This is a genomic window from Methylobacterium sp. Leaf104, assembly GCF_001422885.1.
Classification (GTDB): domain Bacteria; phylum Pseudomonadota; class Alphaproteobacteria; order Rhizobiales; family Beijerinckiaceae; genus Methylobacterium.
This window is the reverse complement of sequence record NZ_LMMZ01000038.1, coordinates 113,224-228,566: the sequence shown is the minus strand read 5'-3', so window position 1 is coordinate 228,566 and position 115,343 is coordinate 113,224. Positions and strand designations below refer to the sequence as shown.

The following is a 115,343-nucleotide window of genomic DNA, read 5'->3' as shown; positions in this document are numbered from 1 at the left end:
CACATCCTGGGTGCCGCCGCGCCGTTCTTCGTCGAGCGCTTCCGCAGCCTGCACTGGACCATCCTGACGCCGGAGGCCTCCGCCCGCTGGGACGGCACGCGGCTGACCTACGGACCGCCGGGGCGACGCGAGGACGCACCGGCCCAGGACGGCTTCGAGGCGGGTTGGCGCGATTACTACGAGAGCACCTTCAACCCCGCCCGGACCAACCTGTCCGCGATGCGGGCGGAGATGCCGAAGAAGTACTGGCGCAACATGCCGGAGACCGCCGCCATCCCGGGCCTCGTCCGGCAGGCGGCGGCGCGCACGGGCGCCATGATCGAGAGGGAGCCGCAGATGCCCGTCAAGCGCAACCCCGCCCGCGCCGTCGCGGCCATGGCCGATCAGGCCCCGGATTCGCTGGAGGCGCTGAACGCCATCATCCGCCGTTCGGAGCCGCTCGTGCCCGGCGCGACCCAGGCCGTCCTCGGCGAGGGACCGGTGGGGGCGACCATCGCCTTCGTGGGCGAGCAGCCGGGCGACCAGGAGGACCGCCAGGGGCGCCCCTTCGTCGGTCCCGCCGGGCAGCTTCTGTCGCGGGCGCTGGAGGAGGCCGGGATCGCCCGGGGCGAGGCCTACCTCACCAATGCGGTCAAGCACTTCAAGTTCGAGGAGCGAGGCAAGCGCCGCATTCACCAGAAGCCCACCGCCGGCGAAGTCAGCCACTATCGCTGGTGGCTCGACCGGGAACTCGACTTCGTCGCGCCCAGGCTCGTGGTGGCGCTCGGCGCCACCGCCGTGCTGGCGCTAACGGGCAAGCAGATCCCGATCACCCGGGCGCGGGGGCCGGCGCAGTTCGAAAAGCCCTATGCGGGCTTCATCACCGTGCACCCGTCCTACCTGCTGCGCCTGCCGGACGAGGCGAAGGCGGAGGCCTATGCGGCCTTCGTGGCGGATCTCCGCCGCGTCCACGACCTCGGGCGCTCCCTGGCCGCCTGACGCGTCACGCCTCCTCTTCCTTGTGGGGGCGCAGCTCCGGCGTGCCCTGATCGATCTCGGTCTCGATCGGCGCGGAACGGCTCTCGACCCGGGTGCTGTCGACGAAGATGCGGGCCTCGCCCTCCTTCAGGCCGAGGCTGCGCAGGGCATAGAGGGTCATGCCGAAGGCCAGCTCCCGCTCGGCCATCAGCACGAGGCCGACGCCCTGCTCCTCGAAGTGGCGGCGCTCGCCGTCGTTGTGGGTGCGCACCAGGGTGTCGATGCCCGGGTGGATCTCCCGGGCGAGCTCGACGATGCGCCGCGCCGTGTGCGCCTCCGGCGTCGCCACCACGATCAGCCGGGCCTGGGCGATGTCGGCGGCCTGGAGGATGCCCGGTGCGGTGGCGTCGCCGAACACCGCTTCGACGCCCTCCTGGCGCAGGTCCAGCACCCGGCGGCGGTCGCGGTCGAGGACGAGGTAGGGCAGATCCCAGGCCTTCAGCGCCTTGCCGATGGTGCTGCCGACCCGGCCGTAGCCGACGATGATCGCGTGGCCGCGATGGGGCGGGCTCTCGGTGGCGACCGCCAGCGCCTCGGCGCCCTTGCGCTCGAAGCGGGCGGCGAGGCGGGGGCGCTCGGCGACCTTGCGCCCGACCCAGTCGGTCAGCGCGAAGAAGAGCGGGTTCAGGGTGATCGACAGGATGGCGCCGCCGAGGATGAGGTCGCGCCCCTCCTCCGGCAGGAGCTTCAGGGACAGGCCGAGGCTGACGAGGATGAACGAGAACTCGCCGATCTGGGCGAGGCTCGCCGCGATGGTGAGCGCGGTGCCGAGCGGATGCTTGAACGCGAGGACGATCGCCACCGCCGCCAGCGACTTGCCGATGAGGATGACACCGAGCACCGCCAGCACCGAGAGCGGCTCGCGGATCAGGATGCCGGGGTCGAACAGCATGCCGACCGAGACGAAGAACAGCACCGCGAAGGCGTCCTGCAGGGGCAGGGAATCGGCCGCCGCCTGATGGCTGAGGTCGGATTCGGCGAGCACCATGCCGGCGAAGAAGGCGCCGAGCGCGAAGGAGACGCCGAAGAGTTCCGCCGAGCCGAAGGCGATGCCGAGCGCCAGCGCCAGCACCGCCAGGGTGAAGAGTTCGCGCGAGCCCGTGCGCGCCGCCTGATCGAGGAGCCAGGGTACGAAACGGCGCCCGCCCACCAGCATCACGGCGGTGAAGACGCCCACCTTGGCGAAGGTCAGGCCGAGGGTGAGCCAGATGTTGCCGTCCCCCGCATGGTGCGCGGCGCCGTCGCCCTGCCCGCCGAGGGACGGCGCCAGCGCGGGGAGCAGCACGAGGGCGAGCACCATCGCGAGGTCCTCGACGATGAGCCAGCCGACGGCGATGCGGCCCTTGTCGCTGTCGAGGAGCCGGCGCTCCTCCAGCGCCCGCAGCAGCACCACCGTGCTCGCCACCGACAGGGCGAGGCCGAAGACCAGGCCGGCCCCGAGGCCCCAGCCCCAGGCCAGCGCCAGGGCGCCGCCCATGGCCGTGGCCGCCACGATCTGCACGACGGCGCCCGGCAGCGCGATGGTGCGCACCGCCATCAGGTCCTTGATCGAGAAGTGCAGGCCGACGCCGAACATCAGCAGGATCACGCCGATCTCGGCGAGCTGGCCGGCGAGCTGGCTGTTCCCGACGAAGCCCGGCGTGTAGGGGCCGACGAGGACGCCCGCCAGGAGGTAGCCGACGAGGGGCGGCAGGCGCAGGCGCTGCGCCAGCATTCCGCAGACGAAGGCAAGCACGAGGCCGAGGGCGATGATGGCGATCAGCTCTGTCGCGTGCGGCACGGGTCGGAGATCTCCGGGTCGAGGGGAAGGGCTCTCAGGGCCGTGCCGCGTGACGCCCGCGGGGGCAAGTCGCGATCGGCCCTCACGTCCACGATGCGCCCGGAATTCCGCGTCCCGGATCGCTCCACGTGCCGCGACGCACAACGTCGGCAGGCGGACCGGAGTTTCGCGGAATAAGTTCGCCGGCCCCGGCGCAGCCCGTCCGCTCGCTTTTCCGTGAGCGGCCAGGAAACACTTTGCCGCCGGGCCGTGTTGCTGAAGGAACGCTTGGTGCGTCGAGACATACCGGCGTCACGTCCCGGCGTCACCTCGCGATGACGATTCCTGCGGCGGAACGGACGATCGATGACAACACAGAACGAGCGTTCGGCCGCACGAGACCCCGCCGAGACCAGGAATTCCACCCTCTGGACCGTCGCCCTCGCCACCGCGCTCCTCGGCTTCGTCGCGCTCCCGCGCCGGACGGGCGGATCGTCGCCGGCCCGGGCGATGCCGAGGGATCCGACCCGCCGGCCCTCCCCGTCCCATGCCGGTCCCGAGGCCCGCCGGGTGGCCGACAGCGAGCCCGAGCGCGGCCGCAAGGCGCGCACGCCGTCCGAGATCCCGGCCAAGGGCTGGAAGGACATCGGCCTGCGGGTGTTCCACGACGTCTCGGAGAACAACATCGTCTCGGTCGCCGCCGGGGTGACCTTCTACGTGCTCCTGGCGATCTTCCCGGCCATCGCGGCCCTGGTCTCGTGCTACGGGCTCGTGGCGGATGTGGCCACCATCAACGAGCACCTGCAGAGCCTGCAGGGAGTCGTTCCCTCCGGGGCCCTCGAGATCATCGGCGAGCAGGTCAAGCGCATCGCCGCCAAGGGCGACACCACCCTGGGCCTGACCTTCTTCACCGGCATCGTCCTGTCGCTGTGGAGCGCCAACGGGGGCATGAAGGCGGTCTTCTCGGCCCTCAACATCGTCTACGAGGAGCGCGAGACGCGCAGCTTCCTCTGGCTCAACCTGCGCTCGCTCGCCTTCACGGCCGGCGCACTCCTGTTCATCATCCTGGCGCTGGTCGGCATCGTGGTGGTGCCGGCGGCCATCGCCATCGTGGGCCTGAGCGCCGAGGCCTGGTACATCGCCCTACTGCGCTGGCCGGTGCTGCTCCTGGCCGTGCTCGGCGGCCTCGCCCTGCTCTACCGCTACGGCCCGAGCCGCGATGCGCCGCGCTGGCGCTGGGTGACCTGGGGCAGCGCGATCGCGGCCGTGGCCTGGCTCGCCACCTCGCTGGGCTTCTCCTGGTACGTCTCCAATTTCGGCAAGTACAACGAGACCTACGGCTCGCTGGGCGCCGTGATCGGCTTCATGACCTGGATCTGGATCTCGACCACGATCGTGCTCATCGGCGCCGAGATCAACGCCGAGATGGAGCACCAGACCGAGGCCGACACGACGCGCGGGCCGGAGCAGCCCCTGGGCACCCGCGACGCCCGGATGGCCGATACGGTAGGGGCTGCGACCTGAAGCGCCCGGGAGAGACCGCTCACGCCCTTAACAGGCGTAGCGCTTCTCAGAGGGTCGCTTTAGACAGAAGCCCCTTTCCCAAGGATCCGTGACCTCCGCATGACCGCCGAGACGATCTCCGAGCAGAAGCCCGTCGGCCCCGGCGATCAGATCATCCTGGTCGACGGCTCGTCGTTCATCTTCCGGGCCTACTTCCAGTCGATCAACCAGGACCAGAAGTACAACACCCGGCCCTCGGACGGCCTGCCCACCGGGGCGGTGCGGCTGTTCTGCACCAAGATCGCCCAGTTCGTGCAGGAGGGGGCGGCCGGCGTGATGCCGACGCACCTGGCCATCGTGTTCGACAAGTCGGAGGGCTCGTTCCGCAAGGAGCTGTTTCCCGACTACAAGGGCCACCGGCCCGACGCGCCGGACGACCTCAAGCGGCAGATGCCATTGATGCGCGACGCCGTGCGGGCCTTCGGCCTGCAGCCGATCGAGCTGATCCGCTACGAGGCCGACGACCTCATCGCCACCTATTCGCGCCAGGCCGAGGCGCGGGGAGCCGGCGTCATCATCGTCTCCTCCGACAAGGACCTGATGCAGCTCGTCGGACCCCTGGTGCGGTTCTACGACTTCGAATCCGGCGCCAAGGGCAAGCCCGGCTACCGGCCGGAGCGCAACCTCGACCGCGAGGCGATCATCGCCAAGTGGGAGGGCCTGACCCCCGAGCAGATCGGCGACGCCCTGGCGCTCATCGGCGACACCTCGGACAACGTGCCGGGCGTGCCCGGCATCGGCTTGAAGACCGCCGCGGCCCTGATCAAGGAATACGGCAGCCTCGACGCCCTGCTGGAGCGGGCCGCCGAGATCAAGCAGCCCAAGCGCCGCGAGACCCTGCTCGCCAGCATCGACCAGGCCCGGCTCTCGCGAAGGCTCGTGGCGCTGGAGGAGAACGTGCCGGTTCCGATCCCGCTGGACGACCTGCGCCTGCCCAAGCCCGACCCCCAGAAGCTCGTCGGCTTCCTCAAGGCGATGGAGTTCAACACGCTGACCCGGCGCATCGCCCAGATGCTCCACGTCGACCCGGAGGCAGTGCAGCCCGACCCGGCGCTGTTGCCGAACCGCGAGCCCGCGCCCGACGCGCCGTTCTTTCCCGACGCGCATGGGGATCCCGTGCCCGTCGATCCCGAGACCGCGTCCGGCGCCCCGAACGGCGAGGTCGACCCCTTCGCCGATCTCGGCCTGACCGACGTCGCGCCCAAGCCCCGCGGCCCCTCGGAGCCGACGCCCGCCGGCCTCGTGGCGGCGCGGGCGGCGGAATCGGTCAAGCCCTTCGACACGGCCGCCTACGAGACGATCGGGTCGGTGGAGCAGCTCGACGCCTGGATCGCCGAGGCCGAGGAGGCCGGCGTGATCGCGGTCGACACCGAGACGGATTCGCTCGATGCCAACACCGCCAACCTCGTCGGCGTCTCCCTCTGCGTGGCGCCGGGCCGGGCGGCCTACATCCCCCTCAGGCATGTCGAGCCCGTGAAGGGTGCCGACGGCGACCTGTTCGGCGATGCCAAGGCGGCGACGGACGCGTTCCAGCCGGCAGCCGGCCAGCTCGACGCGAAGGTGGTCATCGCGCGCCTGAAGCCGCTCCTGGAGAATCCGGGGGTGCTCAAGGTCGGGCAGAACCTGAAATACGACCTCGCCGTGCTGTCGCGGTCCGGCATCCGCGTGGCGCCCTTCGACGACACCATGCTGATCTCCTACGTGCTCGATGCCGGCAAGGGCGGACACGGCATGGACGAGCTCGCCCGCCGCCATCTCGGCCACCAGCCCATCACCTTCTCGGATGTCGCCGGCACGGGTCGGGCCAAGATCACCTTCGACCGGGTGGCCCTGGACAAGGCCACCGCCTACGCGGCCGAGGATGCAGACGTGACTCTGCGCCTGTGGCGGATGATGAAGCCGCGCCTAGTGGCCGAGCATCGCGTCGCGGTCTACGAGACTCTGGAGCGCCCGCTGGTCCCGGTCGTCGCGCGCATGGAGGCGGCGGGCATCCGCGTCGACCGCAACATGCTGAGCCGGCTCTCGGGCGACTTCTCGCAGATCCTGGTGCGCCTGGAAGAAGAGATCCAGGAGGATGCGGGCGAAAAATTCCAGGTCTCGTCCCCGAAGCAGATCGGCGACATCCTGTTCGGCAAGATGGGCCTGCCCGGCGCCAAGAAGACGCCCTCGGGCCAGTGGGCGACGCCCGCGACCCTGCTGGAGGAGCTGGCCCAGGCCGGGCACCCGCTGCCGAAGAAGATCCTCGAATGGCGCCAGCTCGCCAAGCTGAAATCCACCTACACGGATTCGCTGCAGCAGCATGCCGACCGCGAGACCGACCGGGTCCACACCTCGTTCTCCCTGGCCGCCACCACCACCGGCCGGCTCTCCTCCTCCGAGCCGAACCTCCAGAACATCCCGATCCGCACGGAGGAAGGCCGCCGCATCCGCCGCGCCTTCGTGGCGGCCGAGGGCAACCGCCTGATCTCGGCCGATTACAGCCAGATCGAGCTGCGCCTGCTGGCGCACATCGCCGACATCCCGCAGTTGCGCCAGGCCTTCGCGGACGGCATCGACATCCACGCGGCCACCGCCAGCGCGATGTTCGGCGTGCCGCTCGCCGAGATGACGCCGGACCTGCGCCGGCGGGCCAAGACCATCAACTTCGGCATCATCTACGGCATCTCGGCCTTCGGCCTCGCCGATCGCCTCGGCATCGGCCGCGAGGAGGCCTCCGCCTTCATCAAGCAGTATTTCGAGCGCTTCCCCGGCATCCGCGCCTATATCGACGACACCAAGCGCCGCTGCCGGGACCTCGGCTACGTCACCACCCTGTTCGGCCGGGTCTGCCATTATCCGCAGATCCGCTCGAACAACCCGAACGAGCGCGCGAGCGTCGAGCGCCAGGCCATCAACGCCCCGATCCAGGGCTCGGCCGCCGACATCATCCGCCGGGCGATGATCCGCATAGAGGAAGCGCTGCGGGCCGAGCGCCTCAACGTGCGCATGCTCCTGCAGGTGCACGACGAGCTCGTGTTCGAGGCGCCCGAGGACGAGGTGGCGAAGGCCCTGCCGGTGATCACCCGCATCATGGTCGACGCCCCCGCCCCCGCCCTGACCCTGAAGGTGCCGCTGGTGGTCGAGGCCCGCGCCGCCCTGAACTGGGAGGAGGCGCATTGAAGCGTGCTGGTGCGGTGCGCACTCAACCTTCGAAAGTCAGATCGTCGCCGATCAGGAAACTCCGCCCGTTCCTGGGGACGGGAAATCCATAACCCGCACCTTTCTCACCCCAGAAGAGGCGACCACTTGAATGGTATTCACTCATGTAAATGTCGATGCCAATCTATTGCAACGTTAAGTGGAGAACCTGCACGGCATCGAAACCGACACCGAAACTTGACCTGATACCCGAGGGCCAATCAATTCTGTATCTGCAAATCCACGAGATATCGTCGGTCTCGGGGGCGAATATTGTTATTTTTATCTGTACCATTCTACAATGAAACGCGTCTCGTTTGTATTGATCATCGCAAAATTCTTGCGGACGTTCGGAAAGCTGAGCATAGCGGCGCGTAGCGACAGGAATTTCATTCAAGCTGCCAGCTTCTGATCCAGCACCAACTCCCGTGACCCATTGTCCGCGACCCGTGGCTCCTGCGGGAGCCCGAGGTTGATTTGGGTCAAACTTCAGCAGCAGTAGAAGCTTCTGGATTGCGACGCGACAAACGATAGCATCCAAATCTGATCCAACTTGAAGGAGACTTCGGTGCGACTTCGTCGAATCCTCAATTATGAGCCTATAATCCCACCCTAAAAGCCGGAAAAGCTCAAGAAATAATCCCTACCCCGACCCGGCGTCGTCGTTAGCCAGAAATTTTGCGAACGACGGCGCCTTCGCGAAGTCCCTTGAGCCAGAGCATGGCCATGGCGAGCATGATCATCGTGCCTCGGGTGATAAGTCAGACGGGATGGCAACTGCATCGAAGGCCGACTCCGCCTCGGCCCGGTCGAGGAAGGCGGCGATGTCGCTGCCGAGGATCAGGGGTAGGTAAGCGGCGATCCGCGCGTCGGGCCAGGCCCACCAGTTCGTGCGCAGCAGCCGCGCGATGGTCGTTTCGTCGAAGCGGAGGCGGACCACCGTGGCCGGGTTGCCGGTCACGATCGCGTAGGGCGGTACGTCGCACCGCACCACCGCGCCCGCCCCGATGACCGCGCCGGTGCCGACGGTGACGCCCGAGAGAATTGTGGAGTTCGCCCCGAGCCAGACCTCGTCGCCGATCACCACATCGCCGCGGCTGTCGTGATCCGGTCCCGACCCCAGGGCCGGCGCCCACGGCCCGCCTCCGACGAGGCCGGCGATGGCCCGGAACGGATAAGTGGTCACGAGATCGGTGCGGTGATTACCCAGCGTGATCGTGACCCTCGGCCCGATGGAGCAGAAGCGCCCGATGGTCAGGCCGGCGAGGCCTGCCTCCAGCACGCGCGGCGCTCCGTAGGTATGTGCTCCGATCGACCAGCCCCAGCGCTCGATCTCACGGGCGAGGTGGAAGCGGGTGAGGTCGTCGAAGAGCGGCTGGGGTTCGATCATAGGGCCTCTCGGAAGGCGCGGGACAAGGCCCGCTGGCGGATGTGACACCCGATTTTCGGACCGGCTGCGCCGCGGGCCGCGGACCGGCCGTGGAGTCGGTCGCGCGGAATAACACCCCCCGAAACGCAACGCTCCAATGCGACGCAGGGTGGAACGCCCTGCCGGGCCACGTGTTGCCGCACCGCAAACGAACCTCGAGAACGGCGCCGCTCAGGCGCCCCGGAAAGAGATCTCGCCATGAACAAGTCCCTCCTTGCCGCCCTCGGCCTGTCGGTCGCCGCCCTCGCCACCCCGGCCCTGGCCCAGGAGCCCCTGTCCTTCCGCGTCGCCCCGCAGTTCGACGGCAACCAGCCGGCCGTGACCGACACCTCCGACTTCCGCGCCGCCGCCCTGCGCTCGGATGCCGTCAGCATCGAGTCGAGCCGCATCGCCCTGGAGCGCTCGCGCAACCCGCGCGTCCGTCAGTACGCCCACAACGTCCTCGTCGAGCGTAAGGCCACCACCCAGGCCCTGCTGCCCGAGGGCACCTCGCTGACCGCCGGCGGCACCGTCGTCTCCGACACCCAGCCCTTCGAGACCCGCCTCGACAATCCGGTCGGCGTCGTGCTCGCTCCGGTGACGATCTCGGCCACCATCGCCCAGCGCGTGGTCGGCGGCGTCCTCGGCGGCGTCGGCCTCGTGGACAACAGCCCCGCCGAGCCGGGCCGCCGCGTCGCCATCGGCGCCGAGGGCCAGGGCCGCATCGACCGCCTGAAGTCCGCCCGCTCGGGCCGCGACTTCGACCGGACCTATGTCGACCAGCAGGCCAATTCGGACGCCCGCACCCTCGGCCTCTACGCCTCCTACGCCCGCAACGGCGACAGCACGCAGGGTCGCGAATTCGCCAACCAGGCGCTGCCCTACATCGCCGGCGAGCACGCCCACTCGGCCAACCTCGCCGACCGCATCAACTGATCGGCGCCAACCCCGTCAGAGACACACCCGCCGGAAACGGGAAAGGGCCGCCCCACGGGGCGGCCCTTTTTCGTGGCGAGGCCCGTCGCCCGTCAGGCGGTGGGGACCAGAGCCTCCACGGCGGCGCCGAGTTCGTCGAAATGGGCGATGACCCGATCCGGACCGAGTTCGGTCACCGGCAGGTCGGTGTAGCCGAAGGGGACGGCCACCACGGGGATGCCGGCGGCCTTGGCGGCGTCGATGTCGGCGCGGGAATCGCCCACCATCACGGCGCGGTCAGGATCGCCGCCGGCGCGCGCGATCGTCAGGGAGATGTGGCGCGGGTCGGGCTTGAAGTAGGGGAAGGTCTCGCGGCCGCAGATCGTCGCGAAGCGATCGGCGATGCCGAGCAGGCCGAGCAGGCGCACGGCCTGGCCCTCGTACTTGTTGGTGCAGACGGCGAGGAGGAAGCCGCGGGTCCGGAGGGCGTCCAAGGCCTCGACGACGCCCGGGAACAGGTGCGACTGCTCGCAGAGATGGTCGCCGTAATGGGCGATGAAGTCCGAGAACAGCGCCTCCAGGCGCTCGGTCGACAGCGGCTCGCCGGCGGTGGTGAAGCCGCGCTGGATCAGGGCCTTCGCCCCTGCCCCGATCATGTCCCGGGCCTGTTCGAGGGGCAGCGTCCGGAGGCCTTCGCGACGCAGGATCACGTTGAGGGTGCCGATGAGGTCGCCGGCGGTCTCGGCCAGGGTCCCGTCGAGATCGAAGACGGCGATGGGCGGCAGGGCGGTCATGGACACTCGCAGGATCGGGAAGCAGATGGGCGGAGCCGCCGCTCTAGCCCATCCCGGCTAAGCGGGCGAGGCCGGCCCGCGCGGGTCCGCCCGGCCTTTGCCGGTGGACAGGTGATCGGGTCACCCGGCCACCGTTCCGGCCGCACTTGCCTCGGCGTCTCGGCCTCCTGTACGGTTCGCTCATCGACGGCCGGGGGGCCGCTGCCCATCATCGATGACGGCCTCGATGTCCGCGCCACAGGCCGGGCGCAGGGGCGTCACGTGAGCCGAACGGGCGGAAGCGGGCGATTTCGGAGGGGGCTATGGCGGAAACGGTCCCGGGTTGGTCGGATGAGCGGGTCGATCTCCTGCGCCGGCTGTGGGAGGACGGCCTGAGCGCCAGCCAGATCGCGACGCAGCTCGGCGGCGTGACCCGCAATGCTGTCATCGGCAAGGTTCACCGTCTCGGCCTGTCGGGTCGGGTGAAGTCCGGCGAGACGTCCGGCGCCTCGCCGCGCAAGACCGTGCGCGAGGCCGAGCTGGAGGTCGTGGCGCCGGCTCTGGCGGTCGCCGAACCCGATACGGCTCCGGTCGCCTTCGAGGCCCCCGTCGCCGCACCCGCCGTGGTGGCGCCCGTCTCCCTGACGATCTCGCGCCGCGTGACGATCATGGACCTGCGGGAATCGATGTGCCGCTGGCCCATCGGCGACCCGACCTCGCCCGACTTCCACTATTGCGGCGACCGCTCGATCACCGGCCTGCCCTACTGCACCACCCACGCGCAGATCGCCTACCAGCCGGCGGCCGAGCGCAAGCGCGACCGGCGCGTCGGCGGCTTTCGCTGATCCCGTGCGCCTCGGCGCGGCACGGTTTCGAGACTTCGCGCGTTGATCACCGTCGCCGGTTCCAGGCCGGCGAAAGAAGGTGACGAGCCGTGACGGAGCCAACGAGCGCAATCGACGCCGACGAGGCCGCTTTCCTCGACCTGCATGCGCAGCGCGAGGACCTGGAACGCCAATTGTCGTTGGTGCAGCTGCGCCGGCAGTTCGGTCCCGGTCAGGAAGCGGTCGATCAGGCGGCCGCGGACGAGAAGGCCCTGCTTCTCAGCCTGGACCGCGTCCTCACCCAGATCCGCGCTGCCGAGTACAAGCGTCAGCCGAACGCGCGGCGCTGGTAGCGAGGCCCGGCCGGCAGCCTCAGTCGAGCCGCCGCAGGTCGCGCTCCTTGTGCCGCAGGCGCAGCAGGAGGTCGATCTGGCTGTCGGGAATCGGCAGGGTGTCGCAGGTCTCTTCGTAGATCGAGCGCAGGGCTGTCCCGAGACGATACCGCGTGTCGTCGGGCAGGTTGGGCTGACACGCATGCGCAGTGTCCTCCCGCATCTCGCCGTCGCAAACTCTCTGGTCCAACGTCTCAGTCCCTCGTTCGAGCGATCCAACGCCGGCGCCGAATCGAAGCGCACTCGCCGTCCATCGAGCCTCGCCGAACATGGTTAAGAGAGCGTTAACGGACGGTGTTCGTCCGACGATCAGGCGTCGGCGGATTGAAGCAGGCGCGCGGCCGCCGCCCGGGCCTCGTCCGTCACCGTGGCACCGGCGAGCATGCGGGCGATCTCCTCGCGCCGCGCGGGCGCTTCCAGGGAAGCGACCCGGGTGGCGACCCGGTCGCTGCCCTTGACGGGGTCCTTCGCGATCAGGAAATGCGTCTCCGCCCGTGCGGCCACCTGCGGCGCGTGGGTGACGGCCACCACCTGCACCCGCGTGGCCAGGCGTCCCAGGCGGGCGCCGATGGCATCCGCCACCGCCCCGCCGACGCCGGTGTCGATCTCGTCGAAGATCAGGGTCGGCGCCGAGCCCTTGTCGGCGAGCACCACCTTCAGGGCGAGCATGAAGCGGGAGAGCTCGCCGCCCGAGGCGACCTTCATCATCGGCCCCGGGCGCGTGCCCGGGTTGGTCTGCGCCCAGAACTCCACCCGGTCGTAGCCCGACGCGTCGCGGGACTCCGGATCGGTGGCGATCTCGGTGATGAAGCGGGCGCGCTCCAGCTTGAGCGGCGGCAGCTCGGCCTTCACCGCCGCGTCGAGGGCCTTGGCCGCCCGCCTGCGCCCCTCGGTGAGCTTGGCGGCGGCCTTGGCGTAGGCGGCCTCGGCGGCGGCCAGGGTGGCCTCCAGCCCGCCCAGGGCCTCCTCGCCGGCATCGATGGCGGCGACGTCCGCGGCGTAGCGCTCGCGCAGGGCCGCGAGGTCGTCGACCGGCACCTGGTACTTCCGCGAGGCGGCACGGAGCGCGAACAGCCGCTCCTCCACCCGCTCGAGTTCGCGCGGATCGAACTCGGCCTCGCGCAGGGCCACGTCGAGGATGGTATGGGCCTCGTCGAGGGCGGTCAGGGCCGTGTCGAGGGCGGCGACGCAGGGCTCGACCAGGGCCGGCAGCTGCGCCGCCCGCCGCTCCAGCTTGCGCAGGGCCGAGGAGAGGTGGGAGACGATGGGGCCGCCCGAGGCCTCGATCGCCTCGTTCAGCTCGCGCGCGACCTTCTCGCTCTGCTGCATCACCGTGCGGCGCTCGGCCAGCGTGGTCTCCTCGCCCGGCTCCGGGGCGAGGGCCTCCAGCTCCGCCACGGCGTGGCGCAGGAAGTCGGATTCCTTGGCGGCGGCCTCGACCCGGGCGCGGTGTTCGGACAGGGCGGAGCGCGCGCCCTTCACCCGCCTGGCCGCCTCGGCCACCTGGGCGAGCGGACCCTGCAGGCCGCCGAAGGCGTCGAGGATGGCCCGGTGGGTGGTGGGATCGGCGAGCGCCCGGTCGTCGTGCTGGCCGTGGATCTCGACGAGGGCCGCGCCGATGGCCCGCAGCACCTGGACGCCGACGGCCTGGTCGTTGACGAAGGCGCGGGTGCGCCCGTCGGCCATCTGCACGCGCCGCAGGATGAGATCGCCCTCGGTGTCGATCTCAGCCTGGGCCGCGAGGATGCGGGCCGGGTGGTCGAGGGGCACGTCGAACACGGCGGTGACGGCGCCCTGCCCTTCCCCATGGCGCACGAGGCGACCGTCGCCGCGGCCGCCGAGCGCCAGGGCGAAGGCGTCGAGCAGGATCGACTTGCCCGCGCCCGTCTCGCCCGTGAGGACGCTGAGGCCCTCGCGAAAGTTCAGGACGAGCTTGTCGATGAGAACGATGTCGCGGATCGCGAGCTGGCTCAGCATGCCGCGTCTGAGGTCCCGTTGTGAACGCTGGCGCCGTGTTTACGGCGAAGTGGCGCCGGCTTCACGCAAAAAGATGCCGCCCCCGACGGGGAGCGGCAAAGCGGCACTCGGCGAAGGAACCGGAAGCGAGGCCTACTGGGCCTCGGCGGTGCGGCCGATGACGCCGCGATAGACCTTGCTGAGCCAGGAGGTCTTCTCCTCGCGCGGCTCCAGCCCCCCGTTCTGCAGGAGCGCGTGGGCGTCCTTGTACCAGGGGCTGTCGGGGAAGTTGTGGCCGAGCACGGCGGCGGCGGTCTGCGCCTCCTGGGTCAGGCCGAGGGCCATGTAGGCCTCGGTGAGGCGCTCCAGGGCCTCCTCGGCGTGCCGGGTCGTCTGGTACTTGCTGACCACGTCGCGGAACCGGTTGATCGCGGCCGGGAAGTTGCGGCGCTCGAGGTAGAAGCGCCCGACCTCCATCTCCTTGCCGGCGAGCTGGTCGCGGGTGATCTGGATCTTGGCCTTGGCGTCGGCCGCGTATTCGGAGGTCGGATACTTCTGGACGAGCTCCTGCAGGCCGGCGAGCGCCTTCTCGGAGCGATCCTGGTCGCGGGTCACGTCGGGGATCTGCTTATAGTGCGACATCGCCATGAGGTACTGCGCGTAGGCCGCGTCCTTGCTCGCCGGATGGCGCTGCAGGTAGCGCTTCGAGGCGTTGATGGCGTCGTCGTACTTCGCGCCCTCGTAATTCGCGTAGGCTGTCATCAGCAGCGCTTTGCGCGACCAGTCCGAGTAGCTGTAGGCCTTGTCGAGCTCGCCGAACTTCTTCGAGGCGCCCTCGTAGTCCTTGTCCTCCATCCGCGCCAAGCCCTCGCTGTAGAGCTTGTCGGCTGGGACGTCCGGGATGACCTCGGGCTTGTACTTCTCGGCGAAGGGGTTGATCGAGTCGAGGGCGTCGCACCCGCCGAGGCCGAGGCCGATGACGGACACCAGCACGGCCGCCATCGCACCGCGGTTGGGATGAGTAAGGCGCATTCCGGTCTTCCCCCAACAGACGGGTCCGTTCTCGGACGCGCGTCGTCAAGCCATCACAAAGGTCGGTCGCGTGGCTGACGGCCTCATGCCACGATCCGGGTGCGCTGCACACCGGACGGACGTCCCGTTTCACGCTCGATTCACCGTGGAGCGCGATTTGGGCGCGAAAGCGGCGGGCGGGCCACGCCCTTCACAGAAACGAAGGCTGTGTGTCGGTGGCGCTACAGATCGCCGACGAAGGCGGCGATGCCGAGGCTGGCGCCGAACTCGGTCAGGCTGGCCTCGCGGCGGACGCCGGGACCCTCGACGATGGCGTAGTTGGCGCGATCGGAGAACAGGGCGGTGAGGACGCCGACATTCATGCGGTGGCCGCCGCAATAGGAGCGGTAGCCGCCCTGGAGCGGAAGTCCGGCGAGGGCGAGGTCGCCCACGGCGTCCAGGAACTTGTGGCGGACGAACTCGTCGGCGTAGCGCAGGCCCTCGGGGTTCACGACGGCGGTCTCGCCGACCGCGACGGTGTTCTCGAGGGAGGCGCCGAGGGCGAAGCCCGCCTTCCAGTAGCGCTCCACGTCGCGCATCATGCCGAAGGTGCGGGCGCCGGCGATCTCGCGGCGGTAGGCGGAGGGGGTCAGGTCCATCGCCTTGCGGCTGCGGCCGATGACCGGATTCTCGAAATCGATCTCGACGTCGAGGCGGAAGCCCCGGTCGATGGGGCGGAGTTCGGCGAAGGCCCGGCCGACCTCGATGCGGACGGAGCGGAGCACCTTGATCCAGCGCTTGGCGGCTCCGCAACTCGCGGTGCCGACGGCGTCGATGGCCTGGACGTAGGGAAGGGCGCTGCCGTCGAGGATGGGCATCTCGGGGCCGTCGATCTCGACGAGGACGTTGTCGATCCCGAGACCGTAGAGCGCCGACATCAGGTGCTCGATGGTGGCGACCGCGCCGCTCTCGACGTCACCGATGACGGTGCAGAGCTCGGTGGCGGAGACGCAGGCGTGGTGGGCCTTGATGAGCCGGTCGTTGCCGGTGGGCATTCCGGTGCGGAGGAAGGCGATGCCGTGGTTGGCGGGCGCCGGATGCAGCGTGATCGCGACCGGGTTTCCGGAGTGTACGCCGATGCCGCTCAGGGTCGCGGGGGCTTTGAGTGTCGTCTGTTGGTTCGTTCGCATTCCATAGCCCTCGGCCGTGATCGGGCGCGCCCATCCCGGGGGGATGGGTTCTCAGCCCTTGCGATCCGTCCGCTGCTTGAAGCCCCTGCCGGCGTCTGATGGTCGAAACCACCGCGCCTTGTCGTTCCAAAATTCGTATAGCCGCGCCTCAAAGGCAGGCCAAATCACGGATTCTTACGCTGTGTTACAGCCGCGGTTTCTACCAGCGAATCCGAATCTCGTTTTGGAACAACGATTTAACAATAGGCATAGCCCGGAGCCGCGAGGCTCCGGGCCTGTGGCTGAAATGTCTCAGCCGTGGCGTCGAAAGGCCCGTCGGACCCCGGCTTCAGTTCGCCTGGCGGCGCAGGAAGGCCGGGATCTCGAGCTGGTCGTCGTCCATCATGCGGGCCTGGGGCGCGACACGCCCCTGTGGATCGAGGTTGCCCTGGGCCGGCCGGTAGGCCGGCGGCGCCTGCACGGGCGCGCGCTTGGCGTAGTCGACCGGCGGAGCGACGTGGGGGGCCGGGGCGGCGGGAGCCCGCATCTGCGGAAGCGGAGCGGCCTCCACGTCCTCGCGGCGTCCACCGAAGCCCACCGTCGCCAGGCGGCGCAGGAGCGTCATGCGCTTGGAGTCGGCGGCCGGCTCGGCCGGCTGCTCCTCGCGGGCCCGGAGCTGGGCCTGGGCGGGAAGCGGCAGGTCCTGGATCTGCGGCATGCGGGGGGCGCGGGCCACGGCCACGGCCGGCCGGGGCGGCACGAACGGGCCGGCGGCGTGCTGGGGCGCGGGCTCGGGGGCCGGCAGCGGCGCGGGCTCGTAGGACATGGCGGCGCGCGGCTGGGTCTGCGTCAGCATCACCTCGTCGCGCATCACCGGAGCCTGCGGCAGCTCGACCCGCATGGGCTCGGGGGCGAGGGCCACCGGCTCGGGCGCGCGCAGGGTCTGCTGCATCGGCGCCTGAACCGGAGCGGCCTGGAGCGGGGCGGCCTGCAGCGAAGCCGGGGCGGAGGGCGCGGCCGGGGCCGCTACGGCTCCGTCCTGTCCGACGGGGCGAAAGGTCGACGCGGGCTGTGCGGCCCGCGCCCTCGCTTCCGCGCGCAGACGCTCGGCGACCTCGGCGATGCGCTGCTCGGTCTGCACGATGTCGGGGTTGTTCTGGGAGTTGGCGGCGATCAGCGCCGGCTCGATGCCGGTGGCGACCACCGAGACCCGGATGATGCCGTCGAGGCTCTCGTCGAAGGTGGCGCCCAGGATGATGTTGGCGTCCGAGTCGACCTCCTCGCGGATGCGGGTGGCGGCCTCGTCGAGCTCGTAGAGGGTGAGGTCGTTGCCGCCGGTGATCGAGATCAGCAGGCCGCGGGCGCCCTTCATCGAGACGTCGTCGAGGAGCGGGTTGGCGATGGCGGCTTCCGCGGCGCGGTTGGCGCGGTTCTCGCCCGAGGCCTCGCCGGTGCCCATCATGGCCTTGCCCATGCCGCGCATGATCGCGCGGACGTCGGCGAAGTCGAGGTTGATCAGGCCTTCCTTGACCATCAGGTCGGTGATGCAGGCGACGCCCGAGTAGAGCACCTGATCGGCCATCGCGAAGGCGTCGGCGAAGGTGGTCTTCTCGTTGGCGACCCGGAACAGGTTCTGGTTCGGGATCACGATCAGGGTGTCGACGGCGGCCTGGAGCTCCTGGATGCCGGCCTCGGCCGTGCGCATCCGGCGCACGCCCTCGAACTGGAAGGGCTTCGTGACGACGCCGACGGTGAGGATGCCCATGTCGCGGGCGGCGCGGGCGATGACGGGGGCCGCGCCGGTGCCGGTGCCGCCGCCCATGCCGGCGGTGATGAAGCACATGTGGGCGCCGGAGAGCTGGTCACGGATCTCGTCGATGACCTCGTCGGCGGCGGCCGAGCCGACCTCGGGGTGCGAGCCGGCGCCGAGGCCCTGGGTCACGCCGAGGCCCATCTGGATCACGCGCTCGGCCTTCGAGGAGGTCAGCGCCTGGGCGTCGGTGTTGGCGACCACGAATTCGCAGCCCAGCAGGCCGGATTCGATCATGTTGTTGACGGCGTTGCCGCCGGCTCCGCCGACACCGAAGACGGTGATGCGGGGCTTGAGTTCCCGGATATCCGGCGCCTGCAGACTGATGGCCATGGTGTCGAGCCTCTCGTGCCTTTCACGTTTCGTTTGACGCCTGCCTAGAAGTCAGGAGCGCCGATTGGGTCTGGCCGTCCACGCCCACCCCGCGGGGTTCCGGGCGTGCCGCCGGTCGTCTCAGAAGCTCTCGCGGATCCAGCGTCCGACGCGCGAGAGGTAGCCGTCCGTTCCCGTGCCGGCGAAGGCCCCGTGGCCCCGCGGCTCGAAATGCTCCGCATGCGCCACCTGCGGGTAGACCAGGAGCCCCACTGCCGCCGAGAAGGCGGGACCCTTGGCGGCCTCGGGCAGACCGCGGATGCCCAGGGGCCGGCCGATGCGGACCTGGCCCTCCATCACCCGGCGGGCGACCTCCGGCAGACCGACGAGCTGGCTCGCGCCCCCCGTCAGCACCACCCGGCGCCCGGCCTGGGCCGAGAAGCCGGCGGCGCGCAGGCGGTCGCGCACCAGTTCCACCACCTCCTCGACGCGCGGGCGGATGATCCGCACGAGCTGCGAGCGCGGCACGTGGTTGGGGGCGTCGCCCTCGTCCTCGCCGACTCCGTGGACCGCGATCATGTCGCGCTCGTCGGAGGCGGTGGCGATGGCCGAGCCGTAGAGGGTCTTCAGGCGCTCGGCCGCCGCGACCCGGGTGGAGAGGCCGCGCGCGATGTCCATGGTGACGTGGTGGCCGCCGACCGCCACCGCGTCCACGTGGACGAGGTGGCCGCCGGAGAAGACGCCGACGCTGGTGGTGCCGCCGCCCATGTCGACCACGGCGACGCCCATCTCGGCCTCGTCGTCCACCAGGGCCGAGAGACCGGCGGCGTAGGGGGTGGCGATCACCGCCTCGACGCCGAGGTGGCAATGCTCGACGGCGAGCATGAGGTTGCGGGCGGCGGCCGCCTCGCCGGTGACCACGTGCAGGTCGACCCCGAGGGCGTCGCCCATCATGCCCGACGGATCGATGACCGTGCCCTGCCCGTCGATGGCATAGCCCGTGGGCAGGGCGTGGAGCACCGCCCGGCCGGGGCTGACGCCGTGGGCCGAGGCGGTCTCCAGCACGCGTTCCACGTCGGAGCCCGTGACGGTGCCGGTGCGGGTGCCGACGCGGGCCTCGAAGTGCTGCGAGCCGATGCGCCCGCCGGACATGTTGACGATGACCGACTGCACCTCGACCTTCGCCATCCGCTCCGCGGCGTGGACCGCCTGCCGGATCGCGCCCTCGGCGGCCTCGAGGTCGACGATGACGCCGCCTTTGAGCCCCTGCGAGCGCTGGTGGCCGATGCCGATGACGCGGGCGAAATGGGTGCGCCCGCGCAGGGTGGTGAGGGCCTCGGCCGGCTGGAGCTCGGCGATGAGGCAGACGACCTTGCTCGTTCCGATGTCGAGCACCGAGAGGGTGGTGCTGCGCCGGGCGGAGAGAGGCTTCAGGCGTGGGGTGAGGCCGTGCGGGTCGTGCATCGGGCTACCAGGCGGAACGGGTGTGGCGGGGACGGGACGCGGGATGCGCCGAACGGATCGCGCGGCTCATGTGCTGGTCCCCTTGGGCTTCGACTTCTTCTGGGATTCGGCGCGGGCCGCGGCCGCCTCCTCGGTGAGCCGCACCACCACCCGGTCGGGCATGCGCAGGTCCACCGCGATGATGTCCTTCTCGAGGATCCGGTTGTCGCGCTCGAGCTTGACCAGCCGGGCCAGGGCCTCGGTGGCGCCCGTCTCGGGCAGGCGGATGTCGACGCCGTCGAGCTTGAGCGTCCAGCGCCGGCCGGAGACGTAGGTGCCGGCCTTGACGCGCTCGGCCAGGGTGCCGGCCGCCTCGATCAGGGCGAGATAGTCCTTCAGCTTGAGGTTGGCATCGTCGCCGACCACGAGGGGAAGCGCGGCGTAGCGGTCGTCCCGCATCTGGTCGATCACCGTGCCGTCGGCGGCGATCACGGCGATCTCGCCGTTGCGCTGCCACAGGGCGGCGGGCTCACGCTCGACCTGGGTGATGACGATCTCGTTCGGGTAGACCTTGCGCACGGAGGCGCTGGCGATCAGAGGCACCGCCAGCAGGCGTTCGCGGGCCTCGGCCACGTCGAGGAAGACCACCGAGGAGTGGCCGTCGATGCCGGCGGCCTGGAGCACCTCGCGCTCGTAGAGCCGGGCGATGCCCGAGATGGTGACGCGCTCGACGCCGAAGCCGGCGAGGCGCGCCATGATGTCGAGGGGGCGGCCGTGCTCGGCCACGAAACGGTCGTAGGCGCCGCTGCCGACGAAGCCGGCGAGCGCCAGGGCCGCGAAGGAGACCGAGAAGGCGGCCGTGCCGAGGTGGCGCGGGATGCGGCGCTCGATCGGAAGGGCGAGGCGGGAACGGCGGCCGGGGGGCGTGAAGCGGCGCAGGCGGACGGTGAGCGCCGCGCGGACGGAGGCGATCGTGCCGGCGGCCGGGCCAAGCAGGCCGTGGCCGCTCAGCGGACCTTCGGCCCCTACCGGCCCAACGTTGCGTCCTCCACCATCCATTGGACGAGCTCACCGAAACTATAGCCCGCATGGGCTGCCATCTCCGGGACCAAGCTCGTCTTCGTCATGCCGGGTTGCGTGTTGACCTCCAGCACGACGAGGGCACCGGTTCCCCCCGGTGTGTCGTCGTAGCGAAGGTCCGCACGGCTGATGCCCCGGCACCCGAGTGCTTGATGCGCCGTTAACGACAACTCTTGGACACGCTGGTAAAGATTTGGTTTAATTTCTGCCGGGAGGACGTGGATCGACCCCCCCTCGGCGTACTTCGCATCGAAGTCGTACCACTCCCCGGAAGCCGGCTTGATCTCGATCACCCCGAGGGCCTTGTCGCCCATCACGGCGCAGGTCAGCTCGCGTCCGGCCACGTAGGTTTCCGCAAGGATTTCATCGCCGTAGCCCCAATCCTCCCGACCCACTTCCTGGGGCGGATGGGAGCGTCCGTCGCGCACGATGATGACTCCCATGGAGGAGCCCTCGGCCACCGGCTTCAGCACGTAGGGGGGCGTCAGCACGTGTGACTTGGCGGCCTCATGACGGTTAACGACGCGGCCCTCCGGGACGCTGACGCCGGCCGCCCGCATGACCACTTTGGCACGCTCCTTGTGCATCGCCAGCGCCGAGGCCAGCACGCCGGAATGGGTGTAGGGGATGCGCAGGAGTTCCAGCAGGCCCTGGATCGTGCCGTCCTCGCCCGCCGGCCCGTGCAGGGCGTTGAACGCCACGTCGGGCCGCAGGCCGGTCAGCACCGTCGCGATGTCCGGCTGGACATCGACCCGGGTGACGCGGAAGCCCTGCCCTTCGAGGGCGTCCGCGCAGGCATGCCCCGAATTCAGCGAGACTGGCCGCTCGGAGGACCACCCGCCCATCAGGACGGCGACGTGCTTGGACATGGGGACTCCGTCAGGTGTAGCGTCGGTCGTGGGAGAAGCGGTCGATGTCGTCGCGGAGCGGTCTGGCCCGGTCCGTGGATCAGGGGGTGGTGGGCACCTTAGAGCTCGGCAGAGCCCTCATCATCGGCCAGCCCACCCCATTCGGTGAAGGCTGCGAAGGGGGGCTCACTCTCGGACAACGCCGTTTCGTCCGTATCGGCATCCGTGACCATGTGGTCCCCCATTCGAAGAGCGCACGGGCTCGTCACCGGCGGCCTCGCGATCCCGGTTCCGGTGGGGGATCGCGAGGCCGCCACGGAAGACCTACAGATTCGCGGCGGCGGGATCGAGACCGATGCGCTTGATCTCCCAGTGGAGCTCGATACCGGAGGTGTCGCGCACGCGCCGTCGGACCTCCTCGCCGAGCCCCTCGATGTCGGCGGCGGTGGCATTGTCGCGGTTGATCAGGAAGTTGCAGTGCATCTCCGAGACCTGCGCGCCCCCGATCCTCAGGCCGCGGCAGCCGGCCGCGTCGACGAGCTGCCAGGCCTTGGCCCCGGGCGGGTTCTTGAAGGTGGAACCGCCAGTGCGCTCGCGGATCGGCTGGGCCGCCTCGCGCGCCGCCGTGACCCGCTCCATCTCGGCCTCGATGGCCGCCCGCTCGCCGGGCCGCCCGCGGAACACCGCATGCGTGAAGATCACGTCGTCGGGGACGCCGCTGTGCCGGTAGGTGAAGCCCATCTCCGCATGGCTGAAGCGACCTGCTTGGCCCCCGCGCTCGACGCCGTGGGCCTCCACCAGCACGTCGGTGGTCTCGCCGCCATGGGCGCCGGCATTCATGCGCAGCGCCCCGCCGACCGAACCGGGAATGCCGCGGAAGAACGCGAGCCCGTCGAGCCCGGCCTCGGCCGCCGCCTTGGCGAGGCGCATGTCCGGCACCGCCGTGCCGACCCGCAGGGTCTCGCCGTCGATCTCCACCGTTCCGAAGGCCCGGCCGCCGAGGCGCACCACGACGCCCGGCACGCCGCCGTCGCGCACGATGAGGTTCGAGCCGAGGCCGATCACGGTGACGGGCATCTCGGGGTCGAGGGCCGCGAGCAGGAGGCCGAGATCCTCCGCATCGGCCGGGGTGAACAGCACCTGGGCGGGGCCGCCGACCCGGAACCAGGTCAGATCCGACAGGGGCTGGTTGGCGATGAGGCGCCCGCGCAAGCGCGGCGCCCGGGCGCGGATGTCGGGCGTGATGTCCGGGAAGGCGGTCATGAGCGCACGTCTCCTTTCCCCGCTTGCGGGAAGTGGGCCTCGCCCCCCTCGTCGGGAGCGAGGCGCGCGGAGCGGGGATGAAGGGGCGTCGGGGTGACGCACGCAATCTGTTGCATGATGTCGGTGTTCCAAAAGCGCAGGACGTGGCCGCTCCGCGCGGTGAGCCGGAGCTCACCCGCCCGATCGCGCCCGTTTCCGGCATGCCGCCTGCCATCCGCCTCGACGGTAAGCCACGCCGCGCGACCGGCGAAGTCGGGGCTAGAGGGGCCGATCCCTCAGGTGCGACCGGACGCGATGCTCGGCCTCGGTTTCATGGGCCCACGGGGTCCGGCGGATGCGCGCGTCGTCGAAGCGGCGCGCAACCGGCGGCTCACGCCTTCACGCCGTCCAGCGCGGCGAGTTCGCCCGGCAGGGCGTAGGCCCATTGCGTGATGTTGCCGGCGCCGAGGCAGACCACGTAGTCGCCGGGCTTGGCGCGGCCGGCGACGATGCCGGCCAGATCCTCGGAACGCTGCAGCGCGATGGCGTCGCGATGGCCGCGCGACTTCAGGCCCGAAACGAGGCCGTCGCGGTCCATGCCCTCGATCGGGGCCTCGCCCGCCGCGTAGACGGGGGCGACGATGACCGTGTCGGCATCGTTGAAGCAGGTGCAGAAATCGTCGAACAGCGAAGCGAGGCGCGTGTAGCGGTGCGGCTGGACGATGGCGATGACGTTGCTCTCGGTGGAGGCGCGGGCGGCCTTCAGCACCGCCTTGATCTCCACCGGATGGTGTCCGTAATCGTCGAAGATCAGCGCGCCGTTCCACTCACCCGTCTTGGTGAAGCGGCGCTTGACGCCGCCGAAGCCCGCCAGCGCCTTGCGGATCGCCTCGGGCTCGACGCCGAGCTCGTGCGCGACGGCCAGCGCCGCGGTGGCGTTCAGGGCGTTGTGCTTGCCCGGCATCGGCAGGACGAGATCCTCCATCTCCAGGCGGAAGCCCGGGCGCCGGTCGCGGATCATCACGCGGAAGCGGCTCTGGCCGCCGCGCAGGTCCACGTCGATGAGGCGGACATCCGCCTGCGGGTTCTCGCCGTAGGTGATGATGCGGCGGTCCTCGATATGGCCGACGAGGTCCTGCACGATCGGGTGGTCGATGCACATCACGGCGAAGCCGTAGAACGGGATGTTGTCGATGAAGCGTCGGAAGGCGTCCTTGACCGCGTCGAACGAGCCGAAATGGTCGAGGTGCTCCGGGTCGATGTTGGTGACGATGGCCACGTCCGCCGGCAGCTTGAGGAAGGTGCCGTCGGATTCGTCGGCCTCCACCACCATCCACTCGCCCTCGCCCATGCGGGCGTTGGTGCCGTAGGCGTTGATGATGCCGCCGTTGATCACGGTGGGGTCGAGATTGCCGGCATCGAGCAGGGTGGCGACGAGGGAGGTCGTCGTGGTCTTGCCGTGCGTGCCCGCGATGGCGACGCAGGACTTGAAGCGCATCAGCTCGGCCAGCATTTCGGCCCGGCGCACCACCGGCAGGCGGCGCTCGCGGGCGGCGACCAGTTCCGGGTTGTCGCGCCGGATCGCGGTGGAGACCACCACGAGGGCGGCCTCCTCGACGTTGCCGGCCTCGTGGCCGATGAAGGTTCGCATGCCCTTCTCGGCCAGGCGCCGGACATTGGCGTTGTCGTTGGCGTCCGACCCCTGCACGGTATAGCCGAGGTTGTGCATCACCTCGGCGATGCCGGACATGCCGATGCCACCGATGCCGATGAAGTGGATGGGACCGAGCTTGTCGGGCAGCTTCATGGGAAGGACCAGTCTCAGGGGCGTCGGACGCGGACGGATCGGCGCCGACGGGATCTACCGGGCGGAAGGGCTCAAGGGTTCGCCGCCGTCGCGATGACGATGTCGGCCAGCCGCTCGGCGGCGTCGTGAATTCCAGCGCTTTTGGCGGCTGAGGCCGCCGCGGTCAATTTTTCGGGATTGGTGAAGAGATCCACGAGCTCCGCCGTGAGGCGGTCCGGGGTGAAGGCGGATTGCGGGATCGCCTGGGCGGCGCCGATGGCGGCGAGCGTCGCGGCGTTGGCGGCCTGGTCCTGGTCGAGGGCACCGGGCAGCGGCACCAGGATGGCGGGCCGGCCGATGGCGGCGAGCTCCGAGACCGTCGAGGCGCCCGATCGCCCGATGACGAGGTGGGCCGCCGCCATGTGGGCCGGCAGGTCCTTGAAGAAGGGCGCGGCCTCGAAGCCGGCGAGCCCCAGGCCGAGATAGATGTTCTGGACCTGGGTCAGGTCCTCGGCCCGCACCTGCTGCACCAGGCGGAGGCGGGCGCGCAGGTCGGCGGGCAGGTTGGCGAGGGCCGTGGGCACGACCTCGCCCATCACCCGGGCGCCCTGGCTGCCGCCGAAGACGAGGAGGTGCAGGGGATCGCCGGCCACGGCCGGCGGGTAGGCGACCTTCGCGGCCTCGAGCACCGCCGGGCGCAGGGGGTTGCCGGTGTGGGTCCGGGGCGCGAGGGCCTTGACCGGCACGCCGCGGACCTCCCGGAAGCCGGTGGCGATCGCCCGCGCCCCCCGGGCCAGGAAGGCGTTGGCCCGACCCATCACGGCGTTCTGCTCGTGCAGGACGGTCGGCACGCGCAGGATCTGCCCGGCCAGCATCGGCGGCACGGTGGGGTAGCCGCCGAAACCCACGATGGCGGCCGGGTTGATGCGCTTGATCTGCCGCGCGGCGACGCCGAAGCCGCGCCCCAGGGTGAGGAGGGCGGTGCCGCGCTTGATCAGGGAACGGCCGGACGGCGTCGCCGACGCGATGGTGACGATCTCGGAGGCCGGGAAGCCGGCGGCGATGGAATCCACCCGGGCATCGGTGGCCAGCACGACCCGCACGCCGCGGGCGCGCAGGGCATGCGCCAGGCTCTCGGCGGGAAACAGGTGCCCGCCCGTGCCACCGGCGCAGAGCAGGATCGTGGCGGTCGCAACGGTCAACGCATCACTCCGGCGATGGTCGCCGGCGCGGTGCCCGGCGGCTTCTGGCTCAGGGTGGTGGTCCGGGGGCGCTTGCGGGTCAAGGCCACGAGGAAACCCATGCCCAGCGCCAGCGAGATCAGCGAGGAGCCGCCGTAGGAGACGAAGGGCAGCGTCATGCCCTTGGCGGGCATCAGCCGGACGTTCACCGCCATGTTGATGCAGGCCTGAAGGCCGAACAGGGTGGTCAGGCCGGTGATCGCCAGACGCGAGAACGTGTCGTCGGTGCGGCGGGCCAGCTTGAGGCCACGCATGACGATGTAGGCGAACAGCAGCACGAGCCCGAGGCAGACGATGGTGCCGAACTCCTCGCCCGTCACCGAGAAGATGAAGTCGGTATGGGCGTCGGGCAGGTGGCGCTTGGCGACGCCCTCCCCCGGGCCGGTGCCGAACCAGCCGCCGGAATTGAAGGATTGCCGCGCCCAGTAGCCCTGGAAGTTGTCGCCGGAATCGCTGTCGAGGAAGCGGTCGATGCGCTCGCGGACGTGGTGCAGGAAGCGGTAGGCGGCGGCGACGCCGATCAGGCCGCCGGCGCCGAGGCCCGCGACCCAGAACCAGTGCAGGCCGGCCACGAAGAAGAGCGCGCACCACACGATGGTGATGAGCATGGTCTGGCCGAAATCGGGCTGCAGCACGAGGGGCACGATGGTGACCGGCAGGAGCAGGATCGCCAGCAGGCCGCCCGGCATGTCGCGGCGCTGTGCGCCTTCCGAGAAGGCCCAGGCCGCCACCACCACGAAGGCGGGCTTCACGAATTCCGAGGGCTGGATGCCGATGGCGCCGAACTGGATCCAGCGATGGGCGCCCTTGATCTCCGGCCCGAACTTGCTCGCCAGGATGCAGAGCGCGACGCCCATCATCCAGGTGAAGAGCGCGACGCGCCGGATGTGGCGCAGGGACAGGAAGGACACGCCGACGATGATGAGGATCGTGGGCGCGAGGTAGAGGGCCTGCCGGTTGAGGAAGTGGAAGGTCGGCAGGCCGATCTTCTCGGCCACCGGCGGCCCGCCGCCCATGAGGAAGACGAGGCCCGCCACCATGAGCGCCCCCAGCCCGGCGAGCAGGCCGCGGTCGACGGTCCACCACCAGTCCGTCAGGGGCGTGCGTTCGGCGCGGGACATCATGGGATCAGCGCTCTCCGGGACCTCACGGCGCCCGGACCGGGCAGCCGAACGCGACCGGCAGCGTCACGCCGGCACGGACACAATCCTCTGCCGGAATGGTAAACCAAGTGTTGCGGGAACGGCGTTTGGGCGGGAGCGGGCGCGCCCGATGGCGGCAGGTCCGGCCCCGCTCCACCCTAGCGGCGCATGGACTTGAAGCGGCAGGTGCGGCCGGTGTCGCGGTAGCCCGCGGGACATTGCCGGACGCAGGCGCCGGCCGCGAACTTGAGCGGCGGCGGACAGGCCCGTGCGGCGCCGCGTTGCTGGAATTGGTAGGACTGCGCCGGTCCGGCGATCGCACCCGAAGCGAGGAGCAGGGGCGCGGCGCAGAGGATGCCGGTCAGGCCGGCAAGACGCAGTCGGGTTCGGCGCAGGGTCATGGCGGGGTTCCGATCGGGGGACGCATCCGGCATCGCCGCGCCCCGCGGCGGGAGCGCGGCGGCCGCACGGACAATGCCCCACTCCGCGATCGGTTCAGCGCCGGCGCGGATGCCCTGTCCCGGTCAGGCCCGGCAAGCCTCGAAGCCGGCGCGGATCTCCGCCGGATCGAGCTTGCGGCCGATGAAGACCACCCGCGAGACACGGGGCTCGTCGTCCTTCCAGGGCCCCTGGAGATCGCCGTCGAGGATCTGGTGCACGCCCTGGAAGACGAAGCGCTGCGGCTCGTTCGGGAAGGCGACGATACCCTTGCAGCGCAGGATATCGGGGCCCTGGACCTGAGTCAGGGTCGAGATCCAGGGCATGAACTTCTCCGGGTCCACCGGCCCGTCGATGCTGGCCGAGACCGACTGCATGTCGTCGTCGTGGTGATGGTGGTGGCCCTCCTCGAGGAAGTCGGGCTCGATGTCGAGGATGCGGCCGAGGTCGAAGGCGTTGCGCTCCAGCACCGCCTCGAGGGGCACGGCGCAGCGCTCGGTGCGATGGACCTTGGCGTAGGGGTTGATCGCGCGGATCTGGCCCTCGACCCGGGCGAGGTCGGCCTCCTCCACGAGGTCGGATTTATTGAGCAGGATCACGTCCGCGAAGGCGATCTGGTTCTTGGCCTCCGGCGCATCCTTGAGGCGGTCCGAGAGCCACTTGGCGTCGGCCACCGTCACCACCGCGTCGAGGCGGGCGGCCGCGCCCACATCCTCGTCGATGAAGAAGGTCTGGGCGACGGGGGCGGGATCGGCGAGGCCCGTGGTCTCGACGATGATCGCGTCGAACTTGCCGCGCCGCTTCACCAGGCCGTCCATGATGCGGATCAGGTCCCCGCGCACCGTGCAGCAGACGCAGCCGTTGTTCATCTCGAACACCTCCTCGTCGGCGCCGATGATGAGGTCGTTGTCGATGCCGATCTCGCCGAACTCGTTGACGATCACCGCGTAGCGCTTGCCGTGGTTCTCGGTGAGGATGCGGTTCAGGAGCGTCGTCTTACCGGCGCCCAGGTAGCCGGTCAGCACCGTGACGGGGATCTTCGAGGAGGCGGTGTTCGGGCTATCGGACATGGAGGCTCTTCGTCGGTGGCGCGGGAGGCGTCGCTGCAGCCTGTTATATTGTATCAGCCCCGCGGGATGAAACCCCGGCGGGCCGCAGCCCGTCGCAGAGCGCCGTGAGCGTGCCGCGAAAACCCGCTGGCCCCGCCAGCAGGCGCTCCATGAGGAGGGCCCCTTCGAGGGCGGCGATCACCATGCGGGCCGTGGCTGCGGGCTCGGCCGAGGCGCGCACGCACCCTGCGGCGACGCCTTCGGCGAGCACGCCCTCGAGCCATCGAATGTGCTTCTCGAAGAAGCGGGCGATGTCGGAGCGGAGCGAATCCGGCAGGGCGTCACCCTCGATGGCCAGGGCGGCGCAGAGGCAGCCCAGGCCCGCCTCGACCCCGCCGAGATAGAGCGCACCGTAGGCGGCGATCCGCCCGATCGCGTCCGGCTCGCCGGCGCGGATCTCGGCCAGCGCCGCGTCGTAGCGGGCGTCGTAGGCCGCCACGAGGGCGAGGGCGAGGTCGGATTTGGTGGGAAAGTGGTGGTGGATGCTCGCCTTGCGGATCCCGACCGTCCCGGCGAGGTCCGCGTAGCTGAAACCGGCATAACCCCTGCGGCGCACCAGGGTCTCGGCCTGCAGCAGCAGCTCGGCGCGGGTGTCCCTCATCGTCCCGTCATCTCCGTCGTCCGACCGCGTCGGTTCAACCGTGTCCGCGCGCGAGCCCGTGATCACCCGGCGGACGGCATCCCGGCTTATGCCGTTGACGCGGACAGAAATCTACCTACTACTTGGTAGAACAAGAAAACGGAGGACGACCATGCGGGCTGACGCCGGCGGATCGCGCTGGAGCACGTCACGCGGGAGCACCACGCGGCGCGGCGCCCTGTTCGGCGGCCTGTGCCTGTGCTGCCTGCCGACCCTGGGGCGCTCGGCCGAGGGCTTCGACCTGCAGGAGGTCGGCCCCGGCATCTTCATCCGACGGGGTCCCGACGCCGAGGCGACCCCGGAGAACGACGACGCCATCGCCAATGTCGGATTCATCGTCGGCGAGCGGTCCGTGCTCGTCACCGAATCGGGCGGCAGCCTCGCCGACGGGGCCTGGCTGCGCTCGGAGATCCGGAAGCGCACCGACAAGCCGATCAGCCACGTGGTGCTGACCCACGTCCACCCCGACCATTGCTTCGGGGCGGCGGCCTTCGCCGAGGACAAGCCGGTCTATGTCGGGCACCACGCCCTGCGCGCCGCCCTCGACGCGCGCGGCGACTATTATCGTGGCCGCCTCGCCGAGATCCTGGGCGCCGACCGGGCCGGCAGCGTGGTCTATCCCACCCTGGAAGTGGCGGAGGGCGCCGAGGCCGACCTCGGCGGGCGCGTCCTGCGCTTCACCGCCCACGGGGCCGCGCATACGAGCTGCGACCTCTCCATGCGCGACTCGGCCAGCGGCATCCTGTTTCCCGCCGACCTCCTGTTCGTGACCCGCATCCCTTCCCTCGACGGCAGCCTCGTGGGCTGGCTCAAGGAGGTGGATCGCCTGCGCGCGATGGGGGCGACCAAGGCGGTCCCGGGCCACGGGCCGAGGCTGGTCGACGTCGCGCCCGCCCTGGACGACCTCACACGCTACCTGACGACCCTGCGCGACGAGACCCGCAAGGCCATCGCGGCGGACGTTCCGATCGAGAAGGCGGTCCAGAGCGTCGGCCAGGCCGAGCGCGACAAGTGGGTCCTCTTCGACACCTATAACGGCCGCAACGTCACCCAGGCCTTCAAGGAACTGGAATGGGAGTGAGCCGGCAACTTGAGCCCGGCATCGCCCGCGCCACATGATGATGCAAAGATTCGACGCCGATCGTTCACCGGGAGAAACGCCGTGATGCGCCCAGCCAGACCCGTCCTCGTCCGCTCCGTCCTCGCGGCGCTGACCCTCGCCCTGCCCCTGGCCAGCGCCGGCACCGCGCTGCGGCCGAGCGCGGTCCACGCCGCCGGTGCGAGCGACGACGAAGCCGAGCGCCTCGCGCGCTGGAAGGAGATCCAGAAGTCGATCTTCGGGGATCGCCGGATCGCGCCGACCGACAGTCTCGTGAAGGTCGACGCCCCGGTGCGGGCGATGGATGCGGCCCTGGTGCCGATCACCCTGACCATGCCGGAGAAGGACCGGATCGCCGCTGTCCACCTCGTCATCGACGACAACCCCTCGCCCTATGCCGCCCACATCACCTTCGGCCCGGGGGCGGATGCCGGCGAGATCAAGCTGCGGGTGCGGGTGAACAACTACACCAACATCCACGCGGTGGTGGAGACCAAGGACGGACAGCTCTTCGAGACGACGAAGTTCGTGAAGGCCTCAGGCGGCTGCTCGGCCCCGATGGGCATGAGCGACGAGGAGGCGATGAAGGGCATGGGCGACATGAAGCTGAGATTCGCGGAGGCGCAGCCCGGGCGCCCGGTGGAGGCGACCCTGATGATCCGCCATCCGAACTTCAGCGGCATGCAGATGAACCAGATCACCCGCGACTACACCCCGGCCCGCTACATCAACAAGGTCGCGATCACCCGCGGGGACCAGGCCGTGCTGACCCTCGACGGCGACATCTCGATCGCCTCGAATCCGGTGATCAATTTCGGCTTGCAGCCGGCGGGCCAGGGCCCGATCAGGGTGGTGGCCACCGACAACCAGAACGGCCGCTGGGAGCACAGCTTCACCGCGCCGAGCGCCACGAACTGAACGGGTCGGGGCGATGAGGCACCGGCTCCTCCGGCTCGCGGTCGCCGGGACCGCCCTCCTCCTCGCGGCAGCGAGCCCGGCGGATTCCCCCGTCAACGTGCCGGAGCCGGACGGTATCTGGACCGGGCCGCAGCGGGGCTACACCCCCGCGACCCTGGCCGGCGCGAACGTCATCGACATCGACGCGCTCGATGCCCTCATCGCCCGCGACAGGCCGGTGCTTCTGGACGTCTCCCTGGCCGACCGGCGCCCGGCGGGGTTTCCCGACGACCGGCCCTGGCTGCCGGCCCACCGATCGGTGCCCGGCGCGGTCTGGATGGCCAATGCCGGCGCCGCGCCGCTCGATCCCGCCCGCGAGGCCCTGTTCCTCAAGCGCGTCGCGGAGCTGACCGGGAGCGATAAGGGCCGGGCCGTCGTGGCCTTCTGCCACCCCGAGTGCTGGGGCAGCTGGAACGCGGCCAAGCGGCTGGTGCTCCAGGGCTATACCCGCGTGCACTGGTTCCCCGAGGGCATCGAGGGCTGGCAGGAGCGCCACCCCACCACGGTGATCCCCGAGGACGCCGCCTGGAGCGCGGGCACCGGGGTCGGAGCGCAACGCTGAGGCGGCGGCCCGATCGATACGGGCAGGAGCGAACCCCTTGACGCGGCACGATGTTTCCGGCCCACGCGGCCACGCTTAAATTATCGGCACGCTTCTGCAGGAATGCTGGCACGACCGCAGTTGACAGCGGTCCTGTTGTGGCGGAATAAAGGCACCCACAGGCGCCCGAAAGTCTAGGGAGGAAACGCCCGGAGAGAGCACGGAGCAGCGACGCCATCGCTGTTATCGAGGCCCCCGGGCAAGACTTGCGGCGCGGCCTCCTTTGCCGAACGTTGCTGCGCTTGGCTGAACGTCATCTGGTATACCACTAAATCGATCGAGACGTTGCGGCGTGAGGTCCGGCGACAATGCCGTGGGACCGTCACTTTCGGCGCGCGCGCTCCCGTGCGAGGCCGTGTATAGAGACGCCACCAGCAGACGGCCCGCCGCGTTCCGGCGGTCCGCACCAGCCGGGTGGAGTCCGATGTCGCAAGCCGTTCAGTCCCGCCGCATCCGCGCGATCGACCTGGCCAAGCGCAAGGCCGAGGGGCGCAAGATCATCGCGCTGACCGCCTACCACGCCCACACCGCCGGCATCCTCGATCCCTACTGCGACTTCATCCTCGTGGGCGATTCCCTCGGCATGCTGATGCACGGCATGGAATCGACCCTGCCCGTCACCCTGGAGATGATGATCGTCCAGGCCCAGGCGGTGATCCGGGGCACCGCGCGCGCCCTCGTCGTGGTGGACATGCCGTTCGGCTCCTACGAGGCGAGCCCGCAGCAGGCCTTCCTCAATGCCGCCCGCGTGCTCAAGGAGACGGGGGCCGGGGCGATCAAGATGGAGGGCGGCGCGCGCTTCGCCGAGACCGTGGCCTTCCTGGTCGAGCGCGGCGTGCCGGTGATGGGCCATATCGGCCTGACCCCCCAGTCGGTGAACACCATGGGGGGCTTCAAGGTGCAGGGCCGCGAGGCCGACGGCGAGCGCCGCCTGATGGCGGATGCCCGCGCCATCAACGACGCCGGCGCCTTCGCCATCGTGATGGAGGGCATCGTCGAGCCGGTGGCCCGGGCCATCGCCACCTCCCCCGACATCACCACACCCACCATCGGCATCGGCGCCACCATGGCCTGCGACGGCCAGATCCTCGTCCTCGAGGACATGCTGGGCCTGAGCGACCGCGTGCCGAAATTCGTGAAGCGCTTCGGTACCCTGCGCGGCCAGATCGAGGCCGCGGTGAAGGACTATGCCGAGGAGGTCCGCTCCGGCACCTTCCCGGCCGAGGAGCACACGTACCAGCCGCTCTGAAGCGGCCCCTGCGGGCCGCTCGGTCGGTTACCAGCGGTAGCCGATGCTGCCGAGCACCCGACGACGCTCGCCGTAGTAGCAGGCCGTGACCGAGTTGCAGCTGCTCACGATCCGCTCGTCCGAGACGTTCGAGACGTTGAGCGCGAAGCGCCAGCCTTCCCAGTCGTAATGGGCGACGAGGTCGCCGACGACGTAGCCCGGTACCCGGAAGAGGTTGGCCGTGTCGGCGAAGGAACGCCCGACACCGCGTACGCCGCCACCGAGACCGAAGCCGCGCAGCACGCCGTTCTGGAACGTGTAATCCACGAACAATGAGCCGTACTGCTCGGGGGTGTTGGTCGGCGTGGTGCCGATGAGGGCCGTGTTCAGGTCCCGGGTCACGGACAGGTCGTAGGCGGTGTAGGAAGCCACGGCCCGCAATCCCGGCGCGAGGTTGGCGACCATCTCGATCTCGGCGCCGCGCGAGTTCACCGCGCCGGTCTGGACGACCTGCTGAATGTTGAGCGGGTTGGTGGTCACGACGTTCGACCGGGTCAGGTCGAACAGGGCGGCGGCGAAGTAGCCGTCGAAGCCCGGTGGCTTGTACTTCAGGCCGACCTCGGTCTGCTCGCTTCTCTCGGGCAGGAGCAGCTGACCGGTCACGCCGTTGAGGCCGACGGTCGGGTTGAAGCCCTGCGCGTAGGAGACGTAAGGGGCGAGCCCGGATTCGTCGTTGTAGATCAGGGCGACGCGGCCGCTGAAGGCGCTGGTGTCGCGGCTGGTGCTGGCACCGATGCGATTGTCGTTGTCGGTCGCGACCCAGTCGTGCCGGCCGCTGAGCACCAGGGAGACGTTTCCGAGGGTGATCTCGTCCTGCAGGTAGGCGGCGAACTGGTTCTGGGTGATCAGGGCGTTCTGATAGGGCGCACCCAGGTTGAGGGGGGTGTTGGGATAGATCGGCCGGATCAGGTTCAGCGACGGACCGAATCCGAAGGCCTGATAGTCGTCGATCTGGTAGCGGCGATATTCGAAGCCGGCGAGGACCGTATGGCCGAAATCGCCCGTTCGGAACGGGATGACGAGCTGGTTGTCGATGTCGCTCTGCACCGCGGCGCCGCGGGTGAAGAAGTCGAAGCGGCTGAGATTTGCCTGAGCGGCCGATTCTCCGAAGACGTAGCCGCCGCCGTAGCGATTGAACAGATTGACCGTGACGGTGCCGTGGCGGGCGTTCTGCCGGAACTTGACGTCGTTCTCGAAGCGGTGCTCGAACTCGTAGCCCACGAAATCCTGGGCGCGCGTCAGGCGGTCGGTCGCCGGGTCGCCCGTGAAGCGGTTCGTCTTGATGAAGCCGAAGGGCGCCGGTGTCACCGTGCCCTCGTAGGGCAGGAAGTTCTGGGTGCCGGCGCGGTCGCGCTGCACCTGGGCGAGGACGGTGAGCGAGGTGTCGGCGTCGGGCTTCCAGGTGATCGAGGGCGCGAAGAAGAAGCGATCGTTGTTGACGTAGTCCACCTGCGTGCCGCCCGCCCGGCCGAGACCGACGAGGCGGTAGAACAGCTTGCCCTCGGTGCCCGGCGCGTCCACCGGGCCGCCGATATCGAAGCCCGCATAGGCATTGCCGTAATTGTCGATGCCGGTCTCGACGTAGCGGATCGGCACGATCGGCGGCCGCTTGCTCACCGCGTTGATGATGCCGCCGGGGCTGGCCCCGCCGTAGAGGCCGGAATTCGGTCCCCGCAGGATCTCGAGCCGCTCCAGGCCGAAGGGCTCCAGCTTCCAGGTGGCGAACGCCGAGGTGAACAGCTGCAGCCCGTCGAGGAAGTAGCCCGATTCCTGAGCGGTGAAGCCGCGGATCAGGAACCAGTCGTTGCGTGGGTCGGCGCCGAAGGTCTCGCCGCGCACGCCCGGCGCGTAGCGCGTCGCCTCCGCGAGCGAAGCCGGCTTCTGGTCGTCGATCTGCTGACGCCCCACCACGGAGATCGCCTGGGGCGTCCGGATGATCGCGGTGTCGGTCTTGGTGCTCGAGACGGAGCGGGTCGCCACGTAGCCGGCGACGGGTCCGCGGGGATCCTCGGCGGCGCCGATCGCGGTGCCGCCCCGACGATCGCCGACGACCTCCAGGGTATCGAGGGTCACGCTCGACGCGCTCGGCGGGCTCGATTGCTGTGCGGTCGCCGGGAAAGCCGTGCCGACAGCGAGAACGGCCACCGAGCAAAACAGCGTCGTCCTCAAGCCAAACGGGCACATCGACGGTTGTACACAGGAAATCGCAGACAAACGGGACACGTTTCAACCCATGGCCGAAGGTATTTCGACCAGTTGAAACAAAATTCTTTGCCGGTCAACGAGCGCCATACAGCTTGAATATGTTCTTCTTCCAGACGTGTTCGCAACGCAACATTTTAGAACTAATACAATTACATACTCGCGCCGAAGGCGCCGCAGCGAGCCTCTTCGCATCGTCCTGAAACGACAACGGCCCCGCCGAGATGGCGAGGCCGTTGTCGTTCGATCGGTGCGACCGCGCCGGGACGGCGCGGCCCTGTGGCCGAGGACCGCCTTAGAGCGTCTAACAAAACCACCGTTCGATGAAACGCCAGACAATGAGGGCTGCGGCCAGCGTCGAGAAGGCGAGATGGATGTCGCTGCGGCGCTCGTAGCGGATGGCGAGGCGCCGGAACTGGGCGAACCAGGCCAGGGTCCGCTCGACGACCCACCTGCGCCGTCCCAGCCGCTGGCTGCTCTCGATCCCGCGCCGGGCGATGCGGTGCTGGATGCGACGGCGGGTCAGCGCCTGACGACAGCGGCGGTGGTCGTAGGCCTTGTCGGCATGCAGCTTCGAGGGCCGCTTGCGCGGCCGTCCCCAGCATGACCGGATCGGCGGGACGGCATCGACGACTGCCTCCAGCATTCGGCTGTCGTGCACGTTGGCACCCGACAGCTTCAAGGCGAGGGGGATGCCCTTCGCATCGGTGAGGACATGGCGCTTCGTGCCCGGCTTGCCCCGGTCCGTCGGGTTCGGGCCTGTCGCCGCGCCCCCTTTTTTGCGGCGATCGAGGCGCTGTCGAGGGAAGCTCGACTGAAGTCGATCCCGTTCTGGCGGCCGAGCCGGTCGAGGAGCGCGTGTTGCAGGCGGTCCCACACTCCGGCCCCCTGCCAATCCCGTAGACGCCGCCAGCAGGTCATGCCCGAGCCACAGCCCATCTCCCGGGGCAGCAACTCCCACGGTGTGCCCGAGCGCAGCACGAACAGGATCCCCGTCAGCGCCGCGCGGTCGGATGTTCGAGGCCGACCGCCCTTCGGCTTGGCCCGTTCAGGCGGAAGCAGCGGTGCGATCTCGGCCCAGAGGCCATCGGGAAGGAGCGGTCTCGCCATCTCCGCTCAACGCGCCAAACCCGGTTTTGTTAGAGGCTCTTATTCGCAGACGCGGACGCGGCGGACGTGCTCGTAGCCGTAGGCGTCGACGTAGCCGCGGCGCTCCATGTGGCACACCTCTTCCTCGACATAGACCGGGCGGGGTGCCCGGTAGACCGGACGGCCGGGGTAGTAGCCGCCATCGTTCTGGGACGAGGCGATGGCGCCGCCGACGGCGAGGCCGCCGAGCACGCCGAGAGCGGCCGCGCCGCCCGGGCTGATGCCATCGCGCGCCTGGGCGCTCGGGATCGCCGCGACGGCGACCGTGGTGGCCACGAGGGCCGCGACCAGCGAGTTCTTCATAGCTCCGTTCCTTTGATCCCGAAGAGCCTGTGCCAATTCAGAAGCGTCACGTTGGGAGGGAATCACCGAACGGTTGATGAACGGTAACGAACCGCGCCATCCGACGAATCGCGTCCGTGCGAATCCTCACACGCCCCCGGGGATCGCGCAGGATTGTGCCGCTTCCGTGGCTGCGTCCCGGCGCCCGGCCGTCAGATCGTCCCGGTCGGTTCCTCCACCAGGGCGCGGAGCGTGCGGCGCAGCCAGCGATGGGCCGGGTCGTCGTCGTAGGAGGCGTGCCAGAGCATCGAGATCGCGACGTCCTCCAGTTCCACCGGGGCCGGGCTCACGGTGAGGCCGAGGGCCCCGGCGAAGAAGGTGGCGAGCCGGGAATGCATCGTGGTCAGCACGGGGGCACTGCGCACCAGGAACGGCACCGCGAGGAAGCGCGGCGTGGTCACCGCCAGGACGCGCCGACGTCCGAGCCGCGCCAGGGCATCGTCGACCACGCCGTGGGCGGTCTCCTTGAGGCTGGTGAGCACGTGGGGAAAGCGCAGGTAGTCGTCCAGCGAGATCGGCGCCGCCAGGCCGACGAGGTCGGCGTTGAACATGCAGAGGTAGCTGTCGCGGTAGAGCAGGCGCTGCTTGTGGTGGGTCTGCCCGTCCGAGAAGAACCCGATGCCGAGGTCGACCCGGTCGGCGTCGAGTTCCTGCAGGATGCGGATGCGGTCGATGGAGCGCAGGAGCAGGCTGATGCCGGGCGCTTCGTTGCGCAGGTGGGCGAGCAGGCGCGGGCCGATCAGCACCTCGGCGCTGTCGGGCAGGCCGATGGTGAAGGTGCGGGTCACCGTGCGGGGATCGAAGGCGTCGTCACGGCGCACCAGCGCCTGGACCTGCCGCAGCAGGGTCCGCACCGGCTCGGCGAGGGCCAGCGCCCGCGGAGTCGGGCGCATGCCCTCGGGGGCGCGCGTCAGGAGTTCGTCGGCGAACAGGGTGCGCAGGCGCGCGAGGCTGCTGCTCATCGCCGATTGCCCGATGCCGATGCGGGCGGCGGCCCGGGTGACGCTGCGCTCCGCCAGCAGGGCGTCGAGGGCGACGAGCAGGTTGAGGTCGACCCGGGACAGATCGATGTGATCGATGGTCATGATCGCTGCGCTGTGTTTGATCCGGGCGCACTGCGCAGCATCGACGCCGCGGAGGCAAGGGAAACCGGAAGCAAGGGTACCCCGGAGGCAGGGACACCCTGAAGGCAACAGCGTCCCGGCGCGGCGAGCACATCATGTCCCTCTCCCGTCGCGGAAAGAGCCGCGGCGTGGGCGCGGCTCCGCCAGCCTCGGTCGTCCGAGCATCACCCAGCCACCCCCACCTCCGGCTCCGCCGCACCTGCGGGAGGAACGTCGCGCCTCGCGCCCGCCTGCCTCGCCATTGAGCGGGGGCGGACGTGATTTTCGGCTGTGCCTGATCGCCGGGCCGGGCCACAATGCCGGTCCCGAAACGACCCGAGATTCCCCATGCGCCGCACCCTGCCGATCGTCCTGATGGCCCTGATGGCCGGAACCGTTCTTCCCGCGCGCGCGCTGGAGGGCCCGATTCCGGCCAAGCCCGGCGAGACGGCCACGGCCCCCGCCGCCTCGGCCAAGCCCCGCGTGGTCATCGTGGCCACCGGCGGCACCATCGCGGGCGCCGGTGCGGACGCGGCCAACAGTGCCACCTACCAGGCCGCCAAGGTGCCGGTGGACAAGCTCATCGCCGCCGTGCCGGCCATCGCGCAGGTCGCGGACGTGCGCGGCGAGCAGGCCTTCCAGATCGCCTCCGAGAGCTTCACCAACGCGCAGCTCATCGAGCTCGCCAAGAAGGTCTCCGCCCTGGTCAAGCGCGACGACGTCGACGGCGTCGTCATCACCCATGGCACCGACACGGTGGAGGAGACCGCCTACTTCCTCGACCTCGTGGTGCGGACCGACAAGCCCATCGTGATGGTGGCCTCGATGCGGCCCTCCACCGCGATCTCGGCGGACGGCGCCCTCAACCTCCTCGACGCCGTCACCGTGGCGGGCGCCAACGACGCCCGCGCCAAGGGCGTGCTGCTGACCATGAACGACGAGATCCAGGCCGGGCGCGACACCACCAAGCGCGTCAACATCAAGCCGTCGGCGTTCTTCAGCCAGTGGGGACCGCTCGGCATGGTGGTGGAGGGCAAGACCTATTGGTTCCGCGCGCCGGTGAAGCGCCACGGCACCACCTCCGAGTTCAACATCGACGGCATCGACAGCCTGCCGGAGGTCGCCATCGTGTATGGCTCCGGCAACATGCACCCGGAGCCCTACACCACGGCCGTTGCGGGAGGCGCCAAGGCGATCATCCATGCGGGCACCGGCAACGGCTCCGTGGCCGGCTACCTCGTCGACACGCTGAAGGACCTCCGGTCCAAGGGCGTGCTGATCATCCGCTCCTCCCGCGTCGGCGACGGCTTCGTCCTGCGCAACGCCGAGCAGCCGGACGACAAGTACGACTGGGTGGTGGCCCACGACCTCAACCCGCAGAAGGCCAAGATCCTCGCCGCCGTGGCGCTCACGAAGACGCAGGACTCGAAGGAACTTCAGCGGATTTTCTGGGAGTACTGAGCACCCCGGGTCGATGGCGGACGCTTTGCGGGGTGTCCGTTATCGACCCGACTGTGTCGTGCACGAGCCTGCCGGCGTCACCGGAAAGCGGATATGTTGTACCACCGCTCGAAATCGACCCGGGATCGAAGCCGACCCTTCGTCACCGCCCAACGAGTGTCGCGAGGGAAGGCCAGGAGATCCGCAGGATCGGCTTTCCGCTCGCGGCAGGGATGCGTGATGTGTCGCGCTCCACGACACGCCCGCCGAGCCTTTGATAAAACCGTAGGCCGTTGTGGTTTTCCTCGAAAACCCAGAGATGCAGGCCACCGCATGAGCCCTGCGTGACCAACTGGCGCGCTGTTGAGCGAAGCAGATGTTCGCCTATCTTCCGGCCGCGCAGTTCTGGCAAGACATGGAGATTGTCGACCAAACTTCCCCAACGCACATCGAAGTCGCGGTAGGCCGCGATGAATCCGACCAACCGCCGATTCGATCCTCGGGCGATCTCGACCAGCAGGTTGGGCGGTGGATTACTCAGCCTCTCAGACCAGAGAGCATGGCGATCCTCTTCGATGGGACCAGCGAGGAACGTCGGGTCCAGAATGGAGCGGTAGGCGTCCCTCCAGCTCGCAAGATGGACCGTCGCGATGGCTGCAGCATCCACATTTTCCGCTGCTTGGTACCTGATTTTGACCATGTCCAAGCCCTCTTGGGACAGCGGTGTGATCAAGCGAGGCACGCTTCTGGTCGTGAGGGGAAGCGATACGACATCGGCTGCTCCCGCCTCTCGCCCAGAAGCGGAATGCTATCGATCCGCCCAGGCCGGACGTCGGCAGAACAGCCCCACCCGGCGACGTCTGACGAACGCCTTCGGCCCTCACGTCAGCAGATAGCGTTCCGGCTCCAGGGGCGGCGGCGCAGTCTCGCCCAAGGCGTCGAGGACGATGCCGTCGATGGTGCGCAGCAGGGCGTCGAGGGGCAGGTCGTTCGGCGCGAGGCCGAAGGGCTCCTCCAGCTCGTCGCCCAGGGCATCGAGGCCGAAGAAGGTGTAGGCGACGAGGGCCGTCGCCACCGGCGTCGCCCAGCCGAGGGACGCGGCGAGGCCGAAGGGCAGCAGCAGGCAGTAGACCCAGGCCGTCCGGTAGAGGAGCAGGGTGTAGGCGAAGGGCAGCGGCGTGTTCTGGATGCGCTCGCACACCACCTGGACCTGCGCCAGGGCGGCGATCTTGTGCTCCAGGGCGGCCAACAGCACGTCGGTGAGAACGCCCCGGCGATAGGCCGTGGCGAGATCGGCGGTGAGCCCGGCCAGCACCGCATCCGCCGCACTCGGATGCCGGGCCAGCGACACGACCTCCGCCTCCGGAAGCCAGGGCACGGCCGCCGCGCGAGGATCGCCGCCGCGGAGCTGCGCATGCAGGGCGTGGGCGAAGGCCGAGAGGCGCCGCAGGCTGCGCCCGCGCAGGGGTGCGGCGGCTTCGCCCGGCAGGAGGGCGGGCACGAGCCGGGCGAGCCCCCGCGCCTCGACCACGAGGCTGCCCCAGGCGCGGCGGCCCTCCCACCAGCGGTCGTAGCAGGCACTGTTGCGGAAGCTCAGGAAGATCGACAGGGCGATCCCGATCAGGGTGAAGGGCCCGACGCCGGCGGTGACCGGAAACGCCTCGGGCCAGCGTCGCTCCGCCGCCACCACGACCACGGCCACCAGGGTGATGCCCACGACCTTGAGGGCGACCTGCGGCAGGATCGAGCCGCGCAGGGTGAACAGGATATCGAGGAGGCTCGGGCGCGAACGGACGATCATCCCACCCTCTTCTCAGGCCGCAGCGCGTCCCGCAACCGGGGCCTCCTGGGCGCGGCGACCCGAGCCGCGGACGTGATGATCAGAGCGACCAGCCACCGTCGACCGAGATCGCGGCGCCGGTGACGAACGCACCGAGGTCGGCGCTCATCCACAGGACCGCCTCCGCGATCTCCTCGGGCCGGCCCAGGCGGCCGACCGGCTCCAGATCGATCGCCTTCTGGATGTCGCCTCCGGTGAAGCGGTCCATCATCGGGGTCGCGATGTTGCCCGGCAGGACCGCGTTCACCCGGATGTTCGCGGTGGCATAGTCGAGCGCGGCCGACTTCGTGAGGCCGATGACGGCGTGCTTCGAGGCGGCGTAGCTGGCGCCCCCCGCGACGCCCCGGATGCCGGCGCCCGACGCGGTGTTGACGATCACGCCGCCGCCCTGGCGCAGCATCTGCGCGATCTCGTGCTTCATGCAGACGAAGGTGCCGCGCAGGTTGATGTCGAGGACGCGATCCCACTCGTCGAGGGCGATGTCCGCCACCGGCGCCGCGATGTTCTCCACGCCAGCGTTGTTGAAGGCGATGTCGAACCGGCCGAAGGTCGCGACCGTCCCGGCGACCGCCGCCTCCACCTCCTCCGGCCGGGCGATGTCGCAGGCGAGGACCAGCCCCTCGCCGCCGGCCTCCCGAATCGCCTCCGCGGTCCGCTGCAGCGCGACCTCGGTCCGGTCGAGGATGGCGACCCGGGCCCCTTCCTGCGCGAAGGCGACCGCGGTGGCGCGTCCGATGCCGCTGGCGGCTCCGGTGACGAACGCGACGCGGCCGGTGAATCGATCGGGACGGGACATGGCAGGACCTCACGGGTTCGAAGGGCGGACGCGCCGATGATCCGGAGGATGTCCCGATGCCCGCGCCCTGTGCGTCGTCGGCGGCGGACACCGTCCCGGAGCGTCGGCCTGGATGTAGGCGGGACGATCCGGCGGTGTGAGCCGGTGTCACCTCATCGGGGCGATGAGCCATCCTCATCGTTTCATGCGCAGGCGGCGTCAGAGGCCGAGCGGGCGCATCTCGCGGATCAGAGCGATGAGCAGCCGCAGACCGGTCGGGAGCTGCCGGCGTCCGGGGTAATAGAGGTGGAAGGCGGGGCCGGCCGGAGACCAGTCGTCGAGCACGCGCCGAAGGGCCCCCTCCCGGACCGGCGTCGCCACGCAGGGTTCCGGCAGGTAGGCCAGACCGGCGCCGGCCTGGGCGAGGGCGATCGCCAGCCCGGTGTTGTCGAGGGTCAATGCCCCCGGCACATCCAGGGCGACGGCCTCGCCGTGCCGCTCGAACTCCCAGCGATAGATGCGATCGTTGCCGAGGCGGATGCCCAGGCCGCGATGGGCGAGCAGGTCGTTGGGATGCATCGGCACACCGAAGCGCGCCAGGTAGGCGGGCGCACCGACCACGACCCAGCGGACCTCGGCGGAGAGGCGCTGCGCGATCATGTCCTCCGGAACCGTGTCGCCGTAGCGGATTCCCGCATCGGCGCCCGCCTCGACGACGTCGAGCAGGGTGTTCGAGACGCGGACATCGATCGCGATCTCCGGATAGCGCGCGAGGAAGACCGGGAGGACCGGGGCCAGGAGCAGTGCGCTCGCATGTTCCAGCACGTTGAGGCGCACGCGGCCGGCCGGCTCGCCACGATGACGGTTCAACGCCTCGACGGCCTGTCCGATCGCCGCGAACGGCCCCTCGAGCGACGCGAACAGATCCTCGCCGGCGGCCGTGAGCGTGACACTCCGGTTCGTGCGGTTGAGGAGGCGCACGCCGAGTTGCGACTCCAGGCCCTTCAGGGCATGGCTCAGCGCCGAGGCGCTGACGCCCAGTTCAAGGCCTGCACGCCGGAAACTGCGATGCTTCGCGATCGCCAGGAAGGCCCCGAGGGCGGGCAGGCTCGTACGGCTGGGCGGCACGGATCGGTTGTGCCGACGCGCAGGTGCCGACGCAAGCACCATGAGCCTACTTCATCGTCGGCGCCACGCCTCCGGGACGGGCGCCCCCGGTTCACGCCGCCGAGGCGATCGCCGTGGAAGCGCGTCGGATCTTGCCGGCCCCGTCCAGGAAGGCGTGGGCATCCTCCTTGCGCTCGAAGACGTGGGGCGCGACGCCGCGCCGGGTCAGCGCCTCTTCCATCTTGAGGCGCAGGAAGGCGCTGGTCGCGTAGCGGGTGGTGGTGAGGTAGTAGTTCGCCTGCAGGTACTGAATCATGTGCGCGTAGTCGTCGTACAGGTTCTCGTTGATGCGGAACCCGTCGTGGTTGACCACGGTGTTGACCCGCTGGCCGGCCTTCTTGCAGGCGCCCACCAGCACCAGGCGCAGATCGTCGAGGTCGCTCTTGGCACGGGCGTGCCAGCCCTCCAGGTTCACGAACAGGATGTTGCGCTCGGCGTCGTAGCTGACCCGCTCGGGGAGGTTGAGATTGAGCAGGTCGGCCAGCAGCTCCATCGGCTCGTCTCGGAACAGGCGGGCATCCATCGGCATCGGCTGCTTGATGATCGGCCGGAAGCCCATGTGGGGCAGGATGTCCCGCTCGATGTCGATGCCGGGGGCGACCTCGATGAGTTCCAGGCCCTCGTCGGTGAGCTGGAAGACGCAGCGCTCGGTGACGTAGATCACCGGCTGCGCGCGCATCTGCGCGTAGTGCCCGCTGAAGGTGATCTGCTCCACCTGCGGCAGGAACTTCTGCGAGCGGCCTTCCGTGACGATCCGGAGCTTGCCGTCCTCGATCACGGTCTCCAGGCCGCCGACCGTGAAGGTACCGGCGAAGACCACGGAGCGGGCGTTCTGGCTGATGTTGATGAAGCCGCCGCAGCCATTGAGGCGGCCGCCGAACATGCTGGTGTTGACGTTGCCGTGCTGGTCGCACTCGGCGAGGCCGAGGCAGGTCATGTCGAGGCCGCCGCCGTCGTAGAAGTCGAACATCTGGTTCTGGTCGATGACGCAGTCGGCGTTCGTCGCCGCGCCGAAGCTCGACCCGGAGGCGAGGACGCCGCCCACCGCGCCGGCCTCGGTGGTCAGGGTGATGTAGGGAGTGACCTTCTCCTCGTTCGCCACCGCCGAGATGCCCTCGGGCGCGCCGACGCCGAGGTTGACGACGCCGTTGGGCGGCAGCTCGAAGGCCGCGCGCCGGGCGATGACCTTGCGGGCGTCGAGCGGCATCTTCTTCATGCCGCTCACGGGCACGCGGATCTGGCCGGCCAGCGCCGCATCGTGCTGCACGCCGTAGTTCATGCGGTGCATCTCGGGCTCGGCCAGCACGACGCAATCCACGAGGATGCCCGGAACGCGGACGTCCTTGGGCAGCAGGAAGCCGTCATCGACGATGCGCTCGACCTGGGCGATGACGATGCCGCCGTTGTTGCGGGCGGCCATGGCCTGGGCGAGGCAGTCCAGGGTCAGCGCCTCCTTCTCGAAGGAGATGTTGCCCGAGGGGTCGGCCGAGGTGCCGCGGATGAAGGCGACGTCGATCTTGGTGGCGGTGTAGAACAGCCACTCCTCGCCATCGACCTCGACGAGCTTGACGATCTCGTCCTCCGTCACGGTGTTGACCCGGGCGCCGCCATGGCGCGGGTCGACGTAGGTGTGCAGGCCCACCTTCGAGAACAGCCCCGGCTGGCCGGCGGCGCAGGCCCGATAGAGCTGCGAGATCACGCCCTGGGGCAGATTGTAGCCGAGGATCCTGTTCTCCTGGGCGGCCTTGGCGACCTTCGGCATGCGGCCGAAATTGGCGGCGATGACGCGGCGGAGCAGGCCCTCGTGGTGCAGGCGCCCGGTGCCGAGGCCTTTGCTGTCGCCCGCCCCCGCCGTCATGATCAGGGTGAGGTCGCGGGGGGCGCCGGTCTCGACGAAGCGGGTCTCCAGGGCGGCGTGCAGCGCCTCCGGGATGCAGCTCTGCACGAAGCCCGTCGTGGTGACCACGTCGTTGTGCCGGATCAGCGCGATCGCCTCGCCGGCCGTGATGACCTTGTTTTTCTTCATGAACCGGGCCGTCCTCCGCATCCCAGGCCGGCACGGGCGACAGGTCATGACCTGCGGCGAGGCGCGCATGGGGAAGTCTTATTCTGGCGCGCCAGCGTAAAGACCTGCAGGAAGCTTCGCAAGAGCGCTTCAACTGTCGTTGCAGCGCAATCTTATCTTGGTGCAATGCAATTTTTTCAATCGAGCATCAAACTGAACTGAAAGCGGGCCTGCAAAAGATTTCACAGTCCGCCGTCGGACGCGCGGCAAGACGGAACGATGCCTCCGATACGGCCAAGTTTATTCAAAATACTCTTCGGGCACGCAGCTCCTGCGCCTGCGCTCAGGCCAGCAGATAGGTCAGGAGCGCCCGCAACTGGGCAGGTCGCACGGGCTTGTGGACGAGGTGCGCTCCGAGTTCGGCGACCTGCGCCTCGATCTCGGGGGAGTGGTTGGCGGTGGTGACGATCACGGGCAGGCGGGTCTCGGCACGGCTGTTCAGATAGGTCGCCACGTCGAGGCCGCAGGCACCGTTGTCGAGATGGTAGTCGAGGATGAGCAGGTCCGGCGGACCCATGCCGGCCGCGAGCGCCGCTTCGACCCCGGCAAGGTCGCGGCGGACGCAGACCTCGGCGTCCCAGGCGCGCAGCAGCCGCTCCAGGGCATCGGCGGTGGGCGGATCGTTCTCCACGACCAGGACCCGCGCGCCCGTGAGCCGGGTCGTGACGGGGGCGGCGGGGACCGCGCGCTCCGGCGGCGTCAGGCTCACCGGCAGAGTCAGGGCCATGCGGGTGCCGCGCCCGACCCGCGAGGCGAGGTCGAGGGGATGGCCGAGGGCCTGGGCCATGCGGCGCACGATGGAGAGGCCGAGCCCGAGGCCCGGTTCGCCCCCCTCCCCCTCCGCGCCGCCGCGGAAGAATTCCTCGAAGACGAGGCCTTGCTCCGCCGGGCCGATCCCGCAGCCGGTGTCGAGCACCTCGATGCGGCAGGCGTCTCCTCGTCGCCGGATCGCCACCAGCACGCCGCCCTGCCGGGTGTAGCGGATGGCGTTCGAGACGAGGTTCTGCAGGATGCGCTGAAGCAGCATCGGGTCGCTGGCCACCACCAAGTCGGGTCCGCGCAGGGTGAGGCGCAGGCCCTTGCGCTCGGCGAAGGGGCGGAAGCTCGCGACGGTACCGGCGAGGAGTTCGCCTAGGGCCACCGGCTTGATCGCCGGGCGCACCACGCCCGCATCGAGCTTCGAGATGTCGAGCAGGGTCTTGATCAGGTCTTCGATGATCTGGAGCCCGCGTTCGATCTGACCCGAGATCGCCGCCGCCTCCGGTCCCAGGGGCAGGTCGGCCAGGGCCGAGGCCGAGAGTCGGGCCGCGTTGAGCGGCTGCAGCAGGTCATGGCTGGCGGCGGCGAGGAAGCGGGTCTTCGAGCGGTTGGCGTTCTCCGCTTCCTCCTTGGCCGCCACCAGCGCCGTGTTGGAGCGTTCCAGGCGGTGCATCAGCCCGGTCAGTTCCTCGGTCCGGGTACGGACGCGGCCTTCCAGCATGGTGGCGGTCTGGAACAGCGAGTAGGCACCGCCCTGCTGGTCCATGCTGCGCTCGACATGCGCCATCAGGGCCGCATTGATGCGCTCCAGCTTGGCGATGCGCCGCAGATGCGCATCCTCCTCGGCGACCCGCGGTGCGGTCTCCGGCGGCGGGACGATCATGGCCCGGCCCCGCCGCGGCCCGGCTCGCCCCGCCCGATGGCGATGCCGGTGAAGGTCTGGTTGAGATGCATCGACCGGTACTGTTCGCCGTAGGTATCGAAGCCGACGATGTCGTAGCGTCGGTAGAGATCGACGATGCCGTGCCGCACCTGCCGGCTCTCGGCGTCGAGGCGGCGCAGGACGCATTCGAAGCCGATGACGAGGTCGATGCCGCCCAATGCCGCGTCGAGGCGGGCGAGTTCGGCCTCCGTCGCCGCTACGATGTCGCGCGGGCGCGCCAGGGTGAGCACCACCCCCTCGTCGATGGCGCAGAAGAAGCTGAGCGAGCCATCCGCGTTCATGCGCCGGATCGACCGGCAGAAATACTCGCCCCCGACCTTCACCGCGAGGGGATAGGCGGCAAAGCTCATCGGCGACAGCCGCTCGGGATCGAGACCCACCGCCATGGCGTATTCGCGCGCCGCCGGCTCTGCGTTGAGCTCATGCACGGTGCGTTGCTCGTCGTCGGAGGCGGTGACCACAAACTTGGTCCCGGTCGGCTCGAAATTGTCGCTCTTGAAGATCTGGACCGGGAAATCGGATTCCACGAGGAGCAGCACGGCGGCGCGCTGGTGGATGCGGCCGTCATGAAGCAGCACGGTCTCCCGGAAGGTGAGATCGTCGCCGGCCGAGCCGCCCACGAGAGGGATGCCGTCGAGCGCCCAGGCGATGGCCGAGACCACCGTCTCCTCGGCATTGGTGAGCCCGTCGATCAGCGAGACGGCGAAGCAGCGGCCGGAGGCCGGATCGGCGCCCGCCCCGTCGAGACTCCGGCGAAGAGCCCGCACGCTGGAGGCGGTCCGCTCCACGTCGAGGTGGTCGATGGCGTCCAGCAAGGTCGAGACGATGCGGAAACCCGCCCTCGGGAATGCGATGACGACGAGGCCCCGGTCGAGGCCGCCCGCCGGCGAGATGCCGCCCGACATGGTGCAGCCCGCGATCCCCGCACCCGGAAAGCGCGCGCAGAGCCCCCGGTTCAGGATCTCGACGTCGTAATCGGCCGAGAAGAAGGCCACGATCTGGGCGACGGGACGCGGGCCGATGGCCTCGCCGATCTCGGCGATCGCCATGTCGGCCGTGGCGGCGTCCGTCCACGCCGTCGTGATGCCGCACAGATGCGTGCGCACCTGCGTCCCCTCTGCCACGTTGCGCTTCCCCACGGCTCGACGCGTGCCGGACTTGACGCCCGGTTCCCCGCGATGACACGAGTATGTCGGGCGGCCGGTTCCCGCGCAATGCGGCACCGAACGGCTCCGAAACAGGGGCGCACGCACCGGGCGGAACGGGCATGCATCTCCTCATCGTCGACGATCATCCGCTCTTTCGCGACGCCCTCGCCAGCGCGGTGGGCCTCGCCTACCCGGACGCGACCCTGCACGAGGCCGACGGCATCGCCAGCGCCTGCGCGGTTCTGACGGCGCAGCCCGCCATCGAGATCATCCTCCTCGACCTGTCGATGCAGGGCGTGACCGGCTTCGAGGGGCTGTTGACGATCAGGGCCCAGGCGCCGCGGGTCCCGATCCTCGTCGTCTCGGGCCTGGAAGATCCGCGGATCATCCGGGAGGCGCTCGATCACGGAGCGGCCGGCTTCGTGCCCAAGGCGGTCGACAAGGCGACGCTGACGCGGGCCATCGCGGATGTGCTGGCTGGAGGCCTCTCGGTGCCGGCGAAGCTGCCGAACGCGACGCTTGCCCCGTCCTCCGCCCGCAAGGCGCCGATCGCCGAGCGGGTCGCCAGCCTGACTCCGCAGCAGGTGCGGGTACTGGCGATGATCCGCCAGGGCAAGCTCAACAAGCAGATCGCGCACGAGCTTCAGGTCGGGGATTCCACCGTCAAGGCGCACGTCTCCGAGATCCTGCGCAAGCTCGACGTGATCAGCCGTACGCAGATCGTCATCGAGACCGCGCTCCTCGATTTCGACCGGATCCTCGCGGCGCCGGAGAACTGAGGCGCCCGCTCGGCACCTCAGGCGGTCGGGATCTTCGAGCCACCGTAATGACCGTCGACGCGCTCGCCGAAGGCCGGGTCGGCGAAGGGATCCTCACCGGGGCCGTGGGTCGGCGCGCCCGCCAGGGTGTCGCGGTCGATGTCGACGATGTAGCCGCCGAGATCGACGCTGTAGGTCAGCGCCCGCCAGGGGACGGGATGGTAGCTCTCGCCCAGACCGAGGAACCCGCCGAACGAGATGACGGCGTAGGCGACCTGGCCCGAGACCTTGTCGACCATGAAGTTGTAGACCGTGCCGATGTGCTCCCCGTCGTGGCTGTAGGCGGCCGTGCCCTCGACCTTGTTCGAGGCGATCAGGCGGCGGGTCTCGTCGATGGCGACGCCCTCGGCCGAGGGGTCGAGTTCCATCGACCCGGCCGGGCGGATGCTGCGCTCGTTCGGAAGGTCCGTCGGCATGCGCATTCCTCTCTGGAGATGGGTTCGGCGACGTGGGAGCACCGGACGCGGCGCTCGACCGGACAAGCCGCGACCCGCACGGGGGTTCCGGCCTCAGGCCCGCTCGACGAACCGGCACACCGATCCGCGCGGCCACCTCGATCCCGCACGGCCAGACGCTGGAGCATCCCGCGGCTCACCAGGAGCGTCGCGAGACCGAACACCCTCAAGGCCCGCCGGGCGCAGGGGATGGCGAGGCCGAACAGCACGAACAGGATGTCCGCCACGATCGCGTCCCGACGAACGCGGTGAGCACCACGCCGCAGGTGGCGATCCCGCTTAGCGCCCCGAGGATCACGGGGCCATCGCGGGCGAGGGAGCGCTGTCGCAGGGCATCGTGCGGCGACCGAGGCAGGTGCACACGTTCAGCGGTCTCGCGATGCGCGGGAGGCGAAAGGCGGGCCTCGGGGCGATCCGGATGATCTGGGCCGCGCTGTCGAGGGAAGGGGCGACCGCGTTATCGAACAGGACGGAGCGATCACGCCAGGAATGGAACCCCGGCGCAACGGTCGCGGGCGCGGGCGGTTCGGGCGCTGGCCGTCAGATCAGACCGGCATCGCCACGGGCGTCGGGGCCGGCCTGGGCCTCGACCGAGACCAGCGTGCCGAGGCCGATGATGAGCGCGGCGGCGGCACCCAGCGAGAGCGTGAAGGCAAGGAGGATCATACTCTCGTTATCATCGGTCGCCCTTAAAGTTCGGTGATGCTCTTGGATCGGCTCCGTCCCAAAACTGCGCGTCGCGGCGTGAAGACCGGTTCGAGCGCTGCCGGTCCCGTCGTCCGTCCGCGCCGTTTCCGGGAAGTCTTCAGCATCAATTCTTCGTCGCGGCCATAAAATCTTGCGTATGGGACGGTGCCCTTCGGACGGGACGCGAGCCCCGACCGGTTCCGCACCGGCACGGCGCGACGCCAGCGGGCGCGGGCGGTGCAGCCGGCCGAACGGACGCTGGAGCGCATCCGCTCGCGCATCCCGGTAACCCTTTGTCGCACGATGATTTTTCTCACCCCTGCCCACGCGCCCCGGATCGACGGCCAGCTCAGACGGCGCGTCGAAGTACAGGTCGGCGCAGACCAAGTTCTCACCAAGTCGAGGCCGTTTCATCTCTGTACGGAGCAGCCTCGACCGGACACCCGGCTCCGCGCCTGTGGATGACGGGCGCGCAGAGGGCGGTTTCCCCTTGGAACGCTCGCGGCACCGCTTAGTTGTTGCAGCTATGCGCTGCGAGGCCACCGGCCGTGGGCGTACCGGCGCTCACCGTCGACATCCGGAGGAAGACCCCATGGCAAAGAGCACCACGAAGACCGCCGAGAAGGCCGCCCCCAAGGCTGCCCCGAAGGACGCCGAGAAGCCCGCCGCCAAGGGCAAGAAGGTCGCCGCGCCGAAGGGCGAGGGTGCAAAGCCGAACGCCCTGCAGCAGCCGCTGAAGCCGTCCTCCGAACTCGCCGCCGTCGTCGGCGATGCCGCCCTGCCGCGCGGCGAGGTGGTGAGCAAGGTCTGGGAATACATCAAGAAGCACAATCTCCAGAACCCGGAGAACAAGCGCGAGATCCTGGCCGACGACAAGCTGAAGAAGGTCTTCGGCAAGGACAAGTGCACGATGTTCGAGATGAACAAGCACCTGGCTGCGCACCTCAAGTCGGCCTGAGCCGCCACCGGCTCAACACTCGTCCCGGATCGGCGTCGGGGAGGGGGGAACCCCCTCCCCCCTGCCGGCCGGTCACGGCGGCGGATCATGGCGGCCACCGAGGGGCTGGTTCATCAGCCCCGCGCGCTCGCCCGCCGCGTGCGCCGCTCGACCTTGCGGGTTGCCGTCTCCCTGAGATGGCGCTCGATCTCGCCGTTCGCCCTGGCACGCATCGCCCGCATGGCATCGGCATCGTCGAAGGTCTCGGGAAAGCGCCGGGACAGCCAGAGATAGGCACTGGCGAGCTTCACCGTCCGTTCCTGGTAATCCAGTTCGCCCGCGAGGTTCGCCCGCAGGGCCGGCACGCTCGTACCCGCCGCCCGGGCCTGGGTCCAGCGCTCCAGCATCCCGAGGGAGACGGGATCGCGCCGGTCCACCGGGCAGACCGAGAACGCAAACTTCTCCGCGATCGGCAACCGCGCCTTGTCCACCACCCGGGCGATCTCCAGGATCTCCTCCAGGGCGGAGGGCTGGAACGGTGAGCCGGCGTAGAAGGTGGCGCGCGCGAAGTGCGCCAGCACCTCGCGCAGGCTGTCGGTGCGCATCTCCTCGGCGACGGAATTGATCGCGATGAGGTCGGGACGCACGAAGAAGCGCGTATCGGCGGCCGGCGCTGTCGGCGCGCCGGCGAGCGCCGCCCGGATCGGCTCCAGCCCTGTCTCGTCGACAGCGGCGACGTAGCCCTCGTCCTGGTGCCCGAAGCGGCCGGCGCGGCCGGCGATCTGACGGATCTCGGAATTGGTCAGCGCCCGCTCGCCGACGCCGTCCCACTTGCGCACCGCCGAGAAGACGATCCGCTTCAGGGGACCGAGGTTGAGGCCCATGCCGATGGCGTCGGTGGTGACGAGGACATCGGCTTCGCCCGCCCGGAAGCGGGCGGCCTCCGCGCGCCGCACCTCGGGCGAGAGCGCTCCGTAGATCGTCGCCACCCGGTGCCCGGCCGCCACCAGGATCTCGCGGTTCTCGTGGACGGCCCGGCGGGAGAACGCCACCACCGCGTCGCCCGGCGTCACCTTCTCCAGGGGAACCGGCGCTTCCTGCAGCACCAGCGGTGTCTTGCGCACGAAGGTGATCACTTCGAGGGACTCGTTGGCGGCCTCCGCGGCGCGGCGCACCGCCGCCAGCGCATCGTCCGAGCCGCAGACCACCACGGTGCGGGCGGCGACCCCGAACAGCGCGTTGGTCCAGGCCCAGCCCCGGTCGGGATCGGCGATCATCTGGATCTCGTCGATCACCGCGACGTCGACGGGCCGGGTGAGGTCGGCGGTCTCGATGGTGCGCGCGGTATGGGTCGGGTTGAGATCGCCCAGCGTCTCCTCGCCCGTCACCATGCCGGCCCGCAGGCCGCGCTCGGCCAGGGCCTCGTAGTTTTCGAGCGCCAGCAGCCGCAAGGGGGCGAGGTAGGTGCCGGTGGGAGCCGCCCGCAGCATCTCCAGGGCCGCATAGGTCTTGCCGGAATTGGTCGGCCCCATGTGGAAGACGATGCGCCGGCCCAGGCGCCGGGCGGCGGTAAACTTCTCGATATAGGCGCCGAAGCCGACCTGATCGCGCAGACGGCGCAGGCGCGAATCCTCCCGCGCCACGCTGCGGGCGCGGGCGCGCACGCCCTTCAGGGTGTCGGTGAGCGACTGGTTCAGGTTGGGCGAGAACAGGAAGGCGCGCGAGCGCAGGGAGCGGTCGAGGTGGTCGATATAGGTCGCGGCATCGGCTCCCACCTCGCGCAGATCCTCGGCGACCTGGTCACGCAGACGCTCCACCGCCCGGCGCAGGGCCTTCGTGATCCGCGGCTGGGTCTCGGCGACGGCGGCACGCAGCTCCTCGAGGCGCCAGTTCGGATCGTTGCGATGGGCCATGCCGGACAGGATGCCGGCGATGCCGGTCTCGGGCGTCGCATCGACCCGCAGGTCGAGACGCCCGCCGTCGAGGACGGGGATCAGGGTCCGGATGGTCCAGGCGATGCTGCCGTCCCGCATCACCGCCGCGCGCAGGGCGGGCACCGCTTTCTTCACGGCCGCGACACCGCCCTCCGCGAAGGCTCGCCGCGCCCTCAGTTCGCGCAGGGCCTTGGCGACCACCGCATCCTCGACGAGGCCGCCATACTCGGGCAGGCCGAGATGAAGCCGCAGGGCCTCCACCTCGACGCTGCGGGGCGGCAGCCCGAGGCGGGCCGCCGCCTCCAGCAGACTCTCGTTCGTCGGTCGCGCACGTTTGCGGGCCATGGGCCTCTCGTCGGGGGGTCTGGATCCGCCGCGGACGGACGACCGGGCCGCGCCAGGGTGCGCGGGACGCGGCCCAAAAAGCAACGGCTCGGATCAGCGCAATCCCAACCGTCGTCGGCCCGTTCAGGCCGCGCGCTGGTTCAGCTGCGGCTCCGCCAGGCTGGTGAGCAGGTGGTCCGTGGACTTCTCCTCGTCGAGGTTCTGCTGGAGGATGCGCGCACAATCCTCCCGACCGAGACGCTCGGCCCAGGCGATCAGGGTGCCGTAGCGGGTGATCTCGTAATGCTCCACAGCCTGGGCCGAGGCCACGAGGGCGGCGTCCAGCACGTCCTTGTCGGCGATCTCGCCGGCAACCTCGTTGGCCTCCTCGATGATGCCGTTGATCGCCGGACAGGTGACGGCCTTGGGGCTGTGCCCATGCATCTGAAAGACCTTCTCCAGGCGCTGGATCTGATTCTCCGTCTGACGCAGGTGAGTCTCGAAGGCCTGCTTCAGTTCCGGATGGGTCACCTTGGCGATCATCTTGGGCAGCGCCTTCGTGATCTGGTTCTCGGCGTAGTAGATATCCTGGAGCGTGCGGACGAAGAAGTCGTCGAGGGTTTTGATATCACGGCTGAACGAGCCCATTGCTGCCTCACCTGGCATCGTTGATGCGGGATCGAGGAGCGGACGCACCGGGACGCGAAGCCCGCCCTGCGCATCGGCGTGCCACCGGATCGCCAGGGTCCGAGGGCCGCGCATCGAGATCGCGGCACTCGGCTGCCTCGATGGCTCGAACCTGCCCCGAAAACTCGGCGCCTATGCTTTCTGTTCCACCGGCGGAACTTCGACGAGAGCCGATCCGCAACTTAGAGACGGAAACCCGACGACTATCTTGCACTAGCCAATGGCAACAACCCCTGGTCGTTTTTGCTTCGTTTTTGATCCAAGTTATTTAAGGCTCCGCTTCTCGCCCGCTAATTCAGTGTGCCGCCGGGGCGCGTCGAAGCAGGTTGCGATGCCGCGTCGGCGCGTCATCGGTCCTTGCGCGACCACACACGTCAGGGAAGCGATGCGATGCACGAGAATTCCGCCGGACCGGCCGCATTCTGGGCCTCGGTGGCGAACGACGTCACGTCCCGGGTCGAGCCGGTGCTCACCCGCGACGGCAAGGCCCGCGAAGGGGTGCTCCAGTATCTCCGCGACCTAGAAGCGGTCGCCCTGCGCGACGGCAGCAGCCGCGAGGCCCTCCAGGTGATCGCCTCCGGGCGGCGCCTTCTGGGCGACCGGAGCGATGTGCCGCTCGCCGAGATCGCCCGCGCGGCGCGCGCCGCCCTGATCTGAGGGCGGCGGGCGCGTCGCGCCCGGGGCGCGTTCGCTACCCGGGCGGCGCCCCCAATGCCGCTCGGGTGAAGGCATCGGCGCCGATATCGTCGGTCCCGTTCATCCCGAGGCTCTCGATGAGGCGACCGCGCGCCCGGCTGACGCGGCTCTTCATCGTCCCCACGGCGACGCCGCAGATCTCCGCCGCCTCCTCGTAGGTGAAGTTCTGCGCACCGACGAGGACCAACGCCTCGCGCTGGCTGAAGGGCAGCGCGTTCAGGGCCTCCTGGAACTCCAGCATCTCGACCCGGATCTCCTGCTCGGGCAGGCTCGTCAGGCGCCCAGCCAGGGCGCCGTCGGCATCCTCCACCTCGCGCTTGCGCTTGCGCTGCTCGGAGTAGAACAGGTTGCGCAGGATGGTGAACAGCCACGCCGTGAGGTTGGTGCCCCGTGTGAAGCTGTCGGCCTTGGTCCAGGCCCGTACGAGGGTGTCCTGGACGAGGTCGTCGCTGCGGTCGAGATCGTAGGTCAGCGAGAACGCGAAGGCCCGCAGGGCCGGGATCGCTCCGAGCAAGAGTCCGCGCATCTCGTCGTCGGCGCCCTGCGGTGTGCCGACCGGAGCTGGCATCGCGTTGTTCATGAGGATCCTCGCGTGGTGTTGCGGGCGGCCAGATCGGCGAGGAGGGCATCGAATCGGTCGGGTAGCGGCTGGTTCAGCACCTCGGCGTAGAGGAGGCGCAGGTTGCGTCCGATGCGTCGCCGGGCCTCCACCGTCATCCCGGCCTCGCCCGGGCCGGTTCGGACCTGAGGGGATGGCGTGACGTCGGGGACGATGGCATGCGCAATGTCGACGGCGGCGATTCCCGGCCCGGCAACGCCAGACCGCGCCCGTGTCACCGGTGCCGGTCTCGCCTGCACTAGACTGCCCGTCGTCGGTGTCGCGAACTGGACACCGCCGGGTCCGGTGCTGCGGTTCGGGTCGCTCGAATCAATGCTCATTGCTGCTCATCGCTCGACGGCCGGGGCCGGAGAGTCCGGAGCGCCGTCATTTCGGCGGCCGTGCTAAGGCTCCGCGATTTAACGAGCTCTGAAAAAAGCATTCATCTGATCTTAAGCCACCAAATGCAGGCGAAAGACCATGAGCATCAGTTGGAAACGATTAGAAACAATGGCGATACATTGGTCAAGCGTTGCCTTTGGAAACTTATAGTATTGCGATCCTGTCGCTAAGCTGAACAGTACGGAAGCGCGGCCTGATCGCACTCCCGCCGCGCAGCGCCAAGCGGAACCAGACGCTCATCGCGCGCCGCAATCGACGGCGGAGGCCCGCGTGGCCCGGCGCTTGCGCGCGTCGGCCAACCCCGTCGCCCCACCGTGGAAGCGCTGCCCGATGCCGTCAGACCTGCCCGATCTCGATCACGTCGTCCGCGAGATCGCCGACGAGATGCGGGAGCGGCCGGACCGGGGCGAGGTCGCGACCTACATCCCGGAACTCGCCGGGGTCGATGCCAAGGCCTTCGGCCTCGTGGTGATCGACGCCGAGGGGCGTTTCGCGGCCGCCGGCGACTGCGACGCGCCCTTCTCGATCCAGAGCATCTCGAAGGTCTTCACCCTGACTCTCGCCCTCGGCATGGCCGGCGACCGGCTCTGGCGCCGGGTCGGGCGCGAACCCTCCGGCAGTCCCTTCAACTCCATCGTGCAGCTCGAGCGCGAGCGCGGCATCCCACGCAATCCGTTCATCAACGCGGGGGCCATCGCGGTCACCGACCTGATCCTGTCCGGGCACCAGCCCCGCGAGGCCCTCGGTGAGATCCTCCGCTTCATGCAGTTCCTGGCGCAGGATCCGACCATCGCCATCGACGAGGCCGTCGCCGCATCCGAGCTGCGCACGGGCTTCCGCAACATGGCGCTGGCCCACTACATGAAATCCTTCGGGGTGCTCGACAATCCGGTCGATTTCACCCTCGGCGTCTACTTCCACCATTGCGCCATCAGCATGTCGTGCCGGCAGCTCGCCCAGGCGGGCCGCTTCCTCGCCCATTCAGGCCGCAACCCGCTGACGGGACTGTCGGTGGTCTCGCCCGAACGGGCGCGCCGCATCAACGCGGTCATGCTCACCTGCGGGCACTATGACGGCTCGGGCGAGTTCGCCTACCGCGTCGGCCTGCCCGGCAAGAGCGGCGTCGGCGGCGGCATCCTGGCGATCGCGCCGGGCAAGGCGTCGATCGCCGTATGGTCGCCCGGACTCGACGCCTCGGGCAATTCCCATCTCGGGCGGATCGCCCTGGAGAGACTGACGAAGCGACTCGGCTGGTCGATCTTCGGAGCCTGAACCATCGCGCTCCGGCGCGGACGCATCCGGCTCAGGAATCCGTTCCGCGCGGGGGCGCCGCGCGCTGCCGGGACGACTCGCGCAGGGCGGCTAGATAGTCCCGGAGCAGGCTCACCCGCCGCGGCCGAAAACTCGCGCCCGTGGCCGCGGCGGCAGCGATGCGGTCCGCCCGGAAGATGCGGTGTGCCCCACGCAGGCAACACCAGGCGAGAACCACCAGCTTGGAATCGAGATAGACGATCGCCAGCGGCCAGATCGTGCGCTCCGTCTCCCGCCCGGCCTCGTCGGCGTAGCGGATCCGGACCGCCTCCTCGCGCCAGCACCCCTCGCGCAGCGTCGCCAGACCGAGAGCGGGCGCGAAGCGCGGCCCCGACCGGCGAACCTGGGAGACGGCGTGGAGGAGGTGTTGCTGGCTCGCGTCCGGCAGCGTGGCGGCCACCTTGGCGAGCACCGCGACGGCCGCCCGGGCCAGGGCCGGGTCCCCCATGTGGCGGACCTCGGACAGCCCCAGGGCAAGAGCCTCGATCTCGATACGGTCGAACATCTGGGGCGGCAGCGCACCGTCCTCGATCAGGCGGTAGCCGTAGCCGCGCTCGCCCTCGATGACGGCGCCGGCCGCCCGCAGGGCATCGATGTCGCGATAGAGCGACCGGACCGAGACGTCCGTCTCCTTCGCCAGGCGGGCGGCCGTCACCGGCGCCGGCAGCGCGCGCAGGGCCTGGAGCAGGCGGAAGAGGCGATCCGTGCGAGCCATCGTGCAACTGACGGAAATTGGCAGGTGCCCTGCCGTATAAGCCGCGCTGCCGAAGCCGCCAACCGGAGCGCCCCCATGCTGACCCTCTTCCATTCCCCCCAGAGCCGTTCGACCCGCGTCATCGCCCTGCTGAAGGAGCTCGACGCCCTCGAGGCCGTGACGATCGAGCGGGTGACCATCCCGCGGCGGGACGGCACGGGCAGCCGGGATCCGGCCAATCCGCATCCGGACGGCAAGGTCCCGTTCCTGATCCATGACGGCGTCGCGATCTGGGAGAGCAGCGCGATCATGCTCTACCTCGCCGACCTGTTCCCGGATGCGGGCCTGAGCATCCCGCCGGGGCATCCGCGCCGCGGCGCCTATCTCAGCTGGTTCGCGTGGTATTCGGGTGTCGTGGAGCCCGTGCTGACGCTCGAGGCGGTCGGCGTCACCCATCCCGGCATCATGGCGACGTTCCGGAGTCACCTGGAGGTGAAGGCGCGGCTGCGCGCGGCCCTGGCGGACGGGCCCTTCCTGTTCGGCAACCGCTTCACCGCGGCCGACCTGCTGCTCCACTCGCCCTATGCTTGGTTCGGCAAGCCCGGCGAGCCGATCCTCGACGCCTGGGTCGAGCGCTGCATGGAGAGGCCGGGCGCGCGGTTCGCCGCGGCCTTCGACGCCGCAGCGTGATCCCGGCGCGGGACGCCCGAGCGGACGACCCGGCCTGAAACGACTGCTCAGGGTAGAGGCAAAAAAGAGGGCCTGCCGCGGCTTTCGCGGCAGGCCCTGATTATCAGACGAGCAGAATGCCCGACGACGTGCCTACGATTTAGGCCGCCGCCTGCTGATCGGTCGCGGTCGGAACCGACGCGATGGTCTTCAGGATCTGCGAGGCGATCTGGTAGGGGTCCCCCTGGCTGTTGGGACGGCGGTCTTCCAGGTAGCCCTTGTACGCGTTGTTGACGAAGCTGTGCGGCACGCGGATCGAGGCGCCGCGATCGGCGACGCCGTAGCTGAACTGGTCGATCGCCGCGGTCTCGTGCTTGCCGGTCAGGCGCATGTGGTTGTCCGGCCCGTAGACCGCGATGTGGTCGTCGAGGTTCTCCTTGAAGGCCGCCATCAGGGCCTCGAAATAGGCCTTGCCGCCCACCGAGCGCATGTGCTCGGTCGAGAAGTTGGCATGCATGCCCGAGCCGTTCCAATCCGTTGCGCCAAGCGGCTTGCAGTGGTACTCGACGTCGATCTCGTAGGTCTCGCACAGGCGCTGGAGCAGGTAGCGGGCGACCCACATCTCGTCGGCGGCCTTCTTGGAGCCCTTGCCGAAGATCTGGAATTCCCACTGACCCTTGGCCACCTCGGCGTTGATGCCCTCGTGGTTGATCCCGGCGTCGAGGCAGAGGTCGAGGTGCTCCTCGACGATCTTGCGGGCGATGCTGCCGACTTCCTTGTAGCCGACGCCGCAATAGTACGGGCCCTGCGGAGCCGGGTAGCCGGAGGCCGGAAAGCCGAGGGGGCGGCCGTCCTTGTAGAAGAAGTACTCCTGCTCGAAGCCGAACCAGGCGCCGTCATCGTCGAGGATGGTGGCGCGCTTGTTGGAGGCGTGCGGGGTGACGCCGTCCGGCATCATGACTTCGCACATCACCAGCACGCCGTTCTTGCGCGTGGAATCGGGGAAGTGACGCACGGGCTTCAGCATGCAGTCGGAGCTGCCGCCCTCGGCCTGCATCGTCGAGCTGCCGTCGAAGCCCCAGAGCGGAAGCTGCTCAAGGGTCGGAAATGCGTCGAATTCCTTGATCTGGGTCTTGCCGCGAAGGTTCGGCACCGGAGTGTAGCCGTCGAGCCAAATATACTCGAGTTTGTATTTCGTCATTCCGAGCCTCTCGTCCTGAAGCGATGCGAAATCCCAGGACACCTGACGGGATCCGCAGCCATCGCTGGCTGGAGCCGCCTAAGCAACGTTCGCGCCAAATCCAGCGAACCGGATCCTGCGGCATATCGGCAAGGGTTTCCGAACGGCCGAGACCGATCGAAGGCGGCCCCGGGCGACGGCGTCGCGTGAGACTTCGTTAACGAGTTCGTCCTAGCGCTGACAAGGTCAGGAGATCGTGATGCGCACAGTCAGCGCCGCGCTCGCCAGCGTTGCCCTGTTCGCCCTCGCGGCGGCGGGGCTGGGGTTACGCGCCTCCGGCGCCGGCGAGCCAGGACGAACGGATGCCAGGACGACGCAGGCCGAACTCTCGGCGCTGCGCGAGGCCTATCGGCGGGTCGACGAGGCGCTGCATCCGCCCGAGAATCCCTACAGCCCGGCGAAGGCCGACCTCGGCCAGCGCCTGTTCTTCGACACCCTCCTCTCCGGCGCGCGCACCATGAGCTGCGCCGGCTGCCATGTCCCGACCCAGTCCTGGAGCGACGGCCGCCCGCGCGGCATCGGCGAGACCGGTGCCGCCATGAAGGTGCGTACGCCGACCCTGCTCGACGTGGCCCAGAACCCGATCCTCGGCTGGGACGGCAAGTTCCGCGACCTCGAGGCCGTTGCCTTCACTCCCATCACCGGCACGAACGCGATGAACCTGCCCGAGGAGACGCTGATCGCGCGCCTCAAGGCGGATCCCGGCTACGTTCGTGCCTTCGCGGCCGCGTTCCCCGATCGGGTGGGGGCGGCCGACCCCGACGGCGCGATCAGCCGTCGGACCGTCGAGCTGGCGCTGGCAACCTTCCAGCGCTCCATCGTGTCCGGCGAGGCGCCGTTCGACCGCTGGGTGGCAGGCGATGCCCGCGCCATCAGCCCGAGCGCCAAGGCCGGGTTCGCGCTCTTCAACGGCAAGGCGCAATGCGCCGCCTGCCATTCCGGCTGGACCTTCACGGACGGATCGTTCCACGACATCGGCGTCGGCACCGGCGCGGATATCGGCCGGGCCGCGTTCTTCCCGGACTCGGTGCAGCTGCGCTACGCCTTCAAGACCCCGACCCTGCGAGACGTCGCCGAGCGCGGGCCCTACATGCATGACGGGTCACTCGCCTCGCTGCGCGAGGTCGTCGACCTCTACGATCGCGGCGGCATCGACCGTCCGAGCCGCTCGCCCGCGATCCGGCCGCTCGGCCTGACCGAGGCCGAGAAGCGCGACCTGATCGCGTTCCTGAAGTCCCTGAGCGCCGATGGGACGGCGAGCGTCGCGACCCCGCCCCGCCTGAACTGAAGGGAACGTCCCGCATCGGGGACGGATCGCCGTCAGCGGAAGAGCGGGAGACCCGCACCGAGCAGCCCGAGCCCACCGAGGAGCAGCCGTCCGGACCAGCGCTCCAGGACTTCGGCCCGGCTCGTCGCCCGCGTCGCCGCGTAGGACAGCCCGGTTCCCACCATCAGGCTCGACAGGCTCAGGGTCGCGATCATCGGGCTCTTCGGGTCGGGCGCGGCGTTCCTCTTTCCCTAACCCGGGCACGGTTAGCGGACCATGCGCGGGTGCGCGGCTTCCGAAGACATGGTCATGAAAGCGTTACACGGTCGCCGTGCATCCGCCGAACCGCACGAAGATGGCGGCCGATGCCGCCAAGCAACCAATTAACCATTTGGAAGGGTTCGTTAACAAGTTCCTTCCGTAATTCCGAGAAGCCGCGTAGTTTTCATCGTGCCGGCAAGCCCCCGAGCCGGTTTCGTGAACAGGGCCTCTCCCATGCAACCTGGAAGACGTTGGCTGCCGCGCGCCGCAGTCATGACGACGACGGCTGTCTTCATCCTCGCGAGCTCCAATGCCGCGATGGCTCACGTGAAATGGTTCTGCGCTTACGACCTCGTCGGGGCACCCCGGGATCTCGGCGAGGTCCTGTGCTCGGATTTCGAGATGCTGGTCGGCCTGTCCCTGCTCGCCCTGATGGTCGGCGGTCTTCTCGAGGGAACCGTGCTGGGGGCAGCACTGATCCGATCCCTCGACCGGACCACCGCCTGGGCCCGCGAGAACACCGAGCTCCTGTTCCGCGCGGTCCTCGGCGGCTTCTTCGTCGCCCTCTGGACCCTCGGCGGCATCATCCTGACCCCCGAGCTGAAGACCGCCAACACCGCGCTGCCGTGGTTCCAGCTGGCCATCGCCGCCGGCTTCCTGTGGCGGCGGACGATGCCGTTCTCGGCCCTTGGCATCGTCGTGCTCTTCACCACCGCCCTGGTCCAGTACGGCGCGTTCCACCTCGCGGACTACCCGGTCTTCCTCGGGGTCGCAGCCTATTGCGCGCTGACCGGCCTCGGCCTCTCTCTGCCCGGCAACGTCCGCCCCCTCGACATCGTGCGCTACACCGCGGCCATCACGCTGATGTGGGCCTCTGTGGAGAAGTGGGCCTACCCGCAATGGTCGTTCCCGCTCTTCATCGAGCATCCCGCGATGACTCTCGGTTTCACCGGCGAGTACTTCATGAAGGCGGCCGGCGCCGTGGAATTCGCCCTCGCCTTCGCTCTGGTCTGCACGCCGCTGGTCCGCAGGATCGCCGCGATCCTGCTGGCCGCCACCTTCATCTCGGCGATCTTCGAGTTCGGCAAGGTCGACGCCATCGGCCACGCGCCAATCATCGTCGCGATGGTGGCGCTCGCCGCCGACAATGCCGCCGCGCCCTACCGCCTGCGCAACCTGGCGCTGACCCCCGTGGGGTACGGAGCCGCCCTGGCGGCCTTCATCGGACTGTACTACGGCGCCCACGCCGTGCTGCAGGGCTCGACCCTGCTCTGACGCCCCGTCCTCGCCCACCTCAGCGGGCGTCGACGCGCACGGTCAGCTTCATCTTCGGATGAATTCCGCACAGGACCGCGAAGGTCCCGCCCACGTCGAAGACCACCTGCGTCCGGCTTCCCGGTTTCAGGTCTCCGGAATCGAAAGTGAAGTCGGGCGAGTCGATGTAGACGTGGTGGAGGAGATCGCCGTCGTCGTTGACGATCTCGACATTGGCGCCGCGCGGGACGATCAGCGCATTCGGCTGGAAAGCGCGCCCCTTCTGGGACACGTGCAGGCTCGGCGTCCCGACGGCCGCCAGGGCCAGCCCACCGCACGCCGCACCGAAAAAGCCAAAGGCCACGCAAACAAGTGTGAGGCGCCGCATCGGCGTTCCATCCGTTGACCAGTGATAAGGATTGAGATGATCCACTATCGAGATGTGACCAGCAGCCTCCTAAGTTAGCCAGGCCGCATCCACCACCACGGTTTCACACCGCAGTGAACTGCCGGTTAAGAACCGAAACTGGATACCCGATCTCAAGATCGCCTTAACAACTTTCCGTCATCCTGACCCGCATCATTGGACGGGACAGACTGGATGACATCGCCCGAAGCCCCGATGACATCGCGAGCGCGCACTGGCCGAGGCCTGGTGGACGCGGCCGGTGCGATGCTCGGTACGATCCGGGGACGGATCGTGATCGCGTTCCTCGTCATGAGCGCGATCACGGCCGCCCTCGGGCTCTCGGCGGCGTCGAGCATCCGCCGTGCGGACGAACTCGTCAGCCAGACCTTCGACCGGTCGCTGATGTCCATCAACTACGCGCGCGCCGCCGCCACCGACTTCGCCGGGATGCGCACGGTCGAGGCCCGGCGCTGGCTGATCACCGATCCGGCGGCCCGCACGCTCCTCGACGAGCGCCTCGCGAGCCTCCAGCGCCTGCTCGCCGAAGACCTCGAGATCGCCGTGGAGCGCGCCCAGTCCGACCGGGCGACGCGCGCGGCGCAGGCGGCCGAGCGTGCGGTCACCGAATGGACGGAAGCCCGGGCCAGGATCACCGACCTCGGCCGGAGCGAGGCCGCCTACGCGGAGCTCGACCGCCACGCCGCGGCGGCGGAGGAGAACTTCGACCTCTTCATCAACTACACAGCCGGCGACGGCTTCATCTATCGTCAGCAGGCGCGCGCCATCGTGGCCCGGGAGACCCGGCTCAACCTGCTCGGTACCCTGATCGCCGTGCTCCTCTCCGGTACCGTCGCCTTCTGTCTGGCGCGCCGCATCATGGGACCCCTGGCCGACGCCTCGCAGGCGGCCACCCGCATCGCGGGCGGCGACCTCAGCGGAACCATGCCGGCCGGGGGGGCCGACGAGGTCGGAACGCTGCTGGCGGCCATGGGGATCATGCGCGACAACATCCGGCACGCGATGGAGAAGGAGGTCGCCCAGAGGATTTCCGCCGAGGATCGCCTCGCCGACGCCCTGGAGACGTCCCGGGAGGGCATCGTCGTCGTCGACGAGGCCGGTCGGATCACCCTCACCAACAGTCAGGCGGAGGATTACCTCGGCTTTCGCGCCGGCACCCTCCCGCCGGGCCGCACGATCACCGCCCTCGCGGAAGCGGAGGCCGGTCCGGGCAACCTCGCCCGGGGACTCCTGGCCACCGCAGAGGAGCGCAGCGAGTTGCGCCTGCGTGACGGCCGCTGGCTCCGGATCAGCCGCAGCGCCACGCGCACGGGCGGCTTCATCGCGGTCTGCAGCGACATCACGCTCCTGAAGGAGCAGGAGGCCATCCTCCAGTCGGCCAACCTGCGCCTCGACACTGCCCTCGACAACATGTCCCAGGGCCTCTGCCTGTTCGACGCGGCGGGCCGCTTGACCGTCGTGAACCGTCGCTACTGCGAGATCTTCGAGCTGACGCCCGCCGAGCTTCCCCTCGGCCTGTCCTATCGCGACGTCGCCGAACTCAGCGCGGCGCGGGGCGACTATCCGAAGCCGGCGCCCGACGCCTTCGCCCTGGCCCAGGCCGAGACCGCCGGCGGCGCCTCCGTCGATTCGGATTTCCTGCATTTCGGAAACGGACGCGTGGTCGCGGTCTCCCACAAAGCGGTCCGCGGAGGCGGCCTCGTGGCGACCTACGAGGACGTCACCGAGCGCCGCGAGGCGGATGCACGCATCGCCTTCATGGCCCGCCACGACGTGCTCACCGGCCTGCCGAACCGAGCGATGTTCGGCGAGCGGATCGAGGAGGCCGTCGCCCATCTCGGGCGCGGAAGCCCGTTCTCGGTGCTCTGCCTCGACCTCGATCGCTTCAAGGAGGTCAACGATACCCTCGGCCACCCCGTGGGTGACGCCCTGCTGCGCGCGGTCGCCGACCGGCTGCGAGCCTGCGTGCGCGAGGTCGACACCGTGGCCCGGCTCGGCGGCGACGAGTTCGCGATCATCCTGGCGCAGACCGAGCGGCCGCAGGAGGCCGCCATCCTCGCCCGCCGGATCGTCGAGGTGGTCAGCGCGCCCTACGACCTCGACGGACACCGCGCCAGCGTTGGGGTCAGCATCGGCATCTGCTTCGCGCCCGGCGACGGCACCACCTGCGACAAGCTCCTCAAGAACGCCGACGTCGCCCTCTACCGCGCCAAGGCGGACGGGCGCGGAACCTGGCGCTTCTTCGAGGCGGAGATGGATGTCAGCCTCCAGAAGCGCCGGGCCCTCGAACTCGATCTGCGCGAAGCCCTGGTGCGCGAGGAGTTCGAGCTGCACTACCAGCCGATCTACGATTTCCGCGCCCGCCGCATCGGCGGTTTCGAGGCGCTGGTTCGCTGGCGCCACCCGGTCCGCGGCCTCGTTCCTCCGGGCGAGTTCATCTCCGTCGCCGAGGAGATCGGCCTCATCGTGCCGCTCGGGGCGTGGTGCCTCACCACCGCCTGCACCGAGGCGATGCGTTGGCCCGACGGCATCAAGGTGGCGGTCAACGTCTCCGCGGTGCAGTTCCGCGACGAGGTCATCGTCGAAGCCGTGCGCCGGGCATTGACGGAGAGCCGGCTGCCGCCGGGACGGCTCGAGCTGGAGATCACCGAATCGGTGCTCCTCAAGGACAACCTCGCGACCCTCGCGACGCTCTACGCCCTGCGCCGCCTCGGGGTACGGATCGCCATGGACGATTTCGGCACCGGCTACTCGTCCCTGAGCTACCTGCGCAGCTTCCCCTTCGACAAGATCAAGATCGACCAGTCCTTCGTGCGCGACATCACCAACAAGACCGATTCCGGACTCATCGTCCGGGCGGTGATCGGGCTCGGCCTCAGCCTGGGCATGCGGACCACCGCCGAGGGCATCGAGACGGAGGCGCAGTTCGACCGCCTCCGGAGCGAGGGTTGCGACGAGGGCCAGGGCTATTTCTTCGCCAAGCCGAGCCCCGCCGCGGAGGTTCCGAAGACGATCGAGCGCTGGTCGCGCGGGAACACCGACGCCGCCCGGGCCGTGGCCTGAGACGGCGCCGCGGTCCGTCGGGACCGGCCGGGCCCTCGGATCAGTCGACGACCTTGAGGTCGTCCAACGCCACGTCGCCGTTCTGGCTCGAGAAGGTCGGCGAGCGTCCGTTCGACTGGGAGACGCCGCTGATCCTGTGGTCGCCGCTGTCGTAGGTCGTCAGCTTGCCGTCCCGTTCGATCAGCAGGCGATGCTTGTCGGGAAAGAACGCGTAGCGCATGTCGTTCTGACCACCGCTGGTGGAGGGCTGTCCCAGCTCCTGCGGCCACCAAGGGTCGGACCCCTTCATCGGCTTCATCGGTTCCATGGGCTTCATGGGCGCCATCGGCTTCATCGGTTCCATCGCGGACCTTCTCGCTGTCGTGTGAAGGCACGGCTACGCCCGAGACCCGCGAAGGTTGCGCGCCGGCCCGGGGAAATTGGCCGGCACGCCGCGCACGACCCCTCGCGACCCCTCGCGACCTTGGCCGCCATTGAATTCGCCGGGACGCGACGGCATATCGCGCACGCTTCACTCACTCTTCGACATCAGGAGGCGTTCCCTTGAGCGACACCGTGGAACGGCACGAATTCGGTGCCGAGGTCGGGCGTCTGTTGGACCTCGTGGTCCATGCCCTCTACTCCGACCGGGAGATCTTCCTGCGCGAGCTGGTGGCCAACGCCGCCGACGCCATGGACCGGCGCCGCTTCGAGGCGCTGACCGATCAGGCCTCCGCGCTGCCCGCCGACGCCAAGGTCCGCATCGTCCCGGACAAGGCGGCCCGGACCCTGACCATCACCGATGCCGGCATCGGCATGACGAAGGCGGAGCTGGCCCAGAACCTCGGCACCATCGCGCGATCGGGCACGCGCGCCTTCAGCCAGAGCCTGAGCGATGCCAAGCCGGAGGACAAGCCGAGCCTGATCGGCCAGTTCGGCGTCGGCTTCTACTCCGCCTTCATGGTCGCCGACCGCGTCACCGTCACCTCGCGCCGCGCCGGCTCCGAGGAGGCCTGGACCTGGGCTTCGGAGGGCCAGGGCAGCTACACCCTGGAGCCCGCCACCCGGACGGAGCCCGGCACCGACATCGTCCTGCACCTAAAGGAGGATGCCGACGAGTATCTGGAGAGCTACCGGCTCGACCACGTCGTGCGCAAATGGGCGGACCACATCACCGTGCCGATCGCGATCCGCGGCGAGGACGGCAAGGAGGAGAACGCCAACCAGGGCACGGCGCTGTGGCGCAAGGCGAAGTCCGAGGTCACGCCCGAGCAGTACACCGAGTTCTATCGCCATGTCGGCATGAACTTCGACGAGCCCTGGGCGACGCTGCACTGGCGCGCGGAAGGCGCACTGGAATTCTCGGCGCTGCTGTTCGTCCCCGGCATGAAGCCGTTCCAGGCGGTGGAGGGCGAGCGCGCCAGCAAGGTGCGCCTGCACGTGCGGCGCATGTTCATCACCGACGAGGCGGAACTCCTCCCCTCCTGGCTGCGCTTCGTCCAAGGCGTGGTCGATACCGAGGACCTGCCCCTCAACGTCTCTCGCGAGATGCTGCAGGCCACCCCGGTGCTGACCAAGATCCGCCGCGCCGTGACCGGCCGTGTGCTCTCGGAGCTCACCACCCGGGCCAAGGACGCGGAGGGTTACCGCCCGTTCTGGGAGAACTTCGGACCCGTCCTCAAGGAAGGCATCTACGAGGACCACGAGCGCCGGCCCGAGATCGCCCCGCTGCTGCGCTTCCACTCTTCGGCCGTCGAGGGCTGGACCTCCCTGCCCGACTACGTCGCGCGGATGAAGGACGGCCAGGAGGCGATCTACTACCTCGTCGCCGACGATGCCGATGCCCTGAAGCGCTCGCCCCAGCTCGAGGGTTTCCGCGCTCGCGGTATCGAGGTGCTGCTGCTCTCCGACCACGTCGATGCGTTCTGGCCCGAGGCCCTGGCCCGCTTCGACGACAAGCCCCTGCGCTCGGTCACGCAAGGGGCCGTCGACCTCTCGAAGTTCGCGGGCGCGGCACCGGAGGGCGAGGAGGCCCCGGCCTCCGTCGAGGCGCTGGTCGCGGCCCTCAAGGAAGCGCTCGGCTCCGACGTTTCCGACGTGCGCGCCACCGACCGGCTCGTCGAGAGCGCCGTGGTGCTCTCCGCCTCGGGTCATGGCCCGGACCTGCAGATGCAGCGGCTCCTGCGCCGCGCCGGGCGCGGCGGCGGCGGCATGCCGGTGCTGGAGATCAATCCGCGCCATCCCCTGATCCGGTCCCTGGGCGCCAAGGTCGAGGCGCAGGAAGCGATCAAGGAGGCGGCCGGGACGCTCCTCGACCTCGCCCGCGTGCAGGATGGCGACACGCCGCGGGATCCCGTCGCCTTCGCCCAGAAGATGGCAGCAGCCCTGGTGGCAGCCTGAGACCGATTCAAGATCCAAGACTATATTCCGGCGGAGCCTGTCCGCCGGAATAAACAAGCGTCACTTGAGAGATTAATTTCGGAACGTGCGGGTTCTGACCGGGTTTGGACTCCAGAATAACTATTCCTGGAGGAAACATGACCGTTCGATATCTCGCCGTCGCGACCGCTTCCCTGATGCTGACCGCAACCGCCGCGTTTGCGGCGCCCTGCGCGACCGGCACCACCAGCTCCATGAAGGACAAGTCCGCCTCGATGGACAAGTCTTCGACCGCCGATGGCGGCTCGACCTCGAAGGTGACGCCCGGCGCCAAGGCGGAGTCGCCCGGTACCGTCGGCGCGATGAACAATGTCGGCTCCAACACCCAGCCCGGAAGCGGCGAGAAGAAGCCCGCCGAGGGTCAGGTCGTGAAGGGTGACGGCGCCGACAACTGCTGATCCGGGCTCCCGAGGCGAACGACTCCCGAGACGGATCGACGACGCCTCGCGTACCTCAAGGGTTCGCGGAACTTTGGGAAAGGGTCCGCGGGGCGTCGGGTCGTTTGACACCAGAGACCCGGGCGCGCGGCAGATTGGCCACGGACGCCAGGGCTGACGGGCGTTAGAAGCGCCGCCGATGAATCTTCGCCCCTATCAACGTGCCAGCCTCGACGCCCTCTACGCTTCGTGGATTCGGCGGGATGGCCCCGGCCTCATCGTCCTGCCGACCGGTGCCGGCAAGTCGCTGGTGATCGCCGCCCTGGTGCGGGAGACGCTCGACCGCGACCCAGGCCACCGCATCGTCATCGTCACTCACACCCGTGAACTTATCGCGCAGAACCACCGGGAGTTGCTGGCGCTCTGGCCGGCGGCACCGGCAGGCATCTATTCCGCCGGCCTCGGCCGGCGCGATACCGGCGCACAGGTGCTGTTCTGCGGCATCCAATCGATCTGGAACCGGACGCGCGACCTCGACGCGTTCGACCTCGTCGTCGTGGACGAGGCCCACCTCATCCCGCGCGACGCCGAGACCCGCTACGGCCGCTTTCTCGCCGCCATGCGCGCCGAGCGCCCGGACCTGCGCGTCGTCGGTCTGACGGCGACGCCCTACCGCCTCGACAGCGGGCGCTTGGACGAGGGCCCCGGCCGGCTCTTCGAAGCCATCGTCTACGAGGCCAATGTCGGCGACCTGATCCACCAGGGCTACCTCGCGCCGCTCATCTCCAAGGCCACCGCCACGACCCTCGACGTCACGGGCGTGCCGCAGCGCGGGGGCGACTACATCCCGAGCGCCCTGGAGGCCGCCGTCAACCAGGACTGGATCACTCGCGCGGCCGTGGAGGAGATGGTCGGCTACGGGCAGGGCCGCCGGGCCTGGCTCGCCTTCTGCGCCGGCGTCGCCCACGCCACGGCGGTGCGCGACGCGATCCGCGCCGAGGGCCACACCTGCGAGACCCTCTCCGGCGAGACCCCGAAGCGGGCGCGCGATCGGATGGTGCGCGACTTCCGCGAGGGCCGGATCCGCTGCCTGACCTCGGTCGGCGTCCTCGCCACCGGGTTCAACGTACCCCAGGTGGACCTCGTCGCCCTGCTGCGGCCGACCCAGAGCACCGGGCTCTACGTGCAACAGGTCGGCCGCGCCCTGCGTCGCGCGTCCGACAAGACCGATGCCCTCATCCTCGACTATGCCGGCCTCGTCCGCATGCACGGCCCGGTCGACATCGTCACCGCCCGCAGTGCCGCCGCGATCCGCGGCCGCGAAGGCGAGATCCGGGCGAAGGCCTGTCCCGGCTGCGGCGCCCTGATCGCCCTTAACGCCAGCACCTGCGAAGCCTGCTGGGTCGAGCCGGAGGCGGAGGCCGCCGAGCCGGGCCATGAGGCTTCCGCCGACGATGCGCACCCGATTCTCTCGAGCCAGCGGGCGGATCGCGGTTCCGCTGGGTGGCGGCCGGTCGCCGGCTGGACCTTCGCGGCCCGTGCCGATGCCGCGGGGGACCTCGAGGTCACCTTCCACCTGCGCGACGGGCGGCACCACCGGATCGTACTCGGCCTCGCCCAGGCCGGATATTCCCGCGAGAAAGCGGTGCAGTGGTGGCGCCAGTTCGGCGGCGGACGCGACGTGCCGATGACGGCCGGCGAGGCCGCGGCGGAGCGGGCCAGGCTCACCCGTCCGGCCTCGATCGAGATCCGCCCTCAGGGGCGCCTGACGGAGACGGTCCGCTACCGCTTCCCGGATGGCCGCATCTTCGCCGAGACCCGCCGCCTGGGCGACTCGGCCGCCTGATCCGATCTCTCACGTCAGGCTTGCGCCGGGCCAACGGCGCTGATAGCGCAGGACGGCACGCCGGTTTAGCTCAGATGGTAGAGCAACCGCCTTGTAAGCGGTAGGTCGCGAGTTCAAGTCCCGCAACCGGCACCACGTGCTCTCCCTCCGAAAGAGCCCTAATCACGGACCTCTTGGAGCAACCTGCGCGGCCTTCCAAGCGCCGTGGTTACCTTGGGGTTACTAAGAGGCTCTCAAAGCGATCCGCCCCAACGGTCTTCAAGTTCGTTCGCCCCGATAGTGCCTTTCTGCCGCTTTGCGCCATCACAAGACATTGCATCCTTGCCGGGAAACGGACACCGCGAGCGAACTCATCGTTCTGATGGCTGGGCACAACTCGGTACGTGCTCCGCGAGCTTAACGAGAAACTCTCGAACATCCGCCGCACGCGTATTGCGCGGGCGACCGTGGAGCGCGTCGCTCGGTAAGCGGTGATGCGATCCCGCGACGAGCGCGGGATCGCAGGAGTACCAGATTTCAGCCGCACTCGTTCAAGGCGAGAAGGTTATTGCTCCACACGCCATCGGCGTGAGTCTGCAAGAACTTCTTGCCGGCTGCACTGACGCGGACACCGACCCACGCCACGCGCCCGCCTTCGTTCGTGTAGAAGCGGTGCGTCTTGTCATCGATGAACTTCACGACGTTGGGCCCGGTGTCCTTCCAGCGGCCGGAGCCGTTAGGGTTCGGGCCGCCAACATGAGTGATGTGCTCATGAGGGCTGCTCCGGTCCGGTTTATTGACGCAGTCAACCTGATAGTCGGCCATGGCCGCTACCCCTTTCAAAACGAGACGAACCGCCCGAAGCGTCGGGTCGTTGATTTTCGAGAAGGAGCCAGCTAGGTTCGTGGTGTTCATGACACGCCTAGCGGGGCTTCGGCCCCGGGTTTAGGAAGCCGGCTGTTAGCGCAGCCGGTTTTCCTGCCATGCAGATTTGGGGGTCATGTACGGCCCCTTGGGCGGAAGCTCATCCGAGTCGGCCGGAGCGATGCCCGAGAATCGGGTCCCGTCCTTAATCTCGGCGATGCGGCCCTGATTCACGCCGAAGAACGCCGCGATATCGTGGTGCCGGTCGCCTCTCAGAATCATCCCTCGGATAAGCGCAGCATCCGCCGCCGTCAGTGCGAGCCCGCTGGGCTCGGCTCGTGTCGCCATTTGAACCTCGTGTGGTCACCATTGGTCGGACTCAACGGTCCGATGCCAATCAAGCTGACCCACCCAACCCCACCTGTCAAGCGATTACGTCAAAAAACAAGCCGTACGAAAACGTAGCCCAATACGTTTTGATGTCATATTGACCGTATCGTGGAAACGCCGCATACGTTTGGCATGAAGCGCCCTACGCCGCAAACGCTGCCCTATTCCCATACCTTGCGCCTCGGAGATGTTGCCGAGGTGTTTGCAGGTATAGGGGTATCGCGCGAGGAGACTCAGTCTCGCCCAGGCGAGAAGCTACCCGTGATCGGCGTGCGTGACCTGCAAGACGGCGCGGTCACGAGCCGCGAAGAATTGGACCGGGTCGGCTTCCCTAATCCCGCACGCGCCGCGACCTATGCAGTGCGCGTCGGCGACGTTCTGGTCACCGGACGCGGAACGCTGCTGAAGTTCGGCCTTGTCGGAGAGAAAACGGCAGGCGCCATCGCCAGCGGCAACATCATCGTCGTGCGGCCCCTCGGTGAAACGAGCGGCGGGACGTTGTTCGCCATCCTGTCGAGCGAGGTGTTCCGCCCCAAGATCGAGGTGATCCGCCGGGGCGCAACGACGCTTCTGTCGCTGTCGGCGAAGGACCTTGCCAAACTTGAGATCCAGTTGCCGCCCGTTTCCGAGCAACGGCAAATCGCGGCGCTCGTCGATGACGCGCTCACCGCCTATCGCTCCGCCATGGACGCAGCTGAAATCCGCAGCGCGCTTGTACGCCGACTCCTAGACCAACGCCTTTTTGGCGTTAATCAAGAAAATCGAGGGAAAGATGCCTAAACTCTCACGCCCCGAACTTGAAAATCACTTATGGAGGTCTGCCGACATACTTCGGGGATCAATCGACAGCTCTGACTACAAAATCTACATCTTCGGATTTTTATTTCTCAAGCGCCTGTCGGATCGTTTCGAGGAAGAAGTCAAAGAATGCGTTCGAAACGGCTTGCCGGTCGAGGTCGCCTATAGCGATCCTGACGAGCATGAGTTTTTTCTCGTCGAGCGGGCGCGCTGGTCGACGCTTAAGAAGCTGACCACGGGGATCGGCGACCACCTTAACAAAGCTTGCGCCGCCATTGAGGACGCCAACCCCTCCATTGAAGGCGTGCTAGCCAATATCGACTTCAACTCCGAATCGCGCCTCGGCGACGCCAAGAACCGAGAAGGCGTGCTCGCGCGCCTCATCGACCATTTCTCGCGGGTGGACCTTTCTAACGCTTCGCTGTCCGAACCTGACATGCTCGGGCGAGCCTATGAGTATCTGATCGACAAATTCGCCGACGATGCGGGCAAGAAGGGCGGCGAGTTCTATACGCCCCACCACGTCGTGCGGCTGATCGTGGAGGTACTAGACCCCAAGCCAGGCATGCGGATCAGCGATCCGACCTGCGGGTCGGGCGGCATGTTGATCCAGTCGGCCGAGCATGTGGCGCAGCTTGAGGGCAAGCGCTTAGGCCAGCCTCTTAACGTCACCCTGCACGGCCAGGAGAAGAACCTCGGCACATGGGCCATCGCCAAGATGAACCTGTTGCTGCATGGGCTCCGCGACGCGCGGGTTGAGAAAGGTGACACGATCCGCAACCCGCGCCTTCTCGATCCCGAAGGCAATTTGATCCTCTACGATCGCGTCATTGCCAATCCGCCCTTCTCACTGGACGCTTGGGGCGCGGACGATGTTTCGGGCGAGAACGAGAAGAAAAGCTTCGATCGCTTCCGCTACGGCATTCCGCCCAAGAATATGGGCGACCTCGCCTTCGTGCAGCACATGTTGGCGACGCTCAACGCCAAGGGCGTGTGTGGCGTGGTGATGCCGCACGGCGTCCTGTTCCGCGGCTCCGGCGACGGGCGCATCCGCGAGGGTGTGCTCAAGGCAAACCTGTTGGAGGCCATCATCGGGCTGCCGGAGAACTTGTTCGCTGGCACCGGCATCCCTGCGACCGTGCTCATCCTCAATAAGGCGAAAGCTCCTGAGCGCACAGGCAAGGTGCTGTTTATCCACGCGGCAAAGGAGTTTGAGGAGCGGCCGAAAAAGAACATCCTGGGCGAGAGAAACATTACGCGGATCGTCGATGCATTTCGAGCATGGACGGACGAAGATCGTTTTTGCCGTGTAGTCGATAGGAAGGAGATTGAGGAGAACGATTTTAACCTCAACATTTCCCGCTACATCGACACGCTGGAGCCCGAAAAGCCTATCGATGTAAAAGCTGAGCTGGACAAGCTCTGGGCCGCCGAGAAGGCGCGGGACGAAGCCGCCGCCCGCATGAACGCTCTTCTCAAGGAGATGGGCTATGTCGGATGAAGTGCCCCATGGCTGGCGCGCAGGACGGCTGAAGGACCTTTGCGAGCCAGTCGAGCGACGTTTGGGAGCGTTGGAGAGGTCTATAGTCCTCAGCGTGACAAAACGAGGTGTGATCCCTCAGTCGGATACTTACGACAAGGAAATCGCCAGCGAGGACATATCTCGTTACCGAGTGATCCAGCCCGGAGAATTCGGACTGGCACCTATGGCGCTCTACTACGGCGCTGTTGGACGATATCACGGTAGTATCTCAGGGATCATTAGCCCAGCATATAATGTGTTTCGCCACAAAGATGATGCCGACCCGAGATTTTTAGAGGCTTTGGTGCGCTTACCTCGCATGATCGCGCGTTATGAGGCCCTAAGCCAGGGGGGCAATCTAGATGGAAAGCGTAAACTAACGCCCTATGATGCTTTTGAGACTGTCAAAGTCATTGTGCCTCCCCTTGCTGAGCAGCGCGCCATTGCGGCATTATTGAGCGTTGCGAAGGAGGAATTTGCGAAAACAGAGGCGTGGGTCGCTCAAATATACGCAACTGCTGAGGCAATCTCCGAGGCGCTTTTTCTTGGCATCGATCCAAGTTCCGGTGCTCTAAAAAGAGAAGAATGGAAATTATCAACTCTCGGCGCCGAAATGTCGGCAATTAAAGTCGGGATCGTTGTTAGGCCGGCATCTTACTACGTCTCGGATGGTGGCGTGCCTGCTCTCCGCTCGCTCAACGTCAGACCAAACAGGTTACTTCTTGATAGCCTGGTGCAAATATCTAAGACTGGGCATCAAATCAATAATAAATCGGCCCTACGCGCCGGTGATGTTGTGACTGTTCGCACTGGGGAGCCTGGGAAAACAGCCTATATAATGGATGATTTTGGCGGTCTAAATTGTATAGACATTATTTTCTCTCGCCCCGGGCCGAGTGTGCGCGGAGAGTATGTCAGCTATTTCATGAATTCCGGCATAGCCAAGCGTCAGATCGCGTTTCTTCAAGGAGGGCTGGCGCAGCAACATCTGAATGTCGGCGAAATGAAACGAATTAAAATCAGCGTTCCCCCGCTCGCTTATCAGGACCAAACTATCGCGCTGCTGAACGAGGTATGGGCATGCATAGACGCCGGGGAGGCGAAACTCCGCCAGTTGCGCAGACTACAGGTTGCGCTTGCGGAAGAACTCCTCTCCGGTCGCCTGCGCCTGCCTGAAAGGCTCGTCGCGCGCTTTTCAGATACGCCGGCAGCGGCTGCATGAGCACAGCCAGCGAAAGACTTGAACTGCAATGGGTGGAGGAGCCGGCTGCCGACCTCTTGCGCGTGCTATTCGATTATTCGGCGCTGTCGGTCGAGGTCGTGCGCGACCTCCGCGAGGGTGTGGCGAACGAACCCGTTCTGACCGTTCGTCTCGCGGAATGCCTCGCCCGGCTTAACCCGTGGCTCGGCAAGGATGATGTGCGCCGTGCCGTTGCAGCGGTGACACGTGTCTCCGCCGTCGACCTCATGGAGGCCAACGAGCAAGCCTATACGGCACTCTGCTACGGCATTACGGCCCCACATACCGAGAACGGCCGGCGGCAAGACCGAACCGTGCGGTTCTTCGACTTCGACGACCCCTCCGCCAACGTGTTCGAGTTCGCGCGGCAGGTGCCCGTCAAGGGGCCGCGACAAGACATTATCCCGGACGTGATCGTCTACGTGAACGGGCTGCCGCTCGCCGTCATTGAATGCAAGTCGCCCTCGCTCGCCGACCCTATGAGCGAAGCCATCCGCCAGTTCCGCCGTTACGAGAGCCGCGACGAGTTCGTGGGGCTTGGCGCACCACGCTTGTTCGCGACGGCGCAAGTCTCGATTGCGCTCGCCCGTGATGTGGCGAAATACGGCACCACGCTGACGCCAGCGCGCCAGTGGGCGGAGTGGAAGGACCCTTATCCCCTCACGCTCGATCAACTGACGGCTCAGCTTGGGCGCACGCCGACCGGGCAGGACATCCTCTTAGCCGGGCTCCTCGCACCAGCGAACCTTCTGGACCTCGTCCGCAACTTCGTGATGTTCGAGACCACGGATGGCCGACGCATCAAGAAGCTCGCGCGCTATCAGCAATATGTCGCGGTTGGCAAGGCGATCGAACGCATTCGGACGGCGGTCAACCCGCAGCGGCGTGGCGGGGTAATCCATCACACGCAGGGCTCGGGCAAGTCACTCACGATGGTGTTCCTGGCGACGAAGCTCCGCCGCATGCCGGAGGCCGAAAACCCGACGCTCGTCATAGTCACCGACCGCACCAACCTCGATGACCAGATTGCCGCTCAATTCAAACGGTCAGGCTTTCCAAATCCCATTCAGGCCGAGAGCGGCGAGGCCCTTCGAAACGCTCTCTCCGGTGGCGCAGGAAGCACAGTTCTGACGACCGTGCACAAGTTCCACAGCGCCGTCCCGAAGCGCTCCTCCGTCATCTCCGATGCGCGGAATGTGTTCGTGATGGTGGACGAGGCGCACCGCACGCAATACGGCGCGCTCGCGGCCCGGATGCGTGCGGGCCTGCCCAACGCCTGCATGCTTGCCTTCACCGGGACGCCCATCGACAAGAAGGACCGCAGCACGCGCGAGGTGTTCGGCGACTACCTGCACCGATACCTCATCGACCAGGCTGTGAAGGATGGCGCGACGGTTCCGATCTTCTACGAGATGCGCGACGCGCGCTTGCGCATTGACGGGCGCGACCTGGAGAAAGACATCCGTGTTTCTTTCCCCGACCTCTCAGACGCGGAAATTGATAAGCTGAAGCGCGGAATGCGCCTCCAAGACAAGCTCGCGGGCGCGCCGCAGCGCGTCGAGGCCGTCGCCAAGGACATTCTTGAGCATTACCGCACGACGATTGAGCCGAACGGCTTTAAAGCCCAGATCGTCTCCGCAAGCCGCGACGTGGCCGTGACCTATGTCGAAGCGCTGCATAAGCTCGGCGCACCAGAATGCGCGCTCATCATGTCGTCGTCGAACGGCGACAGCGCGCGTTTGCAGGCGCACCATCTCTCGAAGCGAGAGCGGGACGACCGCATCGCCCGGTTCAAGCGGCGTGATGATCCTCTCAAGATACTTGTCGTCTGCGACATGCTGCTTACCGGCTTCGACGCGCCGATTGAGCAGGTTCTCTACCTCGACGCCCCCTTGCGGGAGCATACGCTCTTGCAGGCCATCGCCCGCGTGAACCGGACCGCTGACGGCAAGACCTATGGGCTCGTCGTCGACTACTGGGGCGACAACCGGCGCATGAGCGATGCCCTGGACCTGTTCTCGGAAGAGGACGGTGTGATGAACGCCCTTCGTTCTCTGTCGGAGAAGATCCAGCTTCTCGAAAGCCGGCATCGCGCTGCTCTGCGCCTCTTCGAAGGGGTTGACCGGGCGAACGAAGCGGCTTGTCTGGCGCTGCTCGATCCCGAGGACGTGCGCGCGAAATTCGAGCTGGATTTCCTGCGCTTCGCCGAAGCGATAGACATGGTCCTGCCGGACCCCAAGGCGTTGGAAGAGCCTTACGTGTCCGACCTAAAATGGTTGGCTCGGCTCCGGGTCGTGGCGCGGCGCGCCCACTATCAAGAACCCTTCGATCCGGAGGATTACGGCGCGAAGGTTGGTCAGATCATCACGACGCATCTCTCGGTCGAGGGCGTGGAACAGCTTCTCGCAAAACGCGATATTCTCGATCCCGCCTTCAAGCAGCATCTCGACAGCTTCGTTTCCACCGAGGCGAAGGCGGCCGAGATCGAGCACGCCATACGGCATGAGATCCACGTTCACCGAGACGAGAACCCGACCGCCTATGCCTCTCTTTGGGAGCAGTTGGAGCGGATCGTGAACGAGCGTCGGGAGGCGCGCGTCTCGGCCGCGAGCGCTCTCGCGCGCCTGCAAGAAATGGCGGCTCAGGTCTCGGATGCGCGGGCGGGCGCAAGCGGCTCGCGGCATAGCCTCACTGGGACGGCCGGTGCGATCCTGCCCTTCATCGACGGTTCGATTACGGATGAAGCGCGCGCGGGTGCGGCAACGGAGGTCGCAAAGGCGCTAGAGGCATTCGCGGTCGTCGTTGACTGGCAGCACAAGGAAGACGTTCAGCGACAGATGCGACGCGCCATCAAGGACCGCCTGCGATCACTAGGCATTGATCCCGCCAAGATGGAGGCGGCGACGGCCAAGGTCATGGACGTCGCGCGGGCGAGACTGGCTCGGTGACGTCGGAGGCCGCACACCAACTCGACTTCGGGGGAGAGCTTCTGAGTTTCGTGATCGAGCGCACCACGCGGCGGAAGACGGTCGCTATCTCGGTAGGCTATGATGGTGTTCGGGTGCTGGCGCCGCCCGACCTTGATGACGGACGGGTCATCTCGATCGTTCGTAAGAAAGGCGCTTGGCTCCTGCGCAAGCAGGCCGGTTACAGGGAGCTTGGTGGCTCACCGATCGTCCGGGAGTTCGTGAGCGGCGAGACGTTCCATTATTTGGGCCGGCCCTATCGGTTGAAAGTCATTGCGGACGATACCGCTGTCGTCACCCGAGTCGCGGCGCGTGGATCGACACTGGTCGCGCCGGTTCCCCTCCAAGCTCCTCCACTCATCCGCCGGGCTGCGGTGCGTAGCGGGTTGCGGCTTTGGTACCGCGAGCATGCCAAGATGCATTTCCCCGTCCGTGCCCGAAGCATGGCGGCTTTGCTCGGCATTCCGACGCCAACCGTGCATGTGGTCGATCAGTCGAAGCGCTGGGGGAGCTGCGACGCGCGCGGCCGAATCCGCCTGAATTGGCGCTTAGTCATGGCCCCGATGTCGCTCGTGGATTACGTTATCGCCCACGAGGCTTGCCACGTTCTTGAGCACAACCATTCCCGCCGGTTCTGGCGGTCGCTCGAAACGATCATGCCGGATTATGAAGCGCGGGTGCGGCAGCTCAATCGGATGGGCCATCTGTTCGTTTGGTGAGGGAGTGCGTTATTGGCAGCTCGATCCATCCAACAAGTTCAGTCAGGACCTTAGCCTATGGAATCCAGACTGAATTTCGGCATAAAAACAATTTTGGCCCCTCTTACAGCCAACCTGTAGTAGTCCGACGGTAATAAAGACTTGACCGGGCAGAGAGATTCGAACCTTGATCCCATCCTCGGCAAAGTTGCGATCTCACATGCCTTTAAGAATCACCGGCCTGTTGGCTGCTTACTCACTCGATTTGCCTTGGCCAAAAGCGGACTTGCCCAATTTTCGCGCAGGGTCACGAGCGGCTGCAGAACATAACTGACCGAGAAGAATGAGCAATCAAGCGAGAACCGGGTCGTTTGGGCCAGTTTCTACCAAAAAAGGTTCGAGCGGTGAACATGATTACTCCGCTGATTGACGTGAAAAAAGACCGCGTTCGAGTTATATGCTCATTAATAGCCGGCAAAAAATTTGGATCGTAAAATTGCTGCTACTTACCCCTTGGTGGTGATCAGATTGAAAGCCTCAAGCTCGCCAAAGAATTCTAATTCAAGCAGTTATCTATAACATGTAATTGCAGCTCGCACTACGTGATGATAATTCGACTGCATAGAGGTACGTTTTACGCAGTAATTTCTGTATGTGCCGTGAGGATAGATAGCCTCGCACGTCACATCCAAAGCCGTATGAGCTCAGATAAGAGCAATAGCCCTGTCAGGCAGCACGTTCCACAACCTCAGCGTCTCTGGCGCGCGTTAAGGCAACCTCTGCGTCAAAGGCAGCGTCTTGAGCCTCCTGGCTGTGTGGTGCGATGGATCGAACGCTCCATGCGTGCTTCTCAGCCAGCGATGTGTGGTGCTTGGCCGCTTGCGCATGAGCTCTGCGTGGGTCCTCACCATCTTCGGCCAGACGTGCTGCCTCACGCGCCTTCCGTTTGGCGTCACCTCTTATACTGGATGCCTCACCGGCCAGCTCGCTAGCCTCGGCAGCCGTATCCGTCTGGGTCAAAGCATCGGCGCTCGCGCAGACCGCGTCCTGCCTCACAGCCGGGTCAGAATCCTCGTCCGGGGCGAAGGCCTCATAGTGCAACTCGGCAGCGAGAGCATGCGCGTCGGCTGCTGCAGCGTGTTGACGAACCGCTTCGGCGTGGGCGGAAGCGAGACCGCATTTAGAAATGGGGATGTTTTCGCTCCGGGCTATGCCATCTCCGGCTCCGAAAGACTCATGTCGTAACATTGGGCGCCATCGAGGTTCTAAGAACTGCCAGATGAGAAAAACATACGAACAACACTGGCGTAACTATTTCGCATTAATCATAGTTAACACTGGTATAAGATTTTTTTTGAGAATAGGCATTCGCGGGTGCTGAAAAGGCGACCCAGTCCATCTTCCCGCGGAGCTATAGAATTTAGGAGGAGTCTTGCTTGCCGGTGCGAGAGAGGCACAGCTTCAAGCGGCGTAGGCCCGATCGATTGCTGCGAGCGCAACTTCGCCGCCGCGCACAGCCTGGGTGTAGTGACTGAGAGTGACGGCCGGGCTGGCATGGCCCGCGATCTTCGCCACGAGACCAACTTCAACGCCTTCCGCCTGCAGCATCGAGATGAACGAATGCCGGGCCGAGTGCGGCGTGACGTAGGGCACGCCGGCCCGCTTCAGCAGCGACGCCCAGATACGCGAGCGGAAGTTCGAATAGAGGAGCGTCCCACCGCCCCCTACGCGAGACTGAGGCCACGCCCGCCGCGCCCCGAGACCCGGGAAGACGCGATGAGGCTCTCCCTCACGGTGGGGACACACAGCACGCCACGCGAGCAGCATGGACCGCAGCCGGGTCGGCATCGGGATTGAACGGCGCCCAGCCTCGGTCTTGGTCACTTCGCAGATGGCGCCACTCAGCTCCTGCATCCGCCGGATGCGGATGACATTCGCTTCAAAGTCGACGTCCTCCCACATAAGGGCGAGCTGCTCACTGGGACGCGTGCCAGCCAGGAAGGGGAACGCGACGTAGACCCCCTGCTCAGGATCCCGCTCAGCGACCGCCAGAAGCTCGACGATCTGGTTTGAGGTGAGGATCGCCTTCTTGATCTTGGGCGCGCCCCTGAGGCGGGACGGCAGCGTGGGGGGCCGTATGCCGAGATCTTCCGCCGCAAGCGCCAGGGCGCTACCGAGGTATTTCCGTGCGCGGCTCGCTGTGGATGGCCCAACCTCATTCGAGAGCAGCTTGTGCCAGGCTCTGATATCTGCCGTGCCAAGACGATCGATCTTGATTGTACCCAGGGTGGGCTTCAGCGAGGCGCCCGCTGGGACAAGACCCGTTTCTGTGTAGGCCCGGCGCTGCACGGGCTTCGCGCCGACCAACAGGGGCTCCGAAATGTAGCGCGCTCCTTGCTCGTAGCCGTGAAGTGTCTGGTCCTTCACTTCGCCGCGGCGCCCCTCAAGCCAAAGCGCAACAGCCTCGCCGACAGTGATCACCTCGCGCGCTGGGACATAAGTGCGCGACTCGACGGAGGCCTGAATCGCGTTCCGCTTAGCGATGGCCTCCTTCTGACGCTCGAAGAAGAGCTGAACGCGCTGGCTCGTTTTGGGATCGGTGTAATTCAGGACCCAGCGAGTGTTGATGACCACCTCACCAGACCGGAGCTTACGACGCCGATCCCGCTTTGTGAGGCTGATGTTGAATGTAGTGGTCATCACCAGAACTCCCTGGAACGCAAGAAAAAATAAAACACATGTTTGCTGGCGGAACAATTGTTCGCCGCACGGAGCAGTTAATAAAGACTGTAACAAAGCCATACATTAGCAAATCCCAAGAAATCTCAAGCAAAACTTCTTCTGTAACCACGACAGGAACCACGATGCATGGGCCGCGTATTCAGGATCCGGCACATACAAGGGCTTGTATTTCACGCTTCATCGAAATACAGCCGATTGATTGCTCAGCCACGTGTTCTAATGTTTGTGAAGCGGTAGGTCAGTCGGTCAGGACGCAGGACAGGACGGACAACAATATAAATGGGGAGAGAGGGGGGGTATGAGCGGGTCACTGCTCACACAGTGACCCCTCCCCCCATCTTTATATGTCAGTCCGTCCCGTCCTGCGTCCTGGGTGTTGTCTGCCGATCAATAGCGCGGCCCGACTCCGTCGGTTGGGTCTGTCCCAGGATCTCCGTTCGGATCTTCTGTGGGATCCGGCAGGATCTCGAACGTAAGTCCGATTGCCCGAGCCTTCCTTCTAATATTGGAGAAGTAGATCGGGTGCTTCGGCGAGAACGCACCGTCCAGCTTGCGAATTGCGTGCGCCCACGCATCGCCAGCCCACTTCGTGTCCTTGAAGATCCGCTCGACTCCAGGTGCGCCTCGTAGGAGAAAGAAGCCCGGATCGTCGTTGCGAACCCTCATCATGATGTCTAGCGACGCGAGGATGCGTGCACTCAGACGCTTTTCATCGACGCCGTCTGCAATCAAATCACGATGCTCGCGGGCCAACCATTGCCCCAACGACGATCCGGAAATCACATGCGCGAAAAGGTGGTGAAGAGCCTCTCCAGCGTCGTCACGATCGACTTCTTCGGCGTGCTCTGCAGTCGTTAGTGCAAAATCTGCGACCTCAAGCTTGACCTCTTTAGGCTCTGGAACCCGACCATGAAGCGCTACGAAAGCTGCTCCGAGTAGCGTTGCAATATTAGTCCTGAGACGGGCGTCAAGCCCGGGCATTTCTACTTCGAATGCCTCTCTTGCTGGAGCGATGAGTAGCGCCTTCGATGCCATATATCCGCACCACTTCGGACCTGCGTCGGCGAAATGCGCAAGCTCAGCCGTAATGTGGCGGGCGGCTTCTTGATCGTTCTCGTGCATGACGAGTTCGAGCAATAGGATGCGGCTCGCATCAGCAGGGGAGAGGCCCGCTGGATTGATGCCGCTGAAGAAGAACGTCGTGCGGAGGCTAAACTGCATCGCCTTTCCCTCAGGCGTACCCCGTAGGACCGGCGTTACTCCAGAGGATGCACTGCGAGCCAGCATCACGATGGCCTGCTGCCGCCCCCGTCTCTGATCGCTCTCAAACTCATCGATGATAACTGGAAGGCTGTCGGGACCCACCGCTTGGCGGATGCCGGCTTCCGAGCTGTCGCCAGTCGTCGACAAGGCCAGAGGTGTGAGGAGTGCCGTAGCAAGCCCATGCAGCGTGCTCTTTCCTGCTTTCGGCGGTCCATAGACGAAGCAGTGCGGCCGCCAAGCCAGCACGCCACAGATGGGCGCGATGGCAAGCCAACCGAGCAAAAGCGTCGCATTCTTCGGGTCGCGAAACCTGAAGCGGTCGAGCAACTGCGATAGGCGTGCCGTGTCGAAACTCGGATCGGCGGGCAACGGTATCGGCTCGAAACAGAGGTACTGGTTCTGCAGCCCCTCCCGCAAAGGCCCACCAAGATTGATGACGACTTCGCCGTCCTCAACCCAGATACCGCGACCGCGGATCCGAGTTGGATTGAACGGGCCCACCTCCTTGCACGCGGCAATGATCGCCTCGCCAGCTGCCGTAGGACTGAACGATTTGTCAGTCGCGAACTGACGTTTCCAGAAGCTCGACGGTGCAACGCCTTGTAGCCATTGACCGGAGAGTAACTGTTGGGCGCTCGCAGGGATGATGATGTTGCGCACCGGATCACGAAGCGCAAAATTGCCGTCACGGGTGTAACCGAGCGGGATAGGACCCTCGTCCCCTGGATCGTACCGGCGCGGGCCGTTCCCGAGCTGTACGGGTGACGTGATCCTTCCGTGGTGCGGACAAGTCTGACAGCCCACATGCCCAAGATCCGATTCGATCGACGCACATGTCCGTGGCATCGGAGATTTGATCGCGCGTTCGATCTTGGCCTGCGCTTCCCTTTCGTCGTACCGGTGGTAGTGCTCACTGTAGGCGTGGAACGTGGCCTCCGGATCCTGGCAACAGGCAGTAATGCTGGCAGCTGCAAACCACTCAGGCTCTGAGCAGGAACCGGCTCCATCGCCAGTGACATCGTTATACCAAGAACAGTCTCGCCTAATGGCTTCATGCCGGGCTGGAGGAAAGCTGTTGCCTGATTCGCGCTTCCGTTTGCTAGGGGACGGCGGGGCCGGGGGCGAAGCAAAATCGGCAAGCACCGCAACTGTATAGCGGAGTGTTGGGTCGAAGGTTTGAAGAACGACCGGCTTTTTGCCCCCTCCCTTATGATTGAACGTCCCGGGCAGCCGGAAAGCCCGAGCGATATCGCCGACGCTATCGATTTCAGCTCCGTGCTCGCGGAATACCGCCTGCATAGCCCGGCTGAAGTTGAGGGAAATGGTCTTCGCGCGCTGCCGATCCTCTTCAGTCGTGATGACGATCGGTTGATCGAAGAACCAGTGCCAATGCTCTCCGTTTCCTGTCGCGACAACTGCCGACGGCGCGTGCAGCAGACCGGACCGGATTACGCTCGCGGCTTCAGCATCAGCGACATAGAGCTTCTTGGTATCTTTCTTGGACACGAAGTCGACGTCGACAATTAGGCCCGATACCTGCGCGACGGTATCAATCGCTCCCCGTTTCGCACCGCCGACGCGAGTGCTCTGGGTACCGATCACCCCGTAAAGATCGGCCGTATCTTTTCTCCGTTCGATCATAGCCGCAAGAGAAGTCCACTCACTTGCATCAAAAGAGGCGGTATTCCGGGTCGGCAGTTGGAACACCAGCTGAAAGCCCGTGAAGGTTTCGCCATGAAGGGCTTTCAAAAAATCGGCGGCGGTATCATTGGTGGGCATCGGGGCGGCGCTCATGACGCTCCTCCCCGCTGGGCCGGCGACCGGCCCAGAATCAGTTCGATTTCAGAGAAGCGGACGTAGCGCCGCGAGTTGAGGAAGGTCGTAGTCGGGACCAGACCAATCTGCGCAGCGCGCTGGATTTTCCAATACGGGATACCGAGGCGTGCCGCCGCCTGGCGAAAAGTTAGCAATGGCTCCGTGGTGTGCAAATGACTGTTGAGGGGAAGTGGGGCAGGCATTGTCCGTCCTCGCTGATGGCCTCCCTCAGGGGGGCGACGAGGTCGATATGCGCACCGATTCGCTCGACGATTTGCGACCCTTAGGCCTTGCTGTTTTTTCGAAACTTGAGCTCGGAGAGAGGGGGAAGCAGATGGCGAGGAAATTTTTCTGAGCGAGATAATTTCAGAATTTTACTTTTACTGAGGCGCTTAAATCCAGACCGGACAACGGGTAGCCCCTCTTTGTCGATGACAGAAAGTCGGTCAAACCACTTTTTATTGAAAAAATCGGGCCTTAAAGGGCATTCTAATTCGCCGCGAACAATTCTTCGGCAAAATTGCGCGAATTCCATCTCTACGCTAGTTCGGCTTGGACCGTGTTTACGCACAAAAACGCCATTATCAGTAAGCCAACGTGCATACCATACTTCGCGGGCACTATTGTCTGCTTTGCTTCCAGCACTAGTCTTAGTCCTCTCATACTTCTGCGACTGCTCACTTAATTCATCTAGCTCAACAGCACTGCCAAAAAGCGCTCCAAAGCGCCACCAGGCCTCGAGGAAATTCATCGTCACACGTCTAGACTCAATCGCCTTTTCGATTTCGTCTCTCCAATTTATGACTTCGATAAAATCCGGAACGCTAGTTTCATCCTTGTGTTTTTGATTGATTTCTTTCGATAATTTTTGAGCTCTCGACATCCATGGCCCGGTGCCCAGCGAGATGTAATAGCTGTGTTCATACTTCTTGAATAGCAAACCGTCGCGGTGCTTCATGCCGACAAGAAGGCCGCCTTCATATGCTTCATTTTCTTTGTAGGTTGGAACCCGGAAGAGCTGAAGGATATCTGATAGTTCATGATAACGCTCCGAGATCCGATCCCAGTCGACCTCGCTACACGATTGCGGCGGCAGATTTTCGTCAGACATATGTATGTCACTTGGAGACAGGTGGATCCCTTGAGTGTTATTAGCTGTCGAAGTTAAGGATCCCTTCTAGGAAAACTGTGCGTTGATGGTGTACATCCCCCCGACATATGGGATCCCTGACGCGCCGAAGGGCGCTCGGACGAAATATCTATATTGCATTCGAGGATATGCTTGTCAGTTCACCCAAACCAGGGATATTTCGACTATCCGCTTTCAAAGCGCTAAGTTAACAAGGCGGATATTCGCTTGGCCAGTGTCGGTCCGCTACGTCACGTTTTTTCCGAATACAACATTGAGTGACGGCCCTAAGCAGAACTCGAGGCGGGTAGGTTGGGCTGATGGGATGGAGTTCTGATTCAAGCTGTCGAGAATGCCTGTACGGCCACTGAAAGGTCGCCCGACGTAGCTTGCAACCCCAGCTCGGCTGTTGCACATCGCATTGGACCATTCGGATCGAGCGTCATCGAATGCGGGACGGGAGACATGATGCTGTTGCCGGAATGGACCGAAAGAACAGCGAAACGCGGGCTCGATCCCCTAGGGCTACAGAACAGCGGAGTTCAGCTGTATCAGACGCTGGTTCCCGGCATCAGCAATGTCACCTTGCGTGTCCGATACTATGGCCTCTACTGCTGGGCGAGTGAAGCGTATGCACAGGAGGTCCGCAGTACTAGCGTCGACGAGTGGCGCGACTGGATTCGACGGCTTGAGGCGTTGCATGCTCTCGTAGCTGCCCACGTCGGTGGCCAAGTTGGCGTCGCAGGAATCGAGTGGGCGCAGCGCCGCCTTGCTCTGGACGATTTTGAAGATGTTGACTTCACTGAAGGCGCCTCCCTAGATCGGGACTGTGATATATACCTGAGACAATCATTTGGAGTATTCGGACAAGCCTATCTTTCGCAGCTAATCGAGCTCGGCTTATTCGAGGTGCCGCAGCACCATTTAATTCCAGTACGGACAGCAGCAGGTCTCGTGGTGGCTAAAGCCTTCGGTGCATCGATCGGGGAACAGCTCGGGCAGGCTCTCGTCGACGCGATCAAGATCGCTAAGGTCACGCGAACTCAGCTGGCCCAGATGAAGCCGATTCTTCCCTCGGAGATACAGGCTGGCAATGAACGAGACGCCTACGAAGCCGTACTTTTCGGAACGGATGTAGAGGCTACTGTTTCCACTCAGCGCCGACGGGACACGCTGATGCTCGTTCTCCACTCCGCTCGCGAGACGTCAAAGCGGCCAAATTCAACTATTGTCAGGCAGCGGCTCTTCAAGGCTGACCAGCCTGTCCCGGTGTCGCTCGAAGTTCAGCGGCTTCGGTGGGAGACATATCACGCACAGGATCTGTGGCAGTCAGCAGCAGGCGCGCTGTTGAGCTGGTCAATTTCGATCATCGAAGAGTTCGACGACGGTCGTTCACTACCGGAAATCCATGCTGAGGTGGCAGCTCGACTACGGGATCGCAGTGCTGAGACCTCGAAGTTGATCTGGCGCGAATACCGCGGATCGGTAGATCTCGATGATAGTGCCTTTAACGAGCGGATGCGTCGGCTGCTCTCGAACCAGGAGCTTCGAGAAGACCGCGCCCTTGTTGGCATCGAACAGTTGGCAGCGCTCGATGAACGCTGCCGACTGAGGCCCGATTTGGAGAGCGAAATCGTTCGTTCGTTCGCTCTCGGCGGCGGCGGAAGGTCCATACGCTCGGAACTTCAATGGATTCGCAAGAATGAAAACCGGTCACTCGATCAAGTCGTACCCGATATGGTGGCTGAAAGAATCATCAGCCGCCACACCTGGGTCGCTACACAGAAGCTGCGTCGCCAACGCGACTACACTTTTCTGTTCGAAAGCCGTGAAGGTCGGTACGCCTTCCGCTCACAATCCGACCCGGTGCTTACGACGCCGCGACTCGATCCAGCGATCCAATTCCTCGTCGACATCAAGCTGATAGGCGTCGAGGGCTGCACAGGCGCAGGTCTGGCTATCATCGAGCAGGTCCATTGAGGTACGCCGAGCGTCTTTCCAAGCGACGTTCCGCTAGTCGTGGTTACCACAGCGCAATCGTCACCAGCTTTGCCGTAGAATTCTCTAGCTTCGAGGAGCTTATGCTCCCGCAGTTGGCGGCCGCCGGAGCGACCAACATCGTGCTGATTGCCGACGAGAGGATGATGGGCATCGCCCTAAGCGACGGTTCTATTCTGCCTCGGCAGCTTGGCCGCGACTACGTTTCGTGTGGACCAAGCCAACACTCTGGTGTGTTCCATTCGAAGATCGTGGTGCAGCTTGGTCGAGAAGGCGGCCGCGCATTCCTCGGTTCAGCCAACGTAACGGCGTCAGGGATTGGCGGCAATCTCGAGATTGTCTCTGAAATAAGCTGCGGGATCGAAGCCTCATCGGAACAGGAGTTCGTACGTTCGGTCTGGCGGTATCTTGAAGACGTTACTGCCGGCGGAGACAGCACCGTCAGAGATGCAATGCGTTGGGCGCGGGACCGGGCACCATGGCTCAGCGGGCCGCCACCGGGCACCATTCAATCCCTGGAAGACGGAAGCCTTATAGCTTTTCTCGGCCGACCTGGGCCTAGCGGTATCGCCGACGCCTTCGTGGAGTTCGTCGATGCACCAGTTGAACGACTCGTAGTGATGAGTCCCTATTTCGACGACGACTTTGAGGCGCTACGGGACCTGTCGGAGCGGCTGGAGAGCTCAATGACGGTGGTCATTATTGATTCCGGAGGCCACGGTCTCACCCACGATCATCCTGTCTTTCCGGGTCTAGAATTGATCGACGCGTCCGAGTGGTCGAAGGGCAAGGGACGGTTCAAGCACGCAAAATTGATCATCGCTCAGACTGCGGACTACGATCATGTCTTAGCTGGCAGCGCCAACTGCACCGTTCCAGCCCTGGGTCGCACCGGGTTCGATGGTTCGAACTCGGAAGCTTCTGTCTATCGTCGCGTGCCCCGCGACGAGGCCTTAGCGGCGCTCGACCTACAGGAGTTCTTGCAGGGATCGCGTATCCAGCTTGCAGATCTCCAGCCGGTGAAACGGCTACCTCCAATCGAACTCGATACAGCTAAGACAGCTTATGCGGGTCGTTTCGAAGCCGATCGAAATGAGTTGAAATGGACGCCACCTGGCAGAAGTTGGAGCGGGCGTCTCGTTCTACTAGATGTCGGTGCAATCGAAATTGGCGAAGTTCGGATTGCTGAGATGGAGGCGGTTGGGGCGATCCGGACTGCACGCGTCGACGCATTGGAAGAGATCCACTTCCTGCGCATCGAAGATGGCGACGCTTCGTCGACGATCGCTCCTTTGATGCATCGGGGAATACTTCGAGGCAAACGCCGCGAGGCAGCTCACAGGAATGTGGCTTTAGCCGCGTCCAGTTTTGTCGATCGGAACGACCTTCAGCTCTTCCTCGTGCAAGCTCTCGATGAGCTTCAGCGAGCCGACGTTGAAGACGTTACTTCTACTGCCGGAAAAGGCCGAAATCGAAGCAACGACAATGAGGAGAAGGATGGCCCGAGTGAGGTGCTTCCATATGACCGCTTCGTAGAGCAGAAGCCTGGAGCACGGCGCCCCCAAGGAGGCGAGAGCACGATCGCCGGCCTACATTCCGATGGCGTAAGAACACTGTTGAACCGCCTGTCCGGTTCGCAGCCTGCCCCCGAAAACAACGCGACGACCAATGACGACTGGATGGATCTCGACGACGAGGATCAGGAAAGGACGCTGACCGTCGACGTTGCCGAGGCAAAGCTGACCGACCGTCCGCCTCCAGACCGGGCTGCATTCGTTAAGGCAGTTCGAATCTACGAAAACTCAATGGCTGGCGGCCCAAATGCTCGACAGGTGCTCGGGGTCGATGTTCTGAGGCTCCGATTCTGGCTGCTTTTGCTGCTGCATGCAGCGCGTCGCCCTAGCTATGACCTAGGCCTGCCGTGCACGATAGAAGACTGGGGTTGGCCGCGTCTGACCGTCAGGATTCTGTCGACTTTCTTCTTTCCGAAAGATGCGCCCATCGCCCGGCTCGTACTTGAAGGCGGCTTTCTCGACATGCCTGTCGATTTTCTGGAGGCTTGGACGACCGCCCTATGGTGCCTCGATGCAGTTACGGATGCCCTTGAGCCCACCCGAGGCAATAAGGATCTCGTTTCCAAGCTTCCGCTACTTCGCCGAACCATTATCCAGAGGCTCGGTCTGACCAAGGTCGAATACGAGGGACCGGTCGCCAGTCGAGTGCGCAACGGTCTGGAGTTGGAATTTGGTGTATTAAAACAAATGCGCAGGTAGATTATAAACGCCAGCTCGGAACGATTGGCGGTTCTTGTGGGAAGCAATCCGAGGCAGTCTTGCTGTTTTTAGTCAAGACGAAGTCGGTGCCCTATAATCTGAAGGGTGAGACGACGCGTCTTTTCGAACTGGGAGTACGTTGGCCGGCCGCAAGTTTGACCCGTACAAAGAAAAGGTCTTCATAGATCGGATCAATTTGGAGGGGTTCGGGGATCACAATTGATCAAGTTGGGGCTGGTTCCGACCCGTTCCCGTCTTGTCGCTTAGGCTCAAAATCGGGAGCTGCGGCATCAAGGCGGTGAACTGCGTCCCGCTCCTCAGCCGTACATCCCGGCCGCAGACGGTGGGGAACCACGATGCCGTGCAATTGCGCGCGCAGATCGTCCCAGCGCTCGTGCAGCACGCGCCAGTGATAAGCATCGTACGTACCTTCGAAGATCACAGGCCGGATCTCAATGCGCGGGAGAGAGTGGGTGCCTGTGTTAAGTGCTGCCTTCAGTGCTTTGGCCCAGTGGCTCCCGACCCGGTCGACGCGTCCGACCTGCTGTTCGACTACGCCGGGGTTCCACTCCGGGTGCAGCAGGATCACGACCCGGCAAGCTTGATGGAGGTTTAGCCCTTCACGCCCGACGAGCGATTGCGCAACGAGGACCCGCGGGTTGCTTTCCGGTCGGTTGAAGGCGAGTTGTAACGTTCGGCGGGTAGGCAGCGCGGTTCCGCCGTTCATGAGGCGGGCGAAGCGTCCTCGCTCGGTCCTGTACTCCTCTCCGAGACGCTCCGCGAGCGTGCGCCAGAGCGCACTAGCCTCGGCGGTGTCTAGCGCTCCGTCTCCGTCTGCGTCTCCCTCGCCGCGCTCGCGCAGCGCCGACAGGAGCTGAAGAAAGGCTTCAGCGACTGCTTCAGCTGAAAGGGTAGAGGGCGTCTTGGCTTCGCCAGTGTCTGTTATTTCACTATCCGAGCGCTGCCCGCGATCAAGAAGCTGGTCGATGGCTGCAGCTAGGACAGCGCGATCTCCGTCGCGCCCTGACCGTGCCGCCTCTGCTAGCACGCGAGCCTCCTGTTCTGCCTCGGGCAGACCGCGAAGAATGAGTTCAAACAACGATGCCCGGAGAGCCTCGCGTCGCCGCTCTATCCCCTCGTACTGCCGGGCAAGCAGCGCATCGATGGCCGCGGGATCGAACCTCCCCGTGCGCCCGAGTTGGTGGTGAGCAGCTGCTGTGGCGTCGATTTCGCGCTGGTCGATCTGGCGCTGCGGCCACGGCGCCCCGGCGTCTAGTGCGCGCAGCATCGCCCGAGCGTTGAGGAGTTCTACAAGCGCACGCATCGGACCGGTGAATCGGCCGAAGACCAAGACCTTCTCGCCCTCTGCGTGATACTCCTCGATGGCGGTAACAGCCGCTAGGATCGCAGGATGCGCAAGGAGAGCTCCGTCGGCTCGCGCCGTACTGTCGATGACTCGCTGCCACCATGCTGCGCGCTCAAGGCGTTTCTGTTCCCCGTGAGACTGGGCGCTTTGCTCGACGAGCGTTATGGACTCGGCTGGCGTAAGACTGGCGTCGGTATCTGGATCGCCGGGCTGTAACATCGCATCCTCCGCGGCAGCCGCTGAGGCGTCGAGCCGGGTTGCAATGCCATGGCCGTTCGCAAAGGTTAGTCGCAGGCGTTGGGCTGCGGGATCTTCGCGTCCGCGTACAACGAAGGAGAGTGCCTCCGCCGCGCACACCGCTCTCCGCCAGCCTAGGCTGAGATCGGCCGGCGTCACAGCGATGTCGTGCTGCCAGCGGTAAGCATCGGCGTCGCCTACCGTCGAGGAAATCTCGCAGAAGAGGGAGACGTCCGGGTCTCTGCGCTTGTCGCGGCGCAGAACATAGGGACGAAGCGTCTTTTCAAAGGCGCAAGCTGCCGAGACGTAAGCCTCCCGCGCCGCTGCGCTGCTACGCCAGCCGAGGCGTACGCGCCGGGCGGCGTCGCTATAGTGCTCGATAATCGGCCGGATCTGTGCTCGGGACGCCTCATCGACCTCGATGCGGGCGAGGGCCTGATCCCAGTCGCTTGCACTAATTTCGACTGGTGTCGCAGTCAGGCAGAGGCGTCGAGCGAGCTCTGATGTCAGCAGGGTGTTCCTGAGCAGGTTCGCAAGTCCGCCGTCTTCGCCGCGATTTTTATGCGCCTCGTCAATGATGACCAGGTCGAACGCGCCGAACCCTAGGCCGACAGCGGCCTGCAAGAGGTGGCGTGATGGACTGTTCCGCTCGTAGCTCGCTCCTTGGTTCGCTGCCCGCCACACGGTCTCGCTGCCGAGGGTTGCGAAGCGCGACTGCACTGCTTTTTCGGACGAACCGACGCAGAATTTCGCTATCGAGCGGGCTGCGGCCTGAACCCAAGTATCTGCACGCTCCGACATCGCCTTGAACCCGTGCGGGTAGGTGCCAGTCACGGCGTGCTGCGCCAAACCGGCAAGAAGCGGTAGGATTTCAAAGCGCCAGCGCCGCGTGGTCGCCCCAAGCCGCCAGGTGACGAAGCCGTGCGAGATCAGAAGCACGCGCCGGTCGAACCATGGTTTAGGCTGATTTGGGTCGGACCAAGCGGCAAGGAAGCCCCACAGGCTACGTACGACGTCAGGAACGTTCGGAATGTCGCCGTGGCGCAGCTCTTCTTGCCATTGAAAGCCCAGCGTTGGGGGGACCAGGATGGCGACGCGCCCTCCGGCCTCGGTGACCGCGCGAGCGAGCGCGACTGCAATGCGCGTCTTGCCCATCCCAACCTCGTCGGCGATGACCACTCCATGCGCCGGAAGGCGCTGCGCCAAGGCGCACAGGCTGGCGCGTTGCCCCTCGTTCAGGTGCGAGCCTGCTGCGGCGGAGAGGATCTCGAGGTTCTTACCGACCCGGTGCCAGCCCGCGAATGTCATTTTACGCCTCGAAGGTGGCGAGCCCGGCGACCTGCCAAGCGGTTGCGACGCGTGCGAGGGTGTCCTCGTAGAGCTGTCCTTCTGGGCTCGCGGCGTCACGCGCGAAGTCTGGCCGGAAGGGCTCGGCGCGAAGGGCGCTGAAGGGATCGAGGCCGAGCGCGCGGAAGGCTTCAACCTCAGCATCAGCACCGACGAGTTCGAGAGTCTGTCCAAGCCGCACGCACCAGGCTGTCCAGTCGGCGGGATGTAGGTCCGTCTGCCGCGCTGCGATCCGCTCGATCAGGCCCATAACCTGCCGGATAGGATATTCCCCAGCCGGTAGAGCCGTGCTGCGCCGGCTAGCGCCGCTCGACCCATTCCTGTCACCCTCGCTGCCGTCGTCCACCTCGGTCTCGTCAGCGTCGTCCGCCGGAGGATTGGGAAAGTCTGAGAGCAACGACCAGACCTCATCGAGGGCAACAGGGGCAAGGGGTGTGGCACCGACCCGGCCGTGCTCGTCGATCACCGGCACCCGCTCGGTATATGCGTGTCCGCCCGCCGTCCATTTGACAGTCACCTCCGGCGGGCACGGACCTGGCCAGAGCACGGACCGTCCATCTTGCGCACACACCGCCCCAGACGGGTTAAGCACCTCGAAGGTAAGATCTCTCTCGTTGGGCGGAGTGAGACGCCCGGTTTCATCGGGGGCGGGCGTCCAGATCAGGTGCGAGACCGGCGCATTGCGGTAGAGTTCGGACCGATCAGGCATCTCGCCGCCCGGGGTCACGCTCTCAGCCTCTAGAAGGGTATCCTCGTCCCAGGTGATAGGCAGGGCCGATTTCACTGGCACACCGCCCATGTCTTCCTCCCAGGTGAGCCCTTCGGGAGACAGCACGATCCCAGCCTCAAGGTTGCCGCCGGCGGGACCAGCGCGCAGCAGCCCGGGATGTGTGAGGTTGCCTGAGCCGAGATAAAGCCATGCCTGCCGGCAGCGGGGCGAGCGTCGGTCGTCTTGCGCGCCGAACAGGAACTTGGCGTGCAGAGTTCGCGTGCGATGGAACGGCCCCTGTCCGGGCCTACGCACACTCCAGCCGGCATCGGCGATCGCCGTCGTCGCTCCCGCGACAGCTTGGCAGCCATCAGGATTTACGAAGAGGTTGACGTCCAGCTTCGGCGCGAGGAGACCGGCTTCGTCGAGGGCCGCGATGACCTGGGCTGGAACCTGCGGAACGCCACTACCTACTCCGCCCTCGTAGAAGCCCGAGCCCATCGCGAGATAGTTGCGGCGCGCAGGTGCGATCCGTTCGACGATCTGCGGCAGAAGCGCTTGCGTCCGGCTGTCGATGAAGCGTGGACGGACGTCTGTCGGTGCATCCGCTGCTACGCGTGCACGCCAGCGATCAAATGACGCTATAGCTTCGCGCGTGAGGCGGGATGCCGCCTCAAGCGGCGCGGTATCGACTTGGTCGCGTAACTCGGCGAGAAACCCTGATCCGGCCGTAAGATCGACCAAGCGCTGACCAACCTCCACCCGTCCAAGCTCGTCTGAAGCGACATCCACTTGGCAGGCAAGGTCGAGGCTCTCTTCGAGCGTCTCGCGCGTCCAATTACCGGTAGAGACGAGGAGGCGCAGCCGCCAGCCATCGCCGCCTAAGGGACGGAATCCAAGCAGCGCAATCTTGGCATGTATAAGGCGGAATAGGCCACTTTGTGGAAGTGGGAGATGCAGGACCCCGGGTGCATCGACGATCGAAACCCGAGGGCTGCCAGGATCGAGAATAAGTCCTAACGCAACCTCACCCTCGGCGGCTCGGCGCCGCTGCGTGCGCCGGGTGAAGCGCTCTGCAGCGGCGTTGAGGAAGAACGCGTCAGCGGAGTAGCCGCAGAGCCAGCCGAAACTGCCGACATATCCATCCGGCGGCTCGAACAGATGTAATAGAGCGGGCGGCTGCTCTGAGCCGAAGGTCCGGCGGTTATTCATCGCGTCAGAGCCCTTCGACGTCGCCGGTCGCTGCACGTAGGTCGGGCGCCAGAGTGGCCAAGTTGTGAATGCGCCGCGAGATGCTCTCCGGCAGCGGAGGAATACCTTCCTCCGGCGGCTCGTCCAGGCTTTCGTCTAGGATTGCTACCGCAGTGTCGTCGAGGTCTGGTTCGCTGAGCGGCTGCCCTTCGAAGGCGGAGCCAGCTAGGATGGAGCTGTCGATGAGGCGCAGAATACGGCCATCGCGCGCCACCAAGCGAGAGATCAGAAGCTGGTCATCCGCCTCAACGCAGTCCGTGCAGAACTGCGAAGCGGCTCTTCCGGGCGAGGGATCGTGTCCGGTGAACAGGAAGGCGCCAGCTCGCTCGCGCAGGCGGTCGATCGCAGGAATTAGGGCGACTTCCACAGCATCACTGAGGGCGAGTTTACGTATTCCTGCCGAGCCCATGCGGGCCTCGATTCGTCTAAGCACCGAGCCACCCGCTTCCTCTCCTGCCGCGGCCTCCATCACGCTGGCGAACACGGCACCGGCACGCATATCAGCCCAGTGCGTCGCATCAATGATACCGGCCGGTTGCTCGTCCCAGGAGGTGTGTCCGCCTGGACCAAGCTCTTCAACGAAGGCCAGCGCCTCGCGACGGCGGGACCTCTCGGGCTCAGGGCCGGATATGAAAGCCTCCCGTAGAATTTCACGCGCGCTATCGGACAGTGGGCGCGTTGGATCCAGTTCCTCCAAAATCGCTTTGCGACGCACCGGCAGGCTTCCGCCCTTGGCCCAGGGCAGAAGCGCAGTGCGAGCACGCGGGCAAGTGGCCTCCAGAAGGGCAACGCCACGTTCGGTGAGAGCGTAGCTGTTGAAGCGTCGGTTCGTAGCCGAGACGAGCCCGAGCATAGGTAGCGCGTCGCGCGTTCCGATCCGCATCGGCTGACTGACGTAGAAGGCGCGGCTGCCGGCATGCTTGAAGGTAGGATCCTCCCGCTTAGAATACAGCTGAAGCTTGAGGTAGCCCGGCAGCCGCGGATCGCGGCTCCATTTGTTACGAGTAAGCGTCGACCATACCGCGAAGGCTTCTACAGCGTTGGCCGCAAGGATGTTTGCAGAACCACGACCATCAGCGCGCAACGACTCGCCTATATGAATGCCGAGGAGAGCGAGGACAACCTGCCTTCCAAACCAGACCCCCCCGAGACCTGGCACAGCCTGTTCGTTGAAGAAACGTACCGTGGCTCCCATGCCGAGAGTACGCACACGACGTGTGCCACCCAGTCGCTCACCACCGAGAAGGCCCCATTCCATCAAGCGCTCGTCCGTACCGCCGTGCTCACAACATGTAGCGCAACGAGAACTAGATCCAGCCCCGATAACACTGAAAGTTGCGAACCATCTGGCCCCATTGATGCGCGACAAGCGAGGGGCCGTCGAGGCAGCATATCAACTTGAGATCTGACTTTGAACGAGTAGAGGTTTATGTTCCTCCACTGACCCTTCAAGCTAACCACTACATAGCATTGCGTCAGGCAGGAAAGATAAATTTTGACATACGCATGGATAATTCAAGTTTATTTTGTTTCGAATGGGAGCTTGTACAAGAGGCGAAAAGCTACCTCAGAAGATCAGGCTCGTCGGCTTGCAGCTTGGATTATTAACCACGACGCTGCTCAGCGCTTCTTCGTGGTCGGAGAACATTGCTTCGACGCCGAAGAACCGATCTTTGTATTTGAACACAAACGGCAAACCGGCCGTTATGACAATTGGGAATAAGCAGGCTGTTCGTACCGAGCTGCCGTAACGGCGCCACTAATCCAACTGAAACCGCCGCCGCTGTAGTGCCTCCCTTCACCGGCCAGGAGCCGCAAAATCAAGGCCCCACACGATAGCTGCGCGTTTGAGTTTCCGTGGTGATCGAGGAAAGGTGCAACGGCACCTACAGCAGAACGCAATGAGTTCGGCGGCCGACGTCAGGCAGAAGCGGGGCTGGTGCGGTTACTGATGGGGTTACTGATGGGGTTACAGTGATCTGGCAGCACGCCACTCCATAGATTTAGACGAAATTACTCGCTGCGTCACTGGAAACCGGCGATCAGCAGCCGTTTGCAGCCCTCAAAATATCGCCGATCGCAGTGGAGTCGCGTGCACCCGTATCGATTGTAGGAACATCCAGATTCATCTGCTTGTAAGCGGTAGGTCGCGAGTTCAAGTCCCGCAACCGGCACCACCCCTTCTCTACTCGGGCTGAAACTGGAAATCAGCCCGCTCCGACAGGGATCTGGGCGCCTCTTCAGGCCGGAAGCACCGCGTGCCGAGCGTATGGGACCGATCGGCCGGATGGACCGGGTTGGGCCGCGATCGTCGCGTCGGGGCGCGCTGCGCAGTGCTCGATGATCTCGCCTGATTGCCAAGCGATGGAGCTGCGCCGCGCGATCAGGTCGAGGAGAGCGGCAGAGGTTCGTCGCAACCGGATCCGGGTGAGGGTCGTCTCGGTGTCGAGGTTCGGGTTCAGAGCCTCGAAGACCAGCTCTTCCTTGAAAGCGAATTCTTCCAGGATCGTTTCGATCTCGTGGCGAACGGGATCGAGGAATTCGACGCCGAAGCCGTCGGATTCCTGGCGTGCGATCCGACAGGCGCGCGGCTGATTGCTTCCGCCGATCGTGAGATCGAAATGCGCCGGGACCACACGACCCGTACCGGGCTTCAGGAACGCACCCAGTGACGAGATGTCCGTAATCGTGCACGGAATTGCGGTGCTGATCTTGGGAACGAAGATCCGCCCATCGAGCCCACAGGCCTGCCTGTAAACGCGCCTTCTGTCTGCCATGATATCAATCCGCACCCAGTCCCCTCGGTATTCTGCGGATTTACGTTAAATGGGTTGCAGAATTTATAATTGAAATATACTTCTGATCACACTCAATCAATCTCACCCCAAAACAAACAAAAACAGTCCGTACTAGAAGATATTCTATGTTTCTATCGTAAATTTTATAATTAATTTGATACGAAAAATAGAAGATATTCATCGCAATAGAAATAGTGATACAGTAAGCCAATAATTTGCACGAATTTATATTTTATTTATATAGTCACGCATCGGAAATTTTTGATCCAGGTTGAGCCTGATCGAAGCGGCAGGGCCACGAAAGCAAGCCAATTTTTCGCGACACTATCAATGACGCTCACATGAAACGGTCGAAGCAGCGGTTTCGTGCAGGGTCGGATGACTTTGGGACAAGGTCGCCCAGACGCGACGGCCGAAGTGTTGCGCTTTTGTTCTAGCCCGGACGAACCCGGGCCGGCATATTCCGCGCATGCCCATGATACTCCGGTCCGCCATCCTGCTGATGAGCCTCGTCCCGCAGGTGGCGTCTGCGCAGCCGATGCCCGAGGTCAGGCTCGATGCCCTCGAGGAGACTTGGCACGGCTGTGTGCGAGAAGCGTTCACGCACCAGCCCCGGACGCAGAGCCGGGCGGCATCCCAGCGCAGCGCCCTCGACGCGTGTCAGGCCCAGGAAGATGCCTTCGTCGCCGCGGCGATGACGGAGGCGGAAGCCGCCTCGCGGGAGCGGCGCGGCGGCCAGCCGGGTCGCTCCCCGGCCCTGACGGAGCGGCTGCGGGCCCGGGTCGCATCCATCGCCAGCGAGGTGATCGAGCCCGTCTCGTCCTGGTTCAGCGGCCTGCGCCGGTGATCCGGCCTGATCGCCGCGCGGCGTGCATGGCCAGGAGCGTCCCGGGGAAGCCGACGAGGCCGTAGAGGACGATCAGGGCGCGCCCGAGATGATCGGCCCCGAAGACGATGTCGGCCAGGAGGCCGAGGAGCGGCGGGCCGGTGCCCGAGGCGGTCAGGGTCACGGCGGCGATGAAGAGCCCGCTGACGCGCCCACGCAGGCTGACGGGGGTGAGCAGTTGGACCCCCGTCACCGCGGGCGGTGCCGTGAAGCCGAGCACCGCCGTGAGGAGGGTGAAGGCGGCGAGCGAGAGGGTCCGGTCGGAGGCCGTCGCCATGACGATCGCGGGCGGCAGGGCCGCGAGGAGCCCGCGGCCGAGCATCTGCGAGGCCGCTGCACGCCGGCGCGTCCGCCCGACGCGGTCCAGGAGGTAGCCGGCCGACAGATGGCCGATCGGCCCGCCGATCAGCAGCAGGCCCCCAGCACGACACCACTCTCCGCCGGGCTCATGCCGTGGCTGCGCACGTAGAGGGTCACCCCCCAGGCGGCCAGGGTCCGGCCCATCAGGACGGCGCAGGCCGCAGCGGCGACGTGCGGCAGGTAGATCCGCCGATGCCTCAGCATCCATGCCCAGGCGGGCCTCAGGCCCACCCTGCTCGCCGGTGGGGCCGTTGGCAGTCGAACGGCCGCCGCGCCGAGCATCAGCGCGAGGTTCGGCAGGCAGGCGAGGACGAACAGCGCTCGCCAGGGGGGCAGTGGTCCGAGACCGGGAAATGCCAGCCCGCCCCGCACGGCGAGCCACGCCAGGGTCGCGCCCCCGGCGAAGAGGGCGAAGCTCTGTCTGAAGCTGCCTCCGACCGTGAACAGGGACACGTTTCGGGCCATGCGCCCTTGCTCGGAGCCATGGGCGATGAGCGACAGCGAGGCCGGTGCGAGGCCGGCCTGGCCCAGCCCGAGGACGAGCCGGCAGAGGAGCAGCGCCGCGAAGGAGCCGGCCAGGCCGAAGCCCAAGGTCGCCAGGGTCCAGAGGCCGATGCGGGCGAGCAGGATCGTGCGCTGGTGGCCGCGATCCGCCAGGCTGCCGAAGAGCGGCATCGTCAGCGCGTACAGGATCACGAAGGCCGAGCCGTGGAGCAGCCCGAGCTGGGCGTCGCTCAGGGCGAGATCCCGCTTCACCGGGGTCGTCACCAGTGTGACGAGGAAGCGGTCGCTGGCCGCCGAGAGCTGCGCCAAGACGAGCAGCGCCAGGGGTCCGAAGCCCAGGGGGTCCGAACGGGCGCGGTGGGCACGACGTTCCGAACGTTGACGGTCATGCGATCCGCGACACGCGACGCGTCGACGTCACGTCGGACAGGGTGCGCATCAGTAGAGTTCGCTGTGCCAGTCGGCGAGGGGCCACGACCGGCCTCCCCGCACCTGGGTCTCGCTTCGCATCTGCTGAATGTGGGTCCGGAACTGCCCGGGTGGCCGGCCGATGGTCGTGCGGAAGGCCCGGTTGAAGTGCTGCTCGCTGGAGAAGCCGTAGGCGTAGGCGAGGGTGGCGATCGAGCGCGTCTCGCCTTGGCGCCGCAGGGCGTTGCGCACCCGTTCGAGGCGGCGCTGCTGCACGAAGCGGGCGACGCCGCCATCCCTCAGGAACGCCCGGTAGAGCAGGCTGCGCGAGATGCCGAGTTGCGCCGCGATGGTCTCGGCGTTGAGGTCGCGGTCCCCCAGGTGCCGCTCCACGTGGGCCTCGGCCTCGCGGCGGCGCGCGACGTCGTCCGGGGCATCGTGGACGGCGGCCCAGACCACGGCTTTGGTGGGCGCGGCGTGCCCGCGCAGGGCGGCGCCCAGCAGCATGCCGAGAACGGCGCTCGACCGGGAAGCGACCGTGGCGTCGGGGAATTCCGAGCGCCGGGTCAAGGAAACGATGAAATCGGCCACGAGGCCGCCGACGGCTTCCGGGAGGATCGCTCCGTGGAAGCCGCGCAGGTCCGGGACCAGCAGCTCGATCAGGTCGCGCGCCACCGGGGTCGAGATCTGGCGGACGTTGTGTGCCCGGGTCTGGTGCGGCAGCGTGTTGTCGCAGACGAGGATCTCGCCCGGAAGCATCCGACGTTCGCTCCCCGTGGGGCCGGCCACCATCTCGCCCTCGAGGAGGAGGTGAAGCGTGACGTGGTCGAAGCCGTCCTGTCGGCCCCGCTGCGGAGACCGGCTGTGCTGGACCTCGTTCAGGCTACGCTGGAACAGGATCATGCGGTCCAGCCGGTAGGCTCGGACCTGGGCATGGAAATCCGGACCGATCCGCGCCACGTCCGCGCCGCCGGAATACAGGTCGGAATAAGCCTCGAACGCGTATTCCGGACCGACGTCCTGCATAGAAAAGGCGAACAACGTAAGGGGACACGGCTGCTTGAGCCCGACGGGATGGAACACGGCCCATCGGATGAAGCCCAATCGACCAGCCCTAACGCCCTTTCGAATAGGGTGTTCCGGACCCGTGCGACAACTCACGGTTCCGTGCCGACTGTGGCAGGGCGAGCCCTGATGGGCGCAGATCCGACGCGGCACTTTTCCGGATCGGCGTAGCGTCCCGCCCTGATGTGTCTGACCATGGAGCCGCGCTTCGTCGCGCGTCGGGACGTGAACAGGTCGCGCCGGTTTCGCTTGCCCGCGGTCGAGACGAACCGCCAAAACAGGTCGGCGCGATCAGAGCCGTACATTCCGGATTTATCGGGCGCGAAGCGAGGCGTGATGGCGATGGCGGCTCGGCCACGGGGACCGGCCGCCGGCGGCAACGCCTCGGTAACCGTTACGCCCTAGATCTCGCGAACCCCGCCCCTCACCTCGTTCCGCGATGCGCCCGATGACCAGAGATCAGCTTGCCGCCGAGTTGCTTCGTATCTCCAAGCTGCAACTCAGCGACATCACGCGAGCCGTCAAGAACGGCGAGAAGTCGATCGCGTTGAACGAGGTGGTCGATCTGGGTCGTCGGCTGCACCGGCTTGCGGATGCCGTGGCTGGACGTCCGGCGCCGTTGGTGACGGTCCCCTCCGACGACAGCCTCGTCCAGGCGTGAGTGCCGCCTCGGAGTGGAGGGCCGAACGAAACGTCGCAGCGCGCGCCCGCCTGGATCGCGCGCTGCCGGCCATCTTCCCGGCGCCCGTCCTGCGGCATGCCCTGTCGCGTCCTCTGATCCCCCCGACTCCGCGCCTCGCGGTGGAGAGCTACTGGCGCGCGCATCTCTTGCGCGCGGACCGGCTGGCGCGGGCGCTCGCGACGCGCTCCGGAACCCCTGAGAACTGGTCCTGGCGGCTCGGTACGGAGAAGGGCTCCGGCCTTGCCGCCACGTTCCGGATGCCGCCCTCGCCCTTCCGGGAACCGGCCCATGACCGCGGCAAAGGCCATTGCTGCATCTGCGGACAGCCCGTCTATCGGTTCGGCTGGCACCGGGACCTCTGGGGTTCCGGCGTCCCGAACAAGAATGCACGCTGGCACGCGGCCTGTGTCGCCGCCTGGAAGCTATGGGTGGCGCCGAGCGATCAAGTGAAGGCGCTGAAGGCGCGCCAGCGTCACCGCTGCGCCGCCTCCGGCAAGCGCCTGTTCCGGACCGCCGAGGTCGATCACCGGGTGCCCCTCTATCGCGTCTGGCGCGAGCACCGCGACGATCCCTGGCCGACGCTCCTGGCCTTCTGGGGAACGCCGAACCTTCAGGTCGTCAACCGTGTGGTGCACGTGGAGAAGTGCGGGCTCGAAGCCGGCGAGCGGGCGTCGAGCCGGCAGGCGATGCGCCTGGGAACGGCCGGGCTCCCGGACCGCACCGAGGAGGCCGCACCGGATCCCGCGCTCCTCGACGGCTCAGCCTGATCGGCCGCGCACCGGCCTCACAGGATCTCCTCGATCAGTCCGAGCGCCTGCGCCTCGCTGGCCTCGATGTACCAGTTCTCGGGAGCCCGTCGCAGCACCTCCTCCAAGGTCACCTGCGAGCCGTGGACGAGGTTGGCGAAGCCCTCGTTCTGGATCTCGATGGAGCATTGGATCTCGTGCAAGGCGGCCTTCAGGGAAGCGATGCAGGTCGTCAGGGGACCGTTGAGGATCACCTTCTTGTCGAGCTTGCGCTCATGGACCATCAGCCGCGCGCCTCGGGTCAGGTAGCGGTTCGACCGGGCGAAGAAGCTCATGAAAGTGGTGCCGGCCGAGTAGATCGCGGCCTTGCCGAGGAAGACGAACCGGCGATCTGGCTGGATCCCGCTCTTGAAGCGGATATCCTCACCCATCATCCGAGCCACCTCGGGATCGCCGCCCAGGGTCGTCAACTCGACCACCACGAGGTCCCGGTCGCCGATCGCATCGAGCTGCCGGCGAAAGTCGCGGTACATATCCTGGTCGACCGTCCCCGACAGGAGAATGGCGGGCATGTCGAAGGCCGAAGGCGGCAGGGTACCGGTTTTCATGGTGTCCTCCTGGCGACCGGGACGCGGCCGTCGCAGAGTGAACGCAAGTTCCCGGCCCGGGGGCGGTCGCGCCGCCGAGCGCAGGGCTGCTGGCGGTTTTCCGCGGCGCGCTCGATGGCCGTCGCGGTCGGACCGGACGCTGATCTACGACCCGGGCGCCGTGGCTTTGTGCATCCGGAACGGGCCAATGAGGCGCTCGTATTCCGCTTCGGCCGGCCCATAGCTGTCGCCCGCATGTGTGATGAGGCGGGGTCGGTCCAGCACGGTGATCAGCCCCCGCCGCGCTCGGATCATGCCCATTCCCTCCAGCGCCTGAATCGCCAGCGTCACGCCCGAGCGCTGGGTCCCCAGCATCAGGCCGAGGAAGTCGTGGGTCAGGGCGAGTTCGTCGCTGCGGAGGCGATCCTGGGCCATCACGAGCCAGCGCGCCAAGCGCTCCTCGATGGAGCAGACGCCGTTCGACAGGGCCGTCTGGCTCAGGGTCATGATGAAGACGTGGGCGAACTGAAGCAACACCTGCCGCAATCCGGGCAGGACCTCGAAAGCGGAGCGGAGGCGGGATGCCTCGATCCGCAGCCAGGGTCCACCGACCTGAACCAGGATCTCGTGGGGCATGCGCTCCGCGCCGAGGAAGGTCGCGGTGTTGATCATCGCCTCGTAGCCGAAGCACCCCACTTCCAGCCGGCGCGTCCCGTTGGCGGTGGTCAGGTTGGAGGAGAGGCCACCTTCCGGGAAGTAGGCGAACTCTGCGCGATCGCCTGCCTCGACGAGGCGTTCGCCCTTCCGGACCTCGATCCGGTCGAACTCCGGGACCAGTTGCGCCCGTTCGGCCTCGGGCAGAGAACGGAGCAGGAGATTTCCGGGGCTGCAGACGCTCATCCCGTCAGGCTTCCACGCCCGACGGGCCGGCCTGCTCCCGGAGCGCCGGTGCGAGCGGCGTAAGGCGCCGGTGCCGCCTCGATCCGGTCGCCATCACCGCCCGCACCGGTCAGTAGGGCGTGCCGTAATAGGGACGCCGGCTCGGGCGATAGCGCTCGCGCACCGGCCGGTCGTGGCGGCCCTCGTAGGCACCAAGGTAGGGATCGAGGGCGGGGTCGCGATAATTGCCGTTGTTCACACCGGCCGAGCGGTCGTTTCCGCTCAAGGCCGCGTAGGGTGACAGACCGTCGCCGCCGCTGCTGCCGCCGCCACGAGCCAGAGCGCCGCTGCACAGGCCCAGCACGACGGTCGCGGCGATCGTGGTGCAAAGGATCGATCTCGACATCACCGGGTCATTCGACATGATAGCCTCCTGTCTCGTTGGAGAACGGCGCTTCTGCGCGAAAGTTCGGATCATGTGCGCGGTCAGCGCTCGGCCCGCAGGCTCTTGAGGAAGCGGCGCGCCACCTCTCGAACGGCCTCGTCGTCCCGGGAATCGTCGTCGGCCTTGTCCCAGAGGTGGCCGACGCTGGCCTCCAGGGTGTCGAGCAGGTCCGGATGTTCCTGGGCCAGGAAGCGAATCGTCCCGAACAGGAGGTGCTCGGTCGCGAGTTCGCGGTGGCGCGCGTCCGCGATTCGGGCAGCGGCGGTGGAGGAGTCGGTTGCGGCGTTCGTCATGTCGACACAACGAACGGCCCCGCCGCCGGTTCAGGGGCTCGGACAGGCTTCGCAAGGTTTCTTGCCGTCGACGGGATGGTCGCATCCGTGTGACCTGAAGGTCCGGCGGCGTTCTCGCATCCGGATGCTTCCGTTCCGCGGCGCATTCGGCCAGAACGTCCGGCCTATGTCAGGCCCCGAGCTGGTTCGAATCTGCCCGGAGCCTCAGCGGACGCACGGATGGCACGGATATCCCTCTCCTCACACAGACCCGGCAGCCCGCGCATCGACGCCGACCTTCTCGCCGGGATCGGACTCGCCTTCGTAGCGGGCTTCGTCGATGCGGCGGCGTTCATCGCCCTGGCCGGCCTGTTCACCGCACACGTGACCGGCAACTTCGTCCTGCTGGGCGCAGAACTCGTCTCGACCTCGACCGGCGTGGTCGCCAAGCTGCTCGCGCTGCCGGCCTTCGTGGCCGCGGTCGCGGCGACCCGTCTCATCGCCCTGGCCCTGGAGCGCCGGGGCATGGCGCCCCTGCGCTGGCTCCTCGGGCTCGAGATCGCATTGCTCGCCGCCTTCTGGGCCGCCGGGCTCGCCCTCTCGCCGCTGGGCTCGCCTGACGGCGCGGCGGCCGTGACGGTCGGCATGCTCGGCGTCGGCGCGATGGGGGTCCAGAACGCCATCGGCCGGCTCGGCCTCGCGCATCTGGCGGCCACCACGGTGATGACGGTCAACGTCACCCAGGCCGTCATCGACCTCGTTGACTGGGCGCGGGGCGCCGTGCCGCCCGATGACCCGGCGAAGGGGCGGATGCGCCGGATGCTGCCGGCGGTGCTGGCCTTCGCAATCGGCGCCCTTGCGGGCGCTTTCGGCGTCGCCGCATTCTCGTTCGGCTGCCTCGTCGTCCCCATCGCGGCGCTGGTGGGCCTCGTGCTCCTCCGCGGCGACTGAGCCGCGACGTCAGGGGCGGCAGGCCAGCAGGCCGTAGGCGGTCACGCGCTGCCAGGTCAGGCCGTCAACGGCGGCCATCGGTGTCACGAGCGGGTCGGCGAGCGGATACACGCGCGCGCCGGCCGGCGCCGGCCGTCCCTCGCCGAGGGGCGCCACGATCCAGGCGGGCGCGTCCGGGGCCGCGCACAGGGTCGCGACGCCGCCGGCCGGCAGGTCGTCGGCCCGAAGCGGGACCGGTGGGGCGAACGGCGTGCGCTGCGCTTCGGTGGCGAGGCCGAGGGCGATCAGCCGGGCGATCCGCTCGGACCACAGCATCGCCAAGGGACGCGAGAACACGATGCTGGCCCCCTGCAGGTTGGTGATCCAGCTCGGGCGGCCGAGCGCCAGCCACGTCTCGGCCCGGCCGTCGAGCCAGAGCACCTCGCCCGGCCGGCTCGCGATGGCGGCAACGAGACCGGGCAGAAGGGTGCGGTCCTCGATCCGCCGGAAGGCCGGGGAGCGCTGGTCCCAGAAGACGACGAGGGCCAGGACGAGCACCAGGGCCAGGACCGGGATCGCGGCCCGGATCCGCCCGGCGGCGATCCAGGCGAGGCCGGCGGTGAAGGCGAGCGGCGGAACGATCGGAAAGTTCCGGATCAGGCCGAGGCCCGGATGGGCGCCCTCCGTCAGGTCGCCGAGGAGGGACGCGAAGGCGAGCGTCTCGATGACGAGGCGGCTGGCGACGAGCAGGCCGACCACGCTCAGGGTCGCCACCATCAGGGCGCGCGAGGGTGCCAGCCGAGCCCGGCGGACCGCTGCGTGGATCCCGACGGCGAGGAGGCCGGCACCGCCCCCGATGGGGAGGTCGGTGGCGTAGACCCAGGCTAGTCCCAGGAGGGCGAGAGTGATCCGGTCCCCCGCCGGTCCGCGCGAGAGGATCGCGACGCAGAGGCCGAAGGCGGCAGCCCCCAAGACGGAGGTGACCCAGAGGAAGCGCCAGGGCTGGACCTGGATCACGAGAAGCGACGACCACTGCTCCTCGAACACGGCGGTGGCGGCCACGCCGCAGGCCCCCGCGAGGAGTGCGGCCAGCAGAACCCGCCGTGCCCGGGTCGGCACCAGGGTCGCGGCGACGAGGATCGACGCGGCCTGGACGGCGGGCGGCCCCCAGGCCTGGCTCGGCCAGAGCATGGGGAAGAGGTCGGCGCAGCGCTGGCGCAGGATGCCCAGGAACTCAGGGTCGACGGGCTGCAGCAGGCGCGCGAACAGCGGCACCCCGAGGCCGGCGGCGACCAGGACCGCGGCGAGCGTCGGGACCAGGACCAGCAGCCAGCGCCGATTCTCGGCGACCAGCGCGATGACCAGCACGGCCAGGCCCGCCAGACCCATGATCGGATGGATGAGCCCGCCGAGCCCCACGAACGCCGCCGCCAGGGCGCGCCGGCCCGAGAGGCTCGCCGCGAGGCCGGCGAGCACCGCCGCTTCCGCCAGGGTCCGCGGCGTCGCCATGGCCTCGCCGATCCGGAAGACGCCGGGCTGGCCATACGAGGCCGGCAGGACCGCCAGGGCGACGAGGACGATCCAGCGCCGCCGGCCGCCTTCGAGGGTGCCAGCGAGGACGGAGGCGGCGCAGAACCAGGCGATCAACCCGACGAGGCTGACGGAAAGGGCCGCCGGACCGGGGCCGAGCGCCGCCACCAATCCCCGCAGGACGAGCGGGAACAGGCTGAAGCGCGACTGCCCGTCATGCGTGAACATGAGGTCGCGTCCGACCCCGTCGGGGTCGAGGTCGGCGAGGGCCCGCCCGACATAGATGCGGGCATCACCGTCGATTCCCTCGTAGGGATGCAGCAGCAGATAGAGACCCGCCGCGCCGAGGATGGGCCAGGCGGAGCGGGACAGACTCGAGCGCCAGCGCAGGATGGCGCCTCCGGCCCCGGGGCGGGGCTCGGGAACGGCCACGGTCCGGTCGGAGGTCACCGCCGTCGCCATCGCGGTCAGGCCGCCCGGCGCGGCACCAGGCGCTCGCTGGCGAGCACGTCCTGCGCACCGGAGACACCCGCCTCGGTGTATTCCGCGTCCTCGTTCACGCACCACGGATCGTAGCGGCGCTCTCCGGCGAGGATGTTCTCCACCGTGAGCATGGCGGTCATCATCGCGTGGTCCTGGTTGTTGTACTTGTGCATGCCGTTGCGCCCGACGAGGTGCAGGCTCGGATAGGCGTGTTCGAGGTCCCGCCGGATGGTGGCGACGTGTGCCTTGTAGTCCTCGTCGTAGACCGGATAGGCCTTGGGCTGGCGCACGACGCAGGCATCGACCACGTCCTCGGAGCGGATCAGCCCGATCTGGCCGATCTCGCGCTTGGCAAGGGCGATGAGGTCGGCGTCGCTCCGCGTCCAGAGACCGTCGCCCTCGAAGCAGAAATACTCCAGGCCCAGGCAGGTATGCGCCGCATCGGGCACCATCTCGGGCGACCAGGAGCGGAAGTTCTGCACGCGCCCGACCTGCACCGACGGATCGTGGATGTAGATCCAGTTGTCAGGGAAGTTGCGGTCCGAGCGGGCGATCAGCGCCACGGTGAGGAAGTCGCGGTACTGCAGGGAGCGGGCCTGGAAGGTGCTGATCGGAGCGGGCGAAATCGACCCGACGAGTTCGCGCAGAGGCGCGGAGGAGATGACGTTGCGCGCCGTGAAGGTCTCGCGGGTGCCGTCCGCACTCCGGGCCGTGACGGTCCAGAGCCCGGTCCGGGCCTCGAAGTGCAGGCCGTCGACGCCCCGGTCGAGGCGCAGCGTCCCGCCCCGGGCCACCACCTTCGCGGCGGCCGCCTCCCACATCATGCCCGGTCCCTTGCGGGGATAGCGGAAGGATTCGATCAGCGTCTTGATCACGGGCTCGCCGGCGCGCGGTGCCTTGCGCAGGCCGAGGGAGCGCACCAGTGCGTCGCGGATCGCGGCCCCGAGATCGAGGCCGTTGATGCGCTGGGCCGCCCAGTCCGCCGAGATGGCATCGCAGGACATGCCCCAGACCTTCTCCGTGTAGGTCTTGAAGAAGATCGAGAACAGGCGCTCGCCGAAGCGGTTGCGGACCCATTCGTGGAAGGTCTTCGGCTCCGCGATGGGACGGGCGCGGGCGTACAGGTAGGAAGCGACGCAGGCGGTGCTTTCCAAGAGCCCGAGGTTGCGCAGCGCCTCGAAGGCCTTCAGCGGATAGGCGTAGTACTTGCCCTTGTAGAAGATCCGCGACAGGCGCGGCCGCTCGATGAAGTCGTCCGGAAGAAGTTCGTCCCAGAGATCGACCACCGCCTTCGACTTCGAGAAGAAGCGATGGCCCCCGATGTCGAACAGGTAACCGTTATGCGCCACCGTGCGGCTGATGCCACCGACCTGGACCGGATCCTTCTCTAGAACGGTCACCGAGCGCCCGGCCTTCGCCAGTAGATAGGCGGCGGTCAGGCCGGCGGGTCCCGCCCCGATCACGAGCGTTTCCGAGTGGTGGCTCATCGGGCAGGACCGTCAAGTTAACCGAAGGACGAAACGGGCCCGGAGTAACCCTGGATTGGTTAAGGAAGCCCTCTTGGCGAGACCGGGCTGCTTGGCTGCGGCATCCGGATCGCGTCCTGAACCGCATCGGCCGCCTCGGGCGCTACGGCGGACCTCCCGTCCGGCGGCCGGACTTCCCATATCGGTTCCGTCCTCCCGCCGTCCGGAAATGCCTTGCTCAAGATCGCTGCCCTCGCCTTCGTCCTGGTCTATCTCGCGCCCATCGCGCTCTCAGCCGCCCTCTACGCCAGCCAGACCCGCGGGGATTGGCGTTCCGCCGACCGTTCGAGCACCGGTCTGTTGCCCCCGGCTGCGAACCACCCGGAGGCGATCGTCCGGATCTTCTCGGCTCGGACGGTGAGTTGGCGCGGCATCATCGCCACCCATAGCTGGATCGTCGTCAAGGATACGGGTGCTTCCGCCTACCAGCGCTTCGACTACACGGCCTGGGGCCAGCCGATCTGGATCGATCGCTTCGTGCCCGACGGACGCTGGTTCGGAAGCGTGCCCGAGACCGTGGTGGCGGCCGACGGGCCGGCCGCGGAAGCGATGATCCCGCGCATCCGGGCGGCGATCCGGACCTACCGCTACGCGCAACCCGGAGACTACACGGTCTGGCCAGGCCCGAACTCCAACACCTTCGTGGCTGCCGTGATGAGCGCAGTGCCGGAGATGTCGGCAAGCCTGCCCGCTACCGCGATCGGCAAGGACTTCCCCTATGACGGCCGCTGGGTCGGCCTGACGCCGTCACGGACCGGGTTCCGCCTGAACCTCGGCGGCTATCTTGGGCTGACCGTGGGCTGGGTCGAAGGCCTGGAGGTGAACCTCCTCGGTGCCGTCGCGGGCCTCGACATCCGTCGTCCGGCGCTCAAGCTTCCCGCCATCGGCCGCGTCGGGTGGTGAGGTGCGGCCGTCGCACTTTTGAACGGACGAGGTTAGTCCCGCCAGACCGGCGCGTGCACGCTCAACTCCAGGAAGAGAGCCAAGCAGCCGATATAGATGTTGACGTAAGCAAGCATAGTGGCGACTTGGACTTCCTTATCCGCGCGCTGACGGCGCGGCTACGCAATATGATGCATTTCTGGCACCCATTGCGCAAGAATCAAAGGGCAACCCTGCGCAGGATCTTTCATTGATCTGGTGACAACAAACCTGAGCTGTCATGGCGATGTTTCAGGTGGGGCGCGAGCGCCACATTCCTGTATCGATGGTCAGGCCTTGGACGATCCCGGCCGCTCAGGGAGCGAGGCTTGCCATCAAGCTGAACGCCGCGCAGATCGACGATCGGCCCACGAGTTTCGATCTCGGAACGCTTTCGGAGTCCTTCCGGGTCAGCGCAGCCAGCACGAGGAAATCAATGAGATATTTCCGACTTTGCATGAACCTTCATGTCGCGCGTTTTCTGCAGTCGGAAGTAAGCGATGATTTTCTTTTCCACGACCACGTGGACAAGAACTCCGACCGCGCAGGCAATGGCAATCATCCACGGCCAGAGACTCGCCTCCAGCGACAGCAGATTTGCCCTCTTCAGGATTGACCGGATCAAGCTGAAGGTCAGGGTGTGGGTCAGATAGAGACTGTAAGATGCGTCTCCGATGAGGTGCATGACTCTCAGCACCAGCGACGACGGGTTGATGTTAGGGGCAACCGCAGCCGCCAGGATGATGGCTGCGGACAAGACAAGTTCGAGGAACTCGAACCAGCCGTCTCTGATCTGGAACACGATGATCGCGATGCCGATCGCCAGCGCCGCAAGGGCCAGGCCTGCCCCAAGGAGGCTATGCCGCGATCGATCGACGAACGAAGATTGCGTGACGATGCCGATGACGATTCCCAATGCAAACAGCAGGAAAATCGAACTGCCATGCCAGGCAACGCTTCTGAATGTCGTCAGGTACCCGACAAAGGTCAGGAAGACCAATGTCGACAGGATCAGAGCGAAACCTGATCTACGATGGAGCGACAGAGACAAGGCAAAGACATAGTAGAAAACCATCTCCCAGACGAGTGACCAGCCGACCCCATGGATAGGCTCGATCAAACCGCTGGGGGAGAAGACAGGGAGCAGGAGATACGAGCCTGTCGCCCAAACGATGTCCTTCTGTCGACTATCGATAAGGATCTTGATCGACAAAGCTATCCAATACAGAGGAAAGACCCGCTGGACTCGCCGCAGCAAAAAAATTCGCGCGGCGCATCCTCTGTCGCGAAGGAATCCCACGCGGTAACAGTCATGATGAAGCCGCTGATCACGAAAAATATCCCGACACCCAATGCACCAAGCGCAGAATATCGCTCGTCGAGAGCATGGGAGAAAACGACCAGGAGAGCCGCAATCCCTCTCATATACTGTATATTATCGATTATTTTTGGATTTACACCGGCCCGCTTCATTGTTCTACATGCCTGCCATGTCCAAAAATAAGACCACGCTCAGGAATTTCGATATGGAAACACCCGATCCAAACCTGATTTTCTTAGAGATATTGCTTGGAATATCTGCCGCGCCCACAGATGGCGCCGGCTGGAAGGCCGACCGTCTTCGACCTCACATCCGATCGAGTGTTCACCGGAATACACCTGAAGATATGACGCGATCTGAAATGCTTCCTTCTCCTACAGTCGCTTTCGAATGCTCAGGCGACTACCGACCCCAATCGATTCTGTGTCATTCGAACAGCCGATTTGCTCCAATGACTCACATGATTTTATCGCGCAATAGAAATCTCTGCTGAGCGGTCGGTCCGAATACGTAAGAGTCTCAAATTTCTATTGTCCCTGGACGGAACTTTTCTCGCCAAGAGCGATGATTATCTATGCGAAAACACAAATTAAAGATTCGATTAAACGGAATTACATCTTTCGAGTAGAGGAAAAAGGAAGACTTTTTCTGATGAATCTAAATCCATAAATTCCTATTCAAGATGACTGTATGAATAGCCGAAATTCGTGAAATTAAGTCATTGAAAGAATTAGAAATTATAGATAGCTATGAAATTTTACCTAAAACAAGTATTTAACTTTGTTATTTACAATTGTGAATCAAATATTTTCTCGCGAGCAGGAGATTCGGAGCCAAGACCACGGGAGAACGAGACCTGCGCCGTACCGCTCGCTTTCGGGCAGTGCCCTGACTCACCTTTCGGTGGAACTCGGTCGATGTCAGGCGGCCGATCGGCTTGGATACAGGTCGGAAAAACTGCTCCGGCAACGATCGTCGTGCGCCACTGGTCTTTGTGTGTATTGCCGACGGGCTTGAAGGCTGATCCGTATCCGAAAAGGGCACGCCCACTCCGACGTCGAGCGGAACGTCACGGATCTAGGATCCGTCGTGCGAAAAGTCGGACAACCATCCGCTTACCCTTGCCGCAAAGACGAAACTGGCAGTCGATCACGCAAGGTCGTATTGGTCGCTTGGCGCTTAGCATACCTCTCCCGTCCTCCCACACGACGCGGACCCGGGCGACGCCCCAGTCGTGACCGGACGGCTTCCGGACCTTCAAGCGCGGGTGACAGCGCTCGAGATCGAGGATCGTGAATGGCAATGATGGGCAGAACCATCCTCGTGGCCGGTCCCATGGCCGTCCTGCTCGCATTTCGCCCTGGGCCGGCGCAGTCCGGAAGCACCGTCACCGTCACGGATGCCCGGGGCCTCGCCGAGGTCTATCCCGCCGGAACGACCATTCTGATTCCGGCCGGCACCGTCATCAACGGTCCGGTGGTCATGCGAGCCGTCGGCTCGGCCGACGAACCCATCGTCGTGCGGCCGTCCGGAAAGGGGCCGCCGCCCCGCATCACCGGCGCCGCCGCAGCTTACGCCGACGCCCTGACGGTCGGGTCGCACACGGTCATCGACGGGCTGCTCATCACCGACACGAACCGGTACGGTGTGGCGGCACCCAAGGACACCGTCGGCGTGACCGTGCAGAACAGCGAGATCACCCGCGTCGGCATCGGCGTCGGACTGCTCGGTAGCCAGGGGCGCGTGCTCAACAACGTCATCCACGACCTCACGATGGTGAAAGTGACACCGAAATCCGTCCAGCCCGACGACGATTACGGCGCCAACGGGGTCTTGGTGGCAGGAACCGGACACGAGGTCGCCCACAACCGGTTCCTCCGCAACGCGGCGCCGAGTGACGATTACGGCGAGGACGGAGGCTGCATCGAATTGTTCGGATCCGTCTCGGAACTCCGAGTTCATCATAACTGGTGCGCGGACAGCGTCGGCTTCATGGAACTGGGCGGACGGAAGGGGGACGTCATCCAGAACGTCGACATCGCCTTCAATGTCGTGCTCAACCTGCACGACAAGCCCTTCTTCAACCCGCACAACGGCGGGGGTCAGTTCGCCGTCGGCTTCAATCGCGTGTCCGTCCGGCGCAATACCATCGTGGCGACCGTGGCGGGCTCCAAGGCGATGGGCATCTTCTACCTCGACGCGGATCCGGCGCCGGATGCCTTCAGCATCGCGGACAACATCGTCAGCCTGAACTCAGGCGACAGCGTGTTCAAGCGGGAAGGTGGCTACCACACCGGCAACGTCTTCCACCTGCAGGACAAGGCCACCCACCTGTTCAACAACTGGTCCATGACCCTCGGCCCCGGCGAGAGCTACGCCGATCCCCGGTTCGCCGATCCAGGCTCTGAGAAATTCGAGCTGACGCCCGGAAGCCGGGCGACCGGCAAGGGCGCGTACTGAGCGCGACAGCCCTGATCGATCGGGCTCGAAAGGGAGTCGGCAGGCCCGGCCTGGGCGACAGGCACGGGAGAACCGTCCGCCACGATGGCGTTTCGGGCCGGTCGAACGAACCGGCATTCAGCCGGCAGGACCGTCGCGTTCCGGCGTCTTGAATATTTGAGCACCCGTCGGATCAGGCAAGAGCAGCAGCAACCCTCGGATCGCGAGGCATGCACCGGACGTGATTCTGTTTGCGAACAACGTTCCGGACCTCAAACCGCCGAGGACTTGTGCGGTCTATTCGCAGACGTGCGCGGTGAGGTGGATTCTGTCGGAATTGTCTACAGCCACTGCGGGCGGAGGAAGGTTGGCCCGCGGATTCCTCAGGAGGCAGCCGTTGCCTCCGGGCCGAAGGACGACTCGAGGCCAGCACGATGGCTTGACCGGCCGCGTGCGAGCGAAGCGCATTGGCCGTGTGTCAGCCCGGACAAGGGCTTAAAACATGGTGGCGTCCCCGGCAGGTCTCGAACCTGCGACCCCAGGTTTCATCCCACTTCGGCTTCCGCCGCCGCGCTCCCGAAGGGGGCGCGTTCGTGGTCTGGACTATCCCTCCACCATAGGCCCCGTCGCCGAGGCCCTTAGGTGCCGCCCGTCTAGTCTCTACACCGTCCCGGTGCCCGCCGGAGCGGGAGCCGGGCTTGGCTCGGGATTGGCTACGCGCGCCAGAGGCGAACGTTGAGCGTTCCCCGAATTTGAGCGGATCCGCCGCGTGGTTTCCCCTCGCGACGCCCAATTGTGATCTAGGAAACCTGTGCTCTGTCCAGCTGAGCTACGGAGACTCACCGAGGGCGTTCCTAGCATCATCGCCCGAAGCCGCCAACCGGGCGCGGACATTCCGAAGCGCCGGTCCGCAGCGCCAGACTCTCGCGGTTTCGTTCGCCCGTGGCCACCGTCCTACCGTGCCCGGGGTTCTGCTGTGGCCATCTTGCCGCAATGCGGCGTGAACCGACCTCCGATCCCGTCCCCTTCCTTGTCTCCATCCCGTGCGGGACGACAATGGCGAGGGATTCGCAGCATCGGTCGGGGGCCTGGATTCGTGACGATCGCACGGCGACGATCGCCCTCCATCGGAGGGGCCTGGCTCCTCGGCATCGTCCTGGGCGTCTGCGCGGGACTGCCCGGGCCGGCCGGCGCGGCCGCGCCCGAGTGCCTGGCGGCGCCGGCGCGGGAGGACCGTCTCGCCGGCCTCGGTCCGCGGGGCGAGTTGATGATGGCCTCGGGCGCCAAGGCGGTGCTCGATGGCGTCCGCTGGTCGGATGCCCCCGAGATCGCGGCCGAAGCCCATGCCTGGCTCCTCGCCCGAAGCGGACGCCCCCTGACCCTGGTCGCCCGGGGCGAGATCGATCGGTGGGGCCGGTCCCACGTCGATGCGGTGGAGATCGAGCCCGCGGCGGAGGCGGCGCCCGACCTCGCGGCCGGGCTGGTGGCGCTCGGCCTCGTCGCGGTCGATGCGGGAGAACGGGACACCTTGTGCCGGCCAGCCCTCCTGGCGGTCGAGGCCGGAGCGCGACGGAGTGGCAGCGGCCTCTGGCGCCGAGCCGTCCCGGACGTCCGGGATGGGGCTGCCCTGCGGAACAGTCTCGGCCGCTTCGTCGTGGCCCAGGGTCCCGTGCTGT

At 66.7% G+C, this 115,343-nt stretch carries 98 protein-coding genes and 1 tRNA gene (2 of these 99 only partly in view); 37 read left to right on the top strand and 62 right to left on the bottom strand.

All coding sequences use genetic code 11. The features are described from left to right. Positions 1–978 carry the 3' portion of a UdgX family uracil-DNA binding protein gene (locus tag ASF49_RS19450; protein WP_056476933.1) on the top strand. Its footprint begins 501 nt before the window's first position, so 978 of the gene's 1,479 nt are visible here — the last part of the coding sequence; its start codon lies off the left edge, out of view; it ends in the stop codon at positions 976–978. 4 nt (positions 979–982) lie between these two features. Here ASF49_RS19450 and ybaL read toward each other — a convergent pair whose 3' ends face one another. Then, complete coding sequence (gene ybaL / locus ASF49_RS19445) at positions 983–2,797, bottom strand: YbaL family putative K(+) efflux transporter (RefSeq protein ID WP_056476931.1); 1,815 nt, start codon at positions 2,795–2,797, stop codon at positions 983–985. Between the two features lie 345 nt (positions 2,798–3,142). Here ybaL and ASF49_RS19440 point away from each other — a divergent pair, with 345 nt between their 5' ends. Next, positions 3,143–4,300 (top strand): YihY/virulence factor BrkB family protein, encoded by a 1,158-nt coding sequence (locus ASF49_RS19440; protein WP_056476928.1) that lies wholly within the window; start codon positions 3,143–3,145, stop codon positions 4,298–4,300. 99 nt (positions 4,301–4,399) lie between these two features. Beyond that, entirely contained in the window at positions 4,400–7,498 is a 3,099-nt protein-coding gene (gene polA / locus ASF49_RS19435; RefSeq protein WP_056476925.1) for a DNA polymerase I, read from the top strand. Between the two features lie 163 nt (positions 7,499–7,661). Here the strand turns inward: polA and ASF49_RS24890 are convergent, their stop codons facing one another. Beyond that, a complete protein-coding gene (locus ASF49_RS24890) occupies positions 7,662–7,811 on the bottom strand; it encodes a DUF6968 family protein (protein ID WP_431739884.1) in 150 nt (49 codons plus the stop codon). 444 nt (positions 7,812–8,255) lie between these two features. Next, positions 8,256–8,906, bottom strand: a complete 651-nt coding sequence (locus ASF49_RS19430) for a CatB-related O-acetyltransferase (protein WP_056476922.1) — start codon at positions 8,904–8,906, stop codon at positions 8,256–8,258. Between the two features lie 237 nt (positions 8,907–9,143). On the opposite strand from ASF49_RS19430, the gene ASF49_RS19425 reads away from it, so the two are divergent. Beyond that, positions 9,144–9,860 (top strand): DUF4142 domain-containing protein, encoded by a 717-nt coding sequence (locus ASF49_RS19425; RefSeq protein ID WP_056476919.1) that lies wholly within the window; start codon positions 9,144–9,146, stop codon positions 9,858–9,860. A 92-nt stretch (positions 9,861–9,952) separates the two neighbouring features. On the opposite strand, the gene ASF49_RS19420 is transcribed toward ASF49_RS19425, so the two are convergent. Further along, positions 9,953–10,633 carry an HAD family hydrolase gene (locus tag ASF49_RS19420; protein ID WP_056476916.1) on the bottom strand — a complete coding sequence of 227 codons (681 nt, stop codon included), beginning with the start codon at positions 10,631–10,633 and terminating at the stop codon, positions 9,953–9,955. Between the two features lie 302 nt (positions 10,634–10,935). Between ASF49_RS19420 and ASF49_RS19415 the strand changes: the two genes are divergently transcribed. After that, positions 10,936–11,457, top strand: coding sequence for a GcrA family cell cycle regulator (locus ASF49_RS19415; RefSeq protein WP_056476913.1), 522 nt, complete (start codon positions 10,936–10,938; stop codon positions 11,455–11,457). An 89-nt stretch (positions 11,458–11,546) separates the two neighbouring features. Next, positions 11,547–11,789, top strand: coding sequence for a hypothetical protein (locus tag ASF49_RS19410; protein ID WP_056476910.1), 243 nt, complete (start codon positions 11,547–11,549; stop codon positions 11,787–11,789). Between the two features lie 19 nt (positions 11,790–11,808). Here the strand turns inward: ASF49_RS19410 and ASF49_RS19405 are convergent, their stop codons facing one another. The 16 genes from ASF49_RS19405 to ASF49_RS19335 form a co-directional block, all read right to left on the bottom strand. Next, on the bottom strand, positions 11,809–11,991 hold the full coding sequence (locus ASF49_RS19405; RefSeq protein ID WP_056476907.1) for a hypothetical protein: 183 nt from the start codon (positions 11,989–11,991) through the stop codon (positions 11,809–11,811). A 146-nt stretch (positions 11,992–12,137) separates the two neighbouring features. Beyond that, positions 12,138–13,805, bottom strand: a complete 1,668-nt coding sequence (gene recN, locus ASF49_RS19400) for a DNA repair protein RecN (RefSeq protein WP_056476904.1) — start codon at positions 13,803–13,805, stop codon at positions 12,138–12,140. 132 nt (positions 13,806–13,937) lie between these two features. Next, positions 13,938–14,816 (bottom strand): outer membrane protein assembly factor BamD, encoded by an 879-nt coding sequence (locus ASF49_RS19395; protein ID WP_056476901.1) that lies wholly within the window; start codon positions 14,814–14,816, stop codon positions 13,938–13,940. A gap of 221 nt (positions 14,817–15,037) precedes the next feature. After that, a complete protein-coding gene (gene lpxC, locus ASF49_RS19390) occupies positions 15,038–15,985 on the bottom strand; it encodes a UDP-3-O-acyl-N-acetylglucosamine deacetylase (RefSeq protein WP_056476898.1) in 948 nt (315 codons plus the stop codon). A 328-nt stretch (positions 15,986–16,313) separates the two neighbouring features. Beyond that, entirely contained in the window at positions 16,314–18,107 is a 1,794-nt protein-coding gene (ftsZ, locus tag ASF49_RS19385) for a cell division protein FtsZ (protein ID WP_056476895.1), read from the bottom strand. Positions 18,108–18,227: 120 nt separating this feature from the next. Beyond that, on the bottom strand, positions 18,228–19,550 hold the full coding sequence (gene ftsA, locus ASF49_RS19380) for a cell division protein FtsA (protein WP_056215981.1): 1,323 nt from the start codon (positions 19,548–19,550) through the stop codon (positions 18,228–18,230). 66 nt (positions 19,551–19,616) lie between these two features. Beyond that, positions 19,617–20,588 (bottom strand): cell division protein FtsQ/DivIB, encoded by a 972-nt coding sequence (locus tag ASF49_RS19375; RefSeq protein WP_056476892.1) that lies wholly within the window; start codon positions 20,586–20,588, stop codon positions 19,617–19,619. Beyond that, the gene (locus ASF49_RS19370; protein WP_056476889.1) at positions 20,555–21,478 is read right to left on the bottom strand and encodes a D-alanine--D-alanine ligase; all 924 of its coding nucleotides are present in this window, start codon (positions 21,476–21,478) and stop codon (positions 20,555–20,557) included. Before ASF49_RS19370 ends, ASF49_RS19375 begins: the two co-directional genes overlap by 34 nt. A 303-nt stretch (positions 21,479–21,781) precedes the next feature. Then, a complete protein-coding gene (murB, locus tag ASF49_RS19365) occupies positions 21,782–22,720 on the bottom strand; it encodes a UDP-N-acetylmuramate dehydrogenase (protein ID WP_056476886.1) in 939 nt (312 codons plus the stop codon). Next, positions 22,717–22,992 (bottom strand): DUF559 domain-containing protein, encoded by a 276-nt coding sequence (locus ASF49_RS24885; RefSeq protein WP_082511417.1) that lies wholly within the window; start codon positions 22,990–22,992, stop codon positions 22,717–22,719. Before ASF49_RS24885 ends, murB begins: the two co-directional genes overlap by 4 nt. Before the next feature lie 98 nt (positions 22,993–23,090). After that, complete coding sequence (gene murC, locus ASF49_RS19360; protein WP_056476883.1) at positions 23,091–24,506, bottom strand: UDP-N-acetylmuramate--L-alanine ligase; 1,416 nt, start codon at positions 24,504–24,506, stop codon at positions 23,091–23,093. 71 nt (positions 24,507–24,577) lie between these two features. Continuing rightward, entirely contained in the window at positions 24,578–25,687 is a 1,110-nt protein-coding gene (gene murG, locus ASF49_RS19355; RefSeq protein WP_056476880.1) for an undecaprenyldiphospho-muramoylpentapeptide beta-N-acetylglucosaminyltransferase, read from the bottom strand. Beyond that, positions 25,684–26,850 (bottom strand): FtsW/RodA/SpoVE family cell cycle protein, encoded by a 1,167-nt coding sequence (locus tag ASF49_RS19350; protein ID WP_056476877.1) that lies wholly within the window; start codon positions 26,848–26,850, stop codon positions 25,684–25,686. The genes murG and ASF49_RS19350 overlap by 4 nt, the downstream gene beginning before the upstream one ends. 176 nt (positions 26,851–27,026) lie before the next feature. Continuing rightward, positions 27,027–27,269, bottom strand: a complete 243-nt coding sequence (locus ASF49_RS19345) for a hypothetical protein (RefSeq protein WP_056476874.1) — start codon at positions 27,267–27,269, stop codon at positions 27,027–27,029. 123 nt (positions 27,270–27,392) lie between these two features. Beyond that, on the bottom strand, positions 27,393–28,376 hold the full coding sequence (locus ASF49_RS19340) for a CobW family GTP-binding protein (RefSeq protein ID WP_056476871.1): 984 nt from the start codon (positions 28,374–28,376) through the stop codon (positions 27,393–27,395). A gap of 43 nt (positions 28,377–28,419) precedes the next feature. Then, positions 28,420–29,016, bottom strand: coding sequence for a TetR/AcrR family transcriptional regulator (locus ASF49_RS19335; RefSeq protein ID WP_056476868.1), 597 nt, complete (start codon positions 29,014–29,016; stop codon positions 28,420–28,422). Between the two features lie 151 nt (positions 29,017–29,167). Between ASF49_RS19335 and ASF49_RS19330 the strand changes: the two genes are divergently transcribed. The 4 genes from ASF49_RS19330 (at position 29,168) to panB (ending at position 32,961) form a co-directional block, all read left to right on the top strand. Further along, entirely contained in the window at positions 29,168–30,136 is a 969-nt protein-coding gene (locus ASF49_RS19330; protein ID WP_056476865.1) for a quinoprotein relay system zinc metallohydrolase 2, read from the top strand. An 84-nt stretch (positions 30,137–30,220) separates the two neighbouring features. Beyond that, positions 30,221–31,072, top strand: coding sequence for a quinoprotein dehydrogenase-associated SoxYZ-like carrier (locus ASF49_RS19325; protein WP_056476862.1), 852 nt, complete (start codon positions 30,221–30,223; stop codon positions 31,070–31,072). Positions 31,073–31,085: 13 nt separating this feature from the next. Further along, positions 31,086–31,673, top strand: a complete 588-nt coding sequence (locus tag ASF49_RS19320; protein WP_056476858.1) for a rhodanese-like domain-containing protein — start codon at positions 31,086–31,088, stop codon at positions 31,671–31,673. A gap of 463 nt (positions 31,674–32,136) precedes the next feature. Next, positions 32,137–32,961, top strand: a complete 825-nt coding sequence (gene panB, locus ASF49_RS19315; RefSeq protein WP_056476855.1) for a 3-methyl-2-oxobutanoate hydroxymethyltransferase — start codon at positions 32,137–32,139, stop codon at positions 32,959–32,961. A gap of 27 nt (positions 32,962–32,988) precedes the next feature. On the opposite strand, the gene ASF49_RS19310 is transcribed toward panB, so the two are convergent. The 4 genes from ASF49_RS19310 to ASF49_RS19295 all read right to left on the bottom strand — a co-directional run bounded on the left by ASF49_RS19310 (position 32,989) and on the right by ASF49_RS19295 (position 37,778). After that, entirely contained in the window at positions 32,989–35,073 is a 2,085-nt protein-coding gene (locus tag ASF49_RS19310; RefSeq protein WP_056476852.1) for a TonB-dependent siderophore receptor, read from the bottom strand. Between the two features lie 433 nt (positions 35,074–35,506). Beyond that, positions 35,507–36,312 (bottom strand): IS5 family transposase gene (locus ASF49_RS23305; RefSeq protein ID WP_156389673.1). Its coding sequence is split into 2 segments (ribosomal slippage): positions 35,507–35,985 and positions 35,985–36,312, totalling 807 coding nucleotides; the frame shifts between segments, so codons are not numbered across the junction. A gap of 39 nt (positions 36,313–36,351) precedes the next feature. Then, positions 36,352–36,654, bottom strand: coding sequence for a hypothetical protein (locus tag ASF49_RS19300; RefSeq protein WP_056476849.1), 303 nt, complete (start codon positions 36,652–36,654; stop codon positions 36,352–36,354). Between the two features lie 191 nt (positions 36,655–36,845). Continuing rightward, complete coding sequence (locus tag ASF49_RS19295; protein WP_056476845.1) at positions 36,846–37,778, bottom strand: LysR family transcriptional regulator; 933 nt, start codon at positions 37,776–37,778, stop codon at positions 36,846–36,848. A gap of 366 nt (positions 37,779–38,144) precedes the next feature. On the opposite strand from ASF49_RS19295, the gene ASF49_RS19290 reads away from it, so the two are divergent. Beyond that, positions 38,145–39,257, top strand: a complete 1,113-nt coding sequence (locus ASF49_RS19290; protein WP_156653100.1) for a type II asparaginase — start codon at positions 38,145–38,147, stop codon at positions 39,255–39,257. Between the two features lie 142 nt (positions 39,258–39,399). Here ASF49_RS19290 and ASF49_RS23300 read toward each other — a convergent pair whose 3' ends face one another. The 7 genes from ASF49_RS23300 to ASF49_RS19260 form a co-directional block, all read right to left on the bottom strand. Next, positions 39,400–39,969 (bottom strand): GNAT family N-acetyltransferase, encoded by a 570-nt coding sequence (locus ASF49_RS23300; RefSeq protein WP_243214791.1) that lies wholly within the window; start codon positions 39,967–39,969, stop codon positions 39,400–39,402. A gap of 147 nt (positions 39,970–40,116) precedes the next feature. Further along, positions 40,117–41,037: a bestrophin family protein gene (locus ASF49_RS19285; RefSeq protein ID WP_056476842.1), complete on the bottom strand. Its 921-nt coding sequence runs from the start codon at positions 41,035–41,037 to the stop codon at positions 40,117–40,119. A gap of 79 nt (positions 41,038–41,116) precedes the next feature. Beyond that, on the bottom strand, positions 41,117–41,872 hold the full coding sequence (locus ASF49_RS19280; RefSeq protein WP_056476839.1) for a glucose 1-dehydrogenase: 756 nt from the start codon (positions 41,870–41,872) through the stop codon (positions 41,117–41,119). A 198-nt stretch (positions 41,873–42,070) separates the two neighbouring features. Beyond that, entirely contained in the window at positions 42,071–43,021 is a 951-nt protein-coding gene (locus ASF49_RS19275) for a LysR family transcriptional regulator (protein WP_056476836.1), read from the bottom strand. 49 nt (positions 43,022–43,070) lie between these two features. Continuing rightward, the gene (locus ASF49_RS19270) at positions 43,071–45,044 is read right to left on the bottom strand and encodes an acyl CoA:acetate/3-ketoacid CoA transferase (RefSeq protein ID WP_056476833.1); all 1,974 of its coding nucleotides are present in this window, start codon (positions 45,042–45,044) and stop codon (positions 43,071–43,073) included. 322 nt (positions 45,045–45,366) lie between these two features. Continuing rightward, on the bottom strand, positions 45,367–46,725 hold the full coding sequence (locus ASF49_RS19265; protein WP_056476830.1) for an ATP-binding response regulator: 1,359 nt from the start codon (positions 46,723–46,725) through the stop codon (positions 45,367–45,369). Further along, a complete protein-coding gene (locus ASF49_RS19260; RefSeq protein ID WP_056477110.1) occupies positions 46,722–47,909 on the bottom strand; it encodes an FIST N-terminal domain-containing protein in 1,188 nt (395 codons plus the stop codon). The genes ASF49_RS19265 and ASF49_RS19260 overlap by 4 nt, the downstream gene beginning before the upstream one ends. Positions 47,910–48,052: 143 nt before the next feature. Here ASF49_RS19260 and ASF49_RS19255 point away from each other — a divergent pair, with 143 nt between their 5' ends. After that, on the top strand, positions 48,053–48,712 hold the full coding sequence (locus ASF49_RS19255) for a response regulator (protein ID WP_082511416.1): 660 nt from the start codon (positions 48,053–48,055) through the stop codon (positions 48,710–48,712). 17 nt (positions 48,713–48,729) lie between these two features. Here ASF49_RS19255 and ASF49_RS19250 read toward each other — a convergent pair whose 3' ends face one another. Next, complete coding sequence (locus tag ASF49_RS19250) at positions 48,730–49,167, bottom strand: PRC-barrel domain-containing protein (protein WP_056477107.1); 438 nt, start codon at positions 49,165–49,167, stop codon at positions 48,730–48,732. Positions 49,168–49,746: 579 nt separating this feature from the next. Then, entirely contained in the window at positions 49,747–49,872 is a 126-nt protein-coding gene (locus ASF49_RS24770; RefSeq protein WP_272481515.1) for a hypothetical protein, read from the bottom strand. A gap of 613 nt (positions 49,873–50,485) precedes the next feature. Between ASF49_RS24770 and ASF49_RS19245 the strand changes: the two genes are divergently transcribed. Then, a complete protein-coding gene (locus ASF49_RS19245; RefSeq protein ID WP_056476824.1) occupies positions 50,486–50,851 on the top strand; it encodes an SWIB/MDM2 domain-containing protein in 366 nt (121 codons plus the stop codon). Positions 50,852–50,964: 113 nt separating this feature from the next. On the opposite strand, the gene ASF49_RS19240 is transcribed toward ASF49_RS19245, so the two are convergent. Next, on the bottom strand, positions 50,965–53,109 hold the full coding sequence (locus ASF49_RS19240) for a helicase-related protein (protein WP_056476821.1): 2,145 nt from the start codon (positions 53,107–53,109) through the stop codon (positions 50,965–50,967). 123 nt (positions 53,110–53,232) lie between these two features. Further along, positions 53,233–53,736, bottom strand: a complete 504-nt coding sequence (locus ASF49_RS19235; protein WP_056476818.1) for a YciE/YciF ferroxidase family protein — start codon at positions 53,734–53,736, stop codon at positions 53,233–53,235. A gap of 429 nt (positions 53,737–54,165) precedes the next feature. Between ASF49_RS19235 and ASF49_RS19230 the strand changes: the two genes are divergently transcribed. After that, positions 54,166–54,432, top strand: coding sequence for a hypothetical protein (locus tag ASF49_RS19230; RefSeq protein ID WP_056476815.1), 267 nt, complete (start codon positions 54,166–54,168; stop codon positions 54,430–54,432). 34 nt (positions 54,433–54,466) lie between these two features. Here ASF49_RS19230 and ASF49_RS19225 read toward each other — a convergent pair whose 3' ends face one another. Together ASF49_RS19225 and ASF49_RS24605 are read right to left on the bottom strand one after the other, a co-directional pair. Continuing rightward, on the bottom strand, positions 54,467–55,051 hold the full coding sequence (locus tag ASF49_RS19225) for a sigma-70 family RNA polymerase sigma factor (RefSeq protein ID WP_243214793.1): 585 nt from the start codon (positions 55,049–55,051) through the stop codon (positions 54,467–54,469). Beyond that, positions 55,048–55,410 (bottom strand): NepR family anti-sigma factor, encoded by a 363-nt coding sequence (locus ASF49_RS24605; protein WP_156653098.1) that lies wholly within the window; start codon positions 55,408–55,410, stop codon positions 55,048–55,050. The genes ASF49_RS19225 and ASF49_RS24605 overlap by 4 nt, the downstream gene beginning before the upstream one ends. A 403-nt stretch (positions 55,411–55,813) precedes the next feature. On the opposite strand from ASF49_RS24605, the gene ASF49_RS19220 reads away from it, so the two are divergent. Next, positions 55,814–56,743, top strand: a complete 930-nt coding sequence (locus ASF49_RS19220) for a glutaminase (protein WP_056477100.1) — start codon at positions 55,814–55,816, stop codon at positions 56,741–56,743. Between the two features lie 31 nt (positions 56,744–56,774). Here the strand turns inward: ASF49_RS19220 and ASF49_RS19215 are convergent, their stop codons facing one another. After that, on the bottom strand, positions 56,775–57,497 hold the full coding sequence (locus ASF49_RS19215) for a helix-turn-helix transcriptional regulator (RefSeq protein WP_056476812.1): 723 nt from the start codon (positions 57,495–57,497) through the stop codon (positions 56,775–56,777). A gap of 75 nt (positions 57,498–57,572) precedes the next feature. Here ASF49_RS19215 and ASF49_RS19210 point away from each other — a divergent pair, with 75 nt between their 5' ends. Further along, positions 57,573–58,166: a glutathione S-transferase family protein gene (locus ASF49_RS19210; protein WP_056476809.1), complete on the top strand. Its 594-nt coding sequence runs from the start codon at positions 57,573–57,575 to the stop codon at positions 58,164–58,166. Positions 58,167–58,305: 139 nt separating this feature from the next. On the opposite strand, the gene ASF49_RS19205 is transcribed toward ASF49_RS19210, so the two are convergent. After that, positions 58,306–59,346 carry a glutamine synthetase beta-grasp domain-containing protein gene (locus ASF49_RS19205; protein ID WP_056476806.1) on the bottom strand — a complete coding sequence of 347 codons (1,041 nt, stop codon included), beginning with the start codon at positions 59,344–59,346 and terminating at the stop codon, positions 58,306–58,308. 238 nt (positions 59,347–59,584) lie between these two features. Between ASF49_RS19205 and ASF49_RS19200 the strand changes: the two genes are divergently transcribed. Next, positions 59,585–60,673, top strand: coding sequence for a cytochrome-c peroxidase (locus tag ASF49_RS19200; RefSeq protein WP_056476803.1), 1,089 nt, complete (start codon positions 59,585–59,587; stop codon positions 60,671–60,673). A 32-nt stretch (positions 60,674–60,705) separates the two neighbouring features. Here the strand turns inward: ASF49_RS19200 and ASF49_RS24285 are convergent, their stop codons facing one another. Beyond that, on the bottom strand, positions 60,706–60,867 hold the full coding sequence (locus ASF49_RS24285) for a hypothetical protein (RefSeq protein WP_200930086.1): 162 nt from the start codon (positions 60,865–60,867) through the stop codon (positions 60,706–60,708). Between the two features lie 319 nt (positions 60,868–61,186). Between ASF49_RS24285 and ASF49_RS19195 the strand changes: the two genes are divergently transcribed. Continuing rightward, entirely contained in the window at positions 61,187–62,188 is a 1,002-nt protein-coding gene (locus ASF49_RS19195) for a hypothetical protein (RefSeq protein WP_056476800.1), read from the top strand. 19 nt (positions 62,189–62,207) lie between these two features. Here ASF49_RS19195 and ASF49_RS19190 read toward each other — a convergent pair whose 3' ends face one another. After that, entirely contained in the window at positions 62,208–62,600 is a 393-nt protein-coding gene (locus tag ASF49_RS19190) for a hypothetical protein (RefSeq protein WP_243214794.1), read from the bottom strand. Between the two features lie 168 nt (positions 62,601–62,768). Between ASF49_RS19190 and ASF49_RS19185 the strand changes: the two genes are divergently transcribed. Beyond that, the gene (locus tag ASF49_RS19185) at positions 62,769–65,657 is read left to right on the top strand and encodes an EAL domain-containing protein (protein WP_056476793.1); all 2,889 of its coding nucleotides are present in this window, start codon (positions 62,769–62,771) and stop codon (positions 65,655–65,657) included. Positions 65,658–65,697: 40 nt separating this feature from the next. Here the strand turns inward: ASF49_RS19185 and ASF49_RS19180 are convergent, their stop codons facing one another. After that, positions 65,698–66,000: a hypothetical protein gene (locus ASF49_RS19180; protein WP_056476788.1), complete on the bottom strand. Its 303-nt coding sequence runs from the start codon at positions 65,998–66,000 to the stop codon at positions 65,698–65,700. Between the two features lie 200 nt (positions 66,001–66,200). On the opposite strand from ASF49_RS19180, the gene htpG reads away from it, so the two are divergent. From htpG to ASF49_RS19160, 4 genes are all read left to right on the top strand, one after another. Beyond that, positions 66,201–68,036 (top strand): molecular chaperone HtpG, encoded by a 1,836-nt coding sequence (gene htpG, locus ASF49_RS19175; protein ID WP_056476787.1) that lies wholly within the window; start codon positions 66,201–66,203, stop codon positions 68,034–68,036. 137 nt (positions 68,037–68,173) lie between these two features. Next, positions 68,174–68,473 carry a hypothetical protein gene (locus tag ASF49_RS19170; RefSeq protein ID WP_056476767.1) on the top strand — a complete coding sequence of 100 codons (300 nt, stop codon included), beginning with the start codon at positions 68,174–68,176 and terminating at the stop codon, positions 68,471–68,473. A 178-nt stretch (positions 68,474–68,651) separates the two neighbouring features. Then, on the top strand, positions 68,652–70,298 hold the full coding sequence (locus ASF49_RS19165; protein WP_056476764.1) for a DEAD/DEAH box helicase: 1,647 nt from the start codon (positions 68,652–68,654) through the stop codon (positions 70,296–70,298). Between the two features lie 59 nt (positions 70,299–70,357). Continuing rightward, positions 70,358–70,433: transfer RNA gene (locus ASF49_RS19160), tRNA-Thr, on the top strand. 381 nt (positions 70,434–70,814) lie between these two features. On the opposite strand, the gene ASF49_RS19155 is transcribed toward ASF49_RS19160, so the two are convergent. Beyond that, entirely contained in the window at positions 70,815–71,102 is a 288-nt protein-coding gene (locus ASF49_RS19155) for a DUF3892 domain-containing protein (protein WP_056476761.1), read from the bottom strand. A 135-nt stretch (positions 71,103–71,237) separates the two neighbouring features. Beyond that, a complete protein-coding gene (locus tag ASF49_RS19150; RefSeq protein WP_056476759.1) occupies positions 71,238–71,489 on the bottom strand; it encodes a hypothetical protein in 252 nt (83 codons plus the stop codon). 174 nt (positions 71,490–71,663) lie between these two features. Between ASF49_RS19150 and ASF49_RS19145 the strand changes: the two genes are divergently transcribed. The 5 genes from ASF49_RS19145 (at position 71,664) to ASF49_RS19130 (ending at position 78,776) form a co-directional block, all read left to right on the top strand. Then, positions 71,664–72,311 carry a restriction endonuclease subunit S gene (locus ASF49_RS19145; RefSeq protein WP_056476752.1) on the top strand — a complete coding sequence of 216 codons (648 nt, stop codon included), beginning with the start codon at positions 71,664–71,666 and terminating at the stop codon, positions 72,309–72,311. Beyond that, a complete protein-coding gene (locus ASF49_RS19140; RefSeq protein WP_056476745.1) occupies positions 72,304–73,830 on the top strand; it encodes a type I restriction-modification system subunit M in 1,527 nt (508 codons plus the stop codon). Before ASF49_RS19145 ends, ASF49_RS19140 begins: the two co-directional genes overlap by 8 nt. A 205-nt stretch (positions 73,831–74,035) precedes the next feature. Beyond that, the gene (locus ASF49_RS23290) at positions 74,036–75,073 is read left to right on the top strand and encodes a restriction endonuclease subunit S (protein WP_162240987.1); all 1,038 of its coding nucleotides are present in this window, start codon (positions 74,036–74,038) and stop codon (positions 75,071–75,073) included. Further along, complete coding sequence (locus ASF49_RS19135) at positions 75,070–78,039, top strand: type I restriction endonuclease subunit R (RefSeq protein ID WP_056476740.1); 2,970 nt, start codon at positions 75,070–75,072, stop codon at positions 78,037–78,039. The genes ASF49_RS23290 and ASF49_RS19135 overlap by 4 nt, the downstream gene beginning before the upstream one ends. Further along, a complete protein-coding gene (locus ASF49_RS19130) occupies positions 78,036–78,776 on the top strand; it encodes a M48 family metallopeptidase (RefSeq protein ID WP_056476737.1) in 741 nt (246 codons plus the stop codon). The genes ASF49_RS19135 and ASF49_RS19130 overlap by 4 nt, the downstream gene beginning before the upstream one ends. Positions 78,777–80,216: 1,440 nt before the next feature. Here ASF49_RS19130 and ASF49_RS19120 read toward each other — a convergent pair. From ASF49_RS19120 to ASF49_RS23905, 3 genes are all read right to left on the bottom strand, one after another. Then, a complete protein-coding gene (locus tag ASF49_RS19120; RefSeq protein ID WP_162240986.1) occupies positions 80,217–81,455 on the bottom strand; it encodes a tyrosine-type recombinase/integrase in 1,239 nt (412 codons plus the stop codon). A gap of 429 nt (positions 81,456–81,884) precedes the next feature. Further along, entirely contained in the window at positions 81,885–84,554 is a 2,670-nt protein-coding gene (locus ASF49_RS23910; protein ID WP_156653096.1) for a hypothetical protein, read from the bottom strand. Positions 84,555–84,858: 304 nt separating this feature from the next. Beyond that, entirely contained in the window at positions 84,859–85,686 is an 828-nt protein-coding gene (locus tag ASF49_RS23905; RefSeq protein ID WP_156653095.1) for a hypothetical protein, read from the bottom strand. 483 nt (positions 85,687–86,169) lie between these two features. Here ASF49_RS23905 and ASF49_RS23900 point away from each other — a divergent pair, with 483 nt between their 5' ends. Beyond that, complete coding sequence (locus ASF49_RS23900; protein WP_156653094.1) at positions 86,170–87,684, top strand: hypothetical protein; 1,515 nt, start codon at positions 86,170–86,172, stop codon at positions 87,682–87,684. 101 nt (positions 87,685–87,785) lie between these two features. Beyond that, complete coding sequence (locus ASF49_RS23895) at positions 87,786–89,975, top strand: hypothetical protein (RefSeq protein WP_156653093.1); 2,190 nt, start codon at positions 87,786–87,788, stop codon at positions 89,973–89,975. A 223-nt stretch (positions 89,976–90,198) separates the two neighbouring features. On the opposite strand, the gene ASF49_RS23890 is transcribed toward ASF49_RS23895, so the two are convergent. From ASF49_RS23890 to ASF49_RS19085, 4 genes are all read right to left on the bottom strand, one after another. Beyond that, positions 90,199–92,886: a helicase-related protein gene (locus ASF49_RS23890; RefSeq protein ID WP_162240982.1), complete on the bottom strand. Its 2,688-nt coding sequence runs from the start codon at positions 92,884–92,886 to the stop codon at positions 90,199–90,201. Position 92,887: 1 nt separating this feature from the next. Beyond that, complete coding sequence (locus tag ASF49_RS24080) at positions 92,888–94,846, bottom strand: hypothetical protein (protein ID WP_162240985.1); 1,959 nt, start codon at positions 94,844–94,846, stop codon at positions 92,888–92,890. 4 nt (positions 94,847–94,850) lie between these two features. Then, positions 94,851–96,143, bottom strand: a complete 1,293-nt coding sequence (locus ASF49_RS23885) for a hypothetical protein (protein ID WP_156653091.1) — start codon at positions 96,141–96,143, stop codon at positions 94,851–94,853. Between the two features lie 982 nt (positions 96,144–97,125). Beyond that, positions 97,126–97,662 carry a PilZ domain-containing protein gene (locus tag ASF49_RS19085; RefSeq protein WP_156653090.1) on the bottom strand — a complete coding sequence of 179 codons (537 nt, stop codon included), beginning with the start codon at positions 97,660–97,662 and terminating at the stop codon, positions 97,126–97,128. Positions 97,663–98,152: 490 nt separating this feature from the next. On the opposite strand from ASF49_RS19085, the gene ASF49_RS19080 reads away from it, so the two are divergent. After that, positions 98,153–98,530 (top strand): hypothetical protein, encoded by a 378-nt coding sequence (locus ASF49_RS19080; RefSeq protein WP_056476706.1) that lies wholly within the window; start codon positions 98,153–98,155, stop codon positions 98,528–98,530. Here ASF49_RS19080 and ASF49_RS24600 read toward each other — a convergent pair. The 3 genes from ASF49_RS24600 to ASF49_RS19070 all read right to left on the bottom strand — a co-directional run bounded on the left by ASF49_RS24600 (position 98,511) and on the right by ASF49_RS19070 (position 100,882). Beyond that, positions 98,511–98,891, bottom strand: coding sequence for a hypothetical protein (locus tag ASF49_RS24600; RefSeq protein WP_243214795.1), 381 nt, complete (start codon positions 98,889–98,891; stop codon positions 98,511–98,513). The genes ASF49_RS19080 and ASF49_RS24600 overlap by 20 nt on opposite strands. An 83-nt stretch (positions 98,892–98,974) precedes the next feature. Further along, entirely contained in the window at positions 98,975–99,742 is a 768-nt protein-coding gene (locus ASF49_RS24595; RefSeq protein ID WP_243214796.1) for an MFS transporter, read from the bottom strand. Positions 99,743–99,871: 129 nt separating this feature from the next. Further along, complete coding sequence (locus ASF49_RS19070) at positions 99,872–100,882, bottom strand: helix-turn-helix domain-containing protein (RefSeq protein ID WP_156653089.1); 1,011 nt, start codon at positions 100,880–100,882, stop codon at positions 99,872–99,874. Positions 100,883–101,354: 472 nt separating this feature from the next. Here ASF49_RS19070 and ASF49_RS19065 point away from each other — a divergent pair, with 472 nt between their 5' ends. Next, positions 101,355–101,567, top strand: a complete 213-nt coding sequence (locus tag ASF49_RS19065; RefSeq protein ID WP_056476697.1) for a hypothetical protein — start codon at positions 101,355–101,357, stop codon at positions 101,565–101,567. After that, positions 101,564–102,355, top strand: a complete 792-nt coding sequence (locus ASF49_RS19060) for a hypothetical protein (protein ID WP_243214797.1) — start codon at positions 101,564–101,566, stop codon at positions 102,353–102,355. The genes ASF49_RS19065 and ASF49_RS19060 overlap by 4 nt, the downstream gene beginning before the upstream one ends. 17 nt (positions 102,356–102,372) lie before the next feature. Here the strand turns inward: ASF49_RS19060 and ASF49_RS19055 are convergent, their stop codons facing one another. The 4 genes from ASF49_RS19055 to ASF49_RS19040 all read right to left on the bottom strand — a co-directional run bounded on the left by ASF49_RS19055 (position 102,373) and on the right by ASF49_RS19040 (position 104,538). Further along, complete coding sequence (locus ASF49_RS19055; protein ID WP_056476695.1) at positions 102,373–102,942, bottom strand: hypothetical protein; 570 nt, start codon at positions 102,940–102,942, stop codon at positions 102,373–102,375. 144 nt (positions 102,943–103,086) lie between these two features. Next, on the bottom strand, positions 103,087–103,821 hold the full coding sequence (locus ASF49_RS19050) for a Crp/Fnr family transcriptional regulator (protein WP_056476692.1): 735 nt from the start codon (positions 103,819–103,821) through the stop codon (positions 103,087–103,089). Positions 103,822–103,930: 109 nt separating this feature from the next. Beyond that, positions 103,931–104,206, bottom strand: coding sequence for a hypothetical protein (locus tag ASF49_RS19045; protein ID WP_056477097.1), 276 nt, complete (start codon positions 104,204–104,206; stop codon positions 103,931–103,933). 80 nt (positions 104,207–104,286) lie between these two features. Further along, complete coding sequence (locus tag ASF49_RS19040; RefSeq protein WP_056476689.1) at positions 104,287–104,538, bottom strand: hypothetical protein; 252 nt, start codon at positions 104,536–104,538, stop codon at positions 104,287–104,289. A 219-nt stretch (positions 104,539–104,757) separates the two neighbouring features. Between ASF49_RS19040 and ASF49_RS19035 the strand changes: the two genes are divergently transcribed. Continuing rightward, a complete protein-coding gene (locus ASF49_RS19035; RefSeq protein ID WP_056476685.1) occupies positions 104,758–105,468 on the top strand; it encodes a YoaK family protein in 711 nt (236 codons plus the stop codon). Between the two features lie 9 nt (positions 105,469–105,477). Here ASF49_RS19035 and ASF49_RS19030 read toward each other — a convergent pair whose 3' ends face one another. Both ASF49_RS19030 and ASF49_RS19025 read right to left on the bottom strand, forming a co-directional pair. Beyond that, positions 105,478–107,439 carry a hypothetical protein gene (locus tag ASF49_RS19030; RefSeq protein WP_056476683.1) on the bottom strand — a complete coding sequence of 654 codons (1,962 nt, stop codon included), beginning with the start codon at positions 107,437–107,439 and terminating at the stop codon, positions 105,478–105,480. Between the two features lie 5 nt (positions 107,440–107,444). Further along, positions 107,445–108,947 carry an NAD(P)/FAD-dependent oxidoreductase gene (locus tag ASF49_RS19025; RefSeq protein WP_056476677.1) on the bottom strand — a complete coding sequence of 501 codons (1,503 nt, stop codon included), beginning with the start codon at positions 108,945–108,947 and terminating at the stop codon, positions 107,445–107,447. 222 nt (positions 108,948–109,169) lie between these two features. On the opposite strand from ASF49_RS19025, the gene ASF49_RS19020 reads away from it, so the two are divergent. Next, positions 109,170–109,889, top strand: coding sequence for a DUF3750 domain-containing protein (locus ASF49_RS19020; RefSeq protein WP_200930089.1), 720 nt, complete (start codon positions 109,170–109,172; stop codon positions 109,887–109,889). A 451-nt stretch (positions 109,890–110,340) separates the two neighbouring features. On the opposite strand, the gene ASF49_RS19015 is transcribed toward ASF49_RS19020, so the two are convergent. Further along, complete coding sequence (locus ASF49_RS19015) at positions 110,341–111,207, bottom strand: acyltransferase family protein (RefSeq protein WP_272481514.1); 867 nt, start codon at positions 111,205–111,207, stop codon at positions 110,341–110,343. Then, positions 111,123–111,380, bottom strand: a complete 258-nt coding sequence (locus tag ASF49_RS24765; RefSeq protein WP_156653088.1) for an acyltransferase family protein — start codon at positions 111,378–111,380, stop codon at positions 111,123–111,125. The genes ASF49_RS19015 and ASF49_RS24765 overlap by 85 nt, the downstream gene beginning before the upstream one ends. A 1,150-nt stretch (positions 111,381–112,530) precedes the next feature. On the opposite strand from ASF49_RS24765, the gene ASF49_RS19010 reads away from it, so the two are divergent. Together ASF49_RS19010 and ASF49_RS19005 are read left to right on the top strand one after the other, a co-directional pair. Then, positions 112,531–113,688, top strand: coding sequence for a hypothetical protein (locus tag ASF49_RS19010; RefSeq protein WP_056476667.1), 1,158 nt, complete (start codon positions 112,531–112,533; stop codon positions 113,686–113,688). Between the two features lie 1,075 nt (positions 113,689–114,763). Beyond that, positions 114,764–115,343: the 5' portion of a DNA-binding protein gene (locus ASF49_RS19005; RefSeq protein WP_243214798.1), read on the top strand. Its footprint extends 245 nt past the window's final position; only the first 580 of its 825 coding nucleotides appear in the window; its start codon is at positions 114,764–114,766; its stop codon lies beyond the right edge, outside the window.

Bases quoted from the DNA above. Each gene is read 5' to 3' on its own strand.
- ASF49_RS19440 (WP_056476928.1), top strand. From the start codon at position 3,143: ATGACAACACAGAACGAGCGTTCGGCCGCACGAGACCCCGCCGAGACC.
- polA (WP_056476925.1), top strand. From the start codon at position 4,400: ATGACCGCCGAGACGATCTCCGAGCAGAAGCCCGTCGGCCCCGGCGAT.
- ASF49_RS24890 (WP_431739884.1), bottom strand. From the start codon at position 7,811: ATGGTACAGATAAAAATAACAATATTCGCCCCCGAGACCGACGATATC.
- ASF49_RS19430 (WP_056476922.1), bottom strand. From the start codon at position 8,906: ATGATCGAACCCCAGCCGCTCTTCGACGACCTCACCCGCTTCCACCTC.
- ASF49_RS19425 (WP_056476919.1), top strand. From the start codon at position 9,144: ATGAACAAGTCCCTCCTTGCCGCCCTCGGCCTGTCGGTCGCCGCCCTC.
- ASF49_RS19420 (WP_056476916.1), bottom strand. From the start codon at position 10,633: ATGACCGCCCTGCCGCCCATCGCCGTCTTCGATCTCGACGGGACCCTG.
- ASF49_RS19415 (WP_056476913.1), top strand. From the start codon at position 10,936: ATGGCGGAAACGGTCCCGGGTTGGTCGGATGAGCGGGTCGATCTCCTG.
- ASF49_RS19405 (WP_056476907.1), bottom strand. From the start codon at position 11,991: ATGCGGGAGGACACTGCGCATGCGTGTCAGCCCAACCTGCCCGACGAC.
- recN (WP_056476904.1), bottom strand. From the start codon at position 13,805: ATGCTGAGCCAGCTCGCGATCCGCGACATCGTTCTCATCGACAAGCTC.
- ASF49_RS19395 (WP_056476901.1), bottom strand. From the start codon at position 14,816: ATGCGCCTTACTCATCCCAACCGCGGTGCGATGGCGGCCGTGCTGGTG.
- lpxC (WP_056476898.1), bottom strand. From the start codon at position 15,985: ATGCGAACGAACCAACAGACGACACTCAAAGCCCCCGCGACCCTGAGC.
- ftsZ (WP_056476895.1), bottom strand. From the start codon at position 18,107: ATGGCCATCAGTCTGCAGGCGCCGGATATCCGGGAACTCAAGCCCCGC.
- ftsA (WP_056215981.1), bottom strand. From the start codon at position 19,550: ATGCACGACCCGCACGGCCTCACCCCACGCCTGAAGCCTCTCTCCGCC.
- ASF49_RS19375 (WP_056476892.1), bottom strand. From the start codon at position 20,588: ATGGATGGTGGAGGACGCAACGTTGGGCCGGTAGGGGCCGAAGGTCCG.
- ASF49_RS19370 (WP_056476889.1), bottom strand. From the start codon at position 21,478: ATGTCCAAGCACGTCGCCGTCCTGATGGGCGGGTGGTCCTCCGAGCGG.
- murB (WP_056476886.1), bottom strand. From the start codon at position 22,720: ATGACCGCCTTCCCGGACATCACGCCCGACATCCGCGCCCGGGCGCCG.
- murC (WP_056476883.1), bottom strand. From the start codon at position 24,506: ATGAAGCTGCCCGACAAGCTCGGTCCCATCCACTTCATCGGCATCGGT.
- ASF49_RS19350 (WP_056476877.1), bottom strand. From the start codon at position 26,850: ATGATGTCCCGCGCCGAACGCACGCCCCTGACGGACTGGTGGTGGACC.
- ASF49_RS19345 (WP_056476874.1), bottom strand. From the start codon at position 27,269: ATGACCCTGCGCCGAACCCGACTGCGTCTTGCCGGCCTGACCGGCATC.
- ASF49_RS19340 (WP_056476871.1), bottom strand. From the start codon at position 28,376: ATGTCCGATAGCCCGAACACCGCCTCCTCGAAGATCCCCGTCACGGTG.
- ASF49_RS19335 (WP_056476868.1), bottom strand. From the start codon at position 29,016: ATGAGGGACACCCGCGCCGAGCTGCTGCTGCAGGCCGAGACCCTGGTG.
- ASF49_RS19330 (WP_056476865.1), top strand. From the start codon at position 29,168: ATGCGGGCTGACGCCGGCGGATCGCGCTGGAGCACGTCACGCGGGAGC.
- ASF49_RS19325 (WP_056476862.1), top strand. From the start codon at position 30,221: ATGCGCCCAGCCAGACCCGTCCTCGTCCGCTCCGTCCTCGCGGCGCTG.
- ASF49_RS19320 (WP_056476858.1), top strand. From the start codon at position 31,086: ATGAGGCACCGGCTCCTCCGGCTCGCGGTCGCCGGGACCGCCCTCCTC.
- panB (WP_056476855.1), top strand. From the start codon at position 32,137: ATGTCGCAAGCCGTTCAGTCCCGCCGCATCCGCGCGATCGACCTGGCC.
- ASF49_RS19300 (WP_056476849.1), bottom strand. From the start codon at position 36,654: ATGAAGAACTCGCTGGTCGCGGCCCTCGTGGCCACCACGGTCGCCGTC.
- ASF49_RS19295 (WP_056476845.1), bottom strand. From the start codon at position 37,778: ATGACCATCGATCACATCGATCTGTCCCGGGTCGACCTCAACCTGCTC.
- ASF49_RS19290 (WP_156653100.1), top strand. From the start codon at position 38,145: ATGCGCCGCACCCTGCCGATCGTCCTGATGGCCCTGATGGCCGGAACC.
- ASF49_RS19285 (WP_056476842.1), bottom strand. From the start codon at position 41,037: ATGATCGTCCGTTCGCGCCCGAGCCTCCTCGATATCCTGTTCACCCTG.
- ASF49_RS19280 (WP_056476839.1), bottom strand. From the start codon at position 41,872: ATGTCCCGTCCCGATCGATTCACCGGCCGCGTCGCGTTCGTCACCGGA.
- ASF49_RS19275 (WP_056476836.1), bottom strand. From the start codon at position 43,021: ATGGTGCTTGCGTCGGCACCTGCGCGTCGGCACAACCGATCCGTGCCG.
- ASF49_RS19270 (WP_056476833.1), bottom strand. From the start codon at position 45,044: ATGAAGAAAAACAAGGTCATCACGGCCGGCGAGGCGATCGCGCTGATC.
- ASF49_RS19265 (WP_056476830.1), bottom strand. From the start codon at position 46,725: ATGATCGTCCCGCCGCCGGAGACCGCACCGCGGGTCGCCGAGGAGGAT.
- ASF49_RS19255 (WP_082511416.1), top strand. From the start codon at position 48,053: ATGCATCTCCTCATCGTCGACGATCATCCGCTCTTTCGCGACGCCCTC.
- ASF49_RS19250 (WP_056477107.1), bottom strand. From the start codon at position 49,167: ATGCCGACGGACCTTCCGAACGAGCGCAGCATCCGCCCGGCCGGGTCG.
- ASF49_RS24770 (WP_272481515.1), bottom strand. From the start codon at position 49,872: ATGATCCTCCTTGCCTTCACGCTCTCGCTGGGTGCCGCCGCCGCGCTC.
- ASF49_RS19245 (WP_056476824.1), top strand. From the start codon at position 50,486: ATGGCAAAGAGCACCACGAAGACCGCCGAGAAGGCCGCCCCCAAGGCT.
- ASF49_RS19240 (WP_056476821.1), bottom strand. From the start codon at position 53,109: ATGGCCCGCAAACGTGCGCGACCGACGAACGAGAGTCTGCTGGAGGCG.
- ASF49_RS19235 (WP_056476818.1), bottom strand. From the start codon at position 53,736: ATGGGCTCGTTCAGCCGTGATATCAAAACCCTCGACGACTTCTTCGTC.
- ASF49_RS19230 (WP_056476815.1), top strand. From the start codon at position 54,166: ATGCACGAGAATTCCGCCGGACCGGCCGCATTCTGGGCCTCGGTGGCG.
- ASF49_RS19225 (WP_243214793.1), bottom strand. From the start codon at position 55,051: ATGAACAACGCGATGCCAGCTCCGGTCGGCACACCGCAGGGCGCCGAC.
- ASF49_RS24605 (WP_156653098.1), bottom strand. From the start codon at position 55,410: ATGAGCATTGATTCGAGCGACCCGAACCGCAGCACCGGACCCGGCGGT.
- ASF49_RS19215 (WP_056476812.1), bottom strand. From the start codon at position 57,497: ATGGCTCGCACGGATCGCCTCTTCCGCCTGCTCCAGGCCCTGCGCGCG.
- ASF49_RS19210 (WP_056476809.1), top strand. From the start codon at position 57,573: ATGCTGACCCTCTTCCATTCCCCCCAGAGCCGTTCGACCCGCGTCATC.
- ASF49_RS19205 (WP_056476806.1), bottom strand. From the start codon at position 59,346: ATGACGAAATACAAACTCGAGTATATTTGGCTCGACGGCTACACTCCG.
- ASF49_RS19200 (WP_056476803.1), top strand. From the start codon at position 59,585: ATGCGCACAGTCAGCGCCGCGCTCGCCAGCGTTGCCCTGTTCGCCCTC.
- ASF49_RS24285 (WP_200930086.1), bottom strand. From the start codon at position 60,867: ATGATCGCGACCCTGAGCCTGTCGAGCCTGATGGTGGGAACCGGGCTG.
- ASF49_RS19195 (WP_056476800.1), top strand. From the start codon at position 61,187: ATGACGACGACGGCTGTCTTCATCCTCGCGAGCTCCAATGCCGCGATG.
- ASF49_RS19185 (WP_056476793.1), top strand. From the start codon at position 62,769: ATGACATCGCCCGAAGCCCCGATGACATCGCGAGCGCGCACTGGCCGA.
- ASF49_RS19180 (WP_056476788.1), bottom strand. From the start codon at position 66,000: ATGGAACCGATGAAGCCGATGGCGCCCATGAAGCCCATGGAACCGATG.
- ASF49_RS19170 (WP_056476767.1), top strand. From the start codon at position 68,174: ATGACCGTTCGATATCTCGCCGTCGCGACCGCTTCCCTGATGCTGACC.
- ASF49_RS19165 (WP_056476764.1), top strand. From the start codon at position 68,652: ATGAATCTTCGCCCCTATCAACGTGCCAGCCTCGACGCCCTCTACGCT.
- ASF49_RS19155 (WP_056476761.1), bottom strand. From the start codon at position 71,102: ATGGCCGACTATCAGGTTGACTGCGTCAATAAACCGGACCGGAGCAGC.
- ASF49_RS19150 (WP_056476759.1), bottom strand. From the start codon at position 71,489: ATGGCGACACGAGCCGAGCCCAGCGGGCTCGCACTGACGGCGGCGGAT.
- ASF49_RS19145 (WP_056476752.1), top strand. From the start codon at position 71,664: ATGAAGCGCCCTACGCCGCAAACGCTGCCCTATTCCCATACCTTGCGC.
- ASF49_RS19140 (WP_056476745.1), top strand. From the start codon at position 72,304: ATGCCTAAACTCTCACGCCCCGAACTTGAAAATCACTTATGGAGGTCT.
- ASF49_RS23290 (WP_162240987.1), top strand. From the start codon at position 74,036: ATGGCGCTCTACTACGGCGCTGTTGGACGATATCACGGTAGTATCTCA.
- ASF49_RS19135 (WP_056476740.1), top strand. From the start codon at position 75,070: ATGAGCACAGCCAGCGAAAGACTTGAACTGCAATGGGTGGAGGAGCCG.
- ASF49_RS19120 (WP_162240986.1), bottom strand. From the start codon at position 81,455: ATGACCACTACATTCAACATCAGCCTCACAAAGCGGGATCGGCGTCGT.
- ASF49_RS23910 (WP_156653096.1), bottom strand. From the start codon at position 84,554: ATGAGCGCCGCCCCGATGCCCACCAATGATACCGCCGCCGATTTTTTG.
- ASF49_RS23905 (WP_156653095.1), bottom strand. From the start codon at position 85,686: ATGTCTGACGAAAATCTGCCGCCGCAATCGTGTAGCGAGGTCGACTGG.
- ASF49_RS23900 (WP_156653094.1), top strand. From the start codon at position 86,170: ATGATGCTGTTGCCGGAATGGACCGAAAGAACAGCGAAACGCGGGCTC.
- ASF49_RS23895 (WP_156653093.1), top strand. From the start codon at position 87,786: ATGCTCCCGCAGTTGGCGGCCGCCGGAGCGACCAACATCGTGCTGATT.
- ASF49_RS23890 (WP_162240982.1), bottom strand. From the start codon at position 92,886: ATGACATTCGCGGGCTGGCACCGGGTCGGTAAGAACCTCGAGATCCTC.
- ASF49_RS24080 (WP_162240985.1), bottom strand. From the start codon at position 94,846: ATGAATAACCGCCGGACCTTCGGCTCAGAGCAGCCGCCCGCTCTATTA.
- ASF49_RS23885 (WP_156653091.1), bottom strand. From the start codon at position 96,143: ATGGAATGGGGCCTTCTCGGTGGTGAGCGACTGGGTGGCACACGTCGT.
- ASF49_RS19085 (WP_156653090.1), bottom strand. From the start codon at position 97,662: ATGGCAGACAGAAGGCGCGTTTACAGGCAGGCCTGTGGGCTCGATGGG.
- ASF49_RS19080 (WP_056476706.1), top strand. From the start codon at position 98,153: ATGCCCATGATACTCCGGTCCGCCATCCTGCTGATGAGCCTCGTCCCG.
- ASF49_RS24600 (WP_243214795.1), bottom strand. From the start codon at position 98,891: ATGCTCGGCCGCGGGCTCCTCGCGGCCCTGCCGCCCGCGATCGTCATG.
- ASF49_RS19065 (WP_056476697.1), top strand. From the start codon at position 101,355: ATGACCAGAGATCAGCTTGCCGCCGAGTTGCTTCGTATCTCCAAGCTG.
- ASF49_RS19055 (WP_056476695.1), bottom strand. From the start codon at position 102,942: ATGAAAACCGGTACCCTGCCGCCTTCGGCCTTCGACATGCCCGCCATT.
- ASF49_RS19050 (WP_056476692.1), bottom strand. From the start codon at position 103,821: ATGAGCGTCTGCAGCCCCGGAAATCTCCTGCTCCGTTCTCTGCCCGAG.
- ASF49_RS19045 (WP_056477097.1), bottom strand. From the start codon at position 104,206: ATGTCGAGATCGATCCTTTGCACCACGATCGCCGCGACCGTCGTGCTG.
- ASF49_RS19040 (WP_056476689.1), bottom strand. From the start codon at position 104,538: ATGACGAACGCCGCAACCGACTCCTCCACCGCCGCTGCCCGAATCGCG.
- ASF49_RS19035 (WP_056476685.1), top strand. From the start codon at position 104,758: ATGGCACGGATATCCCTCTCCTCACACAGACCCGGCAGCCCGCGCATC.
- ASF49_RS19030 (WP_056476683.1), bottom strand. From the start codon at position 107,439: ATGGCGACGGCGGTGACCTCCGACCGGACCGTGGCCGTTCCCGAGCCC.
- ASF49_RS19025 (WP_056476677.1), bottom strand. From the start codon at position 108,947: ATGAGCCACCACTCGGAAACGCTCGTGATCGGGGCGGGACCCGCCGGC.
- ASF49_RS24765 (WP_156653088.1), bottom strand. From the start codon at position 111,380: ATGAAGCGGGCCGGTGTAAATCCAAAAATAATCGATAATATACAGTAT.
- ASF49_RS19010 (WP_056476667.1), top strand. From the start codon at position 112,531: ATGATGGGCAGAACCATCCTCGTGGCCGGTCCCATGGCCGTCCTGCTC.